Annotated in this window: 112 protein-coding genes and 4 tRNA genes (1 of these 116 cut by a window edge); 59 read left to right on the top strand and 57 right to left on the bottom strand. The window is 72.3% G+C overall.

What is annotated here, in order from left to right; all coding sequences use genetic code 11:
• Positions 1-180 (bottom strand): hypothetical protein (locus tag EXE44_RS21095; RefSeq protein ID WP_206750386.1); only part of this gene is annotated, 180 nt, incomplete at its 3' end.
• A 32-nt stretch (positions 181-212) separates the two neighbouring features.
• On the bottom strand, positions 213-671 hold the full coding sequence (locus tag EXE44_RS06060; RefSeq protein ID WP_137716396.1) for a molybdopterin-dependent oxidoreductase: 459 nt from the start codon (positions 669-671) through the stop codon (positions 213-215).
• Positions 672-783: 112 nt separating this feature from the next.
• On the opposite strand from EXE44_RS06060, the gene rnhA reads away from it, so the two are divergent.
• A complete protein-coding gene (rnhA, locus tag EXE44_RS06065) occupies positions 784-1,380 on the top strand; it encodes a ribonuclease HI (RefSeq protein ID WP_137716397.1) in 597 nt (198 codons plus the stop codon).
• Complete coding sequence (locus EXE44_RS06070; RefSeq protein WP_137716398.1) at positions 1,367-2,185, top strand: hypothetical protein; 819 nt, start codon at positions 1,367-1,369, stop codon at positions 2,183-2,185. Before rnhA ends, EXE44_RS06070 begins: the two co-directional genes overlap by 14 nt.
• A 97-nt stretch (positions 2,186-2,282) precedes the next feature.
• On the opposite strand, the gene EXE44_RS06075 is transcribed toward EXE44_RS06070, so the two are convergent.
• Entirely contained in the window at positions 2,283-2,633 is a 351-nt protein-coding gene (locus tag EXE44_RS06075; RefSeq protein WP_121561483.1) for a PadR family transcriptional regulator, read from the bottom strand.
• Between the two features lie 343 nt (positions 2,634-2,976).
• On the opposite strand from EXE44_RS06075, the gene EXE44_RS06080 reads away from it, so the two are divergent.
• Together EXE44_RS06080 and EXE44_RS21900 are read left to right on the top strand one after the other, a co-directional pair.
• Positions 2,977-3,510 (top strand): inorganic diphosphatase, encoded by a 534-nt coding sequence (locus EXE44_RS06080; protein WP_137716399.1) that lies wholly within the window; start codon positions 2,977-2,979, stop codon positions 3,508-3,510.
• A 97-nt stretch (positions 3,511-3,607) separates the two neighbouring features.
• Positions 3,608-3,730 carry a hypothetical protein gene (locus EXE44_RS21900; RefSeq protein WP_268898303.1) on the top strand — a complete coding sequence of 41 codons (123 nt, stop codon included), beginning with the start codon at positions 3,608-3,610 and terminating at the stop codon, positions 3,728-3,730.
• Between the two features lie 8 nt (positions 3,731-3,738).
• Here the strand turns inward: EXE44_RS21900 and EXE44_RS06085 are convergent, their stop codons facing one another.
• The 3 genes from EXE44_RS06085 to EXE44_RS06095 all read right to left on the bottom strand — a co-directional run bounded on the left by EXE44_RS06085 (position 3,739) and on the right by EXE44_RS06095 (position 7,362).
• A complete protein-coding gene (locus tag EXE44_RS06085) occupies positions 3,739-4,536 on the bottom strand; it encodes a winged helix-turn-helix domain-containing protein (RefSeq protein ID WP_137716400.1) in 798 nt (265 codons plus the stop codon).
• Between the two features lie 84 nt (positions 4,537-4,620).
• Complete coding sequence (locus tag EXE44_RS06090) at positions 4,621-4,869, bottom strand: hypothetical protein (RefSeq protein WP_137716401.1); 249 nt, start codon at positions 4,867-4,869, stop codon at positions 4,621-4,623.
• Positions 4,870-5,214: 345 nt separating this feature from the next.
• Positions 5,215-7,362 (bottom strand): caspase family protein, encoded by a 2,148-nt coding sequence (locus tag EXE44_RS06095; RefSeq protein ID WP_137716402.1) that lies wholly within the window; start codon positions 7,360-7,362, stop codon positions 5,215-5,217.
• Between the two features lie 149 nt (positions 7,363-7,511).
• Between EXE44_RS06095 and EXE44_RS06100 the strand changes: the two genes are divergently transcribed.
• The 3 genes from EXE44_RS06100 (at position 7,512) to EXE44_RS06110 (ending at position 10,662) form a co-directional block, all read left to right on the top strand.
• Complete coding sequence (locus EXE44_RS06100) at positions 7,512-8,468, top strand: succinylglutamate desuccinylase/aspartoacylase family protein (protein WP_137716403.1); 957 nt, start codon at positions 7,512-7,514, stop codon at positions 8,466-8,468.
• The gene (locus EXE44_RS06105) at positions 8,468-9,694 is read left to right on the top strand and encodes a pyridoxal-phosphate dependent enzyme (protein WP_137716404.1); all 1,227 of its coding nucleotides are present in this window, start codon (positions 8,468-8,470) and stop codon (positions 9,692-9,694) included. Before EXE44_RS06100 ends, EXE44_RS06105 begins: the two co-directional genes overlap by 1 nt.
• 71 nt (positions 9,695-9,765) lie before the next feature.
• On the top strand, positions 9,766-10,662 hold the full coding sequence (locus EXE44_RS06110) for a ketopantoate reductase family protein (RefSeq protein WP_137716405.1): 897 nt from the start codon (positions 9,766-9,768) through the stop codon (positions 10,660-10,662).
• Positions 10,663-10,719: 57 nt separating this feature from the next.
• Here the strand turns inward: EXE44_RS06110 and EXE44_RS06115 are convergent, their stop codons facing one another.
• On the bottom strand, positions 10,720-10,941 hold the full coding sequence (locus EXE44_RS06115; protein WP_053771909.1) for a hypothetical protein: 222 nt from the start codon (positions 10,939-10,941) through the stop codon (positions 10,720-10,722).
• A gap of 299 nt (positions 10,942-11,240) precedes the next feature.
• Here EXE44_RS06115 and EXE44_RS06120 point away from each other — a divergent pair, with 299 nt between their 5' ends.
• Genes EXE44_RS06120 through EXE44_RS06130 form a run of 3 tightly spaced genes read left to right on the top strand, consistent with a single transcriptional unit; the run spans position 11,241 to position 14,508 of the window.
• Entirely contained in the window at positions 11,241-12,089 is an 849-nt protein-coding gene (locus tag EXE44_RS06120; RefSeq protein ID WP_137716406.1) for a CBS domain-containing protein, read from the top strand.
• The gene (glyS, locus tag EXE44_RS06125; RefSeq protein WP_137716407.1) at positions 12,090-13,880 is read left to right on the top strand and encodes a glycine--tRNA ligase; all 1,791 of its coding nucleotides are present in this window, start codon (positions 12,090-12,092) and stop codon (positions 13,878-13,880) included.
• 4 nt (positions 13,881-13,884) lie between these two features.
• The gene (locus EXE44_RS06130; protein ID WP_137716408.1) at positions 13,885-14,508 is read left to right on the top strand and encodes a dolichol kinase; all 624 of its coding nucleotides are present in this window, start codon (positions 13,885-13,887) and stop codon (positions 14,506-14,508) included.
• Positions 14,509-14,600: 92 nt separating this feature from the next.
• Here EXE44_RS06130 and EXE44_RS06135 read toward each other — a convergent pair.
• Positions 14,601-14,685: transfer RNA gene (locus tag EXE44_RS06135), tRNA-Ser, on the bottom strand.
• Positions 14,686-14,843: 158 nt separating this feature from the next.
• Here EXE44_RS06135 and EXE44_RS06140 point away from each other — a divergent pair.
• Positions 14,844-15,806, top strand: a complete 963-nt coding sequence (locus EXE44_RS06140; RefSeq protein WP_137716409.1) for a MoxR family ATPase — start codon at positions 14,844-14,846, stop codon at positions 15,804-15,806.
• A 26-nt stretch (positions 15,807-15,832) separates the two neighbouring features.
• On the opposite strand, the gene pyrE is transcribed toward EXE44_RS06140, so the two are convergent.
• Together pyrE and EXE44_RS06150 are read right to left on the bottom strand one after the other, a co-directional pair.
• Positions 15,833-16,381, bottom strand: a complete 549-nt coding sequence (pyrE, locus tag EXE44_RS06145) for an orotate phosphoribosyltransferase (RefSeq protein WP_137716410.1) — start codon at positions 16,379-16,381, stop codon at positions 15,833-15,835.
• A gap of 49 nt (positions 16,382-16,430) precedes the next feature.
• Positions 16,431-19,625 (bottom strand): PAS domain-containing protein, encoded by a 3,195-nt coding sequence (locus EXE44_RS06150; RefSeq protein ID WP_137716411.1) that lies wholly within the window; start codon positions 19,623-19,625, stop codon positions 16,431-16,433.
• Between the two features lie 313 nt (positions 19,626-19,938).
• Here EXE44_RS06150 and gatB point away from each other — a divergent pair, with 313 nt between their 5' ends.
• The 4 genes from gatB to EXE44_RS06170 are packed head-to-tail and all read left to right on the top strand — an operon-like array spanning position 19,939 to position 22,492.
• Positions 19,939-21,426, top strand: a complete 1,488-nt coding sequence (gene gatB, locus EXE44_RS06155; protein ID WP_137716412.1) for an Asp-tRNA(Asn)/Glu-tRNA(Gln) amidotransferase subunit GatB — start codon at positions 19,939-19,941, stop codon at positions 21,424-21,426.
• A gap of 28 nt (positions 21,427-21,454) precedes the next feature.
• Positions 21,455-21,769, top strand: coding sequence for a hypothetical protein (locus EXE44_RS06160; RefSeq protein ID WP_137716413.1), 315 nt, complete (start codon positions 21,455-21,457; stop codon positions 21,767-21,769).
• A gap of 52 nt (positions 21,770-21,821) precedes the next feature.
• Positions 21,822-22,043 (top strand): ubiquitin-like small modifier protein 2, encoded by a 222-nt coding sequence (locus EXE44_RS06165; RefSeq protein WP_137716414.1) that lies wholly within the window; start codon positions 21,822-21,824, stop codon positions 22,041-22,043.
• Positions 22,040-22,492 carry a GNAT family N-acetyltransferase gene (locus EXE44_RS06170; RefSeq protein WP_137716415.1) on the top strand — a complete coding sequence of 151 codons (453 nt, stop codon included), beginning with the start codon at positions 22,040-22,042 and terminating at the stop codon, positions 22,490-22,492. Before EXE44_RS06165 ends, EXE44_RS06170 begins: the two co-directional genes overlap by 4 nt.
• 7 nt (positions 22,493-22,499) lie before the next feature.
• Here the strand turns inward: EXE44_RS06170 and EXE44_RS06175 are convergent, their stop codons facing one another.
• Positions 22,500-23,864, bottom strand: coding sequence for an MEDS domain-containing protein (locus tag EXE44_RS06175; RefSeq protein WP_137716416.1), 1,365 nt, complete (start codon positions 23,862-23,864; stop codon positions 22,500-22,502).
• A gap of 341 nt (positions 23,865-24,205) precedes the next feature.
• On the opposite strand from EXE44_RS06175, the gene EXE44_RS06180 reads away from it, so the two are divergent.
• Entirely contained in the window at positions 24,206-24,979 is a 774-nt protein-coding gene (locus EXE44_RS06180; protein ID WP_137716417.1) for a 23S rRNA (uridine(2552)-2'-O)-methyltransferase, read from the top strand.
• An 18-nt stretch (positions 24,980-24,997) separates the two neighbouring features.
• On the opposite strand, the gene EXE44_RS06185 is transcribed toward EXE44_RS06180, so the two are convergent.
• The 7 genes from EXE44_RS06185 to EXE44_RS06215 form a co-directional block, all read right to left on the bottom strand.
• Positions 24,998-26,692: a histidine kinase N-terminal 7TM domain-containing protein gene (locus EXE44_RS06185; protein WP_137716418.1), complete on the bottom strand. Its 1,695-nt coding sequence runs from the start codon at positions 26,690-26,692 to the stop codon at positions 24,998-25,000.
• Between the two features lie 118 nt (positions 26,693-26,810).
• Complete coding sequence (locus EXE44_RS06190) at positions 26,811-27,308, bottom strand: dihydrofolate reductase (protein ID WP_137716419.1); 498 nt, start codon at positions 27,306-27,308, stop codon at positions 26,811-26,813.
• A 79-nt stretch (positions 27,309-27,387) separates the two neighbouring features.
• Entirely contained in the window at positions 27,388-28,446 is a 1,059-nt protein-coding gene (locus tag EXE44_RS06195; RefSeq protein ID WP_137716420.1) for an ornithine cyclodeaminase family protein, read from the bottom strand.
• Positions 28,447-28,466: 20 nt separating this feature from the next.
• Positions 28,467-29,948, bottom strand: coding sequence for a glycerate kinase (locus EXE44_RS06200; RefSeq protein ID WP_137716421.1), 1,482 nt, complete (start codon positions 29,946-29,948; stop codon positions 28,467-28,469).
• 70 nt (positions 29,949-30,018) lie between these two features.
• Positions 30,019-31,398: an NCS2 family permease gene (locus tag EXE44_RS06205; protein ID WP_137716422.1), complete on the bottom strand. Its 1,380-nt coding sequence runs from the start codon at positions 31,396-31,398 to the stop codon at positions 30,019-30,021.
• 126 nt (positions 31,399-31,524) lie between these two features.
• A complete protein-coding gene (locus EXE44_RS06210; RefSeq protein ID WP_053771892.1) occupies positions 31,525-32,238 on the bottom strand; it encodes a phosphoribosyltransferase family protein in 714 nt (237 codons plus the stop codon).
• A gap of 73 nt (positions 32,239-32,311) precedes the next feature.
• Positions 32,312-32,767 carry a hypothetical protein gene (locus EXE44_RS06215; RefSeq protein ID WP_137716423.1) on the bottom strand — a complete coding sequence of 152 codons (456 nt, stop codon included), beginning with the start codon at positions 32,765-32,767 and terminating at the stop codon, positions 32,312-32,314.
• 185 nt (positions 32,768-32,952) lie between these two features.
• On the opposite strand from EXE44_RS06215, the gene EXE44_RS06220 reads away from it, so the two are divergent.
• The 6 genes from EXE44_RS06220 to EXE44_RS06245 all read left to right on the top strand — a co-directional run bounded on the left by EXE44_RS06220 (position 32,953) and on the right by EXE44_RS06245 (position 40,288).
• The gene (locus EXE44_RS06220) at positions 32,953-34,593 is read left to right on the top strand and encodes an ABC transporter substrate-binding protein (RefSeq protein ID WP_137716424.1); all 1,641 of its coding nucleotides are present in this window, start codon (positions 32,953-32,955) and stop codon (positions 34,591-34,593) included.
• A 30-nt stretch (positions 34,594-34,623) separates the two neighbouring features.
• Positions 34,624-35,616 (top strand): ABC transporter permease, encoded by a 993-nt coding sequence (locus tag EXE44_RS06225; RefSeq protein WP_121561510.1) that lies wholly within the window; start codon positions 34,624-34,626, stop codon positions 35,614-35,616.
• A 1-nt stretch (position 35,617) separates the two neighbouring features.
• Positions 35,618-36,637 (top strand): ABC transporter permease, encoded by a 1,020-nt coding sequence (locus tag EXE44_RS06230; protein WP_137716425.1) that lies wholly within the window; start codon positions 35,618-35,620, stop codon positions 36,635-36,637.
• Positions 36,634-37,938, top strand: coding sequence for an ABC transporter ATP-binding protein (locus EXE44_RS06235; RefSeq protein WP_241991801.1), 1,305 nt, complete (start codon positions 36,634-36,636; stop codon positions 37,936-37,938). The genes EXE44_RS06230 and EXE44_RS06235 overlap by 4 nt, the downstream gene beginning before the upstream one ends.
• Complete coding sequence (locus EXE44_RS06240; RefSeq protein ID WP_137716426.1) at positions 37,935-39,011, top strand: ABC transporter ATP-binding protein; 1,077 nt, start codon at positions 37,935-37,937, stop codon at positions 39,009-39,011. The genes EXE44_RS06235 and EXE44_RS06240 overlap by 4 nt, the downstream gene beginning before the upstream one ends.
• A 122-nt stretch (positions 39,012-39,133) precedes the next feature.
• The gene (locus tag EXE44_RS06245; RefSeq protein WP_137716427.1) at positions 39,134-40,288 is read left to right on the top strand and encodes a multicopper oxidase domain-containing protein; all 1,155 of its coding nucleotides are present in this window, start codon (positions 39,134-39,136) and stop codon (positions 40,286-40,288) included.
• Positions 40,289-40,323: 35 nt separating this feature from the next.
• On the opposite strand, the gene EXE44_RS06250 is transcribed toward EXE44_RS06245, so the two are convergent.
• Positions 40,324-41,166: a polyprenyl synthetase family protein gene (locus EXE44_RS06250; protein WP_121561514.1), complete on the bottom strand. Its 843-nt coding sequence runs from the start codon at positions 41,164-41,166 to the stop codon at positions 40,324-40,326.
• Between the two features lie 88 nt (positions 41,167-41,254).
• A complete protein-coding gene (gene npdG, locus EXE44_RS06255; protein WP_137716428.1) occupies positions 41,255-41,923 on the bottom strand; it encodes an NADPH-dependent F420 reductase in 669 nt (222 codons plus the stop codon).
• 113 nt (positions 41,924-42,036) lie between these two features.
• Here npdG and EXE44_RS06260 point away from each other — a divergent pair, with 113 nt between their 5' ends.
• Entirely contained in the window at positions 42,037-42,342 is a 306-nt protein-coding gene (locus tag EXE44_RS06260) for a MazG-like family protein (protein WP_137716429.1), read from the top strand.
• Positions 42,343-42,425: 83 nt separating this feature from the next.
• Positions 42,426-42,596, top strand: a complete 171-nt coding sequence (locus EXE44_RS20675) for a hypothetical protein (protein ID WP_173228803.1) — start codon at positions 42,426-42,428, stop codon at positions 42,594-42,596.
• A 61-nt stretch (positions 42,597-42,657) separates the two neighbouring features.
• Here the strand turns inward: EXE44_RS20675 and EXE44_RS06265 are convergent, their stop codons facing one another.
• The 3 genes from EXE44_RS06265 to EXE44_RS06275 form a co-directional block, all read right to left on the bottom strand.
• The gene (locus EXE44_RS06265; RefSeq protein WP_241991802.1) at positions 42,658-44,379 is read right to left on the bottom strand and encodes a globin-coupled sensor protein; all 1,722 of its coding nucleotides are present in this window, start codon (positions 44,377-44,379) and stop codon (positions 42,658-42,660) included.
• A 115-nt stretch (positions 44,380-44,494) separates the two neighbouring features.
• The gene (gene fdhF / locus EXE44_RS06270; RefSeq protein WP_137716430.1) at positions 44,495-46,591 is read right to left on the bottom strand and encodes a formate dehydrogenase subunit alpha; all 2,097 of its coding nucleotides are present in this window, start codon (positions 46,589-46,591) and stop codon (positions 44,495-44,497) included.
• 104 nt (positions 46,592-46,695) lie between these two features.
• Entirely contained in the window at positions 46,696-47,622 is a 927-nt protein-coding gene (locus EXE44_RS06275; protein WP_137716560.1) for a hypothetical protein, read from the bottom strand.
• Between the two features lie 187 nt (positions 47,623-47,809).
• Here EXE44_RS06275 and EXE44_RS06280 point away from each other — a divergent pair, with 187 nt between their 5' ends.
• Complete coding sequence (locus tag EXE44_RS06280; RefSeq protein WP_137716431.1) at positions 47,810-48,505, top strand: helix-turn-helix domain-containing protein; 696 nt, start codon at positions 47,810-47,812, stop codon at positions 48,503-48,505.
• A 9-nt stretch (positions 48,506-48,514) separates the two neighbouring features.
• On the opposite strand, the gene trxA is transcribed toward EXE44_RS06280, so the two are convergent.
• Genes trxA through EXE44_RS06330 form a run of 10 tightly spaced genes read right to left on the bottom strand, consistent with a single transcriptional unit; the run spans position 48,515 to position 58,162 of the window.
• Complete coding sequence (trxA, locus tag EXE44_RS06285) at positions 48,515-49,000, bottom strand: thioredoxin (RefSeq protein WP_137716432.1); 486 nt, start codon at positions 48,998-49,000, stop codon at positions 48,515-48,517.
• A gap of 57 nt (positions 49,001-49,057) precedes the next feature.
• On the bottom strand, positions 49,058-50,632 hold the full coding sequence (locus EXE44_RS06290) for a cobyric acid synthase (RefSeq protein WP_137716433.1): 1,575 nt from the start codon (positions 50,630-50,632) through the stop codon (positions 49,058-49,060).
• Between the two features lie 11 nt (positions 50,633-50,643).
• Positions 50,644-51,390, bottom strand: a complete 747-nt coding sequence (locus EXE44_RS06295; protein WP_137716434.1) for a cob(I)yrinic acid a,c-diamide adenosyltransferase — start codon at positions 51,388-51,390, stop codon at positions 50,644-50,646.
• A complete protein-coding gene (locus tag EXE44_RS06300) occupies positions 51,387-52,145 on the bottom strand; it encodes an adenosylcobinamide amidohydrolase (RefSeq protein ID WP_137716435.1) in 759 nt (252 codons plus the stop codon). The genes EXE44_RS06295 and EXE44_RS06300 overlap by 4 nt, the downstream gene beginning before the upstream one ends.
• Positions 52,138-53,187 carry an aminotransferase class I/II-fold pyridoxal phosphate-dependent enzyme gene (locus EXE44_RS06305; RefSeq protein ID WP_137716436.1) on the bottom strand — a complete coding sequence of 350 codons (1,050 nt, stop codon included), beginning with the start codon at positions 53,185-53,187 and terminating at the stop codon, positions 52,138-52,140. Before EXE44_RS06305 ends, EXE44_RS06300 begins: the two co-directional genes overlap by 8 nt.
• Positions 53,184-53,918, bottom strand: a complete 735-nt coding sequence (locus EXE44_RS06310; RefSeq protein ID WP_137716561.1) for an NTP transferase domain-containing protein — start codon at positions 53,916-53,918, stop codon at positions 53,184-53,186. The genes EXE44_RS06305 and EXE44_RS06310 overlap by 4 nt, the downstream gene beginning before the upstream one ends.
• Positions 53,918-54,727 (bottom strand): adenosylcobinamide-GDP ribazoletransferase, encoded by an 810-nt coding sequence (gene cobS, locus EXE44_RS06315; RefSeq protein WP_137716437.1) that lies wholly within the window; start codon positions 54,725-54,727, stop codon positions 53,918-53,920. The genes EXE44_RS06310 and cobS overlap by 1 nt, the downstream gene beginning before the upstream one ends.
• Positions 54,718-55,734 (bottom strand): CobD/CbiB family cobalamin biosynthesis protein, encoded by a 1,017-nt coding sequence (locus EXE44_RS06320; RefSeq protein WP_137716438.1) that lies wholly within the window; start codon positions 55,732-55,734, stop codon positions 54,718-54,720. The genes cobS and EXE44_RS06320 overlap by 10 nt, the downstream gene beginning before the upstream one ends.
• Complete coding sequence (locus EXE44_RS06325; protein ID WP_137716439.1) at positions 55,731-57,068, bottom strand: cobyrinic acid a,c-diamide synthase; 1,338 nt, start codon at positions 57,066-57,068, stop codon at positions 55,731-55,733. The genes EXE44_RS06320 and EXE44_RS06325 overlap by 4 nt, the downstream gene beginning before the upstream one ends.
• Complete coding sequence (locus EXE44_RS06330) at positions 57,065-58,162, bottom strand: nicotinate-nucleotide--dimethylbenzimidazole phosphoribosyltransferase (protein WP_137716440.1); 1,098 nt, start codon at positions 58,160-58,162, stop codon at positions 57,065-57,067. Before EXE44_RS06330 ends, EXE44_RS06325 begins: the two co-directional genes overlap by 4 nt.
• A 313-nt stretch (positions 58,163-58,475) precedes the next feature.
• Here EXE44_RS06330 and EXE44_RS06335 point away from each other — a divergent pair, with 313 nt between their 5' ends.
• Both EXE44_RS06335 and EXE44_RS06340 read left to right on the top strand, forming a co-directional pair.
• Positions 58,476-59,066, top strand: a complete 591-nt coding sequence (locus tag EXE44_RS06335) for a 50S ribosomal protein L15e (protein ID WP_049931415.1) — start codon at positions 58,476-58,478, stop codon at positions 59,064-59,066.
• A gap of 123 nt (positions 59,067-59,189) precedes the next feature.
• Positions 59,190-60,563 carry a hypothetical protein gene (locus EXE44_RS06340; protein WP_137716441.1) on the top strand — a complete coding sequence of 458 codons (1,374 nt, stop codon included), beginning with the start codon at positions 59,190-59,192 and terminating at the stop codon, positions 60,561-60,563.
• Positions 60,564-60,587: 24 nt separating this feature from the next.
• On the opposite strand, the gene EXE44_RS06345 is transcribed toward EXE44_RS06340, so the two are convergent.
• A complete protein-coding gene (locus tag EXE44_RS06345) occupies positions 60,588-61,724 on the bottom strand; it encodes a serine hydrolase (RefSeq protein WP_137716442.1) in 1,137 nt (378 codons plus the stop codon).
• Between the two features lie 160 nt (positions 61,725-61,884).
• On the opposite strand from EXE44_RS06345, the gene EXE44_RS06350 reads away from it, so the two are divergent.
• Positions 61,885-62,697, top strand: a complete 813-nt coding sequence (locus EXE44_RS06350; RefSeq protein WP_137716443.1) for a molybdopterin-synthase adenylyltransferase MoeB — start codon at positions 61,885-61,887, stop codon at positions 62,695-62,697.
• A 46-nt stretch (positions 62,698-62,743) separates the two neighbouring features.
• Here the strand turns inward: EXE44_RS06350 and EXE44_RS06355 are convergent, their stop codons facing one another.
• On the bottom strand, positions 62,744-63,145 hold the full coding sequence (locus tag EXE44_RS06355) for a zinc ribbon domain-containing protein (protein WP_137716444.1): 402 nt from the start codon (positions 63,143-63,145) through the stop codon (positions 62,744-62,746).
• A gap of 135 nt (positions 63,146-63,280) precedes the next feature.
• Here EXE44_RS06355 and EXE44_RS06360 point away from each other — a divergent pair, with 135 nt between their 5' ends.
• From EXE44_RS06360 to EXE44_RS06380, 6 genes are all read left to right on the top strand, one after another.
• Entirely contained in the window at positions 63,281-63,661 is a 381-nt protein-coding gene (locus EXE44_RS06360) for a Rid family detoxifying hydrolase (RefSeq protein ID WP_137716445.1), read from the top strand.
• A complete protein-coding gene (locus EXE44_RS06365; RefSeq protein ID WP_137716446.1) occupies positions 63,662-63,955 on the top strand; it encodes a hypothetical protein in 294 nt (97 codons plus the stop codon).
• A gap of 27 nt (positions 63,956-63,982) precedes the next feature.
• Positions 63,983-64,064, top strand: a tRNA-Ser gene (locus EXE44_RS06370).
• 528 nt (positions 64,065-64,592) lie between these two features.
• Entirely contained in the window at positions 64,593-64,760 is a 168-nt protein-coding gene (locus tag EXE44_RS20680; RefSeq protein ID WP_007994803.1) for a hypothetical protein, read from the top strand.
• 103 nt (positions 64,761-64,863) lie between these two features.
• Entirely contained in the window at positions 64,864-67,461 is a 2,598-nt protein-coding gene (locus EXE44_RS06375) for a DNA topoisomerase (protein WP_137716447.1), read from the top strand.
• 88 nt (positions 67,462-67,549) lie between these two features.
• Positions 67,550-69,079: a PAS domain-containing sensor histidine kinase gene (locus EXE44_RS06380; RefSeq protein WP_137716448.1), complete on the top strand. Its 1,530-nt coding sequence runs from the start codon at positions 67,550-67,552 to the stop codon at positions 69,077-69,079.
• Between the two features lie 18 nt (positions 69,080-69,097).
• On the opposite strand, the gene EXE44_RS06385 is transcribed toward EXE44_RS06380, so the two are convergent.
• The 5 genes from EXE44_RS06385 to EXE44_RS06405 form a co-directional block, all read right to left on the bottom strand.
• Entirely contained in the window at positions 69,098-69,457 is a 360-nt protein-coding gene (locus tag EXE44_RS06385) for a DUF192 domain-containing protein (protein ID WP_137716449.1), read from the bottom strand.
• A gap of 78 nt (positions 69,458-69,535) precedes the next feature.
• On the bottom strand, positions 69,536-69,790 hold the full coding sequence (locus EXE44_RS06390; protein ID WP_137716450.1) for a glutathione S-transferase N-terminal domain-containing protein: 255 nt from the start codon (positions 69,788-69,790) through the stop codon (positions 69,536-69,538).
• A gap of 262 nt (positions 69,791-70,052) precedes the next feature.
• Complete coding sequence (thsB, locus tag EXE44_RS06395; RefSeq protein ID WP_137716562.1) at positions 70,053-71,699, bottom strand: thermosome subunit beta; 1,647 nt, start codon at positions 71,697-71,699, stop codon at positions 70,053-70,055.
• A gap of 215 nt (positions 71,700-71,914) precedes the next feature.
• Positions 71,915-72,439, bottom strand: a complete 525-nt coding sequence (locus EXE44_RS06400; protein ID WP_137716451.1) for a copper resistance protein CopD — start codon at positions 72,437-72,439, stop codon at positions 71,915-71,917.
• Between the two features lie 171 nt (positions 72,440-72,610).
• The gene (locus tag EXE44_RS06405) at positions 72,611-73,153 is read right to left on the bottom strand and encodes a hypothetical protein (protein ID WP_137716452.1); all 543 of its coding nucleotides are present in this window, start codon (positions 73,151-73,153) and stop codon (positions 72,611-72,613) included.
• A 128-nt stretch (positions 73,154-73,281) separates the two neighbouring features.
• On the opposite strand from EXE44_RS06405, the gene EXE44_RS06410 reads away from it, so the two are divergent.
• From EXE44_RS06410 to EXE44_RS06435, 6 genes are all read left to right on the top strand, one after another.
• Positions 73,282-74,151 (top strand): CbiX/SirB N-terminal domain-containing protein, encoded by an 870-nt coding sequence (locus EXE44_RS06410; RefSeq protein WP_121600983.1) that lies wholly within the window; start codon positions 73,282-73,284, stop codon positions 74,149-74,151.
• A 2-nt stretch (positions 74,152-74,153) separates the two neighbouring features.
• Positions 74,154-75,365 (top strand): DR2241 family protein, encoded by a 1,212-nt coding sequence (locus tag EXE44_RS06415; protein WP_137716453.1) that lies wholly within the window; start codon positions 74,154-74,156, stop codon positions 75,363-75,365.
• Between the two features lie 105 nt (positions 75,366-75,470).
• The gene (gene pheA, locus EXE44_RS06420; protein ID WP_137716454.1) at positions 75,471-76,277 is read left to right on the top strand and encodes a prephenate dehydratase; all 807 of its coding nucleotides are present in this window, start codon (positions 75,471-75,473) and stop codon (positions 76,275-76,277) included.
• Between the two features lie 261 nt (positions 76,278-76,538).
• Entirely contained in the window at positions 76,539-77,027 is a 489-nt protein-coding gene (locus EXE44_RS06425; protein WP_137716455.1) for a fasciclin domain-containing protein, read from the top strand.
• A 103-nt stretch (positions 77,028-77,130) separates the two neighbouring features.
• Complete coding sequence (locus tag EXE44_RS06430; RefSeq protein ID WP_121561544.1) at positions 77,131-77,406, top strand: winged helix-turn-helix domain-containing protein; 276 nt, start codon at positions 77,131-77,133, stop codon at positions 77,404-77,406.
• A gap of 55 nt (positions 77,407-77,461) precedes the next feature.
• Positions 77,462-77,743, top strand: coding sequence for a hypothetical protein (locus EXE44_RS06435; RefSeq protein ID WP_137716456.1), 282 nt, complete (start codon positions 77,462-77,464; stop codon positions 77,741-77,743).
• Positions 77,744-77,764: 21 nt separating this feature from the next.
• Here EXE44_RS06435 and EXE44_RS06440 read toward each other — a convergent pair whose 3' ends face one another.
• The 4 genes from EXE44_RS06440 to EXE44_RS06455 all read right to left on the bottom strand — a co-directional run bounded on the left by EXE44_RS06440 (position 77,765) and on the right by EXE44_RS06455 (position 83,068).
• Complete coding sequence (locus tag EXE44_RS06440; protein WP_137716457.1) at positions 77,765-78,385, bottom strand: methyltransferase domain-containing protein; 621 nt, start codon at positions 78,383-78,385, stop codon at positions 77,765-77,767.
• 72 nt (positions 78,386-78,457) lie between these two features.
• Positions 78,458-79,945: a cysteine--tRNA ligase gene (gene cysS / locus EXE44_RS06445; RefSeq protein WP_137716458.1), complete on the bottom strand. Its 1,488-nt coding sequence runs from the start codon at positions 79,943-79,945 to the stop codon at positions 78,458-78,460.
• A gap of 412 nt (positions 79,946-80,357) precedes the next feature.
• The gene (gene ilvA / locus EXE44_RS06450; protein ID WP_137716459.1) at positions 80,358-81,620 is read right to left on the bottom strand and encodes a threonine ammonia-lyase; all 1,263 of its coding nucleotides are present in this window, start codon (positions 81,618-81,620) and stop codon (positions 80,358-80,360) included.
• A gap of 62 nt (positions 81,621-81,682) precedes the next feature.
• Positions 81,683-83,068 (bottom strand): deoxyribodipyrimidine photo-lyase, encoded by a 1,386-nt coding sequence (locus EXE44_RS06455; RefSeq protein ID WP_137716460.1) that lies wholly within the window; start codon positions 83,066-83,068, stop codon positions 81,683-81,685.
• A 103-nt stretch (positions 83,069-83,171) separates the two neighbouring features.
• On the opposite strand from EXE44_RS06455, the gene EXE44_RS06460 reads away from it, so the two are divergent.
• The 4 genes from EXE44_RS06460 (at position 83,172) to EXE44_RS06475 (ending at position 85,754) form a co-directional block, all read left to right on the top strand.
• A complete protein-coding gene (locus EXE44_RS06460) occupies positions 83,172-83,669 on the top strand; it encodes an Hsp20/alpha crystallin family protein (protein WP_137716461.1) in 498 nt (165 codons plus the stop codon).
• A 97-nt stretch (positions 83,670-83,766) separates the two neighbouring features.
• Positions 83,767-84,180 carry an archaeal heat shock protein Hsp14 gene (gene hsp14 / locus EXE44_RS06465; RefSeq protein WP_137716462.1) on the top strand — a complete coding sequence of 138 codons (414 nt, stop codon included), beginning with the start codon at positions 83,767-83,769 and terminating at the stop codon, positions 84,178-84,180.
• Positions 84,181-84,304: 124 nt separating this feature from the next.
• The gene (locus tag EXE44_RS06470) at positions 84,305-84,937 is read left to right on the top strand and encodes a protein-L-isoaspartate(D-aspartate) O-methyltransferase (protein WP_137716463.1); all 633 of its coding nucleotides are present in this window, start codon (positions 84,305-84,307) and stop codon (positions 84,935-84,937) included.
• Between the two features lie 49 nt (positions 84,938-84,986).
• Positions 84,987-85,754, top strand: coding sequence for a protein-L-isoaspartate O-methyltransferase (locus EXE44_RS06475; protein WP_137716464.1), 768 nt, complete (start codon positions 84,987-84,989; stop codon positions 85,752-85,754).
• Between the two features lie 28 nt (positions 85,755-85,782).
• Here EXE44_RS06475 and EXE44_RS06480 read toward each other — a convergent pair whose 3' ends face one another.
• Positions 85,783-86,259 (bottom strand): carboxypeptidase regulatory-like domain-containing protein, encoded by a 477-nt coding sequence (locus tag EXE44_RS06480; protein ID WP_137705612.1) that lies wholly within the window; start codon positions 86,257-86,259, stop codon positions 85,783-85,785.
• A gap of 80 nt (positions 86,260-86,339) precedes the next feature.
• On the opposite strand from EXE44_RS06480, the gene EXE44_RS06485 reads away from it, so the two are divergent.
• The 4 genes from EXE44_RS06485 to EXE44_RS06500 all read left to right on the top strand — a co-directional run bounded on the left by EXE44_RS06485 (position 86,340) and on the right by EXE44_RS06500 (position 88,652).
• On the top strand, positions 86,340-87,458 hold the full coding sequence (locus EXE44_RS06485) for an ATP-binding protein (RefSeq protein ID WP_241991803.1): 1,119 nt from the start codon (positions 86,340-86,342) through the stop codon (positions 87,456-87,458).
• Between the two features lie 49 nt (positions 87,459-87,507).
• Positions 87,508-87,912 carry a CrcB family protein gene (locus tag EXE44_RS06490; protein WP_137716465.1) on the top strand — a complete coding sequence of 135 codons (405 nt, stop codon included), beginning with the start codon at positions 87,508-87,510 and terminating at the stop codon, positions 87,910-87,912.
• Positions 87,909-88,265 carry a CrcB family protein gene (locus EXE44_RS06495; RefSeq protein WP_137716466.1) on the top strand — a complete coding sequence of 119 codons (357 nt, stop codon included), beginning with the start codon at positions 87,909-87,911 and terminating at the stop codon, positions 88,263-88,265. The genes EXE44_RS06490 and EXE44_RS06495 overlap by 4 nt, the downstream gene beginning before the upstream one ends.
• A gap of 72 nt (positions 88,266-88,337) precedes the next feature.
• A complete protein-coding gene (locus EXE44_RS06500) occupies positions 88,338-88,652 on the top strand; it encodes a hypothetical protein (RefSeq protein ID WP_121561556.1) in 315 nt (104 codons plus the stop codon).
• Positions 88,653-88,710: 58 nt separating this feature from the next.
• Here the strand turns inward: EXE44_RS06500 and cca are convergent, their stop codons facing one another.
• The gene (cca, locus tag EXE44_RS06505) at positions 88,711-90,141 is read right to left on the bottom strand and encodes a CCA tRNA nucleotidyltransferase (protein ID WP_137716467.1); all 1,431 of its coding nucleotides are present in this window, start codon (positions 90,139-90,141) and stop codon (positions 88,711-88,713) included.
• Between the two features lie 160 nt (positions 90,142-90,301).
• Here cca and EXE44_RS06510 point away from each other — a divergent pair.
• From EXE44_RS06510 to EXE44_RS06520, 3 genes are all read left to right on the top strand, one after another.
• Positions 90,302-90,410 (top strand) — tRNA-Asn (locus tag EXE44_RS06510).
• Positions 90,411-90,459: 49 nt separating this feature from the next.
• Positions 90,460-90,924, top strand: a complete 465-nt coding sequence (locus EXE44_RS06515) for a group I intron-associated PD-(D/E)XK endonuclease (RefSeq protein ID WP_137695033.1) — start codon at positions 90,460-90,462, stop codon at positions 90,922-90,924.
• 44 nt (positions 90,925-90,968) lie between these two features.
• Positions 90,969-91,044: transfer RNA gene (locus EXE44_RS06520), tRNA-Ile, on the top strand.
• 72 nt (positions 91,045-91,116) lie between these two features.
• Here the strand turns inward: EXE44_RS06520 and EXE44_RS06525 are convergent.
• From EXE44_RS06525 to EXE44_RS06535, 3 genes are all read right to left on the bottom strand, one after another.
• Positions 91,117-91,575, bottom strand: coding sequence for an OsmC family protein (locus EXE44_RS06525; protein ID WP_137716468.1), 459 nt, complete (start codon positions 91,573-91,575; stop codon positions 91,117-91,119).
• 242 nt (positions 91,576-91,817) lie between these two features.
• A complete protein-coding gene (locus EXE44_RS06530; protein ID WP_137716469.1) occupies positions 91,818-92,681 on the bottom strand; it encodes a TIGR01548 family HAD-type hydrolase in 864 nt (287 codons plus the stop codon).
• 142 nt (positions 92,682-92,823) lie between these two features.
• Positions 92,824-93,294, bottom strand: coding sequence for a UPF0146 family protein (locus EXE44_RS06535; RefSeq protein ID WP_137716470.1), 471 nt, complete (start codon positions 93,292-93,294; stop codon positions 92,824-92,826).
• A gap of 39 nt (positions 93,295-93,333) precedes the next feature.
• On the opposite strand from EXE44_RS06535, the gene EXE44_RS06540 reads away from it, so the two are divergent.
• The 3 genes from EXE44_RS06540 (at position 93,334) to EXE44_RS06550 (ending at position 95,430) form a co-directional block, all read left to right on the top strand.
• Positions 93,334-93,855, top strand: coding sequence for an archaemetzincin family Zn-dependent metalloprotease (locus tag EXE44_RS06540; protein WP_121561562.1), 522 nt, complete (start codon positions 93,334-93,336; stop codon positions 93,853-93,855).
• Positions 93,856-93,925: 70 nt separating this feature from the next.
• Positions 93,926-94,225: a DUF6432 family protein gene (locus tag EXE44_RS06545; protein ID WP_121600969.1), complete on the top strand. Its 300-nt coding sequence runs from the start codon at positions 93,926-93,928 to the stop codon at positions 94,223-94,225.
• A gap of 47 nt (positions 94,226-94,272) precedes the next feature.
• Positions 94,273-95,430: an aminomethyltransferase family protein gene (locus EXE44_RS06550; RefSeq protein ID WP_137716471.1), complete on the top strand. Its 1,158-nt coding sequence runs from the start codon at positions 94,273-94,275 to the stop codon at positions 95,428-95,430.
• Positions 95,431-95,457: 27 nt separating this feature from the next.
• On the opposite strand, the gene EXE44_RS06555 is transcribed toward EXE44_RS06550, so the two are convergent.
• Both EXE44_RS06555 and EXE44_RS21905 read right to left on the bottom strand, forming a co-directional pair.
• Positions 95,458-96,633, bottom strand: coding sequence for an inorganic phosphate transporter (locus EXE44_RS06555; protein WP_137716472.1), 1,176 nt, complete (start codon positions 96,631-96,633; stop codon positions 95,458-95,460).
• A complete protein-coding gene (locus tag EXE44_RS21905; RefSeq protein ID WP_255409696.1) occupies positions 96,633-96,761 on the bottom strand; it encodes a hypothetical protein in 129 nt (42 codons plus the stop codon). The genes EXE44_RS06555 and EXE44_RS21905 overlap by 1 nt, the downstream gene beginning before the upstream one ends.
• Positions 96,762-96,957: 196 nt before the next feature.
• Here EXE44_RS21905 and EXE44_RS06560 point away from each other — a divergent pair, with 196 nt between their 5' ends.
• The 3 genes from EXE44_RS06560 (at position 96,958) to EXE44_RS06570 (ending at position 101,290) form a co-directional block, all read left to right on the top strand.
• A complete protein-coding gene (locus tag EXE44_RS06560) occupies positions 96,958-97,929 on the top strand; it encodes a TAXI family TRAP transporter solute-binding subunit (protein ID WP_137716473.1) in 972 nt (323 codons plus the stop codon).
• A 194-nt stretch (positions 97,930-98,123) separates the two neighbouring features.
• A complete protein-coding gene (locus EXE44_RS06565; protein WP_369333269.1) occupies positions 98,124-98,567 on the top strand; it encodes a DUF1850 domain-containing protein in 444 nt (147 codons plus the stop codon).
• On the top strand, positions 98,564-101,290 hold the full coding sequence (locus EXE44_RS06570) for a TRAP transporter fused permease subunit (RefSeq protein ID WP_137716474.1): 2,727 nt from the start codon (positions 98,564-98,566) through the stop codon (positions 101,288-101,290). Before EXE44_RS06565 ends, EXE44_RS06570 begins: the two co-directional genes overlap by 4 nt.
• Positions 101,291-101,626: 336 nt before the next feature.
• On the opposite strand, the gene EXE44_RS06575 is transcribed toward EXE44_RS06570, so the two are convergent.
• From EXE44_RS06575 to EXE44_RS06600, 6 genes are all read right to left on the bottom strand, one after another.
• Positions 101,627-102,160, bottom strand: coding sequence for a metallophosphoesterase (locus EXE44_RS06575; protein WP_137716475.1), 534 nt, complete (start codon positions 102,158-102,160; stop codon positions 101,627-101,629).
• A gap of 386 nt (positions 102,161-102,546) precedes the next feature.
• Positions 102,547-103,530 carry a replication factor C small subunit gene (locus EXE44_RS06580; protein ID WP_137716476.1) on the bottom strand — a complete coding sequence of 328 codons (984 nt, stop codon included), beginning with the start codon at positions 103,528-103,530 and terminating at the stop codon, positions 102,547-102,549.
• 73 nt (positions 103,531-103,603) lie between these two features.
• Positions 103,604-104,527 carry a DUF5995 family protein gene (locus EXE44_RS06585; protein WP_137716477.1) on the bottom strand — a complete coding sequence of 308 codons (924 nt, stop codon included), beginning with the start codon at positions 104,525-104,527 and terminating at the stop codon, positions 103,604-103,606.
• A gap of 82 nt (positions 104,528-104,609) precedes the next feature.
• Complete coding sequence (locus tag EXE44_RS06590) at positions 104,610-105,557, bottom strand: electron transfer flavoprotein subunit alpha/FixB family protein (protein ID WP_137716478.1); 948 nt, start codon at positions 105,555-105,557, stop codon at positions 104,610-104,612.
• Positions 105,554-106,342, bottom strand: coding sequence for an electron transfer flavoprotein subunit beta/FixA family protein (locus EXE44_RS06595; RefSeq protein ID WP_137716479.1), 789 nt, complete (start codon positions 106,340-106,342; stop codon positions 105,554-105,556). The genes EXE44_RS06590 and EXE44_RS06595 overlap by 4 nt, the downstream gene beginning before the upstream one ends.
• 150 nt (positions 106,343-106,492) lie before the next feature.
• Positions 106,493-107,782 carry a hypothetical protein gene (locus tag EXE44_RS06600; RefSeq protein WP_137716480.1) on the bottom strand — a complete coding sequence of 430 codons (1,290 nt, stop codon included), beginning with the start codon at positions 107,780-107,782 and terminating at the stop codon, positions 106,493-106,495.
• Between the two features lie 178 nt (positions 107,783-107,960).
• Here EXE44_RS06600 and EXE44_RS06605 point away from each other — a divergent pair, with 178 nt between their 5' ends.
• Positions 107,961-109,301, top strand: coding sequence for a hypothetical protein (locus EXE44_RS06605; RefSeq protein ID WP_137716481.1), 1,341 nt, complete (start codon positions 107,961-107,963; stop codon positions 109,299-109,301).
• A 78-nt stretch (positions 109,302-109,379) separates the two neighbouring features.
• Positions 109,380-109,489: the beginning of a type IV pilin gene (locus EXE44_RS06610; RefSeq protein WP_137716564.1), read on the top strand. The gene runs 337 nt beyond the window's last position; the window shows 110 of its 447 coding nt (coding positions 1-110); its start codon is at positions 109,380-109,382; its stop codon lies beyond the right edge, outside the window.

The following is a 109,489-nucleotide window of genomic DNA, read 5'->3' on the forward strand; positions in this document are numbered from 1 at the left end:
GCTCCGCGACGCCGGCCTCGACGTCGGCGTGTTCAACGCCGACTTCCAGGCGCCGCTCGGCCCCGCGACGGCGACGACCGGCGGAAGCGGGGCGTCGCCTCGTCGCGCCCCGCCGGCCGCCCGCGGGTCCTCCGGCGCCGACTCGTCCGTCTCGTTCCGCTCTCGGGTCGTTGGGTTCATGGCTCGCGTGGTGTGGGGTCGCCGCGCCCGCGTCACTCGCCGCCCGCCGCCCCGTCGACGGTCCCCGGAACGGGGTCCGCGTCGGGCGGGAGCGCGACGGGCGCGAGCGCCGCGAGGTCCCTGACGGTCTGTGCGCTGTCGAAGTCCGGGCCGACGAGCCGCGGGAGCCCCGCCGCCGGGCCGTCGAGTCGCTCAGTCGCGACGACGGCGTCGAGCGCGTCCCGCACCGGCACGTGCGCCCGGTACCCGTCCGCGGACTCGGCCCGGAGGTGGGTCGTCTCCGGCGGCGCGTCGTCGAGGAGCGGCGCCACCGCGACCCCGCGCCACTCGCCGCCGAACTCGGTCCCGGTCGCACACCGGTAGCGACAGGCGACCGTGACCGCCCCGCGCCGCTCGCGCACCGCGTCGAGTTGCGCGAGCAGGTCCGGCGCGGAGCGCTCCGCGGCGCCCCCGGCGTTCGGTCGGTTCGAGCCGACGTTCGACGAGGTCACTGCGTCGTAATCGACGGACGCGCCGCCCGTGTCGGCTACGCCTCATATATTCGGTCCTTTTTCAGTCGGCGGACGGACAGCCCTTTGTCCGCCCGGCGCGGAACCCGGACGAATGCCGACCATCGACTGCGACCCGACGGTCGCGCGCGAGCGCCTCGCGGACGCCGGCGTCCGGATCGACGAGGGGAACACGCCCCACGAGCGGTGGCGCGCCGACCGCGACGGGGCCGTCGCGGTCGCGTACGACGACAAGGTCGTCGTCCAGGGGAGCGACCCCACCCGGCTGACCGCCCTGCTTCGGGACGGGGGCGGCCGCGCGCACGTCTACTTCGACGGGGCCTCCCGCGGGAACCCGGGCCCGGCCGCGGTCGGCTGGTGCTTGGTCACGTCCGACGGCGTCGTCGCCGAGGGCGGCGAGCGCATCGGCCGCGCGACGAACAACCAGGCCGAGTACGCGGCGCTGATCCGCGCGCTGGAGGCGGCCGACGAGTACGGCTTCGACGCGGTCGACGTCCGCGGCGACTCCCAGCTGACGGTCAAGCAGGTCCGCGGCGAGTGGAACGCCAACGACCTGGAGCTGCGCGAGCGACGGGTCCGCGCCCGGGAGCTGCTGGAGCGGTTCGACCGCTGGTCGATCGCCCACGTACCGCGGGAGATAAACGAGCGCGCCGACGATCTGGCGAACGAGGCACTCGATGACGCGAACTGACGACGACCCGCCCGAGTGGGCCAAGGAGCGGGCGCGCGAGATGATGGCGGCGGGAGACGAGGCGGCGGCCGACGACCCCGCGGACGCCGCGGCGTCCCCCGACCCCGACGACGAGCGCGTCCCGGACGTGCCGGTCGAGGCGGTCGAGGAGGCGGAGCGGCTCACGCGGCTCGCCCGCGAGGCCGAGTCCGCGGAGCCGACCCCGGAGATCGAGCAGGCGGCCGCGCAGTACCGCGAGCGGCGCGACGCACTCGCGGCCGAGTACGGCTACACAGCGCGCGTCCGCGAGGAGGACGACGCGCTCGTGTTGTACCCCGACGAGTGGATGGACGAGGGGACGGTCCAGCTCGACCGCGTCGAGGACACCGACCGCGCGGTCGAGGTGTCGCTGTCCGGTCCCGGCGACGCCGACCGCTACCGCGAGGTGGCCGCGTACAACGAGGCGGTGGCCGCGGCGGTCGCCGAGCGCGAGGCCGCGGTCCACGCGCGCACCGCGGAGACGTTCGCGACGTTCATGAGCAACCACTACGTCCGCACGGTCGACGACGCGACCCCGGAGATGCGGGCGGAGTTCCGCGAGGAGTACCTGGTCCGGAACGGGTGGCCGACCGACGAGCAGCTCGACGCCGTCGACGAGTCGCTGTCCGTGATCGAGTCCGTCGCCGCCGACGTGGCGGTCGACGACGTGGCGGTCGACGACGTGGACGATCCCGCTGGCGACGAACCAGACGACGCCGGCGGGTCCGCCGACGCCGACGGGTCCGCCGACGCCGCGGACTCACCCGACACGAGCGACTCGGCGTAGCGGCCGCTCGGCGGAGAAAAACGCGGCTTTCGCCGCGCCGTGTGCCAAAAGGGTCGGTTAGCGTTCGATGCTGGACGGCCCCGCGGGGCGCGTTCGACTACTCCAGCAGTGCGCGGACCTCGTCCGCGCGCTCCTCGTCGGTGACGAACCGGTCGAGGACCCACTCGATCTGCCCGAGGACCACGTCGTGGCCCGCCTCGGTGAGCTCGTACTGGTTCGTCCGCTTGTCGAGTTCGCTCTTCTCGACGAGCCCGTCGTCGACGAGGTCGTCGAGGTTGGGGTACAGGCGGCCGTGGTTCACTTCGGAGCCGTAGTACGCCTCCAGCTCCCGCTTGATGGCGAGACCGTACATCGGCTCCTCGGCCAGGATGGTCAGGATGTTCTGCTGGAACGCCGTGAGATCGCTCGCCGCCCTCGATTCATCAGTGACTGTTTGTGCCTCTGACATGCGTAATGGAAAGGGGCCCGAACTTATAGTCTTTCTCAACATTCACGATCGTTGCGATGCGTAACCCCCAACGGTTGTCCGGATCTCTCGGTACCGACGGTCTCTCGGCGGACATCCGTGCTATCCGCCGGCGGACTGCGTTCGACCGATCGATTCCGTTCGCGCCGAGTGGACCGACGATCCGTCGGTCACAGCGCCGTTTCGGTTCGCGATCGAAACCCGGGGTTCGACGCCTGACGGGGCCGAATCGGCGCCGCGGGTCGGCGTTCCCGTCGCGTCGCGCGTCCCCCGGCTCAGGCGATCCCGAAAGGACTTTGCCCGACTTCGACCCATCTTCGGGCACATGGTCAACCTCTGGGAGGATCTCGAGACGGGACCGAACGCGCCGGACGAGATCTACGCCGTCGTCGAGTGTCTCAAAGGCGAGCGCAACAAGTACGAGTACGACAAGGACATCCCGGGCGTCGTCTTGGACCGCGTGCTCCACTCGAACGTCCACTACCCGTACGACTACGGCTTCATCCCGCAGTCGTACTACGACGACGAGGACCCCTTCGACGTGATGGTGCTCGTCGAGGACCAGACGTTCCCCGGCTGCGTCGTCGAGGCCCGCCCGGTCGCCCTGATGAAGATGGACGACGACGGCGAGCAGGACGACAAGGTGATCGCGGTGCCGACCGAGGACCCGCGGTTCGACCACATCGAGGACCTCGAGGACATCCCGCAGCAGACCCTCGACGAGATAGACGAGTTCTTCGCGACCTACAAGAACCTCGAGGCCGGCAAGGAGGTCGAAACGCTCGGCTGGGAGGACAAGGCCGCGGCGAAGGACGCCATCGAGCACGCCCAGGACCTGTACGACGAGCACTTCGCGTAACGGCCGGATAACCGGGACGTATCCGCCGCCCGCGGCCGGATGCGTTATGCCCATGGGTAATTTTTAGGGTGTGAGTCGCGTATCGTCACGTAGAGCCATGAGCGCCACCACACCCTCCGTCGGCATCGACCACCCGACGGTCGTTCCCGCGAACTTCGACCCGGACGACGACGCGGCCGACGCGGCGGCCGAGGAGACCGCGACGACCGACGACGCGTAGCCGGCTTCTCAGACGCGTTCGACGACGGCGGCGAGCGGCGTCGCCTCGTCCCGAAGCGACGCGAACGCCTCGTCGACCCAGTCGACGACGGTCTCGTCCGTCGATTCGAGCACGCATCGCGGGTTGTTCCGCTCGTCGTACGCGGCCACGCACGCGACGTCGCCGCACCGGACGAGCCCGTACTCTATCGGCTCGGCGCTCACGTACACCGTCGCGTCGTCGTCGTACAGGGCGCGGTCCGTCGCCGGACCGAACTCCGCGACCGACGCGTCGGCGACGTCGCGGTCGATGATCAGTTCCACGTCCGCGCCGCCGTCCAGCGCCGCGGCCGCCGCGTCGTTGAACTGCTGGAGGACGACCGGGGAGACGGCCCGGATCTCGGCGCCGCGGCTCTCACGCAGGAGGTCCGTGAGCCGGTCGACCACCGCCAGCGGGTTCTGATCGGACGCCACCGTGAGGTCGCTGTCGGGGATCCCCTCCGGCGGGAAGTCGACGCCGACGCGCTCGACGGTCTCGGCGAACCGCCCGTAGCGCTCGCCGCGTTCCACCTCGGTCAGGAGCGCCTCGTACGCGTCGTGAACGCGTACTCCGGTCGGCGTCACCCGGTAGTCGGCGTCGCGTTTCACGACCCAGTTCCGCTCGCGGAACCCTCCGAGGATCCGCTGAACCGTCGTTCGGGTCGCGTCGACCGCGTCGGTCAGTTCGGCCGGACGCCGCGGCTCCTCGCGCAGCGCCCGGAGTATCGCGACCCGAACGGGCGAGCCGGCGAGGTACTGTGCGCCGTCGTGTCCGTCCTCGGCCGTCATCGTACGATCCGTGTGTACGGGTACCGCCGTGTTAACCGTACCGCGTCCTCGCGGCGGTCGCCGCGACCCGCGCGCTCCCGTCGCTCAGTCCCGGTAGCGGAACGAGACGACGGTGCCGACGGTGTCCTCGCCGGCGATGCGCTCCGTGGTCACGGTCACGGCCGCGAGCGCGTCCGCGCCGAGCGCCTCCTCGATTACCGCCCGCAGCGCGTCGGGGTCGGCGCCCTCCTGAATGACCGGCACGCGGACCTGTCGGCGGTTGACCGCGACGTCGCCGAGGTCGTACTCCGTGTGCTCGAACGCCTCCCGGATCGCCGCTTGGATGTCGGTCATGGCACGGTCCGTTGCGCGCCGGGCGGTGAAAAAACGCGGTCTTCAGTAACTGCCGCGAGAGCGGCGGTTTTCGGTCGTTGTCGATCGGGATAGAACGGTCAATTTCTCGGGTTTTAGCGGCCAAATTTATTTAATACAACTAATTTGTAGTTCAAATATCTCTATAATCCAACCGTAGAACAATCTCAATATTTATTTATCCTGATACTTTTCGAATATGCACGAAAGTGTCGCGGAATACGTGGCAGAGCACCCGAAAATGGCCGGCGTCCTGTTCACTGCGATGCTGCTGCTGACGCAGGCAGCCCCTGCGGCGGCGAACGTCGTCCAGACAAACCCGGGGCCTTAGTCTGGTAGACCCTCGTCACTCCAGCGTAGCTCGTCCTCGTAAAAAACGGGTATAATTCCGAGATCCAGTACATTACAAAGCTGATCTGTAGTTATATCTGACAATTCTGCTCTAGAAGGAACTACGTAATTCATATCAATACCGTCAATTGTGGGACTGTATAGCGTTCCGACTCCGTACGGTCCAACGGGATACGTACGAACACTAATATCCCACATCGCACCAGCCGAATTCACATCCATCACAGTAGCAATGCCCCCTCGGCTCCGACAGATCGTCGTCCCACCGTCCCCCACCACGATGTACTGGTGGCCGGTGATCAGTTCGCGCTTCGCCACGTGAAGCGCGGTGCGGAGGTTGAACCCGCTGTTCATCAGGCGGGCGATGATCCGGCCGAGCGTCGTCGCGGGCGAGTTCGCCACGTCGGAGAGCGTGACGATGCCGCCGCGCGAGCCGCGGTGGACCAGGGCCTCGCCCTGCTGGTAGGACTGGCAGGCGTTGAGCAGGAAGGCGCTGACGCCGATCTCGAGGTCCTCGTCGGTCAGGTCGAGGTAGCTGTCCGCGCACTGCATCCCGCGGTCGTCGACGTGCCCGATGTAGTGGAGGAAGTCCACGTCGGATTCGAGGGCCTCGCGCATCTCCGCGCGCGTGAGGTCGTGGCGCACCTCGATGTCGAACTGGACCATGTCGCGGAGCCCGTAGAGGTCGGCGACGTTACCCTCCTCGCGCATCTGCTCGTCGTTACAGACGACGAGGACCGAGATGCGCGACTGCTCGACCTGACCCGCTTCGAGCCGGCGGTGGTACGCGTCGAGCGTCGCCTTGTTCGCGTCGAGCGGAACGCCGTCGCCGACCCACGCGTGCTCGACGGTGTCGACCGGCTCCGGCCGGACGAAGTCGGTCTGGGCGGCGACGGCGCCGCGCTCCGCGGAGGCGTCCGCGCCGCGGGTGACCGCCGCGCTCGCGCCGCCGCGCACGAACTCGTCGTCCCCGAGACCGACGCCGCCGGCCGGGACCTCCCGCCGCGTCGCCCGCGCGGAACTCCGGTCCGCGCCGCCCAGGAAGCCGACGCCGACTCCTCCGTCATCCTCCACCGGCGTGACGGTCTCCGGCGAGCGAACGATGGACAGCTCGCCCGCGACGAACGGGAGCATCTCCACGTTCTCCGGGTCGGGCCGGACGTCCGTCGTCAGAGTCCACTGTGGCAGCTCTGGCTCGACCGCCTCGAAGGGCACGTCGAGGTACTCGCCGAGCCGCTCCGCGAGCGGGAGGTCGTACAGCCGCCCCCAGTCGAGGTCGAGGCCGGTCGTCTCGCGCTCGTGGAGGTCGACCGGGTAGAACCCCTCCGTGCGGGCGAGACAGTCCATGTGGAACGACTGCCTGAGCACCTGGGCGGTCCGCGCCTCGAAGCCGGGTTCGAGCGGGTACGTCCACTCGTCGCCCTCGATCCGCGGCTCGTCGCCCGGCACCACGTCGGCCGCGAAGTAGTACGCCAGCGAGACGACTGGGTAGAGGTAGCGGTACTCGGGCGGCACGACGATCCGGACGCCGCTGTCCACTGGCTCGACCCGCTCGGGGACGCGGAACTCGTCGCCGGGTTCGATCAGCGGCGGGTGGCCCCGCAGCGTGGGGAACGACCGCTCGGGGCTGGTCGTCTGGAGCGCGGAGCCGAGCAGCGAGACGGCGCCCATCAGCGACTCGGGGTCGGTTGGCGCGGTGATCGTCCCCGCCGGCGTCTGGTGGAGCGACCGGAAGCCGAGCCCGACTGTTCCCGGCGTGTCGAGGTCGATCCGGGTGGTCCGGTCGGTCGTCGAGACGGAGAAGCCGGCGTCGAAGGTGAGGTACAGCTTCGTCGGCGCCGGGTTGATCCCGACGTGGTACGTCCCGTCTGGCATCGTGTAGCAGTCGCCGTGGGTGAGCAGCGTCCCGTCGCCGGCGCGCGTCTCGACGACCGCGACGCGCGGGATCTCGATCGCGCCGGTCTCGACGGCGACGCTGGCGTCAACCGGGAAGTAGTGGTCCGACTCCGGCCGTCGTCGCGGCTCGACCGGCCGGTCGGTGTACACCTCGAACTGGGTGTTCTCGATGTGGTCCGTGACGGTGATCCCGTCGGCCTCGCGCAGCGGGTCGATGTCGATGCTCATGGGGGCTCCGCGGCCGCCGTTCGGTCGGACGGGGACAGACGCCGCGGGGGTTGGTACCGTCCGGTTGGGCGAAAGCGGCGATAAAGCTTGCGTCGGTCGGATCGCCGCGGACCGAACGGATAAAGTCCCGGCCGCCCCACCTCCGCGTAATGATAACGCTGGGAACGGCCCGCGCCGCTCCGGGCGAGACGGACACGGGCCGTCTCGAGGTGGGGGAGATGCGGGACGGGAGCCCCGTCCGGCTGCCGGTCGCCGCGGTCAACGGCGCGGCCGACGGGCCGACGCTGTACGTCCAGGCGGTGAGCGACGGCGACGAGCTGAACGGGCTCGGCGTCGTCAACCGCGTCGTCCCGCGCCTCGACCCGACCGAGTTGTCCGGGTCGGTCCTCGTCGTCGGCATCGTGAACCACTTCGCGTTCCAGGCGGCGGAACACCGGAACCCGGTCGACGACCGGAAGATGAACCGCGGCTACCCCGGCGACGCCGACGGGACGACGAGCGAGCGGATCGCCCACGAGACGTTCCAGGTCGCCAAGCGCGCCGACTACATCCTCGACCTCCACCAGGGGTCGACGAGCCGGATGATAAACGAGACGCGCGTCCGCTGCGGCGTCCGCCACCGCCTCCACGGCGACTGCTTAGAGCTCGCGAAGGCGTTCGGCTGCGGGCACGTCCTCGACATCAAGGGCCCGGACGGCCAGCTCGCCCGGGCCGGTCCGGAACACGGGATCCCCACCGTCGACCCCGAGCTCGGCGGCTGTGTCGGCTGGGACGAGGAGTCGATCCGGTACGGCGTCGAGGGCGTGTTCAACGTGCTCCGGCACTACGGGTTCCTCGACGGCGACGCCGCCCTCGACTCGCAGACGCGCGCCCGCGGCTTTGACCAGTACGGCTCGCCCGCCGGCGGCTTGGTCCGCTTCGAGCGCGAACTCGGCGAGCGCGTCTCGGCCGGTGACGTCCTCTTCGAGGTGACCGACACCTTCGGCGCCTTGGAGGGCCGCGTCACCGCCGACACGGACGGGATCTTCTGGCGGACGCGCCGGCTCCCGCAGGTGGCCGCCGGCGAGTACGTCTGCTCGATCGGCACCAACGTCGACGAGTACTGATGGGTTCCCCCGACGGATCGAGCGAGGGAGTGCGCGCCCTCCGCTGCCCCGAGTGCGGCGAGACGTACCGCGACCGCTGGCGCTGCCGGTGCGGCGCCCCCCTCGACTTCGCCGAGGCTCCGATTCCGGACGGTCCCGCGCCCGACCCCCAGTCGTTCGACGCGCGCGACGGCCTGTGGGCGTTCGACGGCTTCCTCGCCGTCGGCGACGACCCCGCTGACCGGGTGACGCTGGGCGAGGGGCTGACGCCGCTCGTCGACGCCGACCGGGGCCGCGGAGCCGCGGCGAACGCGGACGGCGACGCCGCCCCGTGGAACGCGTCGTTCAAGCTGGAGTACGTCTTCCCGACCGGCTCGTTCAAGGACCGCGGCGCGACGACGACGCTGACACGGGCCCGCGAGCTGGGCGTCGAGCGCGTCGTCGAGGACTCCTCCGGCAACGCCGGCGCCGCGGTCGCGACCTACGCCGCCCGCGCCGGGATCGACGCCGAGGTCTACGTCCCGGCCGACGCGAAGGAGTCGAAGCTCGCGGCGATCCGTCGCGCCGGCGCCGAGCCGGTCCGGATCGAGGGGAGTCGGCGGGACGTGACCGAGGCGTGCGTCGCGGCGCTCGACGGAAGCGGAGACGACCCCGCGGGCGACGCCGGCGGCCCGGCCGCCGACGGGGACGACGACCCGGCCTGGTACGCCAGCCACGCCTGGAACCCGGCGTTCTTCGAGGGCACCGCCACGGTCGCGTACGAGATCGCGTACCAGCGCGGCTGGGACGCCCCCGACGCGGTCGTGACGCCGCTCGGCCACGGGACGCTCTTCCTCGGCGCCTACCGCGGGTTCCGGCGGCTCGAACGGGCCGGCTGGACCGACTCCGTCCCCCGGCTCTACGGCGCGCAGGCGGCCGGCGTCGCGCCCATCGTCCGGGCGCTCCACGGCCCGGATGCCGCCGATCCGGAGGGAGTCGTCAACGCCGCGGCCGACGGGATCCAGATCGCCGAGCCGGTCCGGGACCGCGAGATCCTGTCTGCCGCCGACGCGACGGACGGCGACGCGGTCGCGGTCACCGAGGCGGCCGCGACCCGCGAACTCGACCGGCTCCACGCCGCCGGGTTCTACACGGAGCCGACCTGCGCGGTCGCTCCCGCCGCGCTGCGGACCCTCCGCGACCGCGGCGAGATCGGGCCCGACGAGGACGTGGTCGTGCCGCTGACCGGAAGCGGGCTGAAGGGCTGAGGCGGACGGCGCGGTCGGCGCCGACCCGCCCCACCGTCACCACTATTCAGCCGGCGCCCGTCGCCGTCGGTATGGAGGTGCTCGTCTACGGCGCCGGCGCGCTCGGGAGCCTCGTGGGCGGGCTGCTGGCGCGCGAACACGACGTGACGCTCGTCGGCCGCGACCCGCACATGCGGACGATCCGGGAGGACGGCCTCCGGATCGACGGCGAGATCGACGCCCGCGTCGCCCCTCGCGCGCTCACCGACGGGCGGCACCGCGCCGCCGACCTCGCCCTCGTCACGACGAAGGCGTACGACACCGACGCGGCCGCCCGGGCGCTCGCGACCGGCGAGTACGAGGCGGTCTGCTCGCTCCAGAACGGGCTCACCGAGGAGCGGCTGGTCGCCGCGCTCGACGCGACGGTCCTCGCCGGCACCGCGACCTACGGCGCCCGGTTCGCGAAGCCGGGCCGGGTCACCTGTACCGGCGTCGGCGAGGTGGTGGTCGGCGCGCTCTCCGGGGGCCCGAGCCCGGCGGCCGCGCGGGTCGGCGCCGCCTTCGAGGCGGCCGGGATCGAGGCGGTCGTCGCCGAGGACATGCCGGTCCGCCGCTTCGAGAAGCTCGCGGTCAACGCCGGGATCAACGGCCCCTCCGCGCTCGCGCGGACCGAGAACGGGCCGACGCTGGACGGCCCGGCGGGCGAGGTCGCCCGCGAGGCCGCCCGCGAGACGGCCGCGACGGCCCGGGCGGTCGGGGTCGACCTCGCCGACGACCGGGCGGTCGCGGCCGTCGAGCGCGTCGCCGATCGCACCGCCGCGAACCGGTCGTCGATGTGCGAGGACGTGGCGAACGGCCGCCGGACCGAGGTCGACGCCGTCTACGGGGCGATCGCCGACCGAGCGGCGCGTCACGCCGTGGCGGTTCCGACGTGCCGGACCGTCGGGTCGCTGATCCGCGGCTGGGAGGCGGCGCGGGGGCTCCGGTAGGGGTAGACGAACTATCAAAAGGGTCCGGCGCGGGTGGCGTCCGCGGCCGCTACGCGCTCAACACCACTCTTCGAGGACGGTCGCGTCGGTCTCGTCGACCGACACCCACGCGTCCTCCCGCGAGACGTCCGCGATGACGAGCTCCGGTCGCGACGACGAGGAGTCGATGGACGCCATCACGTCCGGCGCCTCGGCGGCGTCGAGCGCCGGGTCCGTCGGCAGCGCCGTCCGACGGCGGTCGGGGTCCGGGTCGTCCCAAGGAGTGGAACTCCGTGACATGGTTGTGAATAGTTCACAGTACGTATAAGAGTTGCGAACCCGACCGGAATCCGCCGTCAGATCCGAGTTTCCCGGGACCGCCGGCCGACGTATCTCCCGATACGCGGCCCCTCGGCCGACGATGTGCTCGAACGTGTCGAGTTTCTCATCGGCTCGCCGGGTGCTCCCGCGCCGGGGGCTTCCGCGCCGGGATTCCGGCTCTGCGCGTCTCCGCGCGGCCGGCCTTTCCGCCGTGCGCCACGCGGTCCGTCTCCGCCCACCTTCGCAGTATACAAGAGGTGTCACGCTGAATGACGGGCATGAACGTCGCAGACGCCATGACGCCCCGGTCGGAGCTCGTCGTCGTCGAGATCCCCGGGAGCCGCAACGACGTGTTGGAGTACATCCAGGAGCACGGCTTCTCCTCGGTTCCTGTCGTGAAAGATGTCAACGGCGACGAGGTGTACCGCGGGCTCGTCACGCGCGACGACCTGATCGAGCAGCCGGACGAGGACCAGCTCGCGCTGCTGATGCGCGAGGTGCCGACCGTCGCGGCCGACGACGACATGGTCGAGGCCGCCCGGACGATGGTCGCGGAGGGGTCCCGGCGGCTCCCCGTGGTCGACGGCGACGAGCTCGTCGGCATCCTCACCGTCACCGACGTGGTGCGGGCGATCGCCCGCGGCGAGGTCGACGGGGACACCCGGGTCGGCGAGCTCGCGACGCGCGCGGTCAACGCGACCCACGCCGGCACGCCGCTGCCGGTCGCCGAGCGCGAGATCGGGCTCTCCGGGGTTCCGTACGCGGTCGTCCTCGACGACGAGGCCGCTGTCGCGGGGATGCTCACCGAGGTCGACATCCTGGAGGTCGCCCGCGTGGTCGAGGGGGAGGCGAGCACCGGCGACTCGATCGCCGAGGAGGACTCCGAGTGGTCCTGGGAGGGGATCAAGGCGACCGGCGCGCGCTACCTCCCCACCCGGAACGTCGAGATCCCGGCCGAGGCGGTCCGCCACTTCATGACCGAGGACCTGATCACGGTCAACGCCACGCGGACGGCCCGGGAGGTCGCTCAGGAGCTCATCAGCAACGACATCGAGCAGGTCCCGCTCGTCTCCGGCACGGACCTCGACGGGATCGTCCGGGACGTGGACCTGCTGGAGGGGCTGTAGATGGCCGCGGACGCGCTCGCCGAACTCGCGAAGCGCCGCGGGTTCTTCTTCGGCTCGAACGGCGCGTACGGCGGCACCGCCGGCTTCTACACGTTCGGCCCGCAGGGCGCCGCCCTCAAGCGGAACGTCGAGGACGCGTGGCGCGACCGGTTCACCATCCGCGAGGGGAACCGCGAGATCGAGGCGCCGACGGTGATGCCCGAGGCCGTCTTCGAGGCATCCGGCCACCTGGAGGGGTTCGACGACATGCTCGTCGAGTGCCCCGAGTGCGGCGAGTCCCACCGCGCCGACCACCTCGTCGAGGACGCCACCGACGTCGAGGACGCCGAGGCGCTCCCCGGCGAGGAGGTCGCCGAGCTGATCACCGACGCCGGCATCGCCTGCCCGGCCTGCGGCACCGAGCTCGCCGGCCAGCCGGTCGAGGCGTTCAACCTCATGTTCGCGACCGACATCGGTCCCGGCGACGCCCAGCCCGGCTACCTCCGCCCTGAGACCGCGCAGGGGATCTTCGTCGAGTTCCCGCGGCTGAAGGAGTACGCCCGCGGGAACCTCCCGTTCGGCATCACCCAGATCGGCCCCGCCTACCGCAACGAGATCTCGCCGCGCGGCGGGCTCCTCCGGCTCCGCGAGTTCACGCAGGCCGAGCTAGAGCAGTTCATCGACCCCGAGGAAGACGAGCCGCCGCTCGACCGCGTCCGCGACGTGGAGGTCCGGCTGTACCCCGCGACCGAGCAGGAGGCGGACGACGGCGACTACCTCGACACGACGGTCGGCGAGGCGGTCGACGAGGGCGTCATCGGCTCCCCGTGGGTCGGCTACTACCTCGGCGTCGCCCAGGAGTGGTACGAGCGCGTCGGCGTCGACCTCGACCGCTTCCGGTTCCGCCAGCACCTCGCCGGCGAGCGCGCCCACTACGCGGCCGACTGCTGGGACGCGGAGAGCGAGGTCGACGGCGACTGGATCGAGATCGCCGGCTTCGCGTACCGCGGCGACTACGACCTCTCGAAACACGACGAGTACGGCGACGACGCGTTCACCGTGTTCAAGCGCTACGACGAGCCGAAGACGGTCGAGCGCGCGACGGTCGACCCCGACATGTCCGTGCTGGGGCCCGAGTTCGGCGGCGACGCCGCCGCGGTCGCGGACGCGCTCGAAGCGCTCGCCGAGCGCGACCCCGACGCCTTCGACGGCGAGACGGTGACCGTCGACGTGGACGGCGAACCGCGCGAGGTCGACGCCGACGTCGCGGACTTCTCCGTCGAGGAGGTGACCGAGAGCGGCGAGCACATCACGCCCCACGTCGTCGAGCCGTCGTTCGGCGTCGGGCGGACCGTCCAGACGCTGCTCGCGCACGCCTACGAGACCGACGAGGTCGACGGCGAGGAGCGGACGTACCTCTCCTTAGCGCCCGAGGTCGCGCCGCAGGACGCCGCCGTCTTCCCGCTCGTCACCAACGACGACCGCCTCACGGCGCTCGCCGACGAGGTCGCGGCCGACCTCCGCGCGGCGGGGCTCGCAGTCGCGTACGACGACTCCGGCTCGATCGGCCGCCGGTACCGGCGGCAGGACGAGGTCGGCACGCCGTTCTGCGTCACGGTCGACCGCGACGGCATCGAGGGCGATGGCCCCGACACCGTCACGCTCCGCGAGCGCGACTCCGCGGCGCAGGTCCGGATCCCCGTCGCGGACCTGGCCGCCGAGCTGACCGCGCTGCGCGAGGGCGAGCCGTTCGCCGCGGTCGCGGACCGGTACGACGCGGTCGACACCGACGTCGAGACCGCGGGGAACTGAGGGCGTGACGCTCCCGGCCGCGGCGTGGCGCGAGCGCGTGGAGTTCGAGCGGCGGCTGGTCCACGCGAGCGGCACCCTCTATCCGGTCCCGTACCTGCTGGGCTGGATCTCGTGGCGGACGACCGGCCGGCTGCTCCTCGTGAGCGTCGCCGTCGCGGCCGTCCTCGAAACGCTCCGACTCTCGGGGTCGGTCGGCCCGCTCGACCCGCTGTACGACGCCTTGGTCAGGGAGTACGAGTCCGACAGCGTCGCCGGCTACGCGCTGTACCAGGTGAGCATGGCGGGCACCGCGCTCCTCTTCGCGCCGGTGTTCGCCGTGCCCGCGATGTGGATGCTCTCGATCGGTGACCCGATAAGCGGCGGCCTCGGCGAGAACGCGGCGACGGAGCCGAAGCGCCTCTCGGTGGTGGCGGCGATGGTGTTCGTCTGCTTCGGGATCGCCGTCCCGTACGCCATCCCCGAGTTCGGTCCCGACCCCGGCGTGATCGTCGCGCTCGCGGGCGCGATCCCCGCCGCGATCGCCGACGGACTCCCGCCGCTCATCCGCGGCGTCGCCGTCGACGACAACCTCACCATCCCGCCCGCGGCCGCAGGCGGGATGTTCCTCGCGGCGGCGCTGATCGCGTAGCGCGGTCGACGGAGACCGCGTAGCGCGGTCGCTCCGTCCCGCTCGGTTATGAGGTGACGGCGCCGTCGCTCGCCGAATTGGGCTGAGAGAAGCGCCGAGGCGGAGATTTGAACTCCGGTGTCCGAATGGACAGTAGATTTCGAATCTACCGCCTTGGCCAGGCTAGGCTACCTCGGCTCACTCTCCGGTTGGCCGGTTCCGCTGTTATGCGTTTCGATCGCGCCCGCGGCGCGGTGCCCCGATCGCCGGCGACCGCGCCGGGGGCCGGGCGCCCCCGTCCCCCCGCGGTCTCCGGTTCCGGCAACGCTTTTCGGCCCGGCTCCCGTGCGGTCGGTATGGACGTCCCCGAAGCGGCCGACGCCTGCTCCCGCGTCGTCGACGAGGTCGGCGGCGCCGTCGTCGCCGACCGCGAGTTCCTCGACCGCGTCACGCTCGGTATCCTCGCCCGCGGCCACGTCCTCCTGGAGGACGTGCCCGGCACCGGCAAGACCCTCTCGGCGCGCTCGTTCGCGACCGCGCTCGGCTTAGAGTTCTCCCGGATCCAGTTCACCCCCGACCTCCTCCCGGCCGACGTCACCGGCACCAACGTGTTCGACGAGCGCGACGGCTCCTTCTCGTTCTCGCCGGGGCCGATCTTCGCGAACGTCGTCCTCGCCGACGAGATCAACCGCGCACCGCCGAAGACGCAGGCGGCGCTGCTGGAGGCGATGGAGGAGGGCCAGGTGACCGTCGACGGCGACACCCACGCGCTGCCGAGCCCGTTCTACGTCATCGCGACCCAGAACCCGGTCGAGAGCGAGGGCGCGTTCCCGCTGCCGGAGGCCCAGCTCGACCGCTTCACGATCAAGACCTCCATCGGCTACCCCGACGAGGACGGCGAGCTGGAACTGCTCCGGCGCCGCGCCGGGCGCGTCGAGCAGTCGCCGACCGTCGACCGCGTGCTCGACCCCGACGCCGTGGCGGCGCTGCGGGAGGTGCCCGAGTCGGTCCGCGTCGACGACGACCTGCTGCGCTACGCGGCGGCGCTGGCGCGGGCGACCCGCGAGGACCGCCGCGTCGAGGCCGGCGTCTCCCCCCGCGGTACCCAGCGGCTCTTCGAGACCGCCCGCGCGGCCGCCGTCCTCGCCGGCCGCGAGTTCGTCACGCCGGACGACGTGAAGCGGGTCGCGGAGCCGACGCTCGCCCACCGGCTCGTGTTGACGCCCGACGCCGCCGTCAACGACGTCGACGAGCGCGACGTGATCGCCGACGTGCTCGACCGCGTCGCGGTGCCGACGGTCGAGCCGCCGGAGGCCTGAGGCGCCTCAGCGCCGCGCCGCCCCGGTCACTCCGCGTCCCGCTCCGCCAGCAGCTCCGTCGCCGTGAGCAGCGACTCCAGCTCCACGTCGTGCTCTTCGAGCAGGTCCGCGGCGCCCTCCTCGCGGTCGACGACGACCAGCACGCGGTCCACGGTCGCGCCCGCCTCGCGGAGCGCCTCGACCGCGTCGACCGCGGACTGCCCCGTCGTGGCGATGTCCTCGATGACGACGACCTCCTCGCCGTCGTCGAGCCGTCCCTCGATCCGGTTGCCCGTGCCGTACTCCTTCGCCTGCTTGCGCGCGATGACGTACGGGCGGCCGAGCTCCGCGGCCGTGACGGCCACCAGCGGGACCGCGCCGAGCGCGACGCCCGCCAGCTTCGCGTCCGCATCCGCGAGCCGGTCGGCGAACGCCTCGGCGACGAGCGTCAGGGCGTCCGGGTCGGTCTCGAAGAGGTACTTGTCGACGTAGTAGTCGCTCGTTCCGCCGTGGGACAGTTCGAACTCGCCGAACCGGACGGCGTCGGCCGCGGTGAGCGCGGCGATCAGCTCGCGTCGTCGGTCGTCGTCGGTCATACACGGAGACGGACCGCCGCCGACAATAAACGGGTCGGAACGCGGAGGGCTACCGCTCGTCCCCGCCGGCGAGCCCCGGCCCGCTCCGCTCCGCCGCCGGGAGCACGAGCGTCACCGTCGTCCCCTCGCCGTCGAGGCCGGGGCCGAACCGGATCTCGCCGCCGTACGCCTCCACGACCCAGGCGGCGATCCACAGCCCGACGCCGGTGTTGTGCCGTAGCTGCGTCACCTCGCTGTCGCCGGTGATCACGTTCCGGACCGCGGCCGCGATCCCGGGGCCGTCGTCGGCGACGCGCACCGCCACGACCCCGTCGTCGGGGTCGATCTCGGCGGTCACCGCGACGCGCGGGGCGTCCCCGCCGTGCTCGACGGCGTTCTCCACGAGGTGGTCGACCGCGACCGAGAGGCGGTCGTCGCCGCGCACCGCGATCCCCGCCGGCGCGTCGGCGGTGATCCGGGCGTCTGGCCGCTCGGCCGCGTGCTTCGACGCGACCGCCTCGACGACCTCGGCCACGTCGACCGCGTCCGGGTCGGTCACGTACCCCTCCTCCACGACGCGGCGGAGCGTGGTGGCGCCGTCGGCGACGCCCGCCAGCCGCTTGCCCGTGGCCTCGATCCGCTCCGCGAAGTCGCTGACCTGCCCGTCGTCGCTGCGGTCGGCGATCTCGCCGGCGAAGCCGAACACGACGTTCAGCTCGTTCCGGACGTTGTGCCTGAGGATCCGGTTGACGATCCGCACGTACCGCTCGCGGCGCTTCCGGTCGGTGATGTCCGTGTAGATCCCGAACGCCCGACGGGTCCCCTCCGTCTCGTAGCTGAACCCGCGGAAGAGGAACTCCCGCGGGCCGTCCACGGTCTGCCGGCGGACCTCGCGCGTCGCGAACCCGCGCTCGCGGACCATCGCGTCGAGGTCCGCCTCCTCGTCGCCGCCGCGATCGCTGTCCCCCAGCCGGTCGTCCTGGATGTCCAACGCGCCGATCGTCCGGCCGCGGAGCGACGCCTCGTCCGCGCCGAACTGCTGCTCGAACGCGGGGTTGACCCCGTCTATCACCGTCTCGTCGTCCTCCAAGACGACCTCCATCACCGGGTCGGGGATCCGGTCGAACAGCCGCCGGAAGCGGTCGCGCTCCGTCGACAGCTCGGTCTGCGTCCGCCGGAGGTCCGTCGTGTCGCTCAGCGACCCGACGACGCCGCCCCCGTGGTCGGAGAGCCGCGACAGCCGCAACTGGCCGTGCCGCGGCCGCGGGTCGCCCTCGCGCTCGGCGGTCAGTTCGATCGTCCGGGCCGGCTCGGGACCCCCGCCGGCGTCGGCCGTCGAGTCGGTGAGCGCCCCGACCGCGTCGGCCACCAGCGGCGCGTCGGCCGCGTCGACGAGCGCGTCGAGCCGCTCCCCGACGACCTCGTCGCGGTCGTCGGCCCCGAACCACGCGACGAACGGCGCGGTGGCGTACGTGACGGCGCCGTCGCCGTCGAGCACGCACACCATGTCGTCGACGTTCTTCAGCGCGTCCTCGTAGGTCCGGAGCCGGCGGCGGCGGTCCGCGGCGTCCATCGCCGCGACCGCGTTCGTCGCCAGCAGTTCGAGCACGGCGACGTCGTCCTCGCCGAAGGCGTCCGGTTCGACGGCGCCGACGATGACCACGCCGTGAGCGCCGAGCGGGACCGCCGCGACGGAGCGCATCCCGTGGTACGAGCGCCCGTCGCCGAGCGCCTCGATGTCGTCCATCACCCGCGAGTCGCCCGCCTCGAACACCCCGCCGGTGAACCCCTCGCCGGGGCGGCGCGGCCCGCGGCTGTCGGCGAACCGGTCGCCGACGCCGTCGCTCGTCGCGACCAGCCGGAGCCGGTCCGCGTCGGCGTCGTACAGCCGCACGCCGCTGATCTCGTAGCCCAGCACCTCGTCGGCGGCCTCGATCAGCCGGTCCGCGACGGCCTCCCTCCCGTCGGCCCGCTGAATGCCCTCCACGGTGCCGAGGAGCCGTTCGAGGATCCGCTCGCGGCGCTTCCGGTCCGTGACGTCCGCGAAGAACACGGAGAGCCCGTCGGGCGAGGGATACGCGGTCACCTCGGTCCACAGGTCCAGCGGCTCGTAGTAGCTCTCGAAGGAGACGGACTCCTGCGTCTCCATCGCCCGCCGGTAGTTCGTCTCGTACTCCTCGCCTATCGCCGCCGGGAACTCCGCCCAGACGTCGGCGCCGAGCAGCTCGTCCGGGTCGCGCTCTAACAGCGCCGCGGCCCGCTCGTTGACGTAGGTGAACCGCCAGTCGTCGTCGAGCGCGAAGAAGGCGTCGTCGATCCGTTCGAGGGTCTCCTCGAATCGGTCGACGGCCGCCTCGCGCTCCTCGCGGGCGACTCGCCGTTCGAGCGCCCGCCCCAGCCAGTCTGCGAGCAGCTCGACGAACAGCCGCTCGCGCTCGTCGAACGGTCGGTCGCGTCGCTCCGGGTCGAGGAAACAGAGCGTCCCGAACGTCTCGCCGTCGACGACGACACGGCCGCCGACGTAGCTGCCGAAGCCGAACGCCTCGTAGGACGGGTCGTCGCCGAGGCCCGCGGCCTCGGGGTCGGTGAACGCGACCACGTCGTCGCTCCGGACCGTCCGCTTGCAGTAGGTCAGGTCCAGCGGCAGCGTCCCGTCGTCGTCGAGCGCGTCCTCGGCGAGCGACGCCACCGTCCCGGTCCCGTCGCTGTACTGTCGGAGTTCGATGCGGTCGCCCTCGACCCGCGAGGAGTAGCCGATGGAGAGGTCGAGCCGGTCGCGGCCCAGCGCCAACAGCTCGTCGAGCTTCTCGTCGAGGTCGGTGGTCCGGTCCGAGACGATCCGAATGAACGGTTCCAGGGCGGCCTCGCGCTCCCGACGCAGCGTGTCGTCGGGTCGACGGTCCTCGCTCCCGGCGCCGAGGCGGTCCGCGAGCGTCTCGCCGTCGGCCGCCAGCCGGCGCCCGGAGGCGTACTCGACCCCGATCCGGCTCGCGTCGATCGCCGCGTCCGGGTCGTCTTCGACGGTGTACGCGAGCGTCGTCGCGTCGGGGTAGCGGTCGCGGACCGCCCGCAGGCGGTCCCGCACGGCGCGGCCGCGCTCGCCCGCCGCCCCGTCGCGCAGCCGGACGATCACCGCGTCCGGGCACCCGACGCCGTCGCCGTCGCTCTCCCGGCCGCCGTGCGGGACCGTCCGGGTCCCCTCCGGGAGGGCCCCCCACGCGGCGTCGACCGGCTCCCCGAGGTGAAGGGTCGACTCACCGGGCATCTGTTGGGGGCGTGCGTCGCGGTCGTCCGCGGCGGGGGCGGTCGGCGGCCGTCATCTCGGCCGCGGCCCTCTCGCCTCTCGTCGCCGGGCCGGGGAGACGGTCGGCTCGCCGCCCCCGTTCGGCTCGGTACCCTCCCGGCTCGTCGCGTCGGTCATCGGCTCTGCTACGAACGTCCCCCACATAATCGTTCCCTCCGCGTTTTCGGAATCGATAGCGGCGGTGCCTCGCGGCGTCGCGACCGCGGCCGACCGGTCCGCGTCGGCGGCGACGGTCCCGACACGATTTAGGCGGCCCGCTCACAACGCTCCGGTAATGAGCACGCAGGCCGCGACGGCGGACCGGACAGTCGTGATCGGGCTGGAGGTCCACGTCCAGCTCGAGACCGACACGAAGATCTTCTGCGGCTGCTCGACGGAGCCCGCCGAGGACGAGGCGCCGAACACGCGCACCTGCCCGACCTGCCTCGGGCTGCCCGGCGCGCTCCCCGTCCTCAACGAGGCCGCCGTTGAGGCCGCCGTGAAGGTCGGGAAGGCGATCGACGCCGACATCCCCGAGACGACCACGTTCCACCGGAAGAACTACTACTACCCCGACCTCCCGAAGAACTTCCAGCTCACCCAGTACGACGCGCCGATCTGCGCCGAGGGCGAACTGGAGGTCCGCGTCGACGGCGACCCGCGCACCATCGGGATCACCCGCGCGCACCTCGAAGAGGACCCCGGCAGCCTCCAGCACGCCGGCGGCTCCATCGAGTCGGCGAGCCACACCCTCGTCAACTACAACCGCGCCGGCACTCCCCTCATGGAGATCGTCACGGAGCCGGACTTCCGCTCGCCGGCCGAGACGCGGGCGTTCCTCGCGAAGCTGGAGGAGGTCTTGGAGTACCTCGGCGTGTTCGACCCCGGCCGCGACGGGAGCCTGCGCGTCGACGCCAACGTCTCCTTAGTCCCCGCCGAACACGTCGCCGACGACGGGACGATCGACGCGGACGCGCTCGACGAGGTGAACCGCGCCGAGGTGAAGAACATCTCCAGCCACAAGGGCGCGGAGCAGGCGCTCGCCTACGAGGTCACCCGCCAGGAGAACGTCCTCCGCCGCGGCCGCGAGATCGAACAGGAGACCCGCCACTGGGACGAGGACCGCGGCGTCACCGTCGGCATGCGCTCGAAGGAGGCCGAGAAGGACTACCGCTACTTCCGCGAGGGCGACCTCCCCGCGCTGGAGGTGGCCGACTGGAAAGAGCAGATCGCGATCCCGGAGCTCCCCGACGCCCGCCGCGAGCGCTTCCGCGACGAGTACGGGCTCGACCGCGAGGCGGCCTCGAAGCTCACCTCCACGAAGGCGGTCGCGGACTTCTTCGAGGACGTGGCCAGCGAGTTCGACCCCGACCTCGCGGCGACGTGGGTCGCCGACAACTTACTCGGCGAGCTCAACTACCGCGAGATGGCGATCACCGACGTCGAGGGCCGGCTCGACGAGTTCACGCGCCTGATCGAGCTCGTCGCCGCCGACGAGCTGACCGTGAAGAACGCCGAGGAGACCGTCCTCCGCGAGATGCTCGACGAGGGCGACGACCCCGAGACGATCATCGAGCGCGAGGACCTCGGCAAGGCCGAGAGCGGCGAGGTCGAGGCCGCGGTCGCGGCCGCCATCGACGAGAACCCCGACGCGGTCGCCGACTACCACGACGGCGACGAGGGCGCGATCAACTTCCTCGTCGGGCAGGTGATGCAGGCGACCGGCGGCAGCGCCGACCCCGGCCAGGTGAACGGCCTGCTCCGCGAGGAGCTGGACGGCTGAGCCGCGGCCGACGCGACCGAGAGCAACCATGGCGATCGTCGAAACCGTCCTGATCGGCCACGTCAGCGGGGTCTGTCTCCTTCTCGCGTGGGCGATCCGCCGCGGCGACGCGGCCGACCTGATCGCCGGCTACGACGGCGACCTACCGCCAGAGCGCGAGGCGGCGCTCGCCCGCGACGCGGCGCGCGTGCTCGTCGTCGCCGCGGCCGCGACCGGCCTCCTCGTCGTCGACGCGTGGACCGGCGCGGTCCCGCGGCCCGGCGCGCTGGCGGCGGTCGCCGTCGGCGCCGCGGTCGCGTGGTTCCTCTACACGTGGAACGTCCGCGAGCCGGCCGACGGCTGAGCCGAGCCGCCGGAACCGTGCGATTGACGCCGCCGCGCCCGCTACCGCGCCCATGGACGTGACCGTCGAGGTCGTCGGCGAGGGGACCGCCGAGTACAGCCTCGCCGCCGACGCGACGTACGACGACCTGATCCGCGAGGCGGGCTACCACCCGCAGGAGGCGTCCGCGCTGGTCGACGGCTCGCCGGTCCCGGGCGACCGCGTCGTCGACGCCGCGGAGGTGCGGGTCCTGCGGCTGATCAAGGGCGGGACGGGCGCGAGTGCCCCGCTGTGACCGCCGAGGGGGCCCGCCCCGACCCGCCCGCGGACGTGACCGTCGAGCCGGCGACGCCCGGCGACCGCCTCGACGTCCTCCGGGTCCTCGACGCCGCGATGCTCTCGACCGACGCGGCGACCGTCGACGACCGGATCGACGCGGGCGACGCGCTCGTCGCCCGCTCCGCCCGGACCGGCGGCGTCGTCGGCGCGCTGGTCGCCGTGCGACCCGACCCGGACCGACTCCACGTCGACGCCGTCGCGGTCAGGCGGGCGCGCCGAGGGGAAGGGATCGGCGCCGCGCTCGTCGCGGCCGCGCTCGACCGAGGGGCGTCGGACCCCGCGGTCGCGGCCGTCACCGCGACGTTCGACGCCGACCTGCGGGGGTTCTACGAGGGCCTCGGGTTCGCGGTCGAGGCGTCAGGGTGCGGGCGTTCGTCAGGTCGGGTCTGGGTCGACGACAACTGACAGGCAGTCAGTCCGCGATCCGGTATAGGTCAATCCGCAGTCTGGTCATGTCGTCCTCCCCTTCGACGAACTCGACCTTCCCGTGGGCCGATTCGACGATCCACCGAATGAGCCAGAGTCCGAGCCCGCTCCCGTGTGTCAGCGGCGTCTCTCCGGCCTCGTGGAGACACCGCCGCTCGTGATCGGGTATCGACCCGTCGTTCCAGACCTCGACTCGGACCGTATCGCTCGTCGGCGTTGACACCGACACCGAGACCTCTGGCGACGGGCCGTCCTGATGGATGATCCCGTTTCGGAGCGCTTCTCCGAGCGCGACGTCGAGGTTGACATCTGCGAGAACGACGCGGTCGACCGACTCAGGAGTCTGGACCTGCGCGTCTGGGTGCGTGGCTCGGGCCTCCGTGGCCGCCCGCTCGATCACCTGCCCGAGAGGCGTCGGCTCCACATCCGAGTTGCTGATGGTCTGTTGTATGTAGCGGGCCTTCTCCGCCGTCTCGACGACGGCATTCGCGTGTTTCAATGCTGTGGTCACATGAGCGACTTCCTCATCGCTCAACGACTCGCTCTCTACGAGTGTGTCGAGCACGCCGTGGATGACGTTGAGGTCGTTGCGGATGTTGTGCCGCAACACCCGGCTGAGGACAGTCAATCGCTGCTCTCGGCGATTGATCTCTTTATTGCTCTCTGCGAGCTCGCGGGCCTGCTCCAACATGAGCCGGGCATCTGTCTGTTCCTCTGTGCCGGAGCGGTACTCGGCGGGCGGGACGTAGAAAGGATTCTCACAGAGTGCGCGGTCGTAAATCACCTGTCGGTGCGTCCGCAACGCCTTTGCTGCCGCCGATCCGTCGAACCGTCGAAGATCGTACTGACACAGCGCGGTTACTGGGTGATCGGGACACGCTGAATCAAACTCGATCTCGAAGTCGACAATCCGCTCGAACGATGCCTCGGCGTCAAACGCCCACGTGTTCTCCCCGGCGAGCCAAAGCCCCTTGTAGCCGTCCAAGGCGCTCTGTTCCGCCTCGGATCGCAGTTCGGAGACGGTGGCGTCAAGGTCGAATCCGCCGTCGAGATACACTGCCGACGCGTCGCGGACGACGAGGTCGCCGGCAGCGGTCCGCGCTGTGACATTGACACCGGCCTCTCGGAGGGCGTCTTCGATCCGCGACGGGGGGTTCGCGTCGGCGAGGTACACGCATCGATGACCGGCCTCGAGACCGTGCGCAAGGAACTCAGACACGGCATCAAGCTGCGTGGCCGTCGACTCGTGGAACAGCGCGAGGTGCCGATCGAGGTCGCGCTCGACAAACTCCGCGCGCAGCTCCGTGTCCGGCCCCTCCCCGGTACCGACCGATCCTCCTGTGGTGGGCATTCAAACATTTGTATATCTGATTGAAGGCCAATAAAACGGCCGGCAGACCCAGAAACAGATATTTTGGCAGTTAGCGCAGCTAACCCGGAGACGGCTGCCTGTCTCGCCGCCAGCGCTGTCCAGCGGTCGGCGTTTCGGTTCTGGGGACACGTCTGCCCCAAGCGGTTACGAGACGCGATGGAGCCGTCGGCGTTAGGCGCGAATCCTGGCGGCGGTCCCCGCCCTACCTCGCCAACACCGCCATTCGACGTTCATTTCCCGGTCGCGCACATCATTACGGGTATGAGCGCGAATTCGCCCGCGGGTTCGGCGGCTCCCTCCCGGGCCGCGGTGACCGACGCATGAGCGGGAAAGACGACTACTACAACCGGTCCAAACAGCAGGGGTACCGCGCCCGGTCCGCCTACAAGCTGAAACAGCTCGACGAGGAGGCCGACCTCCTCGGCCGCGGCGACACCGTGGTCGACCTCGGCGCCGCGCCCGGCGGCTGGCTCCAGGTCGCGGCCGAGGAAGTCGGCGAGGGCGGCACCGTCGTCGGCGTCGACCTCCAGCGCATCGACGAGTTCGACGACCACGACGTGGAGACGATCCGCGGCGACATGACCGAGGAGCGCACCCGTCACTACCTGCGCGAGGCGGTCGGCGAGGGCGGCGCCGACGCGGTCCTTTCCGACATGGCGCCGAACATGACCGGCGAGTACTCCCTCGACCACGCCCGGTCGGTCCACCTCGCGCGGCAGGCGCTCGACACCGCCGACGAGCTGCTCGCGCCCGGCGGCGACTTCGTCGTGAAGGTGTTCCAGGGCCAGGACCTCGACGACTTCCGCGACGACGTGAGCGAGTCGTTCCAGTACGTGCGGACCGTCTCGCCGCCCGCCTCCCGGGACTCGTCCTCGGAGGTGTACCTCGTCGCGAAGGGGTACACGACCTCGCCGGTCGCCGAGGGTGACCGCGTCGAGGTGACGGTCGAAGAGGAGGGCGACGAGGGCGACGGGATCGCCTACGTCGAGGGGTACACGCTGTTCGTCGACGGCGACGTCGGCGAGACCCTCACGGTCGAGGTCACCGACGTGAAGCCCCGGTTCGGGTTCGCCGAGCGCGTCGACGGCGACTGAGCCGGTCGCCTCCGCCGGTCACGCCGCCGGGTCCTCGCCGGGAGCGGGTTCCGGCCCCGAGTCCCGCTCGACGGTCGCGCCGCGCACCGCGTACCTGACGCCGGCGTCGTAGCCGCGGTCCGGCTCGACGCTCCAGCCCTCCACCCGCCCGAGCGCGCGGACGTTCGGCAGCGCCATGCCCGCCTCCGCGCTCGGCTCGGCGCTCTCGTACTCGAACAGGAGCTCCCCGCCGTCGTCGCCCGTGAACCGACCGTCGTCCGCGACCGCGAACCCGTCGTCGGTCAGGGTCACGGTCACGGCGGTCGCCTCGTTGAAAGCGGCGAACTCGAACGCGTTCTTGAACAGCTGTTTGAGGCGGGTCGGCGCCGCGCGTATCCGCCCATCGCCCTCGACGGTCACCTCCACGTCCGCCTCGGACGCGGCCGCGGCGTCGGTCACCGCGGCCTCGAAGTCGACGAACGTCGACTCGTCGACATCGCGCGCGTACCGCGCGAGGGTGTGGAGGTCCTCGACGACCCCGCCGATCCGGGCGACGCGGCGCCGCGCCACGTCCACCGACTCGGCGGCGGCCGCCGCCTCGCCCTCGCCGAGCCGGTCTTCCGCCTCCGCGAGGTGGCCGTCGGCGACCGCGACGGAGTTCCGCAGCTCGTGCGCGATCGCGCCGGCCATGTCCCTCAGCTGCTCCTCGTGGCGGTCGAGCTGCTCGCGCTGCCGCTCGATGGCGGTCACGTCCTGGACCAGCAGCGCCCACCCGAACGCCGCGCCGCCGACCGCGAGCGGCTCGCTCGTGACGCAGTAGGTCCGGGTCCGCCCCGCGTCGTCGACGTCGACGAGCGCGGGCGCCTCCGTCCGGTACCGCTCGGCGACGCCCGGGGCGAACTCCTCGATGCGCTCCTCCCCGTCGGGGATCGCGGGGAACAGGTCGGCCGCCCGCTCGTTGTGGTCGCGGAGCCGCCCCTCGGTGTCGAGGACGAGGACGGCGCCGGCGGTGCGCTCGACGAACGCCCGCGTCGTCGTCTGCTCGACCGCGAGGAAGGTGTCCTCGACGAGGTAGACGGCGCCGACCGCGAAGACGGCGACGCCGAGCGGCTCGTAGCTCAACTGGGGGAGGAGGCTCGGATCCGCGAGGGCGACCGCGTTCGGCACGACCGCGAGCCCGGTCGCCGCGAACACCCCGGCCAGCGTCCACGACGACCCCTCAGACCGCTTGAACAGGCGGTACAGGAGGTAGAAGCCGACCCCGGAGAGGAGGTACGCCGCCGCCAGCGACGCCCAGTACAGCGCCCCCTCCTCGACGACGAGCCGGCGGACCGGCTCCGTCCGGAGCGACGCCTCGAAGTAGTGCCCGTGGATCGGGTTGGTGAGCTTCAGCGCGACGACCGCGACGTAGAGCGCGATCCCGGCCCGACGGTAGCCCGGCCGCCGGTGGTAGTCGCGGCCGGCGTACGCCGAGGCGAAGTAGAGCCACGCGAACGGCGTGGCGAACCCGGCGATCAGCGCGAGGACGTACAGCGCCACCGCCGTCGACTCCTCGCCGGCGAGCAGCACGCCCGCCTGGAGGAACCCCCAGACGCCGGCGAGGATCAGGAGCCAGCGGAGCCCCCGCCTGCCGTCGCCGTTCCGCAGGCGTGACCCGTGAAGCGCGGCCGCGAAGCAGGCGGCTCCCGAGAGGGCGAACAGCCCGACGAGCCACCACAGGGCTGTCACGAACACATCGTATATCGGAGGGAAACAACTTAATTTGGTCGCTCACTCGGGGACTGAACATTGGACGAGAAATATATCTCTGCGTATATGTCTCCGGTCCGGCGGCCCCGCCCGAGCGCGCCGGTCAGTTCGCGGCGCGCCTGACCCACTCGCGGAGCGTGAACCGGTCGTACGCCGTCTCCGCGGCGACCTCCCATTCGTCGTCGTCCCACTCGGGGTAGTACGTGTCGCCCTCGTAAGCGCCGTCGACGTGGCTGAGGGCCATCCCGTCGAGGTGCGGCTGGAACAGGTCGTAGATGCCCCCGCCGCCGAGGACGTACGCCGTGTCGACGCCGACCTCGGCGACGGCCTCGCGGGCCAGTTCGATCGCCGCCTCGTCGCCGTTCGCGACGCTCGCGGTCGGCACGTCCACCGCCTCGACGCTCCGGCTCACGACGATCTGGCGGCTGCCGGGGAGGTCGTCGCGCATCGAGTCGAAGGTGCGCCGCCCCAAGATCACCGGCGAGCCCGCGACGCGCTCGCGGTACTGCCTGACGTCCGCCTCGATGTGGGGCCACGGCACTTCGCCGTCCCTCCCGATCACCCGGTTCTCCGCGAGCGCGGCGACGCTGACGAGTTTCACGGACGCGGTAGGGGACGGAGGGGCAAAAGCGGCGCGTCGGGCGCGGTCGTCGGGGCCGAGCGCGGCGGTCGGACCGAACTCAGCCGTCGAGGCCGAGCAGGTCGAACGGGTAGCCGTTGTCCAGTTCGTCGGCGCGCTCGTAGACGACGCGCGCGGCCGCCACGTCCTGGATCGCGAGCCCCGTCGAGTCGAAGACGCTGACGCCGCGCACGCCGTCGGCGTCGGCCGGCGTGCCGGGCGTGCCGGGGCGGCCCGCGCGGCGGCCGACGACGATCTCGCCGATCTCGCCGTAGATGTCGTCGTCGGTGAGCGTCCCCGCGGCGTACGGGACGTTGATCTCGCCGGAGTGGGTGCACTGCTCGTGGTCGTCGATGACGACGGTGGCGTCCAAGAGGAGGTCGTCCGCCAGCTCGTGTTTGCCCTCGGCGTCCGCGCCCATGGCGTTGACGTGGGTGTGATCGCCCACGTCGTCCGGGCCGACGATCGGGTCCTCGACGGGGGTGACCGTCGAGAGCACGTCGCAGTGGCCGGCCTCGGCGACCGAGCCCGCGCGCACGTCGAACCGGTCCTCGAAGGCGTCGACGAAGTCCGCGACGCGCGCCTCGTCGAGGTCGCTCACGACGACCTCCTCGATGTCCCGGACCGCCGCGATCGCTTCGAGCTGGGTGTACGACTGGACGCCGGCGCCGACGATGCCGAGCGAGGTCGCGTCCGGGACCGCGAGGTGGTCGGTCGCGACCGCCGCCGCCGCCCCGGTGCGTTTCATCGTCAGCGTCGTCCCGTCGAGGACCGCGAGCGGGAACGCCGTCTCCGGGTCGGAGTAGATCATCGTCCCCATCACGGTCGGGAGGTCGTGGTGGTCGGGGTTGTCGGTGTGGACGTTCACCCACTTGATCCCGGCGGCGTCCCAGCCGTCGCCCTCCTCGGTCTCCTCGGCCACGTCCTCCTCGCGCACGTCGAGGTAGGCCGGCATCGAGCGGAAGTCGCCGTTGTACTCGGGGAGGTCGATGTACGACTTCGCCGGCATCTTCGCGTCGCCGCGCTCGTAGGCCGTGAACGCGCCGCGGACCGCGTCGATCACGCGGTCCATCTCGGCGTTCTCGTCCACGTCGTCAGCGTTGAGGAGCAGCGTCTGCATGTCGCAGAATTTGCCGGCCGCTACTTAGTCCCTTCCGAACTGCCGTCGCCGTCGTTCGCCCGGGCGTCGCCGTCGTCCGAACGCCCGCCGCGCTCCGCGACCGCGACCGCGCGCAGGTCGTTGACGTTCGTCCCGGTCGGCCCGGTGTAGAGCAGCGCCCCCGCGTCGTCGAGGACCGGGTAGACATCGTGGCCGTCGAGCGCGGCCGCGGCCGCCTCGCGGTCGAGCGCGTCGCCCTCGCCGACGAGGCGATCGTCGACCAGCGCCCCCGCGGCGTCCGTGGCGCCGTCGATCCCGTCGGTGTCGACGCTCGCGACGGCGACCCCCTCGCCGTCGGCCCCCGCCGCGTCGAGTTCGAGCGCCGCCGAGAGCGCGAACTCCCCGTTCGGCCCGCCCGTTCCGGGGTCGTCGCCGAGCGTCACCGTCACCTCGCCGGCCGAGAGGAGGACCGCCGGCGGCTCGACCGGCTCCCCGACCGCCCGGCACTCCTCGGCGACCGCCGCGTGCGCCTTCGCCGCCTCCCGCGCCTCGCCGCGCATCCGTGCCGAGAGCACAAGGGGCTCGTACCCCCGCTCGGCGGCGACCTCGCGGGCGGCGATCAGGGCCGTGCGCGCGTTCGCGACGATCCGGAGGTCGACGCCGCCGCCGTCGAACGGTGACTCGCCCGGCACGGGCGTCTCCGCGACCTCGCCCGCGGCGCCGCGTTCGAGGCGGTCCGCGACGGCGGCGGGCGCGTCGATCCGGTACCGGTCGAGGACGGCGAGCGCGTCAGCGAAGCTCGTCGGGTCGGGCGAGAGGGGGCCGCTCGCGATCACGGCGGGGTCGTCGCCGGTCACGTCGCTGACCGCGAGACCGAGGACGTCGGCGGGGGCGGCCGCCCGCGCCAGCCGCCCGCCCTTCACCGTCGAGAGGTGCTTGCGGACCGCGTTGATCTCCGAGATGGTCGCCCCGCTCGCCAGCAGCGCCTCGGTCGTCGCGCGGAGGTCGCCGAGCGCGACCCCCTCGGCCGGCGCGGCCAGCAGCGCGCTCCCGCCGCCGGTGATCAGCCCGAGCACGAGGTCGGACTCGCCGGCGTCGGCCGCGACCTCCCGCACCCGTCGAGCGCTCTCGACGCCCGCCTCGCTCGGCGTCGGGTGGTCGCCGGGGAGGACCGCGACCCGCTCGGTCTCGACCGGGTCGTCCGTGACGACCGCCCCGCCGTCGATCCGGTCGCCGAGCAGCCGCTCGACCGCGGCCGCGAAGTGGCCCGCCGCGTTGCCCGCGCCGACGACCAGCACGCGGTCGTACGCCGCGAGGTCGCGGGCGGTCGTCGTCCCGTCGGCGGCCGCGACGGTCAGCACGTCGCCGTCGAGCGCGAGCGCGTCGGCGACGACCGCGGCCGGGTGCGCCGCCTCGATCCCCGCGACGACGCAGTCAAGCGCCAGTTCGCGGGCCGGGTCGGTCGCGTGTCGCTCGCGGTCGGCGACGGTCACGGAGTGGTCGGCGTCTGGCGGACCGGACATCGGCTCTCGGTCGGTATGCGGCCCGTCGCGACAAGAGGGTTCGGTCGGCGCGACCGCCGAGCGGTCCGGCTCAGAGGATGTAGCCGGCGGTCGAGAGGACGTAGTACGCCGCGAGCAGCGCCGCGATGACGTACTGGCCGAGCGCGACGTCGCGGCCCTCGCCGATCGCGAGCTTGATGAGCGGGTACGCGACGATGCCGGCCGCCAGCCCGTCGGCGATGGAGTAGGCGAACGGCATCACGGTGACCGTGAGTCCGGCGGAGACGGCCCACGCGGGCTCGCTCCAGTCGACCTCGACGAGCCCCTGGAGCATCATCACGCCGACGACGATCAGCGCGATGAAGGAGGCGTACGCCGGGATGGCGGCGACGACGGGGATCACGACGAGCGACGCGAGGAAGAGCGCTGCGACGACGAGCGCGGTCAGCCCGGTGCGGCCGCCCTCCTCGACGCCCGTCGACGACTCGATGTACGTCGTCACGGTGGAGGTCCCGAGCACCGCGCCGGCGGTCGTCCCCACCGCGTCGGCCATCAGCGGCTTGTCCATGTCGGGGAGGTCGCCGTCGTCGTCGAGGAAGTCACCGAACTGCGAGACGCCGATGAGCGTCCCGGCGGTGTCGAAGAAGTCGACGAAGAAGAACGTGAACACGACCAGCACGAACGTGAGCGGGTCGATCCCGGAGAGCCCGTCGACGAACGCGCCCGCGAGCGGCGTGATGTCGTACTGCGCCGAGGGAAGGGACTCGGGGGTCACGGCGCCGCGCGCGAAGAACCCGCCGAGGGTGAGCGCCCAGCCCGCGATCGCGGTGGTGAGGACGCCGACGATGATGGCGCCGGTGACGTTCCGGGCCCACAGCACGAACGTGAACACGAGCCCGAGCACGCCGAGGATCGCCCACGGGTTCGCGAAGACGTTCCCGAGCGCGACGAGCGTCGCCTCGTCGTTGACGACGACCTGGAGCTCCTGGAGGCCGATGAACAGCAGGAACAGCCCGATGCCGGCCCCGACCGAGCGCTTCACCGGCTCGGGGAACAGCCGGATGACGTACTCGCGCGCGCCGACCGCGGTGAGCGCCATGAACACGACGCCCTCCACGAAGACGGCCGCCAGCGCCGTCTGCCACGGGATTCCGAGCCCGAGCACAACCGTGTACGCGAAGAAGGCGTTGAGCCCGAGCCCGGGCGCGAGCCCGAACGGCCGGTTCGCGTACAGCGCCATCACGGCCGTCCCGATGGCCGCCGAGAGGATCGTCGCGATGGCGATCATCTGGAACACCTCGCCCTGCCCGTACCCCTCGATCTGGATCGCCTCCGAGAGGATCGCGGGATTCACGACGATGATGTACGACATCGCGAGGAACGTCGTGAGCCCCGCGATCAGCTCCGTCCGGACGTCGGAGTCGTGCTCCTCTACGTCGAACCGCGCAGCGAGCGTGTCTGTGAGCCCCATTGAACGGGTGAGTGTTCCCCGGGATCGGGTGATAAGCCTTGCTGAACGGTCCGAGTATTGATCCGTATATGTGGATCAAAAAGCCGCCAAAGCCGATTTTTTCTCGGAGAGTATGCGTGAACGTGGCTACTCGAACGTCGTGAGCGCCCCGACCGGGGCGTCGGTGATCGCTCGCGCGCGGTCCATCCCCTCGTCGCCGACGGCGATGAGCGCGAACACGCCGGTGACGTCGGCGTCGCCCTGGAGCGCGATGTCCAAGAGGAGCTCCTGGGTCTCGCCCGAGCGGATCAGGTCGTCGACGACCAGCACCGTGTCGCCGGCGTCGATGGCGCTCGCGGGGAGGTAGTAGGTGAGCTCGATGCCGGAGGCGAGCCGCTGGCGCGACTCGATGAACTCCTCGACCGCGGTCTCTTTCGACTTCTTCGCGTACGCCAGGCGCGCGTCGAAGAACGAGGCCATCGCCGCGCCGAGCGTGATGCCGTCCGTCGCGGCCGTCAGCACCACGTCGGGCGACTCGAACTCGAACGTCTCCGCCGCGACCGGCGCCACGAGGTCGAGGAACGACTGGTCGAAGACGACCCCGGAGTTGTCGACGTACCCCTCGTCGTCGAACTCGACGCGCGCGACCAGCTCGTCGGCGAGCGCCTCGCGGCCGACCGACTCGACGACCTCGCTCGCGCGGTCGGTGCCGGGTAACACGTGGCCGTTCACGTAGCGGTTCAGGTCGCCCGCGGGCAGCCCCGTCACGTCCGACAGCTCCTCGTACGTTCGCGTCTCCTTCAGCATCCGCAACACGGCGACCGCCTGTAGCTGGAGGGCCGCCTTCTCTGCGCGGTTCATACGGATGATCGCGATCGCACAACTATGAATACGTCGAAGTCAGACGCCAAGCGGATACCCACGTGCGTGGGTCTCACGCCTCGGGCGCGTCGAAGAAGACCGCCGGCTCGTCGATCGCGATCTCGACGTGGTCGCGGTCGTCGAGGGGGCGCAGCCGCACGGTGAGCGCGCCAGCCGCCTCCGCGGCCGCGCGCAGCGCGGCGAGGTCGTCGCTTCCGAGGTACGTGGGTACGCACAGCGCCACCTGCGCGGACTCGTCGGTGGCGACCACCAGCCGGTACGCGACCCCCTCGGCGGCGCCCGCGTACACGTCGACGCCGTCGATCGCGGCGCCCTCGACCGCGGCGAGCGCGTCGTCGAACTCCGAGCCGGGCAACAGCACGTCGATCCGGGCGGCGTCCGCGACGGGGTTCACCTGCCCGGGGTGGCCCGCGATCGCGGTCCAGCCGCGCTCGCCGTACGCCGCCGCCGTCGACTCCGCGTCCGCCTCGACCGCGTCCCACTGCGGTCCGGGATCGGGTCCGTCCATACCGCCCGCCTACCGCCGGGGGCCCTACATACCCGTCGGTTTCCGCTCGCCCCCGATCCGCCGAGTTCGGCGGCGCTTTCCCCGGCGACTCGGCCCCGCTACTGTCAGCCCATCGCGAGCGGTCGGTCCCGAAAGGGGCCGTGTCTGCCGGTAGGTTCATAACGCTCTATCGTATGGGATCGCCTATGCCTACTGACAACGACAACCACGTCGACAGGCGGACGGTGCTCAAGTACGCCGGAACGGCCGGTGCTGTCGGTCTCGCGGGCTGCGCCGGCGGCGACGGCGGCGACGGCGGGGATGGCTCCGACGGCGGCGACGGCATGGACGGCGGGGACGGCTCCGACGGGTCGGACGGGTCCGACGGCGGCGACGGCGGCGACGACACGTTCGAACTCGGCGTCACCATGGGGCAGATGGACTCCGGGCTCGACCCGCAGGACCACGCCGAGACGAACACCGAGATCATCGTCGGCCAGCTGTACGAGGGGCTCCTCGACCGCGACAAGCAGGGCGGCATCATCGCCGGCCTCGCGGACGAGTGGGAGCGCACCGAGGACGGCGACGTCCGCTTCATGCTGCGCGACGGCCTCACGTTCCACAACGGCGACGAGGTCACGCCGCAGGACGTCCGGTACAGCATCCGGCGGATCGTGTTCGAGGACGTCGGCATCGCCAGCCCGCAGTCGAACGACCTCGGGCCGGTCACCGAGGTCGCGACCGGCGACGGGCAGGTGACCGTCTCCTTCGACGGCTACAACCCGATCGCCTTCCAGCTGTTCGCGACGAACGGCCCGATCGTCCAGCAGTCGTGGATCGAGGAGAACGGCAGCGACTACATCAACCGGAACGCCAACGGGACGGGGCCGTTCCGCCTCACGAACTACGAGTCGGGCAACCAGGTCGTCTACGAGCCGAACGAGGAGTACTGGGACGGCGCGCCCGAGGTCGACGAGCTCACCATGACCGCCTCCAGCGAGTCGAGCACGCGGGTCAACCAGCTGCTCGCCGAGGAGACGGACATCGTGACCAACGTGCCGCCGAACGAGGTCTCCCGGGTGAACAGCTCGGACGTGGCGACGATCAACTCCGTGCCCAGCGCGCGGATCATCTTCCTCCAGATGCGGTACGACGTGGAGCCGTTCTCCAGCCAGCAGTTCCGGCAGGCGATGAACTACGCCGTCGACGTCGAGAGCATCATCGAGAACGTGCTCAACGGCTTCGGGAACATCACCGGCCAGCCGACGCTGGAGGGCCACGTCGGCTACAACCCCGACATCGACCCGTACCCGTACGACCCCGACGAGGCGGAGCGGCTCGTCGAGGAGTCCGGCCACGCGGGCGTCGAGATCACGCTCCAGACCCCGATCGGTCGCTACCTCCGCGACGTGGAGATCGCGCAGGCCGCGGCGAACCAGATCGACTCGCTGTCGAACGTCTCCTGTGAGGTCCAACAGCGCGAGTTCTCCTCGCTCGTCCAGGACATCACGACGGGCAACATCGAGGACAAGCCGCACTTCAACCTCCTCGGCTGGGGGAACGGCGAGTTCGACGGCAGTCAGACCATGACGCCGCTGATGTCCTCCGAGGGGGCGCTGACGATCCTGAAGAACGACGACCTCGACGCGCTGCTCAACGAGGCCGAGACGACGCAGGACACCGAGGAGCGCGTCGATATCCTCCAGGAGGCGAACCAGCTCGCCCACGACCTCGCGCCGTGGGTGTTCATGCACCAGCAGTTCAGCGTCTACGGCGTCTCGAACGAGATCTCGTGGGAGCCGCGGGCCGACGAGTTCATCGACCCGGACACCGCCACCCGGCAGTAACGCCTCCGCCATCTCCCAATATCGTTATTAATGTCATTCGGAAGATTCGTACTCAAAAGAAGCCTCCAGGGGATCGGGGTCGTCTGGGGCGTCGTCACCGTCGTGTTCGCGCTCCGGTTCGTCACCCCCGGCAGCCCGATCAACGCGGTGGCACCGCTCGACGCGTCACAGGAGACGCGACAGGCGATCGCGGCCGAGCTCGGCCTCGACCAGCCGCTGTACATCCAGTACGGGCGGTACGTCTTCGAACTGCTTCAGGGCGACATGGGTCGGTCGTACATCCGCGGCCAGGAGGTCACGACGCTCGTCTTCGAGCGCCTGCCCGCGACCATCGAGCTCGCCGTCGCCGCCAGCATCGTCGCCATCGTCCTCGCCATCCCGCTCGGCGTGATCAGCGCGACCCGCCGCAACGAGCCGGTCGACTACGGCGCGACCCTGCTGTCGCTCGGCGGCATCTCGACGCCGAACTTCTGGCTCGGGATCATGCTCATCCTGATCTTCGCCGTGGAGTTCAACATCTTCAACACCAGCGGCCGCGGCGCCGACGTCGGCGACGTGGCGCTGTCGGTGGTCAACGCCGAGCCGTTCGTCGGGACGCTGTTGACGTGGCTCGCGTACATCACGCTGCCGTCCATCGCCTTGGGGACCTACTTCATGGCGCTCATCACCCGGCTGACGCGGTCGGGCATGCTCGACGAGCTCAGCAAGGGGTACGTCCAGGCCGCGCGGGCCAAGGGGCTCCCGCGGACCCTGATCCGGTACAAGCACGCGCTCCGGAACACGCTGATCCCCGTGATCACCGTCCTCGGGCTCCAGCTCGGGACGCTGATCGGCGGCGCCGTGATCACGGAGGCGGTGTTCTCGTGGCCGGGGCTCGGCACGCTGGTCATCGAGAGCATCAACCAGCGCGACTGGCCCGCGCTCCAGGGCAGCCTGATCGTCATCGGGACGAGCTTCGTCCTCGTCAACATCCTCGTCGACGTGGTGTACGCCTACCTCGACCCGGAGGTGGTGACCGACTAACATGGTCTCTTCACGTGTCATACGCAATCTCAAGAAGGAGTTCAGACAGAGCGGGCTCGCGAAGCTCGGGCTGGCGCTCGTGGTGGTCATCGTGTTGACCGCCGTGTTCGCCCCGTTCGTCGCGCCCCACAACCCGACCGACCAACAGCTCAACGAGAGCGAGCTACCGCCGCTCGGCTTCTCGCAGACGGCCGAGCGGACCTCCTCGCAGATGGTCGACGGCGAGATCCAGACCGTCACCGAGGAGGTCGAGATCACGGCCGACCCGGACCACGTGTTCGGGACCGACGGGCTCGGCCGCGACATGTTCTCGCGGGTGGTGTACGGCGCTCGCACGTCGCTCGTCGTCGGCGTCCTCGGCACCCTGCTGGCGGCGTCGATCGGCGTGCCGGTCGGGCTGCTCGCCGGTTACCACCGCGGGCGCGTCGACGACGCGCTGATGCGGATCGCGGACGTGAGCCTCGCGTTCCCCTCGCTCGTGCTGGCGGTCGCGCTCATCGGGCTGTGGGGGCGCGCGGCGGTGAACGTCCCCGACCCGTTCGTCGTCGCCGGGCTCGCGCCGGAGATGCCCGAGAGCTTCGTGTTGCCGATAACGGTGGTGATCGTCGTCGGCCTCGTCAACTGGGTGTGGTTCGCCCGCGTCGCCCGCGGGGAGGCGCTCTCCTTGCGCGGGCAGGAGTACGTGAAGGCCTCCCGCGCCCTTGGGGCCGACGACAACACGATCATCCTCCGCCACATCCTCCCGAACGCGATCACGCCGATCATCGTCCTCGGGACGGTGCAGGTGGCGGCGATCATCCTCCTGGAGAGCTCGCTGTCGTTCCTCGGCTTCTCGGGGACGACGCTGTCGTGGGGCTTCGACATCGCGCAGGGGCGCGACTACGTCTCCTCCGGGCAGTGGTGGATCGCCTCCATCCCCGGGCTCGCGATCATGCTGTCGGTGATCGGGATCAACCTGCTCGGCGACTGGCTGCGTGACGCCTTAGACCCCGGTATCGAGGGCGAAGGGGGTGCCGCATGAGCGACGCCGAGCGGTCGCCCGACGACCCCGCCCCGGCGACCGACGGCGGCGCGAGCGACGCCGCGACGGCCGACGCCGTCGGCGCTGCCGGCGCGGCCCCGACCGGGCTGCCCGCGGCCGACGACGTGTTGTCGGTCCGGGACCTCTCGACGCGCTTCTTCACCGAGGAGGGGCAGATCAACGCGGTGGAGTCGGTGTCGTTCGACCTCCGGGAAGACGAGATCCTCGGCGTCGTCGGCGAGTCCGGGTCCGGCAAGTCCGTGACCGCGCTGTCGCTCGTCGACCTCGTCGAGACGCCCGGCCGGATCACGGCCGGCAAGGTGTGGTACCGCGACCCCGACCTCGCGGAGGAGTTCCGCGGGACGGAGGCGGTCCACGTCGACGGCGACCACGTCGACCTCCGGACGGTGCCGCCGAGCGTGCGCCGGTCGCTGCGCGGCCCCTCGTTCAGCGTCATCTTTCAGGACCCGATGAGCAGCTTCAACCCCTCGATCACGGTCGGCGAGCAGATCGCCGAGGCGGTCGAGGTGCAGCGCCGCGCGCGGGCGAACCCCCGCTCGACGCGCTCGCGGACGCAGGGGTACGGGCTCGGCAAGTACCTCCTCGACGGGCTCGTCCCCGGCCGCGACTACACGAGCGAGGAGAGCATGGAGCGGGCGGTCGAGCTGCTCGGTCAGGTCGGGATCCCCGACCCCGAGGACCGCGTCGACGAGTACCCCGGCCAGTTCTCCGGCGGGATGCTCCAGCGCGCGATGATCGCGCAGGCGCTCGCCGGCGAGCCGGACGTGCTGATCGCCGACGAGCCGACGACCGCGCTCGACGTGACGATCCAGGCGCAGATCCTGAACCTGCTGAAGGAGATCCAGGCCGAGCGCGGGATGAGCATCGTGCTCATCACCCACGACCTCGGCGTGATCGCGGAGATGTGCGACCGCGTCTGCGTGATGTACGCCGGCGAGGTCGTCGAGCGCGGCACGCTCGACTCCGTGTTCGAGGACACCGTCCACCCGTACACGCAGGGGCTGCTCGGCTCGATCCCCGACGTGGACGACCCGCGGCCGCGGCTCGAACCGATCGCGGGCAACGTCCCGAGCCTGGTCGACGCCGAGATGGGCGACCGGTGTTACTTCGCGGACCGGTGCCCGAAGGCGATGGAGGCGTGCCTCGACAAGCCCGCGGAGGCGACCGTCGACGCCGCCGCCGACCACGGCGCCAAGTGCGTCCTCGCCGAGCGCGAGTACGACCCGGCGGACGCGCTCCCGGACGACCACTTCGGCGGCCGCGGGGGTGAGGGCGAATGAGCGACCCGCTGCTCTCCGTCGACGGGCTGAAGAAGTACTACGCGGACGACTCGTCGATCGTCGACCGCCTGCTCGGGCAGGAGTCGTCGAGCGTGAAGGCGGTCGACGGCGTCTCCTTCGACGTGCGCGAGGGCGAGACGCTGGGACTCGTCGGCGAGTCCGGCTGCGGCAAGTCGACGACCGGCGAGACGGTGCTGCGCCTGCGCGAGCCGACCGCCGGCGAGATCACCTTCGACGGGACCGACGTTCGGGCGATGACCGACCGCGACCTGAACGAGTTCCGCCGGCGCGCCCAGATCGTGTTCCAGGACCCGTTCTCCAGCCTCGACCCGCGGATGACCACCGGCGACATCGTCACGGAGGGGCTCCGCATCCACGACGTCGCCGACCGGGAACAGCGCCGCGAGACGGCCCGCGAGTTGCTCGAACGGGTCGGCCTCTCCGCCGACCAGATGGACCGGTACCCGCACGAGTTCTCGGGCGGGCAGCGCCAGCGCATCGGGATCGCCCGGGCGCTCGCCCTGGACCCCGACTTCGTCGTCCTCGACGAGCCGGTGTCGGCGCTCGACGTGAGCGTCCAGGCGCAGATCCTGAACCTGCTCGAAGACCTCCAGGACGACTTCGGGCTCACGTTCCTCTTCATCGCGCACAACCTCGGCGTGGTGCGGCACGTCTGCGACCGCGTCGCGGTGATGTACCTCGGCGAGATCGTCGAGATCGGGCCGGTGGAGGAGATCTTCGACGACCCCGCGCACCCGTACACGAAGGCGCTGCTGTCGAGCGTCCCGCGCGCGAGCACGGAGGCGCGCGACGAGGAGTTCGAGACCCTCCGCGGCGACGTGCCCTCGCCGCGGAACCCGCCGGCGGGCTGCCGGTTCCACACCCGCTGCCCGGAGGCGCGCGCGGCCTGCCGCGAGTCGGCGCCGCCGGGGTACGACGTGGGCGACGGCCGGACGGCGACCTGCTTCCGCGCGGACGACGGCCACGCGTACTGGGACAGCGAGCCGATCGGCGAGAACGCGGCGGCCGGCGACGAGTCGGACGCGCCCGCCGGGGAGCCGGCGGACGACTGATCCGCGCCCGCTCCCGCCGCGGCTGATTCTTTTATATACTACGGGCCGAACAGGTTCGTCGGTCGTACCTCCGATCGGGAAGCCGCGACCCGGTTATGGTCCCGCTTCCCTTCGGTCCAGACATGACCCACGCTGGTTCCGACTCCGACGGCGGCTTCGCGCGGCGAACGATCCTCCAGGCGGCGGGGCTCTCGGGCGTCGCCGGGCTGGCGGGCTGTATGAGCCAGACGGTCTCCACCGCCGCGACCGGCGACGGCGTGGAACCGACGCAGACGGACGACGACGGGCCCGCGCTCCCCGAGACCGGGTCGCCGGAGGTCGTCGACCTCGACGAGCGCGGCCGCGAGGTGACGCTGCGCTCGGTCCACGCCCGACACGCGGCCCACCCCGGCGGCTCGCTGGGCGGGCCGGTCGAGATGCCGGTGACGTGGGCGTTCCAGGCCGACGACGGCACGCCGAGCGTCCCCGGACCGGTCCTCCGCGCGACCGAGGGCGACGACCTGTCGATCACGCTCGACAACACCGACGGGGAGATGCCCCACACGCTCCACTTCCACGGCGTCTCGAAGTCGTGGAAGGACGACGGCGTCCCGTCGACGACCGGGATCACGGTGATGCCCGGCGAGAAACACACCTACGAGATCGGCGCCGACGTGCCCGGCACCCACCTCTACCACTGCCACTTCAACACCCCGATGCACATGGACATGGGGATGTACGGGATCCTCCGTATCGATCCCGAGGGGTACGACGAAGCCGACGTGGAGCGGTTCATGACGCTGAAAGACTGGGACACGCGGCTCTCCCGGTCGTACGGCGGCGAGGACGCGACCTACGACATCGAGAACCGGCGGCCGGACGCGTTCACGATCAACGGCCGCGTCGCGCCGTACACGTTCAACCCCGACCGCGGCTCGCCGATCGTCGTCAGCGAGGGCGACACGGTGCGGCTCCACATGGTCAACGCCGGGTTCATGTCGCACCCGATGCACACGCACAACCACCGGTTCCGCACCGTCGAGAAGGACGGCGCCGCGTACCCCGAGGTGATGCAACTCCCGGAGGACGTGGTGAACGTCGCGCCCGCGGAGCGGTACACCGTCGAATTCGAGGCCGACGCGGACCCCGGCATCTACCCGATGCACTGCCACAAGGTCGACCACGTCCGGAACGGCGGGGTCTACCCCGGCGGGATGCTCACCGCCATCGTCTACGAGCAGGCGATGGGGACCGACGTGTTCGCGGACCTCATGGAGAAGGCGGGCTACGAGCTCTGAACGCCGAGCAGCGCGGCCCGAAACCCCGCTTCCGCTTACCGCTCGCGGACGACGACGAACTCCGCGAGGTCGCGGAGGTACTCGATCGCCTCCGTCTCGGGCGGGTCGGCGTCGTCGAGCGCGGCCAGCGCGCGCTCCGACTCCGCCCGGGCGCGCTCGTTGATCTCCTCGGGCGACAGCGACGTGACCTGGAGCACCGACGGGCGGTCCATCTCGGCGTCCTGTCCGGTCGGCTTGCCGAGGTCGTCGGCGTCGGCAGTGGCGTCTAACACGTCGTCGCGCATCTGGAAGGCGACGCCGACGCGCTCGGCGTACTCGCCGAACGAGTCGATCGCGTGCGGCTCGGCGCCGCCGGCGACCGCGCCCAGCTCGGCGGCGGCCCGGAACAGCGCGCCCGTCTTCCGGCGCGCGAGCTCCATGTACTCCTCTTCGTTCGTCGGGCGCGCCGCCAGCTCCGTCGCCTCGCCCTCGCCGAGTTCGACCATCGCCTCGGCGACGGTGCGCATCGCGCGCGGGTCCGTCGAGAACAGCGCGAACGCCTCGCCGAGCAGGCCGTCGCTGGCGATGATCGCGGGGCCGTAGCCGAACTCGGCCCAGGCGGCGTCGGTGCCGCGGCGGACCTCCGAGCGGTCGATGATGTCGTCGATCACGAGCGAGGCGTTGTGGACGAACTCGATGCCGGCCGCGAAGTCGACCGCCTCCTCGGGGTCGCCGTCGAACGCCTCGCAGGCGAGGACGGTCACCGCGGGCCGGACGCGCTTGCCGCCCGCGAGGACGACGTGCCCGACCTCGTCGGACAGCTCCTCGGGCTCGACGCCGTCGATGACCGACTCGATCCGGTCTTCGACGAGCCCGACCCGACGCTCCAGGTACTCCATCTACCGCACGGAGGGCCCCGGCGCGCAAAGGCCTAACGGAACGCCGTCCGGGCGCGATTCGGACGACGGCGGCGGCGCGCCCGCCGCGCTACCGGAACCGCACGCCGAGGTCGTCGAGCCCGTCGTTGTTCGCGGCGACGTTGATGAGAAGCGGCGTGAGCCCCTCGATTTCGGGTGCGTTGGCGATCCCGCCGGCGTCGAGCGCGCGAAGCCCCTCGATCCCCTCGGCGACGTCCGCGACCGTCCGCTTGGCGTCCCCGTCGTCGCCGATCACGAGCGTGTCGACGCCCAGCTCGGCGTCGAGGTTCGCGAGCCGCGCGGCCGCGAGGTTGTGGAACGCGCCGACGACGGCGACGCCGTCGGGCGCCGCGTCCGCGACGATCCGCGTCACCGAGCCGGCGCCCGGCTTGTGGTAGTGGAACCCCTCCTCGTCGCGTTTCATCCCCGTGGCGGGCGAGACCAGCACGTCGCCGTCGTCTAACGATCCCGAGACCGCCTCGACGGTGTCGCCGACGTGGTACGGCGGGACCGCGAGGACGACGATCCGGGCGTCGGCGGCGACCGCGGCGTTGTCGCCGCCGGTCACCGCGGCGTCGAGGCCGCGGCTCTCCAGTTCGGTCGTGTACTCTTCGGCCTTGGTCTCGGCCTTCTCGGCCTCTCTGGAGCCGACCGCAATCCGGTGGGGCGTGTCCGCCGCCAGCCGGAGCGCGAGCCCCTCGCCGATGTCACCGGTGCCGCCCAAGATGGCGATTTTCATACGGTCCGTGGGGTCGCTCGCGTCTTAGGGGTTGCGCGACCGGCCGTCCTCGCCACGACCGAAGGCGACCGGACAGCGGGAGACTTTTGCCCGACCGCGCGGAGGCGACGCCCATGGACGAGCAGGACCGCGTCGCCGCGTTCGTCGCCGAGCACGGGTTAGAGACCGACCTCGCGTACCGCGTCCTCGACTTGGAGAGCGAGGTCGGCGAGGTCGCGAAGGAGGTGGCGACCTCGACCGACTACGGGGAGGACCCGGACGCCGCCGCGATCGCGACCGACGAGGTCGACGACGCGCTGTTCGCGCTGCTCGCGCTCGCCGACGCGGCCGACGTCGACGCCGACGCCGCGCTCGACGAGTCGCTGGCGAAGTACGAGTCGCGGATCGAGTCGTCCGGCGACGCCGGGTCCGGGCAATAGCGGCCCGGGCGGCGACGCCGAATCTGAAAGGGAGGACCGCGCGCGAGGCGCCGGTTCAAGTGCGTCGCCCGCCTACGGGGCCCATGCCCGACGCCCCGTCGCTCGCGCTGCGCTACGTCGCCTGCGACGCCTGCGGCACGGTGTTCGCGCGCCCCGACGACCCCGACGAGCCCGCCGCCTGCGGCCGGTGCGGCGCCCGTCCGCTCCGCGAGATCTCGGGGATTCGGGGACCGGACGCGTACTTCTCGCCCTGACCCCGGCTCGCTGGCGGGGGCGCTACCGGGGGATCACCGCCGCCAGCTCACTGCCGCCGGCTCACCGCAGGTCGTCCATCTCCAGCTCTCCGGCCGCGATCGCCCGCAGCTCCTCGTCGGAGAGGCGGTCGATCACGAACTGCGGCATCCCCTCCGGGAGCCCGGCCGGCACCGACCGCCCGCCGTCCGTGCGAGACGCCGCCGAAGGGCCGCCGTCCGCGTGAGACGCCGCGGACGATCCGCCGTCGTTCGCGGTCAACCGGCGAACGGCCCGCTCGACGGTCTCGACCGACGCCGACTGCCGCTCGCTCTCTTCGGCCACCTCCCGCATCCGCTCGCTGATCCGGTTCGACTGCTCGACCACCCCGTCGACCGTCGCGGCGATCTCCTCGGCCGCGGCGGCCTGCTCGTCGGTCACGTCCGAGACCTCGTCGATCCCGTTCGCCGTCTCCGTCACCGCCTCGGCGATGGCCGCGAGGCTCTCGGTCGCGTCGTCGACGCGCTCGCTCCCCTCGTTGACCCGGATCGTCGTCTCCGAGAGGCTCTCGACGGTCTCCTCCGTGTCGGTGCGGATGCCCTCGACCATCGCCTCGATGTCGCTCGCGTGGCCCTGTGACTCCTCCGCGAGCGACTTGATCTCGTCCGCGACCACGCCGAAGCCGGCGCCGGCGTCCCCGGCGCGCGCCGCCTCGATCGAGGCGTTCAGCGCGAGGAGGTTCGTCTGGTCGGCGATGCCGTTGATCGCGTCGACGAACTCGTCGATCTCCTCGACCCGCTCTTGCAGCGTCTCGACGTCCTCGGACACCTCGTCGACCGCGGCGCCGATGTCGTCCATGGCCGTCGCGGCGTCGTCGGCCGCGTCCGCCCCGTCCTCCGCGAGCGTCTCCGCCCGGCCGCTGGTCCGCTCGACCTCGTCGGCGGTCGACGCCACCTCCTCGACCGTCGCCGAGAGGTTCGCCACCTCCGAGGAGACCTCGGCGACCCGCTCCGACTGGTCCTCGGCCGCGTCGCCGACCTCGGCGGCGCTGTCGGCGACGTCGCTCGCCGACTCGCGCAGGTCGGCGATCGGCTCTTCGACCTCCGCTTCCACGTCCGCCATCAGCCGCTCGTTCTGCTCGACCGCCGCCGAGAGCTTCTCGCTGTACGAGTGGATGTACGTGTCCGTGACGACCTGCATGTCGAGGTTGACGATCCGGAGGATCGAGAGCAGGTCCTCGATCGCGTCGTCGACCTCCTCCTCGACCGCCGCCGCGGTCGCGTCGTCGACCGTCTCACCGGCGGCGTCGGGGGCCAGCCGGTCGGTGAGCGAGTCCACGAGCCGGTCGCCGACGATCGGCAGGATGAGGTCGTAGTACACGCCGTACTGGCCGAGGTAGTGTTTCATCGGCATCTCGAGCATGTCGTGGATCTTCCCGATCCGCGCCCGGTCCTCGAAGTACTCCTCGCCGTACTCGCCCCCGGCGAGGGTCACGAGGTACGCCGACTGCGTCCGCTTGAGCTGTTCGATCCCCTTCTCGGACCGACCGATCACGTCGACCGTCTGCTGGTGGCCGGTGAGGTTCTCGTAGAAGTCGTCCGCTATCTGGTCGGCGTTCTCCGCGAACGCGTCCTCGTACCGGCTCAGTCGGCGCTCGTCCTCCGCGTCGAAGCCGACGAACTCCTTCCGCCACGCGATCTCGTCCGCGTTGAGCCCAATCTCGTCGACGAGCTCTGACGCGTCGAGCCCCTCGTTCAGGCCGCCCTGCCCGAAGTCGTCCCGGCCGTACTCTCCAGATGTAGCCATACTGAGGCTTCTCCGCCTGGGTTATATAAATGATAACCCGTGCTTCTCACCGGCGATACTCGGGCTCAGCGGCGAGTACCGGGGACGGACGGCCGGGAACGCGGCGTCGGCGAGCTCAGTCGTCGCCGGCCGCCTCGCCTCCGTCGGCCGCATCGGCGGCGGGCTCGACCGCGACGGCCGAGTGTTTGAACTCCGGGATCTTCGCCTCCGGGTCGAGCGCGTCGCCGGTGAGCGCGTTCGCGAGCGGCTCCGCGTAGTGGAACGTGCAGAACGCGACCCCCTCGCGCACCGCCGGCGTGACCTCGGCCGCGACCGCGACGCTCCCGCGCTCGTTCGAGACGGTCACCCGGTCGCCGTCCTCGATGCCCCGGTCGGCGGCGTCGCTCGGGTGGATCTGGAGGGCGTCCTCGCCCCGCATCGCCGTGAGCCGGTCCGAGCGGCGGCTGAGCGCGCCGCTGTTGAAGTGCTGGAGCACGCGCCCGGTCGTGAGGGTCAGTTCGTCCGCGTCGAGGTCGTCGGCGGGCGGGACCGGGTCGACGACCGCGAGGGGGGCGGTGCGCTCGCCCGTCGCGAACGCCTCCGCGTGTAGCACCTCCGTGCCGCGCCCCTCGTCGGCGTCGAACGGCCACCGCTGGTAGCCGTCGCCGATCCCCGCGTAGCTCATCCCCTCGTAGATCGGCGCGACGCGTGTCAGCTCGTCGAAGGCCGCCTCCGGGCCGTCGTAGTCGAACGCCTCGGGACGGTCGGTCAGCCGCCGGCCGAGCGCGGTCAGGATCTCGAAGTCGCGCCGGGCGTTCCCCGGGAGGTCGGCGTTGGGGCGCATCCGCAGCACGCGCCGGTCGGTGTTCGTCACCGTGCCGGACTTCTCGGCCCATGCGCTGCCGGGGAGGACCACGTCCGCGTGCGCCGCCGTCCGCGTCTCGAAGAGGTCGATGACGACGCAGAAGTCGAGGTCGTCGAACGCGGACGCGACCGCGGTCGCGTTCGGCTCGGTGACCGCGGGGTTCTCGCCGAAGACGACCGCCGCGCGCACCTCGTCGCCGAAGCGGTGCGTCGCCTCGACCTCGGTCAGCCCGGGCTCCGCTGGCGGCTCGACGCCCCACTCCGCCGCGACGCGCTCGCGGGCCTCCGGGTCCGTCACGGGCTCGTAGCCGGGGAGGACGCTCGGGAGTCCTCCCACGTCGCTGGCGCCCTGGACGTTGTTCTGCCCGCGGAGCGGGTTCACGCCGGTCCCGGGCCGCCCGACGTTGCCGGTCAGCAGCGCGAGGTTGAGCAGGGCGTGGACGTTGTCGGTGCCGCAGCGGTGCTGGCTCGTCCCCATCCCCGTCACGATCGCTGCGCGGTCGGCCTCGCCGTACGCCCGGGCGGCCTCGCGGATCGCCTCGGGCTCGACGCCGGCCGCCTCGGCGTTGGCCGCCACGTCGACGCCGGCGAGGTGCTCGCGCAGGCGGTCGAAGCCGGTCGTGCGCTCCGCGAGGAACGCCTCGTCGACGAGGTCCTCCTCGACGAGCACCGCGGCGACCGCGTTCGCCACCTCGATGTCCGTGCCGGGCCGCAGCGGGAGGTGGACGTCCGCGGCCTCGGTCGTGTCGTTCGCGCGCGGGTCGACGTGGACCAGCGTCGCGCCGTCGCGGACCGCCGGGAGGACGTACGACCGGAACGCGACGGGGTGCTGCTCGGCCGGGTTCGCCCCGTTGACGAAGATACAGTCCGCCTCCCCGAGGTCGTCTAAGGTGTTCGTCATCGCGCCCGCGCCGAACCGCTCGCTCATCGCGGCGACCGTCGAGGCGTGGCAGAGCCGCGCGCAGTTGTCGACGTTGTTCGTCCCGAGCACCCGCGCGAGCTTCTGGAGGACGTAGTTCTCCTCGTTCGTACAGTTCGACGACGCGAAGAACTGGACCGCGTCCGGCCCGTGCTCGTCGACGACGCGGCCGATCCCCTCGACCGCGCGGTCGAGCGCCTCCTCCCACGGCGCCGTGACGAAGGTCCCGTCGTGACGCACCAGCGGCTCCGTCAGGCGGTCGTCGTTGTCGACCACGTCGAACGCGGCCGCCCCCTTCGGACAGATCTCGCCGCGGTCGTTCACCGGTCCCTCGACGCCGGTCGCGCTGCCGCGCCCGGCGTACTCGACGCTGCAGCCGACCCCGCAGAACGGACAGACGGTGGGGTTCGACTCGAAGCGCCGCTCGGCCGTCTCGGTCGGATCGGTCATCGGGTCGACGTAGGGCCTCCACGACCCTCCCGATGCGGCCGGAACTGCGTGGTGTTTTAAGTAGCAATCCCGCGACCGGCGGCGCGAACGCCGACCGCTGCGCGTCACCCCGTCACGGCGTCGCCGCCGACCGGCGCGACCTGGCTACCGAGCGACAGGGCCCCGGCGGTCACGAGGCAGGCGGCGAACGCGATGGTACCGAGCTTCCCGCCGAAGCCGACGACGTACGGCGCCGCGCCGACGAACCCGACGCCCGCGGTCGCGCCGGCAAGCAGCATCGCGCCGGGGCCGGGGATCTGCTCCGGCGTGGCCATCCCGGCGAACGACGCGCAGAAGGCGACCGCCGCGACCGCGTCGCCCGCGGCGAACAGCGGCGGGCAGACGACGCCGGCGACGAGCCCGACGACCGCGCTCGCGACGACCGGGCCGTGGTTGAGCCGGACGCTCACGAGGAACGTGACGAGCGCGGCGAGCGCGGCCGCGACGACGAGCCCCGCCGCGACCGTCGGCGTCGGGACCGTCCCGGTCCCGGGAGACAGCCCGCCGAGCGCCGCCACCGACAGGCAGCCGACGAACGCCGTCGTCCCGAGCTTCCCGCCGAACCCGTTGAACGCGCGCTTGGCGGCGACGAAGGCGACGGCGGCGGCGAGCCCGGCCGCGGCCACCGACGCGAGGTCCGCGTCGGCGGCGGGCGTGGCCATCCCGACGAACGAGCCGCAGTACGCGGGGGCGCCGTACGTCTCGGTCAGGAGGTGCGCGCAGAGCCCGACGAGTGCGGACGCCACGACCGCGCCGACGCCGACCCGCACGGAGAGCGCGTACGTGACCGGCGCCGCGACGGCCACGGCGATCGCGTTGCCGAGGTCGACCCGCGTGACGCCGAAGCCGTCCGTCCGCAGCGCGTCCCGCGTCTCCCTCGCGGCGGTGTACCCGAGGCTCACCGCGGCGACCGCGAAGACGGCCGCCCCGATCGGTAGCTCCGGTCCGCCGACGGTTCCGCCCGCAAGGCCCGCGGCCGCCGCGGCGCTCATCCCGGCGCCGGCGCCGGTCAGGGCGACCGCTCCGACCGCGTGGATCGCTCGGTTCACGGCCGCGACTCCGGGCCGCGGACCGATACCGACCGGCCCTCAGTATTGCGGGTGTTCTCGGTGTGACCCCCCGGAGCGGTCCGCGCGTCGGGGATCAGGCCTTTGTGCCCGTCGCACTAACCCGGACTCGATGGGAACCGGAGGGAAGCCGGCCGACGGCGGCGCGGGCGCGACGCCCGACGGCGTCCGCGCGGGCGTCGCGATCCACGGGACGGGGAACTGCCCGGTCGTCGCCGCCTCGACCGCCCACGAGGGCCCGATCACGGGCGTCACCTGGACGCACGCGGGCGACACGCACACCGAGGAGTTCCGCGCCCGCGACCCGGACGCGGTCGACGGCGCGGAGGGCGTCCCGGAGCCCGCCTCCGTCGTCGACCTCGGCGACGAGCGCGTGTACCGGTACGAGCGCCCCCGCGACGGGGCGTGCGCCTGCCGGATCATCGAGGAGCTCGACTGTCCGATCGCGGACGCCCGCGCCGAGGACGGCGTCCTCCTCCTGACGCTCCACCTCCCCGACCTCGAACGCCTGCGCGACATCGTTTCCGCCCTCGACGGGACGGCGGAGCGCGTCGAGGTCCGCTACCTCGTCGAGGGCGCGGCGCGCGGCGACGGGGCGTCGGACCGGACGCTCGTCGACCGCGGCCGCCTCACCGACCGCCAGTGCGAGGTGCTGCGGACCGCCTACCGCATGGGCTACTTCGAGCGCCCCCGCGACGCCAACGCGAGCGAGGTCGCCGGCGCGCTCGACATCTCTCCCTCGACGTTCGCCGAGCACCTCGCGACGGCGCAGCGGAAGCTGTTAGAGGAGACGCTCGCCGGGAACTGACGGCCCGCCTCAGGCGGCGTGTTCGGCGATCGCGGACTCAAGCGTCGCGCGGTCCTGCGCGCCGACGAAGCGGTCGACCGCCTCGCCGTCGGCGTACAGGACGAGCGTCGGGATGCTGCGCGCGCCAAGCTGCTGGGCGACCGCCTGGTTCGCGTCGACGTCCACCTTCGCGACCGCCGCGTCGGTCTCGGCGGCGAGCGCCTCGATCGCCGGCTCCATCATCTGACACGGGCCGCACCAGTCGGCGTAACAGTCCACCAAGACCACGTCGTGCTCGTCGACCGCGCGCCGGAGCTCGTCCGTCCCGTTCACGTGGATCGGCTCGCTCGGGGTCGCCGTCGACTCGCCGCCGGCGTCGGGTCCGGCGCTCCCGTCGACCGCCTCGCCGTCGCCGAGGCGCGCTTCGAGCTCCCGCCGCTTCCGTTCGCGGATGCGCTCGCGCTCGGTCTTCGCGTCGTCGCCCGTCGGTTCGTCCGCGTCGGCTGCGTCGCTCATGCCACAGTATTGGATACTTGGAACAATATACCTTCCGCCGCCGGATCCGCCCCCGCGTCACTCCGTCGGCCCGAGGAGGCCGCCGAGCCCGGCCGCGCGCAGGTCCACGTGCTCCGCGACGAGGTCGGCCGCGCGGTCGTACGGCGAGCGGTCGACCGCCTCGGCCCGCGGGCGCTCCCGGTCCGCGTGCGCGAAGACCCGCTCAACGAAGGCGTCGCGCACGGCCGCCGTCTCGAAGAGCCCGTGGAGGTACGTCCCGAGGACGCGGTCGGTCGCGACGCTCCCCGCGCCGAGCGGCTCGGTCGCGACCGCGGTCTCCGCCCCATCGTCGGCCGCGTCGCCGAGGAGCCGCGTCCGCCCGGCGTGGATCTCGTAGCCGGTCGCGCGCCCCGCGGCGCCCGCGATCGGGCCGGCGCCGTCGACGGCGCACGTCACGCGCTCGACGCGCTTCTCCGTCGAGAACTCGGTCTCGACGGGGAGGAGTCCGACCCCCGGCACCGCCTCGCGGTCGCCGACGCCCTCGACGGCCGCGTCGACGAGCCGCTCGCCGAGGATCTGGTACCCGCCGCAGACGCCGACCACGGGGCCGTCGAACGCGCGCAGCGCCGCGTCGAAGCCGGCGTCGCGGAGCGCCAGCAGGTCGTCGACCGTGTTCTTCGACCCGGGGAGGACGACCGCGTCGACCCCGTCGAGCGCGGCGTCGAGCGGGAGGTAGGCGACGCGGACCCCCGGCTCGCGCGCCAGCGGCTCCAGGTCGGTGAAGTTGGAGATGCGCGGGAGCCGCGGGACCCCGACCCGGGCGGCCGCCGCGTCGGGGACGCCGTCGTCGGCCCCGAGGACGCCCCTGCCGCGGTCGCCCTCGCTCGGTCCGTCCTCCCCCGCGTCCGGCAGCGAGAGGCTGTCCTCGGCCGGGAGCCCGGGGTCGTCGTGCGGGACGACGCCGATCACCGGCACCCCCGTCCGCGCCTCTATCTCCTCGATGCCGGGGTCGAGGAGGCTCGGGTCGCCGCGGAACTTCGTGATCACGGCGCCGCGGACGCGCTCGCGGAGGTCGTCGGGGAGCAGTTCGAGGGTCCCGTAGAGGCTCGCGAACGCTCCGCCGCGCTCGATGTCGACCGCGATCAGGATGTCGGCGTCCGCGAACCGGGCGCACTCGACGTTCGCGAGGTCGCGGTCGCGGAGGTTGATCTCGGCGACGCTGCCCGCCCCCTCCGCGACGATCACGTCGTGGGCGGCCGCGAGGCGCTCGTGGGCCGCGACCGCGGCCGCGCGCGCCGCCTCCCAGCGGTCGTCGTAGTACTCGCTCGCCGGGGCGTTCGCGACCGCCTCGCCGTCGATCACGACCTGGCTCTCGCCGCCGCCGCGGGGCTTGAGCAGCACGGGGTTCATGTCCGTCGTCGCCGGGACCTCGGCCGCCCGCGCCTGGACGTGCTGGGAGACGCCGACCTCGCCCCACTCGCCGTCCGGGGTCAGCGCGACCCGGGCGTTGTTGCTCATGTTCTGGGCCTTGTACGGCGCGACCGAGACGCCGCGCCGCGCGAGCAGGCGACAGAGCCCGGCCGCCAGCGTGCTCTTGCCGACGTGGCTCGCGGTCCCCGCGATCAGGACGGTGTCGGCGTCGGGAGCGGCCATCTCTTTGGCACTCAGTACTCCGTCCCGCGGCGGGCGCGCTGGCCGTCGTCGAACGGGTGCGCGACCTTGCGGACGTTCGTTATCAGGTCGGCGACGCCGTCGAGGTACTCCGGCTCGGCGTGGCTCCCGGTGAGGACGAGTTCGAGGTCGTCGGGCTTCGACTCGGCGAGGGCGACGACGTCGTCGGGGGCGACGAGCCCGCGGTCGGCCGCGTACAGCAGCTCGTCGACGATCAGCATGTGGACGCCGTCCTCGGGGTCGCCGTCGAGCGGGAGCGGCTCGGTCAGGTCCGCGCCGGCCGCGCCCGCGACGAGTTCCTCCGCGCGCTCGAAGGCGGCCGCCGCCTTCGCCTCGTGCTCGTCGTCGGCCGACCCGTCGAGCAGGCCGTGCCAGCCGTAGTGGCCGGCGTTCTCGTAGGTGAACCCGGGGACGGCGGCGATGGCGTTGTACTCGCCGCGGACGCCCTCGACGCTGTCGGCGCCGCCCTTCATCAGCTGGAGCATGTGGACGCGGTAGCCGTGCCCCGCGGCGCGGAACCCCATCCCCATCGCCGCCGTCGTCTTCCCCTTGCCGTCGCCCCACCAGGCCTGGACGAGCCCGAACTCCTCGGGGGCGGCGGGCTCGATCGGCTCGGGCTCGGGGGCCTCGCCGCCGCCCGGGGTGCGGCTCCGGTCGGCGGTCGGTGTCGCGTCGTTCTCGCTGCTCTCGCCGTTCTCGTCGGTCGATGCCTCGTCGGTGGTGTCGTCGTTCGGTGTCATGGGTCGAAGACCTCCGCCCGCTCGTCGGTGACGACGCCGTGTTCGGCGTCGGCCGCCGGACCGGGCACGTCGCCGTCCGGGTACCGCGACCGCAGGCTCGCGCGGACCGCGTCCCGGACGCAGGCGCGGGCCGCGCCGCCGACCGCCGTGGCGCTCCCGGAGAACTCGGTCGGCTCCCCGCCGGAGTCGTCGGCGACGACGACCGCGTCGCTCGTCGTCCCGGGCACCCCCGCGGTCGCGAGCAGCGTCGCCGCCTTCGCCTCGGCCGCGACCGCGACGAGGTTCGCCGCGGCCCCGGGCGCCAGCCGCCGCGTCGTCCCGACGACCAGGTTGACCGTCCCGGGGCCGGGCGGGCCCTCCGCGGCCTCCGTCACCTCTCGCGAGTCGGCCGTGTCCGCGGGCGCCGTCGGCAGCATCGCGGGGTTCGACAGACCGACGGTCGCGTACGCGACGGCGGGCCCGAGCCGCGCCCCCCGGGCGTGCTCCATCGAAACGCCTGTGAACAGCGTCGGGGAGGCGTCGGGGTCGGCGTCCGCCCCCTCGCCGGTGGGGTCGTCGGCCTCACCGGCAAATCCGGCCCGCGCCAGCCGCTCGTCGCGGTAGGCCGCGAGGTCCGTCCGGTCGAACCCCTCCGGGACGGTGACGTTGTACGCGGCCGCCGCCCGCGACCACCCGCCGTCCCAGCCGGTCGAGAGCCAGCGCGTCCCCGGTCGGCGGAGCCGGAGGACGCCCTCGCTGACGGTCGCCTCAAACATCGCCGTCCGCACCTCCGTCACCGCGCCCCCCGTCGCCGACCCCGAGCGCCGCGAGGAGCCGGTCGTTCTCGGCCGGGCGGCGCACCGCGACCCGGACGTGCGAGTCGAGGCCGCGGAAGGACCGCGCGTCGCGGACGGCGACCCCCCGGTCGCGGGCGCGTTCGATCACGCCGTCCACGTCGCGGTCGCCGACGTCGACGAGCAGGAACGGCGCCTCCGAGGGGGCCACCGCGTAGCGCTCGCCGAGCGCGGCCCGCAGCCGCTCGCGCTCGCGCCGGACGCGCTCGCGGGTCTCGCGGACGAACTCGTCCTGCCGGAGGCAGTACTCTCCGGTCGCGAGCGCCGGCGCGCCCAGGTTCCACGTCCGGCGGGCGCCCCGCAGCGCCGCGCCGAGGTCGCCCGTCGCGACCGCGAAGCCGGCCCGGATCCCGGGGAGCCCGAACAGCTTCGTGAGCGCCCGCGCGACGACGACGCCGTCGGTCCCCGCGAGCGACGCGCGCTCGGTGAACCCGAGGAACGCCTCGTCGACGAGCAGGACGGTTCCCGCCGCCCGACAGCGCTCCGCGAACGCGAGCAGCGCGTCGCGGTCGTAGCCGGTGCCGGTGGGGTTGTTCGGGGTACAGACGACCGCCAGCGCGTGGCCGCTCGGGTCGGCGTCGAGGACGCGGTCGGCGTCGACGAACGACGGCTCGCCGCCCCGGAGCCGGACCTCGCGGGCGTACTCGCCGAAGCTCGGCGCCGGGAGCAGGGCGGTGTCGCCCTCGTCGACCGCGAGCGCGACCGCGGCCCGGATCGCCGCCAGCCCGCCCGGGGCCGGGACCACGTCCTCGGGGTCGCAGCCCACGTAGTCGGCGGCCGCCTGCCGGAACGCCGCCGGCGGCTCGGGCGGGTACGTCCGCGCCCGCTCGAACGACGCCCGGTAGACGCGCTCGACGCCGTCGGGGACCTCGGGGTTCGCGTTCGCGCTGAAGTCCAGCAGGTCGGGGTCGTCGCTGCTCCCGTGCGGCTCGCGGCCGAGCGCCGCGGCGCGCTCGCGGTTCACGACCGCCCACCTCCCCCGCGCGCCGCCGTCGCGTCGAGCCAGTCGACCTCGCCGGTCGGGAGCGGTTCGGGTCCGTCGCCGTCGAGCAGCCGCTCCGCGAGGCGGCGGTCCCCGGGGCGGTTGACGTTGACGGCGAGGCGAGCGTCGCGGGTCGTCCGGACGGCCTCGTCGCCCGCGCCGTCGAGCGCGCCGACGACGTTGATCCCGGCGGGCACGCGGTCGTCGGCGGCTTCCCCGGTCGCCTCGTCGCTCGCTTCGCCACCGCCGTCCGCCTCGTCGTACCGCGTCGCGGCGTCGGCGCTCGCGCCCAGCTCCCGCTTGCGCGCCGCGGGCACGCGGACCGAGAGCGCGTCGGCGCCGGCGGTGGCGTGCGCGTCGAGGACCGCGTCGACCGCCGGGCCGTCGAGCAGCGGGAGGTCGACCGCCAGGGTGAGCGTCGGCGCGTCCGGCCCGGCTTCGAGGGCCGCCCGGAGGTCCGCGACGTACCCGTCGCCCGGCGTGTCGAGCACCCGGAGGTCGACCGGTCCCGCGTCCGGGTCGTCGGCACCTCCGTCCCGCCACGCGACCAGTCGCTCGCGCGTCCGCGGCGTGTGCGGGGAGACGGCGGCGTACGCCGTCTCGACCCGGCTCGCGGCGAGCGCGTCGAGCGCGCGGTCGACCATCGACCGCCCGGCGACCGCCGCGAGCGGCTTCTCGCCCTCGCCGAGCCGGGTGCCGCGGCCGCCGCACATCACGAGAGCGTCCACGCGATCACCCCCGCGTGAACCCCGACGACACGGGCGACCTCGGTCGTCGCGCCGAGCACGTCGCCGCTGACCCCGCCGAGGCGCGCGTTCGCCCACGCCAGCCCGACGACGGCGACGGCGCCCGCGGCGGCCAGCGCCGCGCCGGGGACGAACGCGGCGTTGAATCCGACGCCCGACGCGGCCGCGGCGGGGCCCAGCAGCGCGGCGGGGGCCGCCGCGAGCGCGACCCAGATCAGGTCCCGCGGGCCGGACTCGGCGGTCAGCGCCGAGCCAAGCCCCTCGTGGGGGGCCTCGCCGACGCAGACGAGCGCGGCCGCGGCGCCCCTCGCGCCGACCTCGGCGGCGACGACGAGCGCGACGGCGTCGACGAGCGAGAGCCGGGCGAGGTCCACCGCCACCGTCGCCGCCGTCGCGAGGCCGAAGACGACGAGCGCCACCGCGAGCGCGCCGCCGACGCCGAGCGCCGAGTCCTTCATCACCTCGCGGCGGCGCTCGGCGTCCCCGTGGACGACCGCCGCGTCGCCGAGGTCGGCGACGCCGTCGAGGTGGGTGATCCCGCTGACGAGGTACAGCCACGCGGGGACCGCCGCCGCGACCGTGGGGGACGGGACCGGGACGGGGAGCAGCGTCGCGGCGACGACCGGGAGCGCGACGAGCGCGCCGAGCGCGTAGGCGACCGCCGGCATGGCCTCGGGGGTCCGCCGGAACGCCTCCCAGGCCGCCTCGTCGCGGCCGACGGGGACCCGCGAGCAGAACCCGAGCGCGCCGCGGAGCGCGGCGACCGTCAGGACCACGCGACCACCCCCGCGAGCGCGAGGAGCCACCCGGCCGCGGCCGCGACCGCGATCCCGCCGGCGGCGCCGACGAGGCGCACGGCGTCGCGGGCGGCCGCGGGCGTCGGCGGCTCGGGCCCCCCGGGGAGGGCGTACGCGCCCGGCTTCTCCAAGCGGACGCCGAGCGCGACCGCGGCCGTCGCCATCGGCCACCCCGAGTTCGGGGAGGCGGGTTCGCGGGCCAGCGGCCGCGCCCGTCGCAGGCTCCCGGGCGACCGAGCGGCGACCGCGAGACAGCCCGCGGCGACCCGCGCGGGGAGGAACATGACGGCGTCGTCGAGGCGGGCGCTCGCCCGTCCCACCGGCTTCGAGCGGTAGCCGAGCATCGAGTCGAGCGTGTTCACGGCCTTCGCCCAGGCGGCGGCCGCGACGCCGGCGGCGAGCGCGACCGACGGGACGGCGGCGCCCCCCGCCGCCGCGGCGAGCGCGACGGCGACGGTCGCGCCCGCGACGAACCAGGCGAGGGGCGCGACGAACCCGTCCGCGAGGTTCTCGGCGGCGCTCTCGACCGCGGCGCTCCGGAGGTCGGCGGGCGAGAGGGCGGCCGGGTCGCGGCCGACGAGCGCCCGGACGGACTCCCGGGCCGCGTCGGGGTCGGCCTCGCTCTCCGCGACCACCTCGCCCGTCACGTCGAGCAGCATGCGCAGGCTCGCGGTCGAGAAGCAGACGGCGGCCGCGACGGCGACGGCGAGGATCGGAACGCCCCCGAGCCAGGGGCCGTAGACGGCCGCGAGGCGGACCGCTCCGCCGCAGACCGCCGCCGCCGCGAGCGGGAGCGCGACCGCGACCGCGGCGCCGACGAGTCCCGGACGCTCCCACTCGCGGTCGAAGGGCCCGACGAGGCGCCCGAACAGCGCGACCGGATGGACCCGCCGGGGCGGCTCCGCGACCGCGAGGTCGAGCGCGACGGCGACGGCGAGCGGGGCGAGCAGCGTGACCGCCGCGGCCGAAAGCCCAGTCGGTGTCACCGCTCCACCTCGTCGAGGAACGCGTCGAACGCCCCGCTCGCGGCGTGGACGTGGCAGTACGTGCCGAGGGTCCGGTGCTCGACGAGCCCCTCGCGGTCGCCGTCGATGCCCGTACCGCGCTCCACGTCGAACGCGAACCGGGCGTCGTCGGCGACGTCGGCCGCGGAGTAGTGGAACTCGTGGCCGCGGAGCCGGTCGCCCGCGCCCGCGGTGAGCGTCTCGGTCCGCGCGCGCAGTTCGACGTGGTCGAGCCCCTGGTACCGCTCCCGCATCTCGACGCTCGCGGGGAGGACGCCGGCCATCTCGTGGGCGTCGCCCTCGACAGTCGTCAGCGTCTCCGCGAGCGCCATCAGCCCGCCGCACTCGCCGAGGACCGGGGTTCCCTCGGCCGCGGCGTCCGCGACCGAGTCGAGCGCCGGCCCCTCGGCGAGCGCCGCCGCGTGGAGCTCCGGGTAGCCGCCGGGGAGGTAGACCCCGTCGCAGGGCGGGAGGTCGTCGCCGGCCGCCGGCGCGAACGGGACCACCGTCGCGCGCTCCGCGAGGCGCTCGCGGGTGGCCGGGTAGACGAACCGGAACGCGGCGTCGTCGGCGACCGCGATCCGTGGGGGGTCGCCGTCGCCGCGCCCTGCGGCGGCGTCTCCGGTCGCCGATTCCGGGGGCGCCTCCGCCGGCGTCGTCGGCTCGCGCGCGAGGTCGAGCAGCCGGTCGGTCCGGAGCGCCTCGGCGGCGGCGTCGAGCGCCCCGTCGTCGAGCGGGGCCTCCTCGGCCATCCGGAGCCCGAGGTGCCGGTCGGGGACCTCCAGGTCCTCGCGCGGCGGGACCCGGCCGCAGTAGTCGAGTTCGTCGGGGAGCGCCTCGCGGATCCCCTCCTCGTGGCGGCCGCCGTGGGCCTTCTGGGCTATCACGCCCGCCACGTCGAGGTCGTGGGGCGTCCGGTCGGCGTACGCCGCGAAGCCGAGCGCGGTCGCCGCGACGCTCTCCATCCCCGCGCTCGCGTCCACGACGAGGACGACCGGCAGGTCGAGCGCGGCCGCGACGCCGGCGGTGCTCGCCGCGTCGCCGTCGTACAGCCCCATCATCCCCTCGATCACGCACACGTCGCCCTCGCCGCGGGCGTAGTTCCGGCGGAGCCCCTCGGGCCCCTGGAGCCACGGGTCGAGCGTCCGCGAGGGCCGGCCCGCGACCCGGGCGTGGTGGCTCGGGTCGATGAAGTCCGGGCCCGCCTTCGCGGGCTGAACCGTCCGTCCCGCGGCCTCGAACGCGCGCAGCGTCGCGAGCGTCGCCACGGTCTTGCCGACGCCGGAGGCGGTGCCGGCGAGGACGAGCCCCTTCACGGCGGGTCGCCCCCGCTCGTCGGCGTCGAGCCGTCCGGGTCGCGCGGCGCGCGCTCGGCGAGAAGCCGGTCGGTCACGGCGGCGATCCGATCGCGGACGGCGTCGTCGGCGACACCCGCGCGCTCCGCGAGCGCGAGCGTCCCGCCCATTCCGACGCCCTCCTTCGCCTCGCCCCGGGCGTACGCCGCCAGCGCGGGGTGGTCGCCCTCGGCGAACCCGGGGTCGGCCGCCGCGAGCGTCAGGTCGAGGTCGGCGGCGAGCGCCGGGAGGTCCGCCGTGGGGTCGTCGGCGACGAGCGACGTGGTCGCCAGCGGGAGTCGGCGGTCGACCCCGGCGTGTCGCGCGAGCGCCGCGGCGGCGGCGAGCTGGGTGCCGCCCGCGAGCGTGATGTCGACCTCCTCGTCCGCACAGCCGACGAGCAGCCCGGCGACCGCGGCGAGGACCGGGTCGCCGGCCAGCCGGACCGCCTCGATCGGGTCGCCCGCCGCGCCGCCCGGGTCGAGGCCGCTCGCGTCCAACCCCTCGGCGACGACGCGGCGCTTGCGCTCGATCGGGTTCGCCGGGAGCGACGAGGAGACCGCGGCGCGCTCGCCGAGCGCGGTCAGGACCCCGAGCGCGGTCGTCGTTCCGCCCGGGATCGTCTCCGCGACGAGAAGTTCGGTCGTCCCCTCGCCGCCCGCGTCGTCGCCGCTCCCGGACGCGGCGAGGTCCGGGGCCAGCGACCGCGCGCGCTCGAAGACGGTCGCCGCCCCCGGGACCGGTTCCGGGTCGCGCACGTCGCCGCCCGGCGCCGCGCCGACGCCGCGCGTGGCGGCCGCGGTGGGCGCTCCCAGGCCGGCGTCAACGAACTCGGCGGGGAGCGACTCGGTGCCGAGCAGCTCGCGGACGGCGCGGGTGACGACCGCGGGAGTCGGACAGCCGCCCGGGCTCACCGGCACGGGCGAGCCCGGGGCCGGGCGCCCGGACGCGACGATCTCGAGGTCGGCGCTCGGCGTGTGGACGCGCAGGTCGGGGTCGGCGCCCGCGGCGCTAATTCCGTCGATCGCGGCCGTCTCGGTCGTCCCGGCGACGACGACGAGGGTCACGTCCCCCACCGGACACCCCCTCCGTCGAGGCCGCGTCGCCCCGGCGCGGCGTCGATGTGTACCACTGGCGGTTAATCGATACAAGTGAACTTTAATCGATCGACGCGGGGCGCCGGGAGGGCGGCCGAGCCTCCCTGTCACTCCTCCGCACGCGACCCGCGGAGCGAAGCGGTTAAGGGCGGACCGCGGGTAAATCCGCCAACTCGCTGGTGCGGACACAGCGGGCACTCGCCGCCGGGAACGTCGGGTCGGCCGACGCGCGCCCGGGACGAGACGACATGTGGCCCCTCGCGGCTGAATCGCAACCGTCCGCGGACACACAATGGCACGAAGCTTCTACTCGCACATCAAGGAGGCGTGGCGGTCCCCCAAAGAGGGGAAACTGGCCGAGCTGCAGTGGCAGCGCAAACAGGAGTGGCGCGACCAGGGCGCCATCGAGCGCATCGAGCGCCCCACCCGGCTGGACAAGGCCCGCGAACTGGGCTACAAGGCCAAGCAGGGCGTCATCGTCGCCCGCGTGAGCGTCCGGAAGGGCGGCTCGCGCAAGCAGCGCTTCAAGGCGGGCCGCCGCTCGAAGCGCCAGGGCGTCAACCGCGTCTCGCGGCGCAAGTCGATCCAGCGCATCGCCGAGGAGCGCGCCTCGCGGAAGTACCGCAACCTCCGCGTGCTCAACTCCTACTGGGTCGGTGAGGACGGCTCCCAGAAGTGGCACGAGGTCATCCTCGTGGACCCCGCCCACCCCGCGATCGAGAACGACGACGACCTGAACTGGATCTGCTCGGACGACCACAAGGGCCGCGCGTACCGCGGCCTCACCTCCGCCGGCACCAAGGGCCGCGGCCAGCGCAAGCGCGGCAAGGGCACCGAGAAGACGCGCCCGAGCGTCACCTCGAACGACCGGCAGGGCAAGTAACGCCCTCGACGACGCCGACGTTTTTCCCCGCGGTCCGCGCTCCCGACGAGCCGCGGCGCCGTGCGACGGCGACGCAAGAGCAAAGAGACCGCGTCACATACTCACGTACGTGGCGATCGCTACGTGACCGCGAACGCGCCCATTCCGCTCGACGCGTTCGCGACCGAACTCGAGTCGCTCGACGGCGACGCGTTCGCGGACTTCGTCGCCGAGGCGTACGCGGCGACCGCCGACGAGGTCGAGGTCGACGGGGCGCGGGTCACGGTGACCGAGGGCGGCCGGCGGACCGAACTGCTCGCCGTCGCGGCCGCCGACGGGGCCGTCCCCGACGCCCCGGCGGACGCCGTCGTCGTCGCGAGCGACTCGCTGCTCGACGACTTCGACGCCGGGTTCGACGCCGACGTGGTGACCCCGGCGGACCTCCGACAGCGCCTGCTGTACGGCGTCCCCCCGGCGACGGCGAACGCCATCTCCGACCGGTTCCTCGACGTGCCGATCCGGTCCGCGGCCTACGAGAGCGCGGTCGCCCCCGACGCCGACGCACCGGACTCCGGCACCGACCCGGCGAGCGACGACGCGGGCGCGGTGACGGACGACGGCGACGAGTCGGGCGCCGGCGTGCCGGGCGCCGCTGCGCCGGAACCCACCGGTGACGACGACGGTTCGGGCCTCCGGTCCGCCGACCGCACCGCCGCCGACCGCACCGCCTCCGGCTCGTCGGGCGACTCGCGGGCCGACGCTCGACCGAGCGACGCGGCGACCGCGACGGACACGAGCGACGAGGCGACCGCGACCGACGGGGCGAGCGAACGACCGGACCGACGGGCGCTCCTCGCGGCGGTCGGCGTCGCCGTCCTCCTCGTCGCGGCGGCCGGGGCCGGGTTCGCCGCCGGCGCCGCCGGGGTCGGCGGTCCGGACGGCCTCGCCGTCGTCGGAGGGGATGGGGCGAGCGACCCGGCCGCGGGCGACTCGGACCCGACCGGAGAGGCGAACGAGAGCGACGACGGGAGCGGCGGATCGACCGGCGACGACGGCTCGGACGCCCTCTCGGTCGCGGACGGCGACCCGACGGGCGAGGCCGCGCGCAACACGGCGCCGTCGCCCACCTGCGAGCGGTCCGCGCTCCAGGTCGTCCAGATCCAGATGAACGCGCTCCGCTACAACGACAACGCGACGAACGACGGGATCCGGACTCTCCGGGCGTTCGCCTCGCCGCAGAACAGGGACCTGGTCGGCTCGACCGAGGAGTACGCCGAACTGTTCGAGACGCCGCTGTACGGGCCGATGCTCACGTACGACACCGCCCAGTACTCGGTGCCGGACGTCGTCGACGACGCCGCCTACGTCGAGGTCGTCACCCGGGAGAACGGCAGCGTCACCGGCCGGTACGAGTTCCGGCTCGTGCGCGTCGCCGGCGGGAGCGGGGACACGGACACCTCCCTCGGCGACGTGGACGACTGCTGGATGACCGACGCCGTGGCGGCGTCGACCGAGTGAGTCGGCGCGCCTCGCTCTCGGGGCTCAGTCGAGCCCGTCGAGCAGTTTCGCGTAGAACCGGTCCTGTTCGGTCCGCGCGTCGGTCTCCTCGGCGTCCTCGTCGTAGCGCAGCCACCGGAGCACGACGACGAGGTCGTGCTCGGGGTCGACCCAGACGGTGTTCTGTCCGTGCCCGAGGGCGGCGTACGCCGACTCGGGGGCGCTCGGCCACAGCGTCCGGCCCTCGTTGAGCCACCACAGGTAGCCGTAGCTCTCGTTGACCTCACAGGGCTTAGTCGACGCGTCGACCCACGCCTCCGAGAGCAGTCGGTCCCCGTCCCACTCCCCGCCGTTGAGGTACAGCAGGCCGACCCGGGCGAGGTCGCGGGCGGAGATCCACAGCCCGCCGCCCCAGTGACCGCCGCCGGAGACGCTCTTCATCGCCGTCCCGTCCACGTCGACCGTCGAGTTGTAGTAGCCGTGCCACTCCCAGGTGTCGGTGGCGCCGACGGGTTCCATGACGTTCTCGGCGAGCACGCGGGGGAGGGGCCGGCCGACCGTCCGCAGGAGCGCGAGCGAGAGGCGGTTGATCCGCACGTCGTTGTACTCCCAGAACGTCCCCGGCTCGCGGAGCGACCGCGTCTCCGACTTGTCGAGCGCCTCGCCGTCCTTCCCGACCGCCCGGTTGCGGTCGACGGCGTCGGGCTTGCCGAACAGCGTCCCCTCCCACTCGCTGGTCTGGTGGAGCAGGTGTCGCCACGTGATCGCCCCGTTGTGGTCGCCCTCGAACCCGCCGTCGTCGACGTACTCGCGGACGCGGTCGTCGACGGAACCGATATCGCCGCGGTCCCACGCGACGCCCGCGACGACCGAGAGGAAGCTCTTGGCGACGCTGAACGCCTGGTCCACGCGCCGGGTGTCGCCCCACTCCGCGACGAGGTAACCGTCTTTGAGGACGAGCCCCGCGGGGCCGCCGCGCCGCGCGGGGTGCGGCCCGATCCGCTGGCCGTGCTCGCCCTCGGCGTCGTCCCACGTCTCGTGGTCCGCGAAGTCGTAGTCGATCTGCTCTCCGGGCGTGCCGTTCAGCCTGTGGTAGTCGGCCGCGGCCGCGACGGCCTCCGGGTCGAGCCCGACCGCCTCGGGGTCGCGCCGTTCCCACTCGCCCGCGTCGGGGAAGTACATACCCCGCCTTCAGCGCTCACTTCCTTCAGTCGTTCGCGTGTGAGGCCGTTCCCCCGGTCGCGTGCGGGAACCGTCGCGGGTGGCGCGCGCTCGCCGGCCGGTGCGTCGGCGACCGCCGCTCGGGAACACGATTATATCCGCGCCGGCACAGGTCGTAGGCATGAGTCTCTCGCTCGACGCGACCCAGCTCGACCGCTACTCCAGACACGTCATCCTCGACGACGTGGGTCCGGAGGGGCAAAAGCGGCTGCTCGACGCGCGCGTCCTCGTCGTGGGCGCGGGCGGGCTCGGCGCGCCGGCGATCCAGTACCTCGCGGCCGCGGGGGTCGGGACGATCGGTATCGTCGACGACGACGTCGTCGAGCGCTCGAACCTCCAGCGGCAGGTGATCCACGGCGACGGCGACGTGGGGCGGCAGAAGGTCGACTCGGCGGCCGACTTCGTCGCCGACCTCAACCCCGACGTCGACGTCGAGCGCCACGAACTGCGGCTCGACGCGGGCAACGCCCGCGAGCTGATCGCGGACCACGACGTGGTCGTCGACTGCTCGGACAACTTCGCCACCCGCTACGTGGTGAACGACGCGGCCCGAATCGAGGGGGTGCCGGTGTCGCACGGCGCAATCTACAAGTTCGAGGGACAGGTGACGACGCTCTCGCCTGAGGGCCCCTGTTACCGCTGCCTGTTCCCCGAGCCGCCGGAACCGGGGACGGTGCCCGACTGCGCCAGCACGGGCGTCCTCGGCGTCCTCCCGGGGACGGTCGGCTGCCTCCAGGCGACCGAAGCGGTGAAGCTGATCATGGACGTGGGCGAGCCGCTCGTCGGCCGGATGCTGTTCTACGACGCCATGGACCTCTCGTTCGAGACGGTGCCGTACGCGCGCACCCCCGACTGTCCGGTGTGCGGCGACGACGGCATCGATAGCATCGACGGCATCGACTACGCGGCCGGCTGTCAGATCGACGCGGCCTGAGTCGGTCCGCTCGCCCCGTCGCCCGCGAGGCGCGCGCCCCGACCGCTCACAGCGACCGGTCGGCCATCGCGGTCCCCGCGGTGACGCCGGCGTCCTCGTCGACGAACCCCGACCGGACGCACCACCGGCAGTACCGGTACCCCGACCGGTTCTCCGCGCCGCAGTGCCGGCAGACGACGGTCTCGCCGTCGGCGTCCAGCGGCGGCGGGTCCTCCCCGTCGGGCTCCCCCGCCCCGCTCGCCGAGCCGGCGTCCCCGTCGCCGTCGAGCGCGAGCCTCGGTCCGATCTCGGGCCCCTCGCCGTCGCCGTCCGACGACCGGGCCGCGGCCGAACCGAGCAGCTCCGCCGGGTCGCGGTTCCGCCGGACGAGCAGCCACGTCACCGCGAGGTTGAGCGCCGCCACGCCGACGAATATCGCGGCGAGCGGCAGGAGCTGGTCTCCCGTCATACGTGGAGTGTTACCATCCCATCCGCTTGTGTCTGACGGTGATTCCGACCGTTCGCGACCGCGATCCGGGCTCTGGGCCAGCCGACGGCGCCGCTCCAGAGTACTCTTGAGGCCGCCGGTCGAAGGCGCACCCGCATGAAAGAGACGATCCACACGGACGACGCCCCGGCGGCGGTGGGCGCGTACAGCCAGGCGACGACCGACGGCGACCTCGTGTTCACGGCCGGGCAGATCCCGCTGACGCCCGAGGGCGACCTGCTCGACGACGCCCCGATCGCCGTCCAGACGGAGCAGGCGCTCGACAACCTCCTCGCGGTGCTGGAGGAGGCCGGCGCCGGTCCCGAGGACGTGCTCAAGACGACGGTGTTCATGGCCGACATCGGCGACTTCGACGAGATGAACGAGACGTACGCCGACTACTTCGACGAGTCGCCGCCGGCCCGCTCCGCGGTCGAGGCCGGCGCGCTCCCGAAGGACGCGGGCGTCGAGATCGAGGCCGTCGCCGTCGTCGAGTAGATGGCCGACGGCGAGGGCGGGTCGGAGAGCGAGCCGGACGCCGCGACCGACGGGTCCGTCCCCGCGCCCGGCGCGCCGGCCACCCCGCGTGCCCGAGCCCGCTCCGCGGCGCTGTGGGGGATCGTCGGCGGGTTCGCCTTCCTCGTGCTCGCGCAGGGGTACCGGCTCCTCGGTCCCGGATCGCTGCCGCTCGGTCTCGGCGGGCTGGCGCTCGTCGCGCTCGCGGTCGCGGTCGCGTCGGCCGGTATTACGTATCTCGCCGAGGTCCGGGTGCGCGCGAAAAGAAGGACTTAACAGTCGCACCGGATTATCTCCGCGTGAGCCAGGATGGCCGAGTGGTAAGGCGCACGCCTGGAAAGCGTGTTCCCATCCGGGATCGGGGGTTCAAATCCCTCTCCTGGCGCTTCGCTGTCGCAACAACGAGCGAGGAGCGACAGCGACGAGCGAGGCCGGCGTCGACGAACACAAACAATGGGATTTGAACCCTATCAGTCGCGCGCAGCGAGCGAAGCGAGGGAGCACGTCTGATTTCGGTTCAAATCCCTCTCCTGGCGTTTTCGACGAACGACACGGCGAGCGGAGCGAGTCGTTCGTCGGAACCGAGACTAGGTGATTTGACCAGGAAGCGGCATCGCTGCCAGTCGCGAATCGACGACGAACTCCGCCGAAGTCCTTGCCGAGAGGGCTCTCTTCGCCGTGCTTCGCCCGCCCGGTTGCCCCTCTGCGTCCCGCCCGCCGCACAGCACCGCGGCCTCACGCCTCCCCAGCCGCGTCGCTCGCGTATCGGTTATCTCGGCACAGATGGCTCTATTCCCGGTTTTGACCGCTTCTACCGCTGATATAGCTCGATAGCGTCTGGTCCCGTGTCCCCGGACACGTCCGCACACCGACACAAGATTCATATGTGTGGGAAGAGTTGACACGGGTGACGATGCCAGACACGAAATCGGGCCGCGAGCGGAAAGGGAGGAACAAGCGCCGCCAACTCGAGAACCACCTCGCACGGCGCGAACTCGACGCGGACGACGAACCGCCGGAGCCGTATGCCGAGGCCACAGACGCGGAGTTCCTCGCCGAGTCCGACGACGCGGCCCGGTGACCGGCCGCCCTCGGGTCCCTTCTCGCCGTTCGTTCGCCGCCGCGCCTGCCGGGAATCTCGCGTCGCGAAAGCTTTAGACCGAGGAGCGGCCTATCTCGGCGCAATGAGTCGCGGCCCCGAGCTGATCATCACGGAGAAAGACAACGCGGCGCGGCGCATCGCCGACATCCTGAGCGGCGAGTCCGCGACCGCGGAGCGGATGAACGACGTCAACGTCTACGAGTGGGGCGGCAAGCGGTGTATCGGGCTCTCCGGCCACGTCGTCGGCGTCGACTTCCCGGCCGAGTACAACGACTGGCGCGACGTGGAGCCGGTCGAGCTGATCGACGCGCCCGTCACGAAGACGCCGACGCAGGAGGGGATCGTCGCCGCGCTGCGCCGGCTCGCCCGCAACGCCTCCCGTGTCGTCATCGCGACCGACTACGACCGCGAGGGCGAGCTGATCGGCAAGGAGGCGTACGAGCTGGTCCGCGAGGTGAACGAGGACGTGCCCGTCGACCGCGTGCGCTTCTCGTCGATCACGGAAAACGAGGTGAAAAAGGCGTTCGCGAACCCCGACGACCTCGACTTCGAGCTGGCGGCCGCCGGGGAGGCCCGCCAGACCATCGACCTCACGTGGGGCGCGGCCTTGACCCGCTTCCTCTCGCTGTCCGCCCGACAGATGGGCGACGACTTCATCTCCGTCGGTCGGGTCCAGGGCCCGACGCTCAAGCTCATCGTCGACCGCGAGCGGGAGATCCAGGCGTTCGACCCCGAGTCCTACTGGGAGCTGACGGGCGAGCTGGCGAAGGCGGGCGGCGACCCGTTCGAGGCGCGCTACTTCTACCTGAACGACGAGGGCAACGAGCGCGAGCGCGTCTGGGACGAGGCGGTCGCCGACACGCTCACCGAGGCGCTCGCCGCGGCCGAGGCGGCGACCGTCGACGACGTCGACCGCCGCACGCAGACCGACGACCCGCCGACGCCGTTCAACACCACCGCGTTCATCCGCGCGGCGGGGTCGCTCGGCTACTCCGCGCAGCGCGCGATGTCGCTCGCGGAGGACCTCTACACCGCCGGCTACGTCACCTACCCCCGGACCGACAACACGGTGTACCCGGACGACTTAGAGCCCGAGGAGCTGATCGAGGAGCTGTCGGCGGCCTCGACGTTCGGCGCGGACGCCGCGAGCCTGCTCGACGGCGACGGCGACATCGAGCCGACCGAGGGCGACGAGGAGACGACGGACCACCCGCCGATCCACCCGACCGGCGAGCTCCCCTCGGAGTCGGACCTCTCCGACGACGAGTGGGAGGTGTACGAGCTGATCGTCCGCCGGTTCCTCGCCACCTGCGCCGACCCGGCCACCTGGGAGCGGCTGCGCGTGGTCGCGCTCGCGAACGGCGAGGCGACGCCGATTGCCGCCGACGCGGACGGGCTCGCCGCGCTCCGCGACCCCGAGGACGCGGCCGGGCCGGCCGACTTGGTCGCGGACGGCGGGCTGCGGCTGAAGGCCAACGGGAAGCGGCTGCTCGAGGCCGGCTACCACGACGTGTACCCGTACCGCTCCAGCGACGAGCGGATCGTGCCGGACGTCGAGGTCGGCGAGACGCTGTCGCTGTCGGACCGCGCCACCGAGGCCAAGGAGACGCAGCCGCCCCGGCGCTACGGGCAGTCGCGGCTCATCGAGGAAATGGAGAAGCGGCAGCTCGGGACGAAGGCGACCCGCCACCGGACGATCGAGAAGCTGTACGACCGCAACTACGTCGAGAGCGACCCGCCGCGACCGACCCGGCTCGCGGAGGCGGTCGTCGAGGCCGCCGAGGAGTTCGCCGACCGGATCGTGAGCGAGGAGATGACCGCCCAGCTCGAACGCGACATGGCGGCCATCGCCGCGGGCGAGAAGGACTACGACGAGGTGACGGCGGACTCCCGCGAGCTGCTCTCGCGCGTGTTCGACGACCTCACCGAGTCGCGAGAGGCGGTCGGCGACCACCTCCAGACGTCGCTGAAGGCCGACAAGACGCTCGGGCCCTGTCCGGAGTGCGGCTCGGACCTGCTCGTCCGGAAGTCGCGGCAGGGGTCGTACTTCATCGGCTGCGACGGCTACCCCGACTGCGAGTACACGCTCCCGCTCCCCTCGACCGGGAAGCCGCTCCTCCTCGACGAGACCTGCGAGGACCACGACCTCCGCCACGTGAAGATGCTCGCCGGGCGGAAGACGTTCGTCCACGGCTGCCCGCAGTGTAAGGCGGACGAGGCCGACGAGCAGGAGGACGAGGTGATCGGGGCGTGTCCCGACTGCGGCGAGGAACACGGGGGCGAGCTCGCGATCAAGCGGCTCCGCTCCGGCTCCCGGCTCGTCGGCTGTACGCGCTACCCCGACTGCGACTACTCGCTGCCGCTCCCGCGGCGCGGCGAGATCGAGGTGACCGACGAGACCTGCGAGGAGCACGACCTCCCGCACCTCCGCGTCCACTCCGGCGACGACCCTTGGGAGCTCGGCTGCCCGATCTGTAACTACCGCGAGTTCACGGCCCGCCAGGAGGGCTCGGAGCTGCAGACCGTCGAGGGGATCGGCGAGAAGACCGCCGAGAAGCTCAAGGACGCCGGCGTCGGCGGCGTCGACGACCTCAAGTCCGCCGACCCGGACGACCTCGCGGCCGACGTCGACGGCGTCGGCGCCGACACCGTCCGCGACTGGCAGGCGAAGGCGGACTGACCCTCGCTCGGGCCGGGCGCCGTCGCGGGGTCGCGGCGACTCATAAATCCATAAACACATATGCGCGGAGTGTCTCGATCACCGACAGATGGGAGACGGGAACGGGGATCCGCCGGCCGACGGCCCGTCGTCGAGCGGCGACGCAACCGCGACCGGGATCCTCAGAGCGTTCGTCGGGGCGGTCCCGACGCCGACGCTCGTCTGTGACCCCGAGACCCTCGCGATCCGCGCCGCGAACGCCCCCGCGGTCGACCTGCTCGGCCACGACCGCGGCACGCTGACGCTGATGGGCCTCCCCGACCTGGGCGAGACGGAGGTCACCGTCTCGGGGGAGCCCGTCGACGCCGTCGCCGCGGCGGCCGTCGACCCTCCCGCGTCCGACGGTTCAGACGACCGGGTCGAGCGGTTCGAGTGGGACCTCCGCCTCGGCGACCCCGGGCTGCGGGTCGACGCGGCGCTCCACGCGGCGACCATCGCCGGCGACGAGTGGCTTGTCGTCGGGCTCTCGGACGCCACCGACCGGGTCGCCGCGGAGAGCGAGCGCGACGGCGAGCGCCGGCTCGTCGACGCGCTCGCCGAGACCGTCCCGCTCGCGCTGTTCCGCTGTAGCGAGGAGGGGACGGTCTCGCGGTGGAACGACCGGCTGGCGGCCGACTCCGGCTACGACCCCGAGTCGCTCTCGGGGCGGGCGCTCACCTCGCTGTTCGACGAGGAGACGCGCGGCCGCGTGAGCGGGGCGCTCTCGCAGGTGTACCGGGCGGGCGAGACCGTCTCCTGTGAAGTGCGGCTGCTCACCCGCTCCGGCGAGCGCGTCCCCTACCGGCTCTCGGTCGGCCCCGTCACCGACGGCGACCGGGTCGTCGGCGCCGTCGGCGTCGGCGAGGACCTCACGGAGGCGTCGCTCCGGGAGGAGCGGCTCGCGGTGCTGACCCGCGTGCTGCGACACAACTTCCGGAACGACCTCAACGTCGTCACCGGGTTCACCGGTCAGGCGATCGAGGCCGTCGACGACCCCGAGCTCACGGGGCAGCTCGAACGGGTCGTCGACACCGCCGAGCGGCTGCTGCGCCTCGGCGAGACCTCGCGCAAGGTGGAGCGGCTGCTCTCTCAGCGCCCCTCGCCGCGGCCGGTCGCGCTCGCGCCCGCGGTCGACGCGGCGCTCGAATCGCTCCCGCCGGAGATCCGCGAGCGCGCCGCCGTCGACGTGGACGTTCCCGAGGGGGTCGTCGTCTCCGCGGTCGCGTTCCTCCCCGAGGCGATCACCGAACTCGTCGACAACGCGGTCCGCCACAACGACGCCGCCGACCCGCGGGTGCGGATCTCGGCGGCGGAGCTGCCGAGCGAGTCGTGGGTCTCGCTCGTCGTCGCGGACGACGGCCCGGGGATCCCGCCGGCGGAGCGCGCCGTGCTCACCGGCGAGGAGACGCCGCTCAACCACGCGAGCGGGCTCGGGCTCTGGTACGTGAACTGGATCGTCACCGCGGGCGGCGGGAGCCTCGACATCGTCGAGAGCAAGGCCGGCGGCAGCCGGATCGAGCTGTCGCTGCGCGTCGCGGATGAGCCGCGCGCGGGGGATACGGACGTGTTCGCCCCCGACGCCTTCGAGGACGGCCCGTAGGTCCCGGGCGGCTCCCGCTCACTCGACCAGCCGCAGTTCGTCGCCGACCGCCACCGACTCGGCCGCGCCCGCCGGCAGTTCGACGACGGTGTCGGCGCGGCCGCGGCCCAGCCCGACGAACGGCGCGAGCCGCTTCGTCGCCGTCACCTCGCCGTCGGCGAGCCACACCGCGTCGATCGCGAACGGCACGAACAGCATGTGGAGCCACTGCGTGTCGGCCTCGTCGAAGGGGAAGACCAGGCCGTAGTCGTCCGGGATCGAACGCCGGAACATCAGGCCCCGGGCCTGTTCGAGCGTCGAGCGCGCGACGTCGACGTCGCTCGCGAGGACGGTCTCTCCCCCCGACTCGGGACGGTGAACGAGTCGCACGGCTGCCACCTCGCCGCGGGCGGATAAATAGCCTCTCGTTGCGGGGCCGGGCTCCGCTGGCTCCGTCCCGGGCCGATCGCGTCGGCCTCAGCTCGCGCCGCCGTACGTCTCTTCGAGGTACTCGACGATGTCGTCGCTCTCGGGCATCCCCTCGACCCCGTGGTCCTCGTCGACGAGGACCGGGACGCCCGTCTGTCCGGAGACCTCCTCGACCTCCGTCCGGTCGCTGTGCGACCGCGGCACCATCACCGACTCGTAGTCGAGGTCGAGCTCCGACAGCTTCGTCTTCACTTTCGCGCAGTACGGACAGCCCTCAAGCTCGTAGAGCGTTAGGTTTGCCATCGCCCGACCGTAGGGCCCGGGCCCGTAAAGAGGTGCGGCCGCGGATGCGTCCGCCGCGCACGGCCGAGCCCGTCCCGGTCGCGGACTCGGACCTGGCGGACGTTAGGATGCGGTACGAAAAGCGGGGGAAATCGGAGCGCGCGAAGGTGTAGTCGTCGAGCGATCGCGGTCGGGCGCGGGCGTCGAGGTCCGAGGACCTCGACCTACGTCGGCGTCGTCAGGCGAGGCCTGACGGGCTGTGGGAATTCGTCTCCGACGGGCCTCACATCGCGCCGCCCATGCCGCCCATGCCGCCCATGCCGCCGCCGGGGGCGCCGCCCTCGTCGTCGCCGCCCGACGTCGAGAGGTCGCCCGCCGAGATGATGTCGTCGATTTTCAGGACCAGGTTCGCCGCCTCGGCCGCGGAGGCGATCGCCTGCTCCTTCGCGTGGGCCGTCTCGACGACGCCCGCGTCGGCCGTGTTGACGACCTCGCCGGCGAACACGTCGAGCCCGGCGTTCTGGTCGCCCGCCTCGTGGGCCGCGCGCAGGTCGACCAGCAGGTCGATCGCGTCGAGGCCCGCGTTCTCGGCGAGCACGCGGGGGATCAGTTCGAGGGAGTCGGCGAACGCCTCGACGGCGAGCTGCTCGCGCCCCTCGACGGAGTCGGCGTAGTCGCGCAGGCGGCGCGCGATCTCGACCTCGACCGCGCCGCCGCCGGGCAGGGTGCGCCCGTCGGAGACGGTCGTCGAGACCACGTCGAGCGCGTCCTGGATGCCGCGTTCGAGCTCGTCGACGACGTGGTCGGTGGTGCCGTACAGGAGGAGCGTGACGCCGTGGGCGTCCTCGCCCTCGACGTAGAACAGCTCCTCGTCGTCGTCGCGCTCGACGGAGCCGACCGCGAGGTCGTCGGCGGTAAGCGAGTCGAGGTCCGTGACGATCGGCGCGCCGAGGACGTTCTTCAGGAACGTCAGGTCGGACTTCTTCGTGCGGCGGACCGCCAGCACGCCCTCCTTCGCGAGGTAGTGCTGCGCGAGGTCGTCGATGCCCTTCTGACAGAAGACCACGTCGGCGCCGGAGTCGACGATCTGGTCGACCTTCTCGCGGAGCTGCTGTTCCTCCTGGTCGAGGAACTTCTGGAGCTGGTCCGGGGAGTCGACGTTGACCGAGGTGTCGACGTCCGCCTCCTCGACCTCGATCGGGTCGTTGAGGAGGAGGATGTCGGCCGCCTCGAAGTCGGTCGGCATGTCCTCGTGGACGGGGTCTTTGTCGATCGCCGCGCCGGAGAGCAGGCGGGACTCGCCCGCCGCGCGACCGGTGCGCGTCTCGATGTTGAGATTGGCCAGGTCGACCACGTGAGAGCCGTCGTCGGCCTCGACGGTGACGCCCTGTACCGCGCGGACGACGAGGTCGGCGAGCACGTCCTTGTCGAGCTCGGCGCCCTTGCCCGTCATCGAGGTCTCGGCGACGTTACGCAGGGTCTCCGTGTCGTCGGGGTCGACGGCGGTCGCGACCTCGTCGACCTGCTCGCGGGCGTACTCGCTCGCGAGGTTGAAGCCCTTGATCACCGCTGTCGGGTGGATGTCCTGTTCGAGGAGGTCCTGCGCGTTCTTCAGGAGCTCGCCCGCGATGGCGACCGCGCTGGTCGTCCCGTCGCCGGCCTCGTCCTCCTGGGTCTCGGCGACCTCGACGACCATCTCGGCGGTCGGGTTGTCGATGTCCATCTCCTGGAGGATGGTGACGCCGTCGTTCGTGATGGTGACGTCGCCCATCGAGTTGACGAGCATCTTGTCCATCCCCTTCGGTCCGAGCGTCGAGCGGACCGACTCGGCGACGCCGCGCGCCGCGGAGATGTTGTACTCCTGAGCGTCCTTGTCTTGGACGCGCTGGGCGTCCTCGCCCATGATGATCATCGGCTGGCCCTGCTGCATTCGCTGACTCATACAGCGTTTGATTGATTGTGATTCTATATAAATGTCTCGTTGAGGGGCCGCCGCGTGCGGGTCGTCCGTGACGAATCGACTCGCTCGAAAACACCGGACTCCGCGGCCTTGGACCGAAATTCATGCGGGGAGTTAGCATTGCCCTCTGTCGGCGCGAGAACACCGATTCGACGCCATTTATATACTCGCGTTCCGGGGCATCGTCACCCCGGTATCCCGCCGGCCAGGAGCGCGGCGTCGACGAGCAGCAGGACGGCCAGCCCCGCGCTCGCGAGGAGGTACGGACGGGCGACGGAGGCCAGCCGGGCGGACCCGGGGACGCCCCCGACCCCGGCGAGGGCGTCGACCGGGAACCCCTCGGCCATGTACCGACCCCACCCGAGGTCGGGGTCCACCTCGCGGCGCATCCGGAGGACGCCCAGTTCGACGAGCCCGTTCATCGCGCCCCACAGCGACAGCATCGCGAGGACGGCCCACCCACGGCCGGTCGTCGCGAGGAGCTCGATCGGCGTGTACAGCCGCCAGATCATGTACGCGCCGGTGACCGGGAGGACGACGCCGGTCCAGCGCGTGACCATGAGGAGCCGGTGCGCGGCGTCGACGAACGCGGCCCGCCCGAGCGTCCCGTCGGTCGCCCGCGGCAGGGTCGCGTAGACGACGTACAGCGTCGCGCCGGTCCACAGGGCGCCGGAGAGCACGTGGAAGACGAAAGCGGTCGTGAGCAACACGCGATCGACTGGGAGCGAGAGCGGCAAAAAGGCCGTCCCGGACAGGATCGGTTCGCTCGCCGCGGTCCGGGCTCGCGTCCCGCCGATCGGGCTCGCCTCTCGTCGACCGAATCCATCCCTCGTCGGTCGAATTCACCCCTCCTCGGCCGGATTCCCGCTCGTCGGCCGAATTCACCTCTCATCCACGGGCACCGCCTCCAGCGCCGCCTCGACGACCCGCACCGCGCTCGCGCCGTCGCGCCGGGAGACGACGCAGACGAGCGCGTCGCCGGCCACGCCCGCGGCCGCCACCTCCACGTCCGCGGCGCCGAGCCGCCCCAGCGCGTCCGCCAGCGCCGCGGCGTCCACGTCGCCGGTCGCCAGGATCGCGGTGCGGTCGCCGCCCTCGACGACCGCCGCGTCGCCCACGCGGAGGAGGGGGTCGGCGTCCGTCTCGTCGCGCCCCGCGCCGTCGTTCGCCTCGGTCGCGTCGTCGGCGATGCCCACTCCGCTCCGCATGGAAACGCTCGCGGTCCGGGCCTCGGTCTCGTAGGCCGGCAGGTCCTCCCGGAAGCGGCGGAGCGCGGCCGCGATCGCGTCGGGGTCGCCGTCGAGGTCGGCGCGCGCCGCGAGCCACGACGCCGCGGCGCTGTGGTTCACCAGTCCGGCGCGGAGCGCGTCGCGGACGAACGGGCGCGCTCTGACCGCCTCCCGCGTCTCGGCTGCCAGCGACATGCGCGGGGCTGCGCGGCGGGCGGGCAAGATCGTTTCGGTCGGGCGGGGAAGTCCCGGGCGACCGAGCGCCGTTCCCGTCGTTCCGCAGCCTCCGAAGTCCCTAAGAGCGGCGCGGCCCCAGCACGGGTATGCAGTCGCTCGTCATCGTCGCGCACGGCTCCCACCTCAACCCCGAGTCGAGCGCGCCGACGTACGACCACGCCGACACGATCCGCGCCACCGGTGCCTTCGACGAGGTCCGCACCGGGTTCTGGAAGGAGGAACCGCACTTCCGAGAGGTGCTCCGGACCGTCGAGGGCGACGAGATATACGTCGTCCCGCTGTTCGTCTCGGAGGGCTACTTCACCGAGCAGGTGATCCCGCGCGAGCTCCGGCTCGACGGCTGGGACGTCTCCGAGTGGGGCTCCGACGGCCTCTCGGCGGACCAGGCGACGCTCGTCGCCGAGGACATCGACCGCGAGGTCCACTACTGCGGGCCGGTGGGGACCCACCGCGCGATGACCGACGTGATCGTCCGGCGCGCCGAGTCCGTGACGGACGACCCCGACGTGGGCGAGGGGTTCGGCCTGGCGGTCGTCGGCCACGGCACCGAGCGCAACGAGAACTCCGCGAAGGCGATCGAGTACCACGCCGACCGGATCGCCGAGCGCGACCGCTTCGACGAGGTGAAGGCGCTGTACATGGACGAGGACCCGGAGGTCGACGACCTCCCCGAGCACTTCGAGAGCGACGACGTGGTCCTGGTCCCCCTCTTCATCGCCGACGGCTACCACACCCAGGAGGACATCCCGGAGGACGTGGGCCTCTGCGAGGACCACACCGAGGGGTACGACGTGCCCGAGACGGTCGACGGCACCCGGATCTGGTACGCCGGCGCGGTGGGGACGGAGCCGCTCATGGCCGACGTGGTCTTGGAGCGCGCGGCCGACGCCGGCGCCGACCTCGGGAGCGCGCTCGACGACGTGCGCGAGACGACCCGCGTCGCCACGGGGGACTGACCGTGGCCGACTCCACCTCCGCGACCGACGGCGGCGAGGCGGGCGGCGACGAGCCCGAGGTCCCCGAGATCGACCTCCCGAGCGACGCGTTCGACGCGGTCCTCGACGCGCTCGACGAGCTGGACCCCGGTGAGCCCCTGCGGTTCGAGGGGTTCAGCGTCGCGCGCGGCACCGAGGGGACCGACGAGGAGCTGCCCGGCGGCTCGCCCGACGAGTACGTCCTCGCCGACGGGAGCCGGCCGACGGGGATGAGCGAGCGCGACCTCCACGAGGCGCTCGCCGAGCGCGCGCCCGCCGTCACCGACTGGTACGTCTTCGAGCGCGTCGTCGGCGAGTTCGGCCCCCGACGCGCCTTCCTCCGCTGGATCGAGGACGCCGACGGCGAGACCGTCGCGGCCCGGTACGCGGCGCTCGCGGCCGGGATCGAGCGCGCCTGGGGCGAACTGAAGCTTACGGCGACGCTCACCGACCGCGGCGAGCGCCGCTACGACGTGCGCCACGCCGACGACGCGGGCGTCCCGGTCGACGACCTCGACGCGTACGACGACCCGCTCGACGCGCGCGACCTGGTCACCTTCGACGAGAAGGGGCGGTACCGCCCCCTCAAGACGGCGCCGTCGCTCGCGGGCGGCTGGGTCTTCCCCGACCTCGGCCCCCGCGAACTCTACGAGACGGTCGAGACGATATACCCCGCGACGGTCGCCAACTGGCACCGCGAGCGCGAGGGCGAGCTCGACGTGAACCACTGGCGCGAGACGATGGAGCGCCAGTCGGGCATCTACGGCGTCGTGAAGACGTGGGACCGCGGCGAGGGGTACGAGCACGTCAACTGGGTCGCGGAGGCCTGTTGCGACGACTCGCAGTGTCTGAAGCGCCGGGAGTGGGAGTACGACGACGAGACGGAGCTCGACGTCGACGGCGGCGACGGCGCCTTCCCCTGTCGCGAGCCCTGCTCCGTGGTGGTGTCGGCCGCGCGGAAGTGGACGCGGCTGGAGAGCGAGCAGCCGCGGACCTACGAGTTCGAGCTGACCCCGAGCGAGAAAGAGCAGGTCGAGGCGGTTATCGACGCCGTCGCGGACGGCCGGATCGACGAGATCCGCGAGGCGGACACGAAGGAGGGCGCGAACCGCTACCGGACGCGGTTCCTCCGGGCGAAGCTGTTCGACGACGATGGGAACCTCGGCGGCGTGCCGACCGACCCGGACGAGGAGTGAGCCCTGCGGACGAGCGACCCGCCGCGGGGACCGTCACCCGCTGACGGCCCGGAAACATCGCCGCGCCCCGCAGGCTTTTCTCACCGCCCCCGGTACGGTGGGGTGATGAACGCCGTCACGCTGGGCCCCGCCGGCACGTACTCGCACCGCGCCGCGCGCTCCGTCGCCGCCGAGGTGTCGTTCCGCGAATCGGTCACCGCCATCGTCGACGCCGTCGCCGACGGCGAGTTCGAGCGCGGCGTCGTCCCCATCGAGAACAGTATCGAGGGCTCGGTCACGGAGAGCCTCGACGCGCTCGCGGAGTACGACGTGTCGGTCACCCGCGAGGTCGTCACGCCGATCCGGCACGCCCTCCTCGCGCAGGACGACTCCTTCGAGGTCGTCGCGAGCCACTCGCAGGCGCTCGCGCAGTGCCGCAACTGGCTGGAGGCCGAGTACCCGGACGCCGGCCTCGAAGCGGTCGCCTCCACCGCCCGCGGCGTCGAGCGCGCCCGCGAGGACGCCCGCGTCGCCGGTATCGGCCACCCGGACAACGCCGGCGACGACCTCTCCATCCTCGCCGCAGACATCCAGGACCGCACCTCCAACGCGACCCGGTTCCTCGTCGTCGCGCCCGACTCCGCGCGCTCCGACGCCGGCGGGAAGACGACGCTGATCGTCTACCCGAACGCGAACTACCCGGGCCTCCTCCTCGAACTGCTGGAGGCGTTCGCGGACCGCAACCTCAACCTCTCCCGGATCGAGTCGCGTCCGAGCGGCGAGCGCCTCGGCGACTACCTGTTCCACTTCGACGTGGACGCCGGCCTCTACGAGGACCACATGGCGAAGGCGGTCGGCGACGTCGAGGCCATCGCCGACAAGGGCTGGGTCAAGGTGCTCGGCTCGTACGACACCGAACACGTGCTGGACTGAGCCCCGGCGCCCGCTCGCGGCCCCCGAGCGATGCCGTTCCCGAGCGATGCCGTTCCCGAGCGATGCCGTTCCCGAGCGATGCCGCCCCCGAGCGATGCCGCCCCCGAGCGACCCCACTCCCGAGCGACCCCACCCCTGTTCGGTCGCTGCCCCCTACCGGCAATACTGGCGAAGATTTGGGTCGCTTTCGTGCCGGACGCGGGTTACTTTCTCCAAATTGTTGAATACATACTGAAACGTCTTCCCGGCCGGGTGTCTCCCATGAACGCGAACAGACGGACGGTACTGAAGGGCCTCGGCGCGGGAACGGCGACGCTGGTCGGCGGCGTCGGAGCGGCCGCCGCCGAGCCGCCGAGCCAAGGGGAAACGATCGTCGACGTGGCCGTCGCGGCCGACGGGTTCGACGTGCTCGTCACAGCGGTCCAGGAGGCCGGGCTCGTCGACACGCTGAGCGGAAACCGACAGCTCACCGTGTTCGCGCCGACCGACGCGGCGTTCAACGCGGCCGGGATCACGGTCGACAACGTCGGCGACGTCGACGGGCTCGGCGACGTGCTCACCTACCACGTCGTGCCGGGCCGCCGAAAGGCGAACTCGATCGTCAACGCGAGCCAGGTGCCGACGCTCAACGGCGCGAAGGTCGACGTCGAGGGGACCGACCTCAACGGCGACCAGGCCGATATCATCGACACGGACATCGAGGCCTCGAACGGCATCATCCACGTCATCGACGGCGTGTTACAGCCGTAGCGGCCCCGAGCCGCCAGATGGTCCCCGCCGACGCTCTTGTCCTCCGCCCTCGCGGTGCTGGTATCCACGCGTTTATACGTCGCTCCGCCGATCGGTACTGTCGATGGAGCCGGTCCTCTGGCAGGTGCTGGCCGGAACGCGGGGGGGTCCCAACCGGGCCCGCCTGCTCCGCGCGCTCGACGAGCGCCCGCGGAACGCAAACCAGCTCGCAGAGGACCTCGACCTGGCGTACAAGACCGTGCGACACCACCTCGACGTGCTCGAAGAGAACGACGTGGTCGAGAGCACGGAACAGACCTACGGCGCGGTGTACCTACCGACCGAGCGCACCCGAAACAACTGGGAGACCGTCGAATCCATCATCGACCAACTGGAGTGAGCATGACCCGAACCTCGAACGCGGCGACTGATCGTGGAATCGGAGGCGACGCGGAATGACCCTGACGCTCGACGTGGCGCGAGCCGCCGCGGGGGTCAACATCCTGCTGTTGCTCGTCCTCCTCGGCATCTGGGGGCGCAGCTACCTCGAGGTCCGGTCCAAGCACACGCTCGGGTCGGCGGTGTTCGCCGCCTTCCTCCTGGCGGAGAACGCGCTGGCGCTGTTCTACTACCTGAACCCGCCGCAGATGTCGACGCCCGCGGTCCGCGCGATGATGTACCTCCAGATCCTCGAGTTCGTCGGGATCGCGTTCCTCGTCTACGTGACCTGGGACTGACGCCCGCGTGACCGGCCGGCGTCACTCCACATCGACGCGGGCGACGACTCCCAGCCCGGCGTCGAACGACTCGACGACGGTCACCGCGTCGAACCGACGCCGGAGCACCGCGAGCACGTCCGGGTTCCGGAAGTTCACGAGCCGACGGTATGCCCCCTCCAGCGCGCTCCCGAGCGCCCCGTCCGGCACCCGACCGTCGACGACCACCAGCCGACCGCCGGGACGGACGACCCGCTCGACCTCGTCGAGGACGTCCCCGATCGCCGGCATCGCGCTCAGCGCCAGCGACGCGAAGGCGGCGTCGACGGCGTCCTCGCGGAGCGGAAGTCGCCCGGCGTCGCCCCGGACCACCGCGGCGGGCGGGTGCGCCGCCGCGCGATCGGCGGCGCGTCGCGCCATCCCGGCGCTGTAGTCGACGGCGATCACCGTCCCGTCCGGCCCGACGGCGTCCGCGAGGAGCGGAACGCTCCCGCCCGGGCCGCAGCCGAGGTCGAGGACCGCGTCGCCCGCGACGACGTCGAGTGCCGCGGCCCCCGTTTCCCGGACCGAGCGCGTGGCGCGGTCGACCGCGCGGTACAGCACGCCGTAGTCGGCCCAGCGGTCGTACACGGCCTGTCCGCGCCGCGCGGCGTCTTCGGCCATCTCGCGTGCGCCTTCGGAAGCGAGCAAGAAAACGCTACGCCCGCCGCGATCCGACGCGGCCCGGGCCCGCACTCACTCGAACCGGTACGTCGCGCCGTCCGGCCCGTCCTCTATCTCGACGCCGACCTCGCGGAGGGCGTCCCGCAGTTCGTCTGCGCGCTCGTAGTTGCCCGCCTCGCGCTCGGCCTCGCGCACGTCGAGCACGAGCTCGACCAGCTCGCCCGCCAGCTCCACGTCGCCGCCGCTCTCCGCCTCGAACTGGAGCCCGAGCACGTCGCCGCCGAGGTCCTCGAACGCCGCCACGGCCTCGCGGAGGCCGCGGTAGTCGTAGGCCTCGCCGGCCTCGTCGACCCCGTCGACGTGGCGGTTCACCGCGTCGGTGAGATCGAGGAGCGCCGCGGTCGCCTCCCGGAGGTTCAGGTCGTCGTTCATCGCGGCCGCGAACCCCTCGCGCGCGGTCGCGACCGCCTCGCGGAGGTCGTCGTCCGCGGCCTTCGCGCGGGAGTCGGTCGAGTCGAGCGCCTCGACGGCGCGGTCGTAAGTGCGCGAGAGGCGCTCCCAGCGCTCCTCCGCCTCGGCGATCGTCTCCTCGGTGAGCGCCTGCTCGGAGCGGTAGGCCGCGCCGGCGTAGAAGGTCCGGACCACGTTGACGCCGAGTTCGTCCAAGGCGTCGGGGACGGTCCAGAAGTTGCCGATCGAGGAGGACATCTTCTCGCCGTCCATCTCCAGGAGGCCGACGTGGAGCCAGTGGCGCGCGAACGCCTCGCCGGTGGCCGCCTCCGACTGCGCGATCTCGTTTTCGTGATGCGGGAACACGAGGTCGCGCCCGCCCATGTGGACGTCGAGCGTGTCGCCGAGGTGCGTCGTCGACATCGCCGAGCACTCGACGTGCCACCCCGGGCGCCCCTCGCCCCACGGGGAGTCCCACGTCTCGCCGTCGGGCGTCTCGGCGCCGTGGTCGTGTTTGGCGTGTTCGCGGGCCGCGCTCTCGCTGACGCCGTTGGCCTTCCACAGCGCGAAGTCCGCCGGGTTGCGCTTCTCGGAGCGCTCGTCCGGCTCGCCCTGCGCCTCGAGCGCGTCGAGGTCCTGGTTCGAGAGCTTCCCGTACCCGTCGAAGCGCGTCACGTCGAAGTAGACGGAGCCGTTCGACTCGTAGGCGTACCCCTTCTCGATCAGGGTCTCCGTCAGGTCGATAATCTCCGGGACGTGCTCGGTGACGCGGGGGTACACCTCCGCGCGCAGGAGGTTCAGCCCGCGCATCGCGTCGAAGACGCTCGCCGTGAACGTCTCGGCCACGTCGCGCTCGGCAGTCCACTCGTCGCGCTCGCCGACGCGGGCCGTGATCTTCTCGTTCACGTCGGTGACGTTCTCGACGTGGCGCACGTCGTACCCCTCGTGTTCGAGCCACCGGTGGAGCACGTCGGCGTGGAACCACAGCCGGGCGTGGCCGAGGTGCGGGTCGTCCGACACCGTCAGGCCGCAGACGTACAGCGTGACGTCGCCGTCGGCCGTGAACTCGACGCGCTCGTCTTCCAGGGTGTCGGTGACGACGAGACTCATTACGACGTGGTTGCCGGGGTGCGCGTTTCAAATCGTCGGATCGAGCGAGACGAAGACGGATCCGGCTCTGTCGTCGGCTCGTCTGCTCGGCTATAACTTACTGCTGACGGATCCGCTGCGAACACCACCAAAGCCCCAGCTGCGAGGGCTCGGTGCGCTCGCTGCGCTCCTCACTCGGTCGCTCCGCTCCCTCGTTGCGGTGCTTACGTCGCGCGCCTTCGCCCTCGCGGCTGCCCCTTTGAGTCCCGCCCCGCACCGCAACCGCACCTCTCACCTCCCCAACCTCGTCGGCCTCCCTCCGCTTCGCTCCGGTCGGCCGACTCCCTCGCACGCGCTCCTCGCGGCCGCCAGCAGCGGCCGCTCGGAGGCGCGCGCCACCGCGGTTTTATTCACAAACTGACGACCTCGCCTCTCACTCTTCCCGCGTCGTCCACTCGACCTCGTAGCCCGCCTCGCGCACCGCCGTCAGGACGCGGTCGACGTGGGCGGGCCCGTTCGTCTCCACCTCGAACACGAGGTCGGCGTCGCCCACGGGCAGGTCCGGGCGGCTGCGCTCGTGGCGCACCGTCCGGATGTTGGCGCGCTCGCCGCCGATCAGGGTCGCTATCTCCCCCATCGTCCCGGGCGTGTCGTCGATGCGGACGGACAGCTCGATCAGCTGGTCGCGGTCGACGAGCGCGTGCGTCACCACCTCCTTCAGCGTCGTCACGTCGATGTTGCCGCCACAGAGCAGCGGGACGACGGTCTCGCCGGCGAGGTCGAGCTCGTCGACCGCGTCGTCGTTCAACAGGGCGGCCGCGGCGGTCGCGCCCGCGCCCTCGACCAGCTGTTTCGCGCGCTCCAAGAGCAGGAGGATCGCGCTCGCCACGTCGTCGTCGCTCACGACGACGGCGCCGTCGAGGTGCTCGTCCAGCAGGCCGAGGGTGAGGTCGCTCAGCCCGCCGGTCGCGATGCCGTCCGCGATGGTGTCGGGCTCGTCGCGCGTCACGAGTTCGCCGGCCGCGAGGCTCTCCGAGAGCGTGGACGCGCCCTCGGTCTGGACGCCGATCACGCGCGTCTCGGGCGATCGCGCCTTCACCGCGGTCGCGACGCCGCCCGCGAGCCCGCCGCCGCCGACCGGGACGAGGACGGTGTCGGCGGCGGGCACCTGGTCGAGGACTTCTAAGCCGAGCGTCCCTTGGCCGGCGACCACGTCCGGGTCGTCGAAGGCGTGGACGAACCGCGTCCCGGGGTCGTCGGTCAGGGTCTGGGCGTGGGCCATCGCCTCGGGGAACGCGCTCCCGCGGAGGACGACCTCGGCGCCGTACGCGCGGGTGGCCTCGATCTTCGCCGCCGGCGCCGACTCCGGCATCACGATCGTCGCGTCGATTCCGGCGTCGGACGCCGCCAGCGCGACGCCCTGCGCGTGGTTGCCCGCGCTCGCGGCCACGACGCGCTCGATCGCGGGCTCGTCGGCCCCCTCGCCGGAGCCGTCGACCGCCCGCGAGATCGCGTTGTACGCGCCGCGCGTCTTGAACGAGCCGGTGCGCTGGAGGTGCTCCATCTTCAGGCGCACGTCGCCGCCGCACCGCTCGCTCAGCGACCGGCTCCGCTCGACGGGCGTGCGCTGGACGATGTCGGTGCCGGCGAGCCGCTCGGCCGCGGCCTCGACGTCGTCGACCGTGACTGGGGACATGCCCGCGGTGTTCGGCCGATCCCCTGAAAAGAACTCGGATACGCAACCGGGTCCGCACCGTTTCAGCGCTTCCCCAGCGCCTCCTCGAAGACGCGCTGGGCCCGCTCGTACCCCTCGTTCCGGTCGACGATGGGGTGCGGGTAGTCGGGCGCCAGCTCCTCGCGCTCCGTCCGCGAGAGGGTCGGCCAGTCGACGACCTTCCCGGCCGGCACGTCCGACAGCTCCGGGACGTACGCCTTCACGTACCGGGCGCCGTCGTCGTACTTCGACATCTGGCTCACCGGGTCGAAGATGCGCACGTCGACGGAGTCGGTGCCGGTGGAGGCGGTCCACTGCCAGGCGCCGTGGTTCGAGGCGTAGTCGTGGTCGATCAGCTGCTTCGTGAAGTAGCGCGCGCCGCGCCGCCAGTCGATCAGGAGGTGTTTCGTCAGGAAGCTGGCGACCACCTGCCGCGGCCGGTTGTGGACGTACCCCTCCTCGTTCAGCTGTCGCATCCCCGCGTCGACGAGCGGGTAGCCGGTCTCGCCGCGGGTCCACGCCTCGAAGTCCGCGTCCGACTCCCGCCACGCGATCTCGTTGGGGAACGACTTGTAGTTCGAGACGGCGAGGTCGGGGGTGTAGTACAGCAGGTGGTACATCTGCTCGCGCCACGACAGCTCGTAGCGGTACTTGTCGACGTTGCGGCGCTCGCCGCCCGTCACGGCGTCGTAGACGTCGCTCGCGCCCGCCCACACCTCCCGGATCCCGATCGCCCCCGTCGCGAGGTACGGCGACATCCTGGAGACCGCGTGCGTCGGCGCCTCGACCGCCCGCGCGAGGTCGTCGCGGGTGTCGTTGTAGGAGGTGATCCCGTAGTCGAGGAACTCGTCGAACCGCTCGCGCGCGGCCTCGTACCCGGCGCCCGGGAGGTCGATGTCGGCGTCGGGCTCGGGGACCGTCTTCCCGTCGCGCACGTCGGCCAGCGCGTCCGGGTCGGGCTCCGGGTACGGCCCGCGCTTCGGCACGGCCTCCCAGTCGCCGTGGAACTGGCTGTGGTTCGGGTACCGCTCCTCCAGCCGCCCGGGGTCGACCAGCACGAGGTCGGTCCGGGAGTCCGTCGCGACGCCCGCGCCGGCGAGCGCGTCCTCGACCGCGCGCTGCCGGTTCCGGCGGGCCGGCCGGTAGTGCTCGTTGTAGACGACCGCCTCGGCGTCGTGCTCGTCGGCGAGGTCGACGAGGACCTCGTCCGGGTCGCCCGCGCGGACGATTAGGTCGCTCCCGAGTTCCCGATACCGCTCCTCCAGGCGTTTCACGTGCCGGAGGAAGAAGGCGCGCTGACGCGCGCCGACCGTCGCGAGCAGGTCCGCGTCGTACACGAAGACGGGAACGACCGTTCCCTCGCGGGCCGCCGCCGCGAGGCCGGCGTTGTCCCGCGTCCGCGCGTCGCCTCGGTGCCAGAACAGGCGCATACGATCGCCAGGGGCGCCAGCGGATAGTGTCTGTCGCCCGGGCCCGGTCCCCCGGTCCCGCCGCCAGTACGTTCAAGACGCTCCGACTCGAATCCTGACCCGCATGACACGACGCGATCCCTTCGACGAGATCGAGGACCTGCTCGAACGGATGGGCCGCGAGTTCGAGGAACTCGGCGGCACGCTGGAGGGCGCCGGTCCCGAGGTCCCGCGGTTCCCCGGGGCCCGCGAGGTGGACGTCGACGTGATCGAGGACGACGAGTCGATCACCGTCGTCGCCGACCTCCCCGGGTTCGACGCCGACGACGTGGACGTCGAGCTGCGCGACGACGCGCTCGTGATCGCCGGCTCCCGCGAGGAGTCCGCCGAGTTCGCCGCCGAGGGCGACGACGCGGCCGACGCGGGGGACGCGGGCGAGGGCGACGAGGTCCGCTACCATCGGCGCGAGCGCCGCCTCCGGTCCGTCTCGCGCCGCGTTCCGGTCCCCGAACCGGTCGAGGCCGACGCGGCGACGGCCTCTTTCGCCGCCGGCGTGCTCACCGTCACGCTCCCCAAGCGCTCGCCCGACGACGACCGCGGGCACACGATCGACGTCAACTGAGCGCCGGCCCGCGATCGCCGTCGAACCGGAACGGTCGCGTCCGGGGGATAGCACGTCTCACTCTGTGTTTATTATCTCACGGCGCCTTTCTGTTCTCATGAACGCGACGAATCCCTTCGACGAGATCGAGCAGTTCCTCGGCCGCACGCCCTTCGCCGGCGAGCGCGCCTGGGGCCGCGACCTCCGGACCGCCGACGTCGACGTCGCCGAGTACGACGACGAGTTCGTCGTGATGGCCGATCTCCCGGGCTTCGACCGCGATGAGATCGACGTTCGCGCCAGCGGCGACCGGCTGACCATCACCGGCGAGCGCGACACGGAGCGCGAAGACGCGGACCGACGCTACCTCCGCCGCGAGCGCCGTCACGAGTCCGTCACCCGGACGATCGAACTCCCCGCGACCGCGGTCCTCGAGGACGCGACCGGGACGTACCGCAACGGCGTGCTCACGGTGACGGTCCCGCTCGACGCCGTCGACGCCGACGAGGGCCACCGAATCGACGTGAACTGACCCGTCCTCGACGCGAACCGAACGACTCTCGACGCGAACTGAACGACCCGATGCGTCGCGGTCGAGCCGGACCCCGCTCTTTCCGGCCGATGCTTTCTCCACGGACCCCGTGGTAACTCTCCGCATGAACGACGCCGACCACGCGGCCGCCAGGCGCGACCTAGTGAGCGCGCTGCGCGACCGCCTCGACGCGAGCGAGCGGACGCTGTCGGCGATCGGCGCCGTCCCGCGACACAAGTTCGTCCCGGAGTCGGTGCGCGGCTCGGCGTACGCCGACCGACCGCTCCCGATCGGCCACGGGCAGACGGTCAGCGCGCCGCACATGGTCGCGATGATGACCGATCTGCTCGACGTCGAGCGCGGCGACCGCGTCTTCGAGGTGGGGACCGGCTGCGGCTACCACGCCGCGGTCGTCGCCGAGGTCGTCGGCCCGGGGAACGTCTTCTCGGCCGAGCGCGTCCCGGAGCTGGCGGCCGCCGCCCGCGACCGCCTCGACCGCCTCGGGTACGAGGTGACCGTGTCGGCCGGCGACGGGCGCGAGGCGTTCGCCGACGCGGCGCCGTTCGACGCCGCGTACCTCACCTGCGCGGCGCCGGAGGCGGTCCCGGACGCCGTCGTCGACCGCGTCCGGACGGACGGCCGCGTCGTCGCCCCCGTCAGCGAGCGCGGCCGCCAGCGGCTCGTCCGGCTCACGGTCCGCGAGGACGGGATCGACCGCGAGGACCACGGCGGCGTGCGGTTCGTCCCGATGCGGTAGGCGGGCGGCCGAACGCACAGTTTTAGAGGACCGAGTCCCGAGACCGCGCATGGACGACGCGTCGCTCCGGGCGGACATGATCGAGGGGCTCGAACACCAGATCGGCGAGCCGATCGAGCCGCCCGTGCTGACCGCCCTTCAACGCGTTCCCCGCGACCCCTTCGTCGACGACTCGCCCCGCGGGGGCGCCGTCGACGGCGACGACCCCCACTCGCTCTCGCTCGCGACGCTGGTCCGATTGCTCACCGCGCTCGACGCCGACGAGGGCGACTCGGTCCTCGTCGTCGGCGCGGGGATCGGCTACTCGGTCGCGCTGCTCGCGGCGATCGCCGGCGCGCGGCGCGTCCACGCGGTCGACATCGACCGCGTCGCCGTCCGCGCCGCGCGGTCGAACCTCGACGCGGCCGGCTACGGCGCCGTCCTCGTCGACCGCGCGGACGGCGCCGACGGGCTCCCCGCCTACGCGCCCTACGACCGGATCCTCCTCGAAGCCGCCGTGGTCGAGCCGCCGCGGCCCCTCCGCGAACAGCTGGCGCCCGGCGGTCGGATCGTCTACCCGCGCGGCGCGGGCGTCCAGACCGTCGCGGCGATCGAGCCGTCGACCGCCCCCGAGGACGGGGACGACCCGGCGCCGCCGGGGTTCGAGACGGTCGCGACCCACGGCCCGGCGCGGCTCCAGCCGATGCTCGTCGACGGCGAACAGCCGGGGACGGAACGCAACCGGACCCGCCGCGAGGACGCCGAACGCGCCGAGCGCGGCCGGCAGCGCCGACACGGCTGGGAGCAGGACTGGATCGACTGGGACGATCAGCTCTGACCGCCTCTCGAAGCGCGCCGCCGCGGCGTCACTCCTCGACGACGAGCACCTCGGTGTTCCCCCGCTCGTCGACGTAGTCGCCCTCCGCCGGCGGCTTGACGTCGATGGTGAGCGTCCCGTCGGCCTGGTTCGGCCCCAACTCGGGGTCGACGTCGACGGTCGCGATCCCCTCGCCGTTCGTCTCCGCGGTGACGACGCCGTCGATCCGCGCGGAGCCGCCGCGGACGATGACCGTCGCGTCGGCGACGCGGGAGCCGTCCGGGTCGACGACGGCGACGTCGATCGACTGCTCCCCGGGCGTGGTCACCTCCGGCTGCGGCTGCGCGTCGAGCTCCGTCGCGGCCAACCCGTCGATGTCGCCGATCATCCCCATCATCACGCTGAGGCTGGCGACGCCGACGACGAGCGCGATGACGAGGCGGACCGGGAGCCCCTCGATCGCGCGGGTGTCGGTGCTGAACGTCCGGCGGTTCGCGGTGCGCGAGTCGTGTGTTCGATCGGACATACGCCTCGCTGGCCGCGGCATCCGGTATAAAGGGTCGGCCGCCCGACCGTTTTTATCCCATACCGAGGCCAGCCGTCCGCGTGTACGTACTCGGCCGCGACGGACCGGACCCCGACGGCGACGACGCGAGCGACCGCGACTCCGACCACGGCGACGCGATCGATCGTGACGGCGACCGCCCGCCCCACACCGCCCGAATCGGATCCTTCCTCGCTCGGGACGGGAGCGCGGGCGCGCCCGTCGGCGTCGACCTCGACCGCCCGCACGCGGGCGTCGTCTTCGGGAAGCGCGGGACCGGGAAGTCGTACACGCTCGGCGTCCTCGCGGAGGGGCTCGCCGCCGCCGACGGCGTCGCGCCGGTCGTCGTCGACCCGATGGGCGTCTTCGGGGGCCTCGAAGCGGTCGGGGGACAGGTCGTCGACCCCGCGGTCCGTCCCGGCTCGATACCGCCGTCGACGTGGCCGGACCTGCTGGGACTCGACCCAGAGAGCGGGCCGGGAAGCCTCGTCTGGCGCGTCGTCGCGGACGCGGTCGACGGCGGCGCCTCGCCCTCGCTCGCGGCGCTCCGGGAGGCGGTCGCCGCCGCGGACGCGCCGGCTGAGACGCGCCGCGCCGCAGCGAACCACCTCCGGCTGGCGGACTCGTGGGGCGTCTTCGACGCCGACGCGCCGCCGGTCGCGTCGCTCGCGGCCGGCGGCGACCCCGCCGTCCTCGACCTCGCCGGCGTGTCCGACGCCGCCGCGGCGGCCGCCGTCCGCGCGGTCGCTCGCGGCCTCTACGACGCGCGGATCGACGGGCGCCTCCGGCGGCTGCCGTGGCTGCTCGTCGACGAGGCGCACGCGTTCTTCGACGGGGTCGCCGAGCCCGCGCTCCGGACGCTCCTCACGCGGGGCCGCGCGCCCGGCGTCTCGCTGGTCTGTGCGACCCAGCGGCCGGCCGCGCTGCCGAGCGTCGCCGTCTCACAGTCCGACCTCCTCGTCTCTCATCGGCTCACGGCCGCCCGCGACGTCGACCGGCTCGCCGAGGCGGAGGCGACGTACCTCGCCGGCGACCTCGCCGCCCGGCTCCCCGAGGGCGTCGGCGAGGCGCTCGTCGTCGACGACGCGACCGAGACGGCCCACACGGTCCGGATCCGGGAGCGGCGAACGCCGCACGGGGGAGCGAGCCCCCGCGCCAGCCGGCCGTCGGACGCCGAGTAGCGTCGAGGCGGCTCGGAACGCACAAGCGCCCGCGGACACACCGACGCCCATGGAACGGACGCCGTACGGGTTCCTGCTCGTCGCCGCCGGCGGCTTCCTCGGCGCGGTCGCCAGGCACGCGGTCGACGTCGGCGCGAGCGAGGCCGCCGCCGCGGCTGCCGCCGCGAGCGGCGTCGCGGTCGCCGGAGGCGCGCCGACCGGCGCGGGGACGCTGGCCGCGAACGTCGCCGGGTCGTTCGCGCTCGGCCTCCTGTTGACCCGCGCGTCGAGCGACCGGGTCCGGCTGTTCGTCGGGACCGGCGCGCTCTCGTCGTTCACGACGTACAGCACGTTCGTCGGCGACGCGGTCGCGCTGGGGACGCCGGCCGGCGCGTGGTACGTCGCCGCCAGCTACGCGACCGGCTTCGCCGCGGCCGCGCTCGGGCTCGCCGTCGGGGGGCTGGACGGCCGATGACCATCGCGCCGCTCTCCGCGACGGCACTCGTCGGCGTCGGCGGCGCGCTCGGCGCGGTCGCCAGGCACGCCGTCGGACTCCGCGTCGAGGGGCGTCGGTCGGTGCTCCTCGTCAACGCCCTCGGGAGCTTCGCGCTCGGCGCCGTCTCGGCCGCACCGATCGGGTCGGCGGCGGCGCTGCTCCTCGGCGTCGGCTTCTGCGGCGCGTTCACCACGTTCTCCTCGTTCGCCGTCGGGACGGTCCGGACCGCGAGCGAAGCGGGGATCCGCGCCGCCGCGGGCGGCGCGGCCTCGACGCTCGCCGCCGCGCTGGCCGCGTTCCTGCTCGGCTCGCTCCTCGTCGGGTGGCTCTAGTGAGGGGCGCCGACGCTCGGCCGCTGTCCGGCAAGCGATAGGTACAGCATCCCTCGGCCCGTACCCGCGTCCGTGACCGACACCGACCGCTCCGTCGACGGCGAGTCGACAGACCCGGCCGACTCGGGGCCGCTCTCCGACGCCGTGGACCCCGAAGACGTCCCCGAGTTCGGCGACCTCTCGATCGCCCAGCGCGCCTTCGTCGCCGCCGCGCAGAACCCCTCTCGCGGATTGCTGGTCGTCGGCCTGTTCGCGTTCGCGCTCGCCTTCTACGCCGCGTTCTGGCTGTCCTTCCCCGCCGCCGCCGGCCTCCTCTCGGCGCTCGCGCTCATCGTCGCCGCCGTCGCCGCCGCCGTCTACTGGCTCCTCGACCGCGTCGCCGGCTGACCCCCGTTCGCCAGTCGGCGTTCCGGGTCGCTACCCCGCAGGACCCGTCCCGCCGACCTCACGGCCGCGGCTCGTAGAACTCCCGGAGCGGCCGCCCGAACGCGGGCGCGAGCGTCGCGACCGCCTCGCCGACCAGCACGTCGCGGTCGTCGAACGCCGGCTCAACCTGCGCGCCGAGCGCCACGTCGCTCGCGGCGTCGCTCTCTAGGTACTCCCGGACGGTGGCGAACTCCCGCTCCCGCTCGACGACGTATCGGTCTCCGTCGATGAACGGGCCGTAGGTGTCCGGGTCGACGTCGTCGACGTACGACTCGTAGAAGCTCGCGGCGTGCTTCCGGACCGCGACCGGCGGCCCGTCGTGGCGCTCGACGGCCGGCCGCTCGGTCACCTCCAGTTCGGCGTACAGCGCGGCCCGCGTCGCCCCGTCGGACCCGTCGCGTCCGACCGTCCTCTCCGCGCCGTGCCCGCCAACGTCCCCCGTCGCCCTCGCGGCGTCCGTCATGGCCCGCGCCCGGAGGACGTCGAAGCCGTGGTCGTTCAGCCCGCCGACGATCCCGTCCAGCGACCGCCGGAGCTGGGGCCACAGCTGGTCGTCGACCACGTCGGGCGCGTCGAAGACGACCGCGACCGGCGTCGTCCCCCGCCGGTCGAGGTGGGCGCGCACCGCCTTCGGGTCCAGCGGCTCCGGCTCGTCCGGCTCGAAGAGGTCCTCGCTCGGGGCCGCGAGCAGCTCCCGGGCGTAGTGCTGGAACCGCGCGAGGTTCGTCGCCGACAGCACCGCGGCGACGTTCCGCGTCGGGTCCGTCGGGTCGACGACGACGAGGGGGTCCTCGAACGTCCGCTCGGCGTGCCCCTCGGGGTCGAACTCCACCGGCGGGTGCCAGCTCCGCGCCGACTCGACGAGCGGGACGAACCCGCCCAGCTCCAACACGAGCAGCTCCGTGAGGTACCCCGAGAACCCCTCCGTGCGGAGGTCGCTCCCGTACGCGCCGATCCCCTTCAGGAACGCCTTCGCCAGCACCACGTCCGCCGCGAGGTCGTCGTCGAGCCGCGCGGAGAGGTAGGCGTCGTGGAACGGCGTGCGGTCGACCGCGGAGACCAGGTCGCCGGCGCTCTCCACGTCGTGACAGGGGACGAGGTCGACGTCGAACCCCTCGTAGCTCCCCTTCACGTACGGGTGTTCGGCGTACTCCTCGTGGCCGTCGGGGAGGACCGCGTGGCCGACTTCGAGGCCGTACTCCTCCAGTTCGGCGCGGTCGAGGTCCGCGTCGAACCGGACGAACAGGTCGATGTCGCGGTCGCCGGCGACCCACGTGCCGCGCGCGGTCGACCCGACCTGGACCACGTCGGCGTCGACGGGGAGGTCGGCGATGGCCTCGCGGGTCCGGTCGGTCAGCGTCGCGGCCGTCTCCCGCAGGCACTCGCGTTCCGCCGGCTCCGGGAGGACCCGCTCGCGGACCCGCGACAGCACCGCCTCCAACTCGTCCATACCGAACGGTCTCGCGGTCCGGCCGAAAACGTGTCGGTCGGATCGGCGCCCGCGAGACCTGTCCTCCGCGGTATCGTTTCGCACCCCTGTGTCCCGCTGATCCCCTTCCGTCGGGCGGAAACGAAAGCCATATCAAAACGACGCGAGTACCCGGAAGTGAGCCGAAGTAGCTCAGTTGGTAGAGCGCCTCGCTGTTACGACGTTCGGCGGAACCTCCCCCGGCCGTCACAGTCACGAGGCGGTCCCAGGTTCGAGTCCTGGCTTCGGCGTCCCTTCGTTCGACCGCTCGTTTTGTACGATAGCGACGCAGCCGTTCGTATGTCACGTCTCGCCCAGTACGACCGACTCGAGGAACCACAGAAGCGCGGACAGGCGACGGAAGCGATCGTTATCGCGGAACTGGTCGCTCGGGACGTCTCCGTGCTCACGCCAGCGTTCGACAACGAGCCGTACGACCTCGTGGCCGAGGTCGGCGGCGACTTCCACCGGATCCAAGTCAAAACCGCGTACGACAGTAAACGCGACGGTGCGGTGGAGTTCAGAACCAGAAGCGTCCGCGCAAAAAGCGACGGGTACGAGCGCTCGGGATACGAGGGCGAGATCGACTACTTCGCCGCTTTGAACGTCAGAGAAGAGGATGTCTACCTGATCGCGATCGAGGAGGCCGGATCGACGACGACGGCGATCCGGTACGAACCCGCCGCCAACGACAACCGCGCGAACGTCAACTGGCACGCGGAGTATCGGCTTGAGACGGTTCTCGACGACCTCCGGTCGGGGTAATGCGGTAATCTAAAGAACGTCGCTCGTGTACCCGAAATCGACGCGGGCCTTTAGCTTAGTCTGGCTCAAAGCCCTCCGCTCATAACGGAGTGATCGCCGGTTCAAATCCGGCAAGGCCCATCAGTTCCAGCCTCGTTACCGATCGGTCTCCGAAACGACCATCGCCGAAATCCGTCCCTCGAACGGTCCCGCCTACTCCCGCTGGAGCGTCACGTCGGTCGCGGTCTCGTTCGCGAGGTTGTCGCTCACCGGGCACCGCTCTTCGACCGCGGCGGTGAACTCGGCGAGGGTGTCGTCGGCCACGTCGCCGGCGAAGTCCACGTCGACGCTCGCCTCGACGCCCTGATAGCCCGCTCGGGGCTCTTCGGCGTGACCGAGGTGTTTGCGCGGGTCGAACTCGCCGGCGACCTCGACCGCCACGCCCTCGACGTCGAGGTCGAAGTCCGGCGCCACGGCGCGAACCGTCGCGTCGAGGCACCCGCTCCAGGCTGCGAGCAGGTACTCGATCGGCATCGCGCCGGCGTCGTCGCCGCCCATCGGCTCGGGGTCGTCCATCACCAGTTCGTGGTCGCGGGCCCGGGCGACGAACGCCGACTCGCCGTCGCTCTCGCCGCGCACTACCATCCGCTGCGTCGCGTTGGCGTCACTCATCGACCGTATTAGCGGACGAGGACGCATAAACCGTCAAAATCGGTCCGGTTCGTGCCGGTGGCCGTGACGCCCGTGTCTCGCGTCGAGGCAGCACACGGGCGCCGAGAGCGTCGATTCCGGCCGGCTCGTCGTCAGCCGCCGCCGCGACGCGTCTCCGGTACCGGCGAGTTCCGCGACCGCGTCGGTCGAAGGAATCAGATTGGCCAGGTCGCCCGCGCGGTACGGCCGCGACGCGCCGCCGGTCACTCCAACAGCTCCACCAGTTCGTTCACGTCCTCGACGACGGCGTCGGCGCCGTTCTCGGCGAACTTCTCGCGGCCCGCGTCGCCGGTGAGCCCGCCGGTGAGGACGCCGATCCCGTAGTACACGCGCGTCTCGTCCGCCTCGTCGGCGTTGCGCGCGGTCCGCACGTCGTCGAGGGTGTCGCCCGCGAACGCGACGCGCTCGGCGCCGAACCGCTCGGCGAGCTCGACGAGCGCCCGCGGGTGCGGCTTCCCCTCCTCCCAGTCGTCCATCGTGAACCGCCGGTCCTCTGGCACGTCGAGACCGACGCGATCCAGGGCTATCTCCGCCTCCGCCGCCGGCCGACCGGTGAGGACGCCGACGTCGAACCGGTCGGTGAGGTCGGCGATCGTCTCCGGGTCGACGAGGGTCGGCTCGTCGTGGATGTAGCCGTCCGTCTCGACCGGCGGCTCGCCGCCCTCCAGCTCGCGGTACAGCTCCGCGCCGAGGTACAGCGCCTGGAACGTCTCGCGGAGCGCGTCCCGGTCCCACTGGTCGCGGACGCGGGCCTGCGCGACCCGCGGGAGGTCGCCGACGACCTCCTTGGCGGCGTCGAGGCCCCCGCCGAGCTCGCGGACGCGGTCGGTGAACTCGTCGACGTCCATCCGGAGCCCCTCGCGGCGGGCCAACACGAACAGCGCGGCCGCATCCGTCAGCTCCCAGTCGTTGTTGAAGCCGCCGGCGTCTTTGAACGCCTGGACCGCGTCCCGGTCGATCGGCTTCCCGCAGACCCGGTCGACCGACTCGAGGATCGCCCGACGGTAGGAGTCCGCCACGTCCACCAACACCCCGTCGATGTCGAGGACCACTGCGTCGACCTGCATACCGCAAGGCCGTCTGGGGGCGGAATGAACGTTCGGGTTCGCGGCCGGCGTCGCCGGTTCGAGGGACGGCCGGCATCGCCGGTTCGAGGGACGGCCCGCTGCCGGTTCGACGTCGCGACGGAGCGGTCGCCGGGCCGCGGCGTCACCGGGCGACGTACACGACGCTCCCCGCCTCCCGCGACCGCCGCCGGACGTCGACGACCGGCTCCTCGAACCCGAGCGTGGTGAACAGGCAGGCGGCGTCGAGCCGCTCGGCCAGCGCGACGGTCGGACGCTGGATCTCGGCGGGCAGGTTCCGCGCGTACACGGCGTCGACTCCGTCGCCGACCCACTCGGAGCCGACCGCGTCGCGGATCGCTCGCCCGTCGTCGGCCGCCAGCGCCGTCACGTCCGCGGCGGCGACGCGGAGCGACCCGCCCCCCGACCGCGCCGCCGTCGCCGCCGCCTCCCGCGCCGACTCGCTCACGTCGACGTCGACGGCGACGACCGCTCGGCCGCGGTCCGCGAGCGCGAGGGCGACGTCCGGCCGCCGCCCGACGCCGACCTCGATCAGCCGCTCGTACGGGTCGAGTGCGGCGACGAGCGCCCGTTCGGACGACGGCGGTGACCCCACGGCGCGGCCTTTATGCCCGCGGCGGCCAAAAGCGGTTCCATGCTCGTGGACATCGTCCCGGTCGGGGAGGTCACGCCCCGAGTGAAACGGGAGGCCTCCGCTGCGCTGCGTTCCGTGTACGACTGTGACGTGACGGTCCACGACGACCAGGCGATCCCGGACTCCGCGTTCGACGCCGACCGCGACCAGTACCGCGCCGAGGACCTCATCGAGACGGTCACCCGGGTCGGCGGCGGCGAGAAGAACATCGGCATCACCCCCGAGGACCTCTACTACCGGCGCCGGAACTACGTCTTCGGCCTCGCGTACCTCAACGGCAGCGGCTCCGTCATCTCCACCCACCGGCTCCGCACCTCCTCGGACGGCGGCGTCTCGACCAAGCCCGCCGTCGACGTCTTCGGCGACCGCGTCCGCAAGGAGGTCGTCCACGAGATCGGGCACACGCTCGGCCTGGAGCACTGCGACAACAGCAAGTGCGTGATGTCGTTTTCCCCCACCGTCCGCGAGGTCGACGTGAAAGAGGAGAACCTCTGTGGCACCTGTTCTCGGATGGTCCGCTGAGCGCGCGGCCGCCGCCGCCCGCTCGCCGACCGCCGGTAGACGTAAAGTCCGCCCCGCACAAGGGACACGTATGGCCGCAAAGCCGGAATACCGCGACCGGCCGGACGTCGAGGTCGCGCTGCTCGACGCGCTCGTCGACCGCGGCGACGAGGGGATGACGGTCCTCGAACTTCGCGCGGCCGTCGACGCCGACATCGACGCCGTCGAGGAGGCCCTCTCGGCGCTGAAGGAGGACTCGCTCATCACCGTGGAGTCGGACGAGCACGTCCGGGTGTACGCCCACGAGAAGGTCGTTCCGGACCCAGAGGCGCCGGACGACGACCCGTCGGCGGGGCTCGTCGACGCGATCCGCGACCGCCTCGGACTGTAGCCGCCGGAGACGGCGGCCTTTTGGCTCTCGCTCGCGTCCCTTCGGCCATGACGCTCGTCTCCGGCACCCACGACGCGCACGGCGCCGTGTACCGCGACCGCGGCGGCCGCGAGGTCGTCGACCACTACGGGAAGCCCGTCCGCGTCGGCAAGGCGGTCCGCAACGTCGCCGGCGTGATCGAGATGGGGTACGGCGTCCTCGCCGTCAGGGGCGACGACCGCGTCGAGTTCGTGGACAACGCCGTCTCGAACCGCGTTCCGACCGCGGACGGCGAGGGGACCTACGCCCTGCTGCTCGACCCGCAGGGCGGGATCGAGACGGACATGTACGTGTACAACGCCGACGAGCGACTGCTCGTCTTCCTCCCCCCGGAGCGGGCCGAGTCGGTCGCCGCCGACTGGGCGGAGAACGTGTTCATCCAGGACGTCGAGATCGAGGACGTCTCCGACGAGTTCGGCGTGTTCGGCGTCCACGGCCCCAAGTCGACGGAGAAGGTCGCGTCCGTCCTCGGCGGGCCGGGCGCGCCCGAGGACCCCCTGTCCTTCGTCCGCGGGTCGATGGTCGACGCCGGCGTCACAGTGATCGCGAGCGACGCGCCGCTCGGCGAGGAGGGGTACGAGATCGTCTGCGCCGCCGCCGACGCGGGCGAGGTGTTCGACACCCTGATCAACCGCGGGCTCAACGCCGCGCCGTTCGGCTACCGGACGTGGGACGCGCTCGCGACCGAGGCCGGGACGCCCCTCTTCGAGTACGAGCTGGCCGGCACCGTCCCGAACGTCCTCGGCCTCCGCAACGCCCTCGACTTCGAGAAGGGGTGTTACGTGGGTCAGGAGGTCGTCTCGCGCGTGGAGAACCAGGGGCGCCCGAGCCGCCGGCTGGTCGGCCTCGAACTCGACGGCGTCACCGAGGCGGTCGCCGACGTCGACGCGAACGCCGACCCCGAGGGGATCGACGCCGCGCTCCCCGACCCCGGCGCGGCCGTCTTCGACGGCGACGAGGCGATAGGCGAGGTGACCCGGGCCGCGGTCGGCCCCGCGACCGAGGTCCCGGTCGCCCTCGCCCTCGTCGCGTTCGACGCCGGCCTCGGCCCGGTCACCGTCCGCGTCGACGGCGATGAGGTCTCGGCCGCCGCGGTCGACCTCCCGTTCGTCGACGGGAGCGCGGCGTCCGCGAGGCTGCCGACCTACCCCGAGCTGCGCGCCTGAGCGTCCCGCTGCGGCGCCCGCCGCGGCTCAGACGACGAAGTCGACCGCCGTGTAGAGGCTGAACCCGAGCGTGAACGCGCCCACGAGCGACCCGACCCACGCGAGGACCGTGTACCCCATCTTCTTCCGGCTGACACCCGCGTCGCCCGCGGCGTAGCCCGCGCCGACGATCGCGGAGACGATGATCTCGTTGAACGAGACGGGGATCCCGAAGGCGACGGCGGTCTGCGCGATCGCGAACGACGGGATCAGCGCGGAGATCGACCGCCGCGGCCCCATCGAGGCGTAGTCCTGCGCGAGCGCCTTGATCATCCGCGGCGCGCCCGTCCACGACCCGGCCAGCAGCCCGGCGCCCCCACCGACGAGCAGCGCCCACAGCGGGACCCCGACCTCGCTGAAGATCGGGACGAGGGGGCCGATCGCGAGCCCCACCTGCGACCCGCCGGCCGAGAACGCGACGAGGCCGCCCATCGCCAAGAGGAACCGTCGCTGAGCGCCCTCGCGGTCGCGGCCGAGGTCGGCGTACACGGCGACCGCGACCAGGGCGGCGATCCCGAGGGTCACCGCGGGCGGCCCCGCGCCGCCGATCCCCAGTTCCGTGCCGAGGACGGACGCGACCGACGCCTGTTCGCCGGCCGGCCCGAGCAGCGCGAACCCGACGTTCGCGAGGAGCGCGCCCACGAGCCCGGCGAGCGCCGCGGTCAGCGGGCGCTCGGGCAGCGACTCGCCGATGAGCAGTCGGGCGACGCCGAAGGCGACGCCGCCGCCGACGAACGGGGTGAGCACCCACAGCGTCGCGATCTCGGCGTACTTCGGCCACGCCGGGTCGCCGCCCAGCGCGAGGCCGACGCCGACGACCGCCCCGGTGACGGTGAACGCCGTCGCGATCGGGTAGCCCGCGAACACGCCGACGGCGACGAGCGCGGCGGCCGTGACGAGCGCGACGATGGCCGCCGCGGCCGTGAGCGTCACGCCGCCGATCAGCTCGGTCCCGACCGCCTCCGTCACGTTCGCCCCCTGAAGCGTCGCGCCGAGCAGCCCGAGGACGCCGACGATCAGGCCGGCCCGCATCACGGAGATGGCGTTCGCGCCGACCGCGGGGGCGAACGGGGTCGACCCCGACGAGCCCGCGCCGATCGACCACGCCATGAAGAGGCTGGCCGCGGCGGCGACGACGAGCGTCGCGGCGGTGACGACGACCATCAGTTCCGCCCGTCGTTGTACCCCTCGTTCAGCCCCCTCACCGTGCGTCGAACGAGGAGGAACCCGAAGAAGAACAGCCCGAGGAGACCCACCAACAGAAGCACGAACAGCGGCTGGACCGGGAGCATAGACGTGAATCCGTCGGGACGGTGTTATGCGTTTCGGGCGACGCGGCGGGGACCGGCGCGCCCCGCGCCCCCGTCACACGCCCCCACGAGTCCGTCCTACCGTCGCGAGGCCCGGTCTGCCCTCTGGTAAAGTGGGTATTGTTTACTCTCCTCATGAACACAGTTATATAGCTGTATCGTTCTGGGTTATATTGGTATGACGGACAAACAGAACAGACGGCAGGTACTGGAAGCGATCGGTGTGGCCGGCGTCGCGGCGCTGGCCGGGTGTAGCGGCGGCGGCGACGGCGGCGACGGCGGCGACGGCGGTGACGGTTCCCGCCTGAGCTGGCACGCCGGAGGGACGGGAGGGACGTACTTCCCGCTCTCGAACGAGATCAAGACGGTCGTCGAGGAGAACACGGACTTCTCGCTGAACGTCCAGTCGACGGGCGCGAGCGTCGAGAACGTCGGCAGCCTCGGCGACGAGTCCGCCGACTTCGCGCTGATCCAGAACGACATCGCCTACTTCGCGAAGAACGGGACGGGCATCGACACGTTCGAGGGCAACGCCGTCGAGAACCTGCAGGGCGTCGCGACGCTGTACCCCGAGACGATCACGGTCGTCACCCTGTCGGACTCCGGTATCGAGTCGCTCTCCGACCTCAGCGGCGCGACGATCAACACGGGCGACCTCGGCTCCGGGACGCAGGTCAACGCGAACCAGATCCTCGAGGCCGTCGGCATCAGCGACTACAACGAGCAGAACGCCGGCTTCTCGCAGGCCTCCGAACAGCTCGCGAACGGGGACATCGACGCCGCGTTCGTCGTCGGCGGCTGGCCGGTCGGGGCCATCGAGGAGCTCGCGACCACGAACGACATCAACATCGTCCCGATCCAGGGGGACAACCGCCAGGCCGTCAAGGACGCCGCCTCGTGGTTCGCCGACGACACGATCCCCGGCGGCACCTACACGGGCATCGACAGCGACGTCGAGACCGTCGCGGTCCAGGCGATGATAGCCACCCACGCCGGCGTCCCGGCCGATACCGTCGAGACCGTGACGGGCGCCATCTTCGACAACGTCGGCGAGTTGAGCATCAAGACCGACTTCATCTCCGCCGACAGCGCTCAGGACGGGATGTCCATCGAGCTGCACGAGGGCGCCGCGGCGTACTTCGACGCCTGACCGACCCGGTAGGTCGGATCCGGCGGCGACGCACCGCTTCGCGCCCGCGTCTCAGTCCGCGAGACGCGGCGCTCGCACTCCGCCCGACGCGGGACACCCGTCACCGCACCTGAACATCACACGTGGTACTACGAGACGCGACTTCGCGAGACCTGCTCGGCCCGGCGCTCGCGGTGGTAGCGGTCGCGCTGTGTCTGTCGATCGCCGGCGCCGCCGTCGCGGCCCCCTCCGGACAGGTGCTCGTCGTCGAAGGGATCGACACCGGCGAGCGCTACCTGACGCACCCGGTCGACGACGGGAGCACGGTCGCGCTGTCGTACACCCACAGCGTCGAGAAGACCCCGGTGTACGACGAGTACCGCGTCGAGGGCGAGACGCTCGTGAACACGCGCATGGAGTTCGAGTCGTACGGCTGGGGACTCCCCTCGCGGGTGAACGTCACGAACGTCAACGGGACCTTCGTCTACGACCCGCCCGGACCGATAACGACGCTCGAGACCCTGTCGGTCTCCCCGGGGCGGATCGCTAACCACACTCTGATCGTCGAGGACACCCGGTACGACCTGGTCGCGGAGACCGACGCGAGGGACGTTCGGATCCGCGTGGAACGCCGGGGCCTCACGGACGTATTCTCATGAGCACGAACGACACACAACCGGACGACGCCGAGGAGATTTCCAGAGAAGAGGCCGACGAGATAATCGACGAGATCGAGCGCCGGCGGTCGTTACAGGGGCTCGCCGCACTCGCCGTCGCGGTCATCGGGATCTGCTTTTCGCTCTTCCAACTGGCGCTCGCGGCGCGCAGTTTCACCTTCACGATACCGCTGCCGACGGTCGATCTCGGCCTGTTCGCGGTGCGGCCGATACAGATCTCGCTCCAACTGCTCCAGGCCAACGCGGTCCACGTCGGCTTCGCGCTCGTGCTCACCTTCCTGATGTTCCCGGCCACCATGGGCGACGGGCCCTTCTCGCGGCGGCTCGGCGGAGCGGTCGACGCCGCCGTGAACCGCCTCGGCGGTTCGAACCCGCTCTCGCGGGCCCTCGACGGCGTTCGGCGCGCGGTCCGGTGGGCGTTCGTCGACCCGGACCGCAGCCGCGTCACGCCCTTTGACGTGGCATGTATGATCGTCTCGCTGCTCGCGGTCGTCTACTTCCTCACCGAGTTCCGGGAGATCCGCGACATCCGCGCCTTCGGGCTCGAGTCCGGCCGCCCGATCACCGGCGTCTACTCGGTCCTCGAACCGCTGCTCGGCGGCGTCCCGTTCGTCAGCGAGTACTCCTACGCGATGCTGCTCGGCGTGCTCGGCGTCCTCCTCGTGTTGGAGGCCACCCGGCGGACGCTCGGGCTGCCGCTCATGATCATCGTCGCCAGCTTCATCGTGTACGCCCGCTGGGGGTACCTCATCAGCGGTAACACGCCGTTCGTCGGGCTCCTCGCGATCCCCCAGTTCACCTGGCCCGACATCATCCAGAACCTGTGGTACAACACCGAAAACGGGGTGTTCGGGATCCCGGTGACGGTCTCCGTCAGCTTCATCTACATCTTCATCCTGTTCGGCTCGTTCCTCGAGATGAGCGGCGCGGGCCAGTGGTTCATCGACCTCGCGTACGCCGCCACCGGCCACCGGAAGGGCGGCCCGGCGAAGTCGAGCATCCTCGCCAGCGGCTTCATGGGCACCATCTCGGGCTCGTCGATCGCGAACACGGTCACGACGGGCGCGTTCACCATCCCGCTGATGAAGAAGTCGGGCTACTCGCCCGAGTTCTCCGGGGCGGTCGAGTCGTCGGCGTCCTCCGGCGGCCAGATCCTGCCCCCGGTGATGGGGGCTGCGGCGTTCCTCATGGTCCAGTACACCGCGACGCCGTTCCGCGAGATCATCATCCTCGCGACGATCCCGGCGATCGTCTTCTTCTTCGGCGTCTGGGTGATGGTCCACCTCAAGGCTGTCCAACAGGGGATCGGCGGCGTCGACGCCGACACCGTGTCGCTCGGGACCCACCTCAAGCGCGGGTGGTTCTACCTGGTCCCCATCGTGCTGCTCCTCTACTACCTGATCGGCGCCCGGCTCTCCGTGTCGCGGTCGGCGTGGTTCACGCTCGTCGCGCTGGTCGCGCTCATCGCGTTCATCGCGGCGTACAGCGAACAGACCCGGGTGTTCCTCCTCGCGTCGACGGCGGCCATCTTCGGCGTCGAGCTGGCGAGTTACACCGTCGCCGGCGTCCCGATCACCGGACTCCTCGCCGGCGCCGGCGGGGCTGGGGTTCCGCTCGGCGACGCCCTCGCGGTCATCGGCCCGCGGATCGGGTGGTACGCGATGCTCGGCAGCGTCGCGACGATGATCGTCCACGCCGACGTCCAGTCGGCGGTGCTCGATCTCAACCCCACCGTTCAGACCGCCGCCGAGTCCGCCGGCGAGCGGACCGGTCGCGACCTCGGCGACAACCAGCTGTTCCGCGTCGGGACCTTCGTCGTGAAGTCGATGGAGGAGGGCGCGCGGACGGCCGTCCCGGTCGTCATCGCGGTCGCCGCGGCGGGGATCATCCCGGGCGTCATCAGCGTCTCCGGGCTCGGACCGAACCTCACCTCGCTCCTCTTGGAGCTGTCCGGGGGGTCCATCGTCGTCATGCTGCTCGTCACCGCGGTCGCGAGCATCATCCTCGGGATGGGGATGCCGACGACCGTGACGTACATCATCCTGATCTCGATGCTCGCGACGCCGCTCGTCGAGTTCGGGATCCCGCTGCTCGCGGCGCACCTGTACATCCTCTACTTCGGCGTGATGGCCGACATCACGCCGCCGGTCGCGGTGGCCGCCTACGCCGCGAGCGGGGTGGCGAAGTCGGACCCGTTCGAGACCGGCGTGAAGGCGTTCTCGCTGTCGCTGAACAAGGCGATCGTTCCGTTCGCGTTCGTGCTCGCCCCCGGGGTCGTCCTCCTGCGCGAGAAGGCGAACGCCGACGAACTGCCGCTCCGCGAGCAGTACCGCGTCGTCAACTTCGCCGACCTCGCGGAGCTGTCGTACTCCGTGCCGGAGATCCTGATCCCCGTCGTCGGCGTCTTCCTCGGCGTCGTGGCGCTTGGCGCGACCGTCATCGGGACGCTGTACGCCGACGTCCCGAAGCCCGAGCGCGCCGTGTTCGCGCTCAGTTCGCTGCTGCTCATGGCGCCCCGGCTGCTCTCGGAGTCGGTCTTCGACGTCCTCGGCCTCGCGGGCGTCAGCGTCTCGGTGAACGCGCTCCTGCTCGACCTGACGCTCCGCGGCGTCGGCCTCGTGCTGTTCGTCGCGCTCACCGTCAGGAACCGGCGCAAGGCCAGCGTCGAGCCCGCGGGCCCCTCCGGCGAGCCGACGACCGCCTGAGGTCGGCCGGGGGCGCCGCGTTTCGGTGACTAAAACGCTCGTTTGCGCCTCAGACACCTATATGATCGCGCCGCTCGTAAGTTGAAACGCGACCCCCGCTTCGGCCCTCACACGCTCGGAGAAGCCGGTCGACGCGCCGGCCGGTCGGACTCGCTGCCTCCCTCCCTGCCCAGAACCCCTCCCCCGGCCGCCGTCCGCCCGCCGGCGTTCCCACCCGCACCGACTCGGGTCCTCCACCGTGTACACGACCGTCGGCCGGTCCGGCCGCACGCGGGGCGTCGCGATCGGTCCCCGCCGACGCGCACGACGGCCTCGCGCGCCCGCTTCTCGCGCCCGTTACTCCGCGCTCCCGCCCTCGATGCGGAACGTCTCGAAGACCTCGCCGTCCGGCGTCACTAATTCCCCTGCCAACCCGTTTCCGTTCTCGCCGTCGACCGGCGTCAGCTCCGCGTGCGCCGGGCGGTTCCCGCGCGGCTGCGCGTGGCTGCCCGGGTTCAGTATCGGGAGCCCGCCCGAGTCGTCGAACCGCGGGCGGTGGCTGTGGCCGCAGATCACGGCGTCCGCGTCGCGGCCGCGGCCGAGCATGACGAGCCCGGTGTCGCCGCTGCGGTGCCGGTGGGTGACCGCGAACCGGACCCCGGCGTACTCGACGGTCCGCACCTCGGGGACGCGGTCGCGGATCGCGGCGTCGTCGTTGTTGCCGTAGACGGCGCGGAGGCTCGCGGCGGCCGACCGGAACGCGTCCAACACCGGCTCTCGGTAGAAGTCGCCCGCGTGGACCACCAGATCGGCCTCGCGGACCGCCTCGGCGGTCCGCCCCTGAAGCCTCGACTCCTCGCGTGCGTGCGTGTCGGAGACGACGACGAGCATAACCGACTCTCCGCGCCGGCGTGTTTTAAAAAGCGCGCCTGCTGCCGTGGCGCGTGCGAGGGAGTCGCGAACGGAGTGAGCGACGAGGCTGGGGAGGCGTGAGGTGCCGTGTTGAGCGGTGCGGGGCGGGACTCAAAGGGGCAGTCGCGAGGACGGCGCAGACGACGTAAGCACCGCAGGAACGAGCGCAGCGAGTGACGAGGAGCGCAACGAGTGTGCGCCGTCCTCGCGACTGGGGCTTTTGCGGTGTTCGCCGTCGATCCACTCTCAGTTATTTATATGCGAGCGGCTGGGGCTTTGGAGGTGTTCGCTATCCTTCCGCTATCGCCCGATCTGTTATCAAACGCTTATAAATAAGCGGCCGGAGATCCGGCCTCAGTCTATCGCTATTCGTCCAGCGAAAGCGCCGCGAGCAGCGACTCCAGTTGGACCTGCTCGTTGGCGCCCTCCGCGATCCGGTAGTCGGCCTCGCCGATGCGCTCCATCAGCCGCACCGCCTCGCGCTCGCTCAGGTCGAACTCCCAGACTGAGCGGTGGAGCTGGTCGATCACGTCGCCGCCGGCCATCCCCGTCTCCGTGAGCAGCGTGTCGAGCGTCGAGCGGGCGCGGGCGAAGTCCCCGCTCAGCGCGTCGGTCACCATCGACTCGATCTCCTCCGGGCGGGCGGTCGCCGTGATCGCGTACACCGCCTCCTCGTCGACCACGTCGCCGGTCGTCGCCGCCGCCTGGAGCGAGTTGATCGCGCGGCGCATGTCGCCGTCGGCCGCGTAGACGAGGGCGTCGACGCCCGCGTCGGTCACCTCGATATCCTCGGCGGCCGCGATCTCGCGGACCATCCCGCCGACCGCCTCGTCGGAGAGCGGCGAGAACCGGAAGACGGCGCACCGCGACTGGATCGGGTCGATGATCTTCGACGAGTAGTTGCACGAGAGGATGAACCGGGTGTTGTCGGAGAACTGCTCCATCGTCCGGCGCAGCGCCGACTGGGCGTCGTCGGTGAGGCTGTCCGCCTCGTCGAGGAACACGATCCGGAAGTCGCCGCCGAACGACGAGCGCGCGAACCCCTTGATCCGGTCGCGGACGACGTCGATCCCGCGCTGGTCGGAGGCGTTCAGCTCCAGGAAGTTGCCGCGCCAGTTGTCCTCGCCGTATATCTCGCGGGCGATGGCGGTCGCCGCGGTGGTCTTGCCGATCCCGGCGGGCCCCGAGAACAACAGGTGGGGCACGTCGTCCTGCGCGATGTAGCTCTGGAGGCGCTCGACGATCTCCTCTTGCCCGTGGATGTCGTCGAGCGACTGCGGCCGGTACTTCTCGATCCAGATCTCCCGCCCCGTCGCGGTCGCAGCCGCCTGCTCGTCGGCCTCGCTCATTGCCCGATCCGAGGGCCGGCGGGGTCATAAACGAACCGAGAGCCGGCCGCGCCGAACGCGGTCCTCGGCGGGCCTATGTCCGTCGCCGGACCGCCTCGCGAAACGCGCCGGCGGCGTCGGCGTCGGCCTCCGTCCGCCGGAGCCGCGCGCTCGTCTCGGCGTCGAGCCCCGGCGCCAGCACGACCGCCGCCGCCCCCGTCGCGACGGTCTCGGTCCGCCAGTCGACGTACCGCTCGGCGAGCCCCGCCGGGAGGTCCGCGCGCAACACGGCGTTCCGCCACGCGAACTCCCGGGTCGCCGTCAGTCCGAGCAGGGCCAGCCGGTCGTCGAGGGGGTCGAACGCCGCGTCGATCCCGGCGATTCCGAGCGCTCCGTACGCCTCGACGAGGGCGTCTTGGGCGGTCTGAACGAGCCGGGCCAGGACCGCGTTGATGCGGTCGTGGTCCTCCAGTTTGGCGCCGCGGTCGGGGTCGATCCCCACGTCGCCGAGGGTGTACGTGAGGTCGTAGGCGATGTGCGCGTTGATCCCGAGCAGCGCGTCCTGCGCGACGAGCGTCTCCCCGCGGGCCGCGGCGGCGAAGGCGAGCAGCCACGGCCGGGGGAGCGAGTCGAACGCCCGCCGCTCGAACGCGACCAGCGCCCGGCGGTAGCGCTCCGCGAAGGCGACGAGGTACGCCGCGGTCCACTCGGGGTCGACGAAGGCGCCGTCGTCGATGGCGGTCCGCACGGTCGCCGTCATCCGGCTGTACACCGTGAGGAACACCGCGCGGCGGTCGCCCCGCTCCCGGAGGTACGACTCGGTCTTCGCCAGCCGCTCGGCGACGTCGGCGACGGACGCGAACGGCGCCGCGACGAGGTCGAGCAGCGCCGCGTCCGGCTCGTCGTCCGCCAGGTCCGCGGCGATCGCGTCCCGCTCGTCGTCGACCGCTCGGCGGAGCCCGACGAGCAGCGCTCTCGCCTCTGCGGTCGTCGGAACGGCGGCGCGGATCGGGGTCATGACTGGCGGACGGTCGCGCCGTCCGACCGCCCGGTACTCGGCCGGAGTCAAAGAACGTTGCTGCGAGCGGGCCCGGCGCCGACTACGCGAACTCGTCGATCAGCTCGGGCACCACGTCGAAGAGGTCGCCGACGATCCCGTAGTCGGCGATGTCGAAGATCGGCGCGTTCGGGTCGGTGTTGATGGCGACGATCGTGTCCGAGCCCTTCATGCCGGCGACGTGTTGAACCGCGCCGGAGATGCCGACCGCGATGTACACGTCCGGCGTGACGACCTTCCCCGACTGGCCGACCTGCCGGTTCTTCGGCAGCCAGCCGTTGTCGACGATCGGCCGCGAGGCCGAGAGGGTCGCGCCGAGCGCGTCGGCGAGCTCCTCGACGAGTTCGAGGTTCTCCTCCTCCTCGATGCCGCGGCCGACCGAGACGAGCACGTCGGCGTCCGCGATGTCGACGTCGCCGCCGCCGACCTCCTCGAAGCCCGTGACGCGGGCGCCCGACTCGGGGATGTCGACCTCGGCCGTCTCGACGGTCGCGTCGCCGACCCCCTCCGCCGGCGGCCACTCGCCGCCGCGGACCGTGATGACGAAGCGGTCACCGGCCACGTCGACGGTCGTCTCCACCTTCGAGCCGTACATCTCGCGGGTGACGGTGAGGCCGTCGTCGTAGTCGATCCCGACCGCGTCGGTCACGACGGGGACGCCGAGGTCCTCCGCGAGCGCCGGCGCGTAGTCGAGGCCGTTGACGGAGTTCGGCAGCACCACCGCGCCGGCGTCGAGCCGGTCAGCGAGCGTCGAGACGGCCGCCTGGTAGGCGTTGTGGTCGAACTCCTCGCCGTCGTCGACGGCGTGGATCGCGTCGACGCCCTCGCGGTCGAGCTCCTCCGCGAAGCCGTCGACGTCGCCGCCGATGACGGCCACGTGGAGGTCGGCGCCGCGCGCGTCGGCGAGCTCCCGCCCGGCCGTGATCGCCTCGTACGTCACGTCCCGGAGCGCCCCGCGGCGGTGTTCGGCGGCGACGAGCACGCTCATCACGCGCCCACCCCCTTGTCCCGCAGGACCTCGGCAAGGCGACCCGCGGACTCGCCCGCGTCGCCCTCGATGATCTCTGCGTCGGACTCGCTCTCCGGCTCGTACATCTCGGTGATCGTCAGCGCGCTCTCGACCTCCTCGGCGCTCAGGCCGAGGTCGGACAGGTCCTTCGGAGCGATCTCCTTGCGCTGGGCCTGTCGGATCCCGCGGAGGCTCGCGTACCGCGGCTCGTTGAGCCCGGTCTGGACCGTCAGCACCGCCGGGAGGTCCACGTCGGTCAGCTCCTCGACGCCGCCCTCCAGCTCCCGGTGGACGTGCGCGACGCCCGCGTCCGCGTCGACGTCGAGGTGGTTGACGACCGCGGCGTGCTCGAACCCGATCCGCTCCGCGAGCGCGACGCCGGTCGCGCCGAAGCCGGTGTCCGCGGCTTGGACGCCGCCGAGGATCAGGTCCGGCTCCTCCTCCTCGACGACCGCCTCGAACAGGTCGACCTTCGAGGCCACGTCGGCGAACCCGCCGGCGAGCGCGTCGTCCCAGACCCGGACCGCGCGGTCGGCGCCCTTCGCGAGCGCCATCCGGATCGTCTCCTCGGCGCGCTCCGGGCCGACGGTGACGGTCACGACCTCGTCCGCGATCCCGGCCTCGGCGAGCTGGACGGCGGCCTCGACGGCGTAGTCGTCCCACTCGTTCAGGTCGTACTCGAGGTCGGACTCGGCGATGTCGGTCCCCTCGATCGCGAAGTCGTCGTCGGCCTCCGCGACCTCCTTGACGGTCACCAGAACCTTCATGATCGATACTCAGTCGCTCGTCCTGTAATGGTTTTCGGAACGAGCGACGGCGGACCAGCGGTTTCCACTGGTCCGGCCAGCGCTCGGTGCGAGGGCCGACGCCGCGGCGTCCGTCAGCGCTGCCTGCCACCGTCGCCGCGACCGGGGCCGCTACTCGTCGGCGCGGTCGCCGTCGCCCCCTCCGCCGTCCCCGTCGTCGGGCAGCGAGATGAGGTTCTCCCGGCCGAGCCGGAGCTTCTCGACGCGGCCCTCGTCGGCCATCGCCGAGAGCAGCTGCGACACCTTCGCGTCCGACCACCCGGTCTCGGCGACGATGTCGGCCTGCCGCATCCGGCCGCCGTTGGCGTCGAGGAGGCGTTCGACGCGCTCCTCGTCCGAGAGCAGCGAGAGGTCCTCCCCGTCGTCGCCGGCGTCCCCCTCGTCGCTCGCGTCGGCGCCGTCGTCATCGGGCTCCGGTCCCCGACCGGCGCCGCCGACGCCGGCCGGTGTCGGGCCGTCGCCGTTCGTCACGTCCTCGCCGCCGTTCATCGCCGACTCGCCCGGCCCGTCTCCCCCGGGGTTGATCCGGCGGTACCCGACGACGCTCCCGGCGACGAGGGCCGCGGCGAGCACGATCGCGGCCATCAGCATCGTCCACGGGGCGCCCGCTCCGGCGGGGCCGTACACGATCGCCACGGGCTCGCCCTCCTCGAACGTCTGGGGTCCCTCGATGATCACGTCGCCGTCCGAGAGCTGGGTCACGGCGCTGCTCGGCGTTCCGGTGACGGTGTACCCCTCGGGCGTCGCCACCTCCAGCGTCTGGCCCGCCTCCAGGCTGCGGAGCCACGTCTCGTTGTCCGGCGTCGTCAGCGCGTCCCCGAGGACGAGGCTCTCGCCGTCCTGTTCGAGGAACGCCGTCCAGGTGAACGTGAGCCGCAGTTCGCCGACCGCGACCGCGTCCTCGGTCGCGACCTCGTACTCGCTCGGGTCCTCGTACACCTCGACCTCGCGCCCGACGTCCTCGATCGCCATCGAGCGGTCGACGTTGCGGTTCGCCTCGCGGCGGAACCCCTCGAACAGGGCGGCGTCGGGGCCGACCTCGCCGTCCTCGAAGCGGTCGCCGGCGGTCCTGAACGCCGCCGTCTCGTTCGCGTCCGCCAGCGAGTACCGGACCGCGACGGTCCAGTCGGCGCTGCGGTCGGGGTTCAGACCGATCCGGATCCGCGTCGTCGACGGCGACGTGATGCCGTCGTCGGTCTGCTGGCGGACGGCGGTCGAGCGGTCGCCGACGGCACCGGCGACGCCTGAACCGTCGGCGGCGGCCGACGCGCGGGTCGGGTTCTCGTCAGCGTCGAGGGGGGAGGGGGCCGTGACCGCGCCGTCGGCCGCGACGCCGGCGCTCGCGACCAGCGCGAGCGCGACGACGGCGACCAAGAGCGCGCGAAGAGCGGGGTTCCGCATACGTCACGGGCCACTCGCGCGCCGGGCAAAACGCTTTCCATACGCTGTTTTTTGACAGGAAGCTCGGCCGAGTCGCCGCTCGCGCCCGCGTGCCGCTTGACGGCGACGCGGGTCCGTCGGCCCGGGCGGCCGGCCGCAGTGGGTGGACTTTTTGTGTCCCGGGCCGAACCGTCGGCCGATGAGAGCCCTCCCGATCGCCGCGGTCGCGGTCTTGTTGGTCGTGGCCCCGGTCGCCGGCGTCACCGCGCCGGGCGCCGTCCCCCCGTCCGTCGACCCGGCGGAGTCCGCCGATTCGGCCTCGCCGGCCGCTCCGGACCTCCCCGCCGCTCCGGCGTCGCCCGGTAGTTCGACGTCGCCCGCGGACCCGACAGTCGCCGCCGGCCAGCCGGCGACGCAGATCGAAACGACGAACCTGACGCTCCGCACGCTCTCGACGCCGCCCGGCGCGGAGACGCGGGTCGGCACGTACGCCCGCGGCCCCGACCTCGGCTCGGCGCTCGGGTTCGCGACCGCCGACGCCGACGCGGCCGTCGAGACCGCGGCCGTCGTCGACCGGATCGAGGGCGCCGAGGCCGGCGTCGAGCGCCAACAGCAGATCCTCGTCGAGATCAACCGCGTCGAGCGCGCGGAGGTGGCGCTGTCGAGCCGCCAGGCGGACGCCTTCAGCGCGCACGCCGCCGGCGAGATGAGCGACCGCGAGCTGGTCGACGAGCTCGTCCGGGTGGCGGCGACCGCCCGCGAGTACGACGAGCGGCTCGAGGCCATCGACGCGCTCGCCGAGTCGACGGACGGGTTCAGCTCGCCCGGCCGGCTCGACGAGCTCCAAGTGGCGCTCCAGGTGTACGAGGGGCCGGTCCGCGACCACGCGCTCGCGACCGCTCGCGGCCAGTCCTCCCCGAACGACATCTACGTCGCGTCGAGCGAGGACGCCGTCGTGCTCGCGACCGTCGTCGACGGCGAGTACGTCCGCGAGGTCTTCCGGACCGACCGCTGGGACCGCGGCGGCGGCGACATCTCGAACGACGCGGCGATTGAGATCACCGAGGCGGCCTACCCCGAGACGGCCGCGCTGCGCGAGCCCGACGCGTTCGGTGCGGGCGCGGTCCAGCGGATCACCATCCCGCACGAGTTCGGCGTCCTCCGCACGTTCGTCAGCGGCGGCACCGAGCAGGTGTTCGTCGAACACCAGCGCGTCGACCTGGCCGCGTTCCCCGACACCGAGCCGGTCGCGGCCGCCGGCGACGGGTTCAACGTCACCGTCGAGCGGACCTACCCCGGCGGGCCGGTGACGGTGACCGTCCTCGACGACGAGACCGGCGAGCCGGTCTCCGGCGTCACCGTCACCAAGTCCGTCGGCGGCGGCGACAGCCGGGCGATCGGCGCGACCGACGAGAACGGGGTCGTCCGGACGCTCTCGCCCGCCGAGCCGTACCGCATCACGGTCGTCGACGAGCCCCGCGTCGTCGTCATCGACGGCATCGAACCCCTCCCGACGCCGCGGCCGGTCGACGACGAGTGACCGGCCGCCCGGGGCGACGCTTTTAGGCGAAACCGCCCCACGCCCCCCGTGTCACCAGTTGCTCGCCGCGCCCGAGGGATGGCGCCCGTCGCGGGCGTGTTGCTCATCGCGATCACGGTCGTGTTGGCCGGCGGCGTCGCGGCCGCCGCGCTCGACGGGCCGAGCGCGACGGTGCCGCCGTCGGCGGT

The organism is Halorubrum sp. SS7 (assembly GCF_005435055.1).
Classification (GTDB): Archaea; Halobacteriota; Halobacteria; order Halobacteriales; family Haloferacaceae; genus Halorubrum; species Halorubrum salinarum.

Excerpts from the sequence above, each read along its gene's own strand:
- rnhA (WP_137716397.1), top strand. The coding sequence starts at position 784 with ATGCCGACCATCGACTGCGACCCGACGGTCGCGCGCGAGCGCCTCGCG.
- EXE44_RS06070 (WP_137716398.1), top strand. The coding sequence starts at position 1,367 with ATGACGCGAACTGACGACGACCCGCCCGAGTGGGCCAAGGAGCGGGCG.
- EXE44_RS06075 (WP_121561483.1), bottom strand. The coding sequence starts at position 2,633 with ATGTCAGAGGCACAAACAGTCACTGATGAATCGAGGGCGGCGAGCGAT.
- EXE44_RS06080 (WP_137716399.1), top strand. The coding sequence starts at position 2,977 with ATGGTCAACCTCTGGGAGGATCTCGAGACGGGACCGAACGCGCCGGAC.
- EXE44_RS21900 (WP_268898303.1), top strand. The coding sequence starts at position 3,608 with ATGAGCGCCACCACACCCTCCGTCGGCATCGACCACCCGACGGTCGTT.
- EXE44_RS06085 (WP_137716400.1), bottom strand. The coding sequence starts at position 4,536 with ATGACGGCCGAGGACGGACACGACGGCGCACAGTACCTCGCCGGCTCG.
- EXE44_RS06090 (WP_137716401.1), bottom strand. The coding sequence starts at position 4,869 with ATGACCGACATCCAAGCGGCGATCCGGGAGGCGTTCGAGCACACGGAG.
- EXE44_RS06095 (WP_137716402.1), bottom strand. The coding sequence starts at position 7,362 with ATGAGCATCGACATCGACCCGCTGCGCGAGGCCGACGGGATCACCGTC.
- EXE44_RS06100 (WP_137716403.1), top strand. The coding sequence starts at position 7,512 with ATGATAACGCTGGGAACGGCCCGCGCCGCTCCGGGCGAGACGGACACG.
- EXE44_RS06105 (WP_137716404.1), top strand. The coding sequence starts at position 8,468 with ATGGGTTCCCCCGACGGATCGAGCGAGGGAGTGCGCGCCCTCCGCTGC.
- EXE44_RS06110 (WP_137716405.1), top strand. The coding sequence starts at position 9,766 with ATGGAGGTGCTCGTCTACGGCGCCGGCGCGCTCGGGAGCCTCGTGGGC.
- EXE44_RS06115 (WP_053771909.1), bottom strand. The coding sequence starts at position 10,941 with ATGTCACGGAGTTCCACTCCTTGGGACGACCCGGACCCCGACCGCCGT.
- EXE44_RS06120 (WP_137716406.1), top strand. The coding sequence starts at position 11,241 with ATGAACGTCGCAGACGCCATGACGCCCCGGTCGGAGCTCGTCGTCGTC.
- glyS (WP_137716407.1), top strand. The coding sequence starts at position 12,090 with ATGGCCGCGGACGCGCTCGCCGAACTCGCGAAGCGCCGCGGGTTCTTC.
- EXE44_RS06140 (WP_137716409.1), top strand. The coding sequence starts at position 14,844 with ATGGACGTCCCCGAAGCGGCCGACGCCTGCTCCCGCGTCGTCGACGAG.
- pyrE (WP_137716410.1), bottom strand. The coding sequence starts at position 16,381 with ATGACCGACGACGACCGACGACGCGAGCTGATCGCCGCGCTCACCGCG.
- EXE44_RS06150 (WP_137716411.1), bottom strand. The coding sequence starts at position 19,625 with ATGCCCGGTGAGTCGACCCTTCACCTCGGGGAGCCGGTCGACGCCGCG.
- gatB (WP_137716412.1), top strand. The coding sequence starts at position 19,939 with ATGAGCACGCAGGCCGCGACGGCGGACCGGACAGTCGTGATCGGGCTG.
- EXE44_RS06160 (WP_137716413.1), top strand. The coding sequence starts at position 21,455 with ATGGCGATCGTCGAAACCGTCCTGATCGGCCACGTCAGCGGGGTCTGT.
- EXE44_RS06165 (WP_137716414.1), top strand. The coding sequence starts at position 21,822 with ATGGACGTGACCGTCGAGGTCGTCGGCGAGGGGACCGCCGAGTACAGC.
- EXE44_RS06175 (WP_137716416.1), bottom strand. The coding sequence starts at position 23,864 with ATGCCCACCACAGGAGGATCGGTCGGTACCGGGGAGGGGCCGGACACG.
- EXE44_RS06180 (WP_137716417.1), top strand. The coding sequence starts at position 24,206 with ATGAGCGGGAAAGACGACTACTACAACCGGTCCAAACAGCAGGGGTAC.
- EXE44_RS06195 (WP_137716420.1), bottom strand. The coding sequence starts at position 28,446 with ATGCAGACGCTGCTCCTCAACGCTGACGACGTGGACGAGAACGCCGAG.
- EXE44_RS06200 (WP_137716421.1), bottom strand. The coding sequence starts at position 29,948 with ATGTCCGGTCCGCCAGACGCCGACCACTCCGTGACCGTCGCCGACCGC.
- EXE44_RS06205 (WP_137716422.1), bottom strand. The coding sequence starts at position 31,398 with ATGGGGCTCACAGACACGCTCGCTGCGCGGTTCGACGTAGAGGAGCAC.
- EXE44_RS06210 (WP_053771892.1), bottom strand. The coding sequence starts at position 32,238 with ATGAACCGCGCAGAGAAGGCGGCCCTCCAGCTACAGGCGGTCGCCGTG.
- EXE44_RS06215 (WP_137716423.1), bottom strand. The coding sequence starts at position 32,767 with ATGGACGGACCCGATCCCGGACCGCAGTGGGACGCGGTCGAGGCGGAC.
- EXE44_RS06220 (WP_137716424.1), top strand. The coding sequence starts at position 32,953 with ATGCCTACTGACAACGACAACCACGTCGACAGGCGGACGGTGCTCAAG.
- EXE44_RS06225 (WP_121561510.1), top strand. The coding sequence starts at position 34,624 with ATGTCATTCGGAAGATTCGTACTCAAAAGAAGCCTCCAGGGGATCGGG.
- EXE44_RS06230 (WP_137716425.1), top strand. The coding sequence starts at position 35,618 with ATGGTCTCTTCACGTGTCATACGCAATCTCAAGAAGGAGTTCAGACAG.
- EXE44_RS06235 (WP_241991801.1), top strand. The coding sequence starts at position 36,634 with ATGAGCGACGCCGAGCGGTCGCCCGACGACCCCGCCCCGGCGACCGAC.
- EXE44_RS06240 (WP_137716426.1), top strand. The coding sequence starts at position 37,935 with ATGAGCGACCCGCTGCTCTCCGTCGACGGGCTGAAGAAGTACTACGCG.
- EXE44_RS06245 (WP_137716427.1), top strand. The coding sequence starts at position 39,134 with ATGACCCACGCTGGTTCCGACTCCGACGGCGGCTTCGCGCGGCGAACG.
- EXE44_RS06250 (WP_121561514.1), bottom strand. The coding sequence starts at position 41,166 with ATGGAGTACCTGGAGCGTCGGGTCGGGCTCGTCGAAGACCGGATCGAG.
- npdG (WP_137716428.1), bottom strand. The coding sequence starts at position 41,923 with ATGAAAATCGCCATCTTGGGCGGCACCGGTGACATCGGCGAGGGGCTC.
- EXE44_RS06260 (WP_137716429.1), top strand. The coding sequence starts at position 42,037 with ATGGACGAGCAGGACCGCGTCGCCGCGTTCGTCGCCGAGCACGGGTTA.
- EXE44_RS20675 (WP_173228803.1), top strand. The coding sequence starts at position 42,426 with ATGCCCGACGCCCCGTCGCTCGCGCTGCGCTACGTCGCCTGCGACGCC.
- EXE44_RS06265 (WP_241991802.1), bottom strand. The coding sequence starts at position 44,379 with ATGGCTACATCTGGAGAGTACGGCCGGGACGACTTCGGGCAGGGCGGC.
- fdhF (WP_137716430.1), bottom strand. The coding sequence starts at position 46,591 with ATGACCGATCCGACCGAGACGGCCGAGCGGCGCTTCGAGTCGAACCCC.
- EXE44_RS06275 (WP_137716560.1), bottom strand. The coding sequence starts at position 47,622 with ATGAGCGCCGCGGCGGCCGCGGGCCTTGCGGGCGGAACCGTCGGCGGA.
- EXE44_RS06280 (WP_137716431.1), top strand. The coding sequence starts at position 47,810 with ATGGGAACCGGAGGGAAGCCGGCCGACGGCGGCGCGGGCGCGACGCCC.
- trxA (WP_137716432.1), bottom strand. The coding sequence starts at position 49,000 with ATGAGCGACGCAGCCGACGCGGACGAACCGACGGGCGACGACGCGAAG.
- EXE44_RS06290 (WP_137716433.1), bottom strand. The coding sequence starts at position 50,632 with ATGGCCGCTCCCGACGCCGACACCGTCCTGATCGCGGGGACCGCGAGC.
- EXE44_RS06295 (WP_137716434.1), bottom strand. The coding sequence starts at position 51,390 with ATGACACCGAACGACGACACCACCGACGAGGCATCGACCGACGAGAAC.
- EXE44_RS06300 (WP_137716435.1), bottom strand. The coding sequence starts at position 52,145 with ATGTTTGAGGCGACCGTCAGCGAGGGCGTCCTCCGGCTCCGCCGACCG.
- EXE44_RS06310 (WP_137716561.1), bottom strand. The coding sequence starts at position 53,918 with ATGTGCGGCGGCCGCGGCACCCGGCTCGGCGAGGGCGAGAAGCCGCTC.
- EXE44_RS06335 (WP_049931415.1), top strand. The coding sequence starts at position 58,476 with ATGGCACGAAGCTTCTACTCGCACATCAAGGAGGCGTGGCGGTCCCCC.
- EXE44_RS06345 (WP_137716442.1), bottom strand. The coding sequence starts at position 61,724 with ATGTACTTCCCCGACGCGGGCGAGTGGGAACGGCGCGACCCCGAGGCG.
- EXE44_RS06350 (WP_137716443.1), top strand. The coding sequence starts at position 61,885 with ATGAGTCTCTCGCTCGACGCGACCCAGCTCGACCGCTACTCCAGACAC.
- EXE44_RS06355 (WP_137716444.1), bottom strand. The coding sequence starts at position 63,145 with ATGACGGGAGACCAGCTCCTGCCGCTCGCCGCGATATTCGTCGGCGTG.
- EXE44_RS06360 (WP_137716445.1), top strand. The coding sequence starts at position 63,281 with ATGAAAGAGACGATCCACACGGACGACGCCCCGGCGGCGGTGGGCGCG.
- EXE44_RS06365 (WP_137716446.1), top strand. The coding sequence starts at position 63,662 with ATGGCCGACGGCGAGGGCGGGTCGGAGAGCGAGCCGGACGCCGCGACC.
- EXE44_RS20680 (WP_007994803.1), top strand. The coding sequence starts at position 64,593 with ATGCCAGACACGAAATCGGGCCGCGAGCGGAAAGGGAGGAACAAGCGC.
- EXE44_RS06375 (WP_137716447.1), top strand. The coding sequence starts at position 64,864 with ATGAGTCGCGGCCCCGAGCTGATCATCACGGAGAAAGACAACGCGGCG.
- EXE44_RS06380 (WP_137716448.1), top strand. The coding sequence starts at position 67,550 with ATGGGAGACGGGAACGGGGATCCGCCGGCCGACGGCCCGTCGTCGAGC.
- EXE44_RS06390 (WP_137716450.1), bottom strand. The coding sequence starts at position 69,790 with ATGGCAAACCTAACGCTCTACGAGCTTGAGGGCTGTCCGTACTGCGCG.
- thsB (WP_137716562.1), bottom strand. The coding sequence starts at position 71,699 with ATGCAGCAGGGCCAGCCGATGATCATCATGGGCGAGGACGCCCAGCGC.
- EXE44_RS06405 (WP_137716452.1), bottom strand. The coding sequence starts at position 73,153 with ATGTCGCTGGCAGCCGAGACGCGGGAGGCGGTCAGAGCGCGCCCGTTC.
- EXE44_RS06410 (WP_121600983.1), top strand. The coding sequence starts at position 73,282 with ATGCAGTCGCTCGTCATCGTCGCGCACGGCTCCCACCTCAACCCCGAG.
- pheA (WP_137716454.1), top strand. The coding sequence starts at position 75,471 with ATGAACGCCGTCACGCTGGGCCCCGCCGGCACGTACTCGCACCGCGCC.
- EXE44_RS06425 (WP_137716455.1), top strand. The coding sequence starts at position 76,539 with ATGAACGCGAACAGACGGACGGTACTGAAGGGCCTCGGCGCGGGAACG.
- EXE44_RS06430 (WP_121561544.1), top strand. The coding sequence starts at position 77,131 with ATGGAGCCGGTCCTCTGGCAGGTGCTGGCCGGAACGCGGGGGGGTCCC.
- EXE44_RS06435 (WP_137716456.1), top strand. The coding sequence starts at position 77,462 with ATGACCCTGACGCTCGACGTGGCGCGAGCCGCCGCGGGGGTCAACATC.
- EXE44_RS06440 (WP_137716457.1), bottom strand. The coding sequence starts at position 78,385 with ATGGCCGAAGACGCCGCGCGGCGCGGACAGGCCGTGTACGACCGCTGG.
- cysS (WP_137716458.1), bottom strand. The coding sequence starts at position 79,945 with ATGAGTCTCGTCGTCACCGACACCCTGGAAGACGAGCGCGTCGAGTTC.
- ilvA (WP_137716459.1), bottom strand. The coding sequence starts at position 81,620 with ATGTCCCCAGTCACGGTCGACGACGTCGAGGCCGCGGCCGAGCGGCTC.
- EXE44_RS06455 (WP_137716460.1), bottom strand. The coding sequence starts at position 83,068 with ATGCGCCTGTTCTGGCACCGAGGCGACGCGCGGACGCGGGACAACGCC.
- EXE44_RS06460 (WP_137716461.1), top strand. The coding sequence starts at position 83,172 with ATGACACGACGCGATCCCTTCGACGAGATCGAGGACCTGCTCGAACGG.
- hsp14 (WP_137716462.1), top strand. The coding sequence starts at position 83,767 with ATGAACGCGACGAATCCCTTCGACGAGATCGAGCAGTTCCTCGGCCGC.
- EXE44_RS06470 (WP_137716463.1), top strand. The coding sequence starts at position 84,305 with ATGAACGACGCCGACCACGCGGCCGCCAGGCGCGACCTAGTGAGCGCG.
- EXE44_RS06475 (WP_137716464.1), top strand. The coding sequence starts at position 84,987 with ATGGACGACGCGTCGCTCCGGGCGGACATGATCGAGGGGCTCGAACAC.
- EXE44_RS06480 (WP_137705612.1), bottom strand. The coding sequence starts at position 86,259 with ATGTCCGATCGAACACACGACTCGCGCACCGCGAACCGCCGGACGTTC.
- EXE44_RS06490 (WP_137716465.1), top strand. The coding sequence starts at position 87,508 with ATGGAACGGACGCCGTACGGGTTCCTGCTCGTCGCCGCCGGCGGCTTC.
- EXE44_RS06495 (WP_137716466.1), top strand. The coding sequence starts at position 87,909 with ATGACCATCGCGCCGCTCTCCGCGACGGCACTCGTCGGCGTCGGCGGC.
- cca (WP_137716467.1), bottom strand. The coding sequence starts at position 90,141 with ATGGACGAGTTGGAGGCGGTGCTGTCGCGGGTCCGCGAGCGGGTCCTC.
- EXE44_RS06515 (WP_137695033.1), top strand. The coding sequence starts at position 90,460 with ATGTCACGTCTCGCCCAGTACGACCGACTCGAGGAACCACAGAAGCGC.
- EXE44_RS06525 (WP_137716468.1), bottom strand. The coding sequence starts at position 91,575 with ATGAGTGACGCCAACGCGACGCAGCGGATGGTAGTGCGCGGCGAGAGC.
- EXE44_RS06530 (WP_137716469.1), bottom strand. The coding sequence starts at position 92,681 with ATGCAGGTCGACGCAGTGGTCCTCGACATCGACGGGGTGTTGGTGGAC.
- EXE44_RS06540 (WP_121561562.1), top strand. The coding sequence starts at position 93,334 with ATGCTCGTGGACATCGTCCCGGTCGGGGAGGTCACGCCCCGAGTGAAA.
- EXE44_RS06545 (WP_121600969.1), top strand. The coding sequence starts at position 93,926 with ATGGCCGCAAAGCCGGAATACCGCGACCGGCCGGACGTCGAGGTCGCG.
- EXE44_RS06550 (WP_137716471.1), top strand. The coding sequence starts at position 94,273 with ATGACGCTCGTCTCCGGCACCCACGACGCGCACGGCGCCGTGTACCGC.
- EXE44_RS06555 (WP_137716472.1), bottom strand. The coding sequence starts at position 96,633 with ATGGTCGTCGTCACCGCCGCGACGCTCGTCGTCGCCGCCGCGGCCAGC.
- EXE44_RS21905 (WP_255409696.1), bottom strand. The coding sequence starts at position 96,761 with ATGCTCCCGGTCCAGCCGCTGTTCGTGCTTCTGTTGGTGGGTCTCCTC.
- EXE44_RS06560 (WP_137716473.1), top strand. The coding sequence starts at position 96,958 with ATGACGGACAAACAGAACAGACGGCAGGTACTGGAAGCGATCGGTGTG.
- EXE44_RS06570 (WP_137716474.1), top strand. The coding sequence starts at position 98,564 with ATGAGCACGAACGACACACAACCGGACGACGCCGAGGAGATTTCCAGA.
- EXE44_RS06575 (WP_137716475.1), bottom strand. The coding sequence starts at position 102,160 with ATGCTCGTCGTCGTCTCCGACACGCACGCACGCGAGGAGTCGAGGCTT.
- EXE44_RS06580 (WP_137716476.1), bottom strand. The coding sequence starts at position 103,530 with ATGAGCGAGGCCGACGAGCAGGCGGCTGCGACCGCGACGGGGCGGGAG.
- EXE44_RS06585 (WP_137716477.1), bottom strand. The coding sequence starts at position 104,527 with ATGACCCCGATCCGCGCCGCCGTTCCGACGACCGCAGAGGCGAGAGCG.
- EXE44_RS06595 (WP_137716479.1), bottom strand. The coding sequence starts at position 106,342 with ATGAAGGTTCTGGTGACCGTCAAGGAGGTCGCGGAGGCCGACGACGAC.
- EXE44_RS06600 (WP_137716480.1), bottom strand. The coding sequence starts at position 107,782 with ATGCGGAACCCCGCTCTTCGCGCGCTCTTGGTCGCCGTCGTCGCGCTC.
- EXE44_RS06605 (WP_137716481.1), top strand. The coding sequence starts at position 107,961 with ATGAGAGCCCTCCCGATCGCCGCGGTCGCGGTCTTGTTGGTCGTGGCC.